Raw genomic sequence first — 115,343 nt, forward strand, 5'->3', positions numbered from 1 at the left:
GCTTCCTCGGCGGCTTCTACACCGCCGAAATGGTCGTGATGGCGGCACTGCTGGTCTGGAATCGCTGGTCGCCCGGCAGGCTCGTGCTCGTCATGGCCTTCATCTTCACCGTCATCGTGTCGGTGGCTTCGTTCATCAATCTCGGCTATTTCAACTTCGAACGCAAAGCGCCCTGGCTGTGGTTTTTGGTCTATCTTGCTTCCGTCGCGGTATCCGGGCTGTTCCTGTGGCGGGCCAGGGCCCGTCCTTCTGCAAAAGGCGTGACCTTGAATCCCGCATGGCGCGGCTACATGCCGGCGGAATCCGCGATCCTTGGGCTGTATGGCGTCGGCCTGTTGCTGTTTCCCCTGACATTCAGTGGCATCTGGCCATGGCCGATCGATGCCTTCCACGCTCAGGTCTACAGCGCCATCTTCCTCACCGGTGCGGGCGGTACATATCTCGTCTGGAGAAGCGCCCCGCGCGAGGAACTGCTGGTGCTCGGGTTGGCGCAGTTTCTGGTTGGCCTGCTTGCCATCCTCGGCGTGGTCATCACCGACGCTGCGGTGCACCGCATCGACTGGACGGCGACCGGGACATTGTGCTGGCTCGCCCTTTTCGGCTGGATCGGCATCAGCGGCGTCTTCAAACTCTACACCGCCTCCCGGTATTTTAGCTCGCAATCGGCATCATAGGTTGCAGAGACGGCTGGATTTTCAGGTGACGTCCGGTGCATCGTACCGGGCCGATTGCCTTCGCCGGGAACGCCATGACCAGCACGACCTCGCCACCCTCCGAGAAAATCCAGCCGCTGCTCCGGTCCGTCCGGCCAAGCGATGCGGAGGCGCTTTGCGCTATCTTCAACATGCCGGGCTTCCGCTGGGGCACTCTCAGGATGCCTTTCGAGATGGTGGAGCAGGTGGCGCGGCGCATCGCCAAGTCCGGCCAGGAAACCACCTGGATCGTTGCCGAGCTGGACGGCAAGGTCGTCGGCCATGGCAGCCTGGTCGTGCAGGGTTCGCCGCGCCGTTCGCACATCGGCGAGATCAATATCGGCCTTGACGATGCCTTTGTCGGCAAAGGTATCGGGTCTGCCATACTTAGCGCGCTGCTTGACGTAGCCGACAACTGGCGCGCCCTGAAGCGGGTCGAATTGACCGTCTATGCCGACAACGAACCGGCCCTCCGTCTCTACAAAAGCCACGGCTTTGAGATCGAAGGCCGGCATGTGAAGGCCGGCTTTACCGACGGGCAGTACCACGACCTCCTGAGCATGGCCCGGCTGCGGTTCTAAGATCAGCTGTTTGCCTTAGCTGTTTAGCCAATCTGACAATTCGTGCCTGGTCAGCGAACAGGTGATTGCTCATGGAGAACTGCGTAGGATACGGCCATTTCGTCTCACACCATCTTAATCGAGTTGACGATCTATGTGTGGGCCGGCCGCATCGGGCAAGTCTGGTCTCGCTTGGCGTTTGCACCGCAAGCGGCTAGACGGGACCAATGACCGCCGTCTTTGACCCAAGCCCTACGCCTCCGGCGGAAATTCTGGCTGTGCTGTCGCTGCTCTGCCCGGAGGTCGTGCGCGACATCGAGCAGAACTGGAATGCACCGATTTCCGACTACGCCCGCCATCTGTGGCGGCCGGTGGCAAGGCCTGCATCCGGCCCGGCGATCGCTGCCCGCTCGATCCTGCGCGAAGTCCTGCATCAGCGCCTCGGTAGGATCATGCAGCCTGAGGAGATCGGCAAAGCCCTCGACGAGTTCGAGCACAGACCGGTGATTCAGTCCGGCCTGCACTGCCTGCTTCTGATGGACCGGATCACCTTCGATGCCCTCCTGCTTGCCTGGCTCGGCGCGGTCGAAAACGGGCTGTCGGCCTTCGTCGGCTTCATGGGAACGACGATGACCATGGAGACAGTTGGCCGGGAGGGGCCGGGATGGCTCGATGTCGGCGACGACAAGGTCAACCTGTTTGGCATGGGGCGCCACAAACTGTGCCGTAAAAGCGCCTGCGTGGCCGGTCCCGTCTCCCTCAACAAGCGCGCGCTCGAAGCGGTGGGCGATGAAACGGATGCCAGCCGCTGGCTGGGCACACTGCTTGCCAGCCAGGACAAGGTGTTTGAAACCGCCGCCGATGCGCTGACAGCCCTCAACGAGGATCTGGTCGCCAATTGGGATCGTGCCGGCATGGCCCTGCCGGTTTTCATCGATGATCGGGCCGCCGCGGCTGCCATGGCGCGGCATCTAGAATATGACGGCAGCCTTCTTTCCAGGCTGCTCCTTGAACCCGCAAGACGCCAGCGTCTCGAACATGCCCTGCAAGAGGCCGCATCGAGCCCATTTGGCAGATTCCTGCCCAATGCTACGGACTATTTCTGGGGCATCCGCGAGGAGCGCGTGCGCAAGCTCGTTCTCGAGAACGGGCACCTGATCGAGCCCGACAGGCCGCAAGGTCTTTCCATCCCGTTCGAGCGGCCGCATCTCAAGCAGGCGCTGCTGGACGGCGTGCTGCTGCCGAACTTGTTCCTGACATTCCTCGTCCTTGCCATATTGCCGCGCGTGCGGGTTGTGGGCGGCCTGAGACAGATTGGCTATGTAGCACTTTTCCACTCGATCCTTCTGGCTGTGCTAGACGAAAACGCGCCGGAAGAGCGCGATCTGGCCGCGGAGCTGCAGGTTCGGGAAAATGCCTGGGGCATGCGGGTCATCGATGAAAAGATCTCGGTCCGCGAGCAGCTTGCCAGCCTGCCGGAAGGGGCGCTCTTCCCGGACCTGCTCCGACAATACCGTTTGCGGACATTTGCCGAGACGACCGACGACCTGAAACTGCTTCGCGAAAACGCCCGATGGCGCAAGATCGGCCGGGCAGAGATCAAGGCGACCTGAGCCTTACTTCAGGTTGATTTTCTGGTGCGCAACCGCAAGCGACGGCGATTTATCGGTGAGCCTCTGGCGTCTGATCCGGCCGCTTCCTTGACGCTGATGCCTGCCTGCGAGCTGTCTGCAGTTCAAGGCCTGACCTGACATAGCCTCACCTGTCATTGCACGACACCGGCCTTGCGGAACCCGTCCACCACGAGTTCGAAATCGGCAACGACAGCTCTATCACGCTTTCGGACGTACGACACTGTCGCGCCGAGCGGCCGCTCTGGGTCAAACTTTGCCGTTTAAGGCGGCGCCCCAGAACGGGCAACTTGCGCCATATCCGGACCTTGCCAGTGATGCCGTGAATGTTAAGTCTCGGCTCCGATGCGGACGTTCCGCCTGAGTTCGAAGACTGACCGCGACCGTTCTGCGGCCTTCGCATCGATAGCGCCAATGAGCGGCGTCCCACATCCCACTTCTTGCGTCCATTGGGAGGGTCATTGTGGACCAAGCCCTACTAGCCGGGCTTGTGACAAAGCCGATCCAGCGCGTCTCGAAGTGCAGTGGCGGCATCGCCACGCTCGTCAGGGGACATCAGCTCCGGTTCAAGTTCCAGCCTGAAGTGCGGCAGCTCGGTTCGAACGGCGCGACAAGCGCCGGCTAGATTGGCCTTCAGATCGATGACGCGGTAGGTGGCGACGGGATAGGCGATCCCCTTGACCTGGACATGCCCCATCTCCTCACAGTCGATCGTGTTCTTCACTTGCGCAAACGTCTCGTAGGAAATGAGGACGGTCCCCGGTGGCGCCTCCTGTTCCAGGCGCGAGGCGAGATTCACGGCGCCGCCGATTATCGTGTAATCCATCCGGTCCTCGCTGCCGAAGTTACCGACAGTGCAGTAGTCGGTATGGATGCCGATGCGGCAGCGCAGCGGTGTCTCAATTCCAATGTCACGCCAGATTTCGGCAAGTTCGCTCATCCGCTTTTGCATGGTGAGAGCCATCTGCACACACGCCAGCGCGTCCTCCTTGACGCCGCGCGTCTCAGGGTCGCCGAAAAACATCAGGATCGCGTCGCCGACATATTTGTCGATCGTCGCGCCGTGATCCGAAGCAATTTTCGACATTTCCGTCAGATAGTGATTGAGGAGCTGGGTGAGATCCTCGGATTCCATTTTGTCAGTGGTCTCGGTAAAGCCGGCGATATCGGAGAAGCATATTGTCAGTTTCTTCCGCTGGCTGGCGATTCTAACGTCTTGGCGGCCGGCGAATATCGAGCTGTACACTTGCGGCGCCAGGTATTTGGCCAGCTTGTTGGAAAGCGCCTCGAGAGCCGTGGATTTCTCTGCGAGGTTCTCCTCTCGTTGCTTCAGCTCAGTGATGTCCGAATAGACCGCGACCGTGCCGCCGGCGGTGATCCGCCGCTCGCTTATCATGATCCATCGCCCGTCGCCTCGCCGCTGCACCCACGGTTCGCCTGGGTTGCGGTGCCGGGAGAGCCGCTCGGCGACCCATTCCTCGAGCCGCCCCTCGGCATCCTTGATGTAGCCGCGCTCAGCGGATCGGCGAATAATGTGCTCGAATGTCGTGCCGGGCATCAGTTCGATCGCAAGGTCGCTGTAGAGCAGTTCGCGGTAGCGGCTATTGCTGAGGACAAGCCGGTCCTCCCCGTCGTACAGCGCGAATCCCTCGGAGATACTCTCGATCGCATCGATGAGCCGTTGGCGCGCCTCAGCGACATCGCGCAGGTTCTTTTCCTCGACCTCGACTGCGGTGTCCCGGAAGAGCCTAAGCGCTTCGGCCATCCGGCCGATCTCGTCGCGGCCCGCGGCAGGCAGCGGCGCACGAAGATCGCCGCCGGCGATGGCGAACATGCTTTGGCTCACCTCTCCCAGACGGGCGAGAAGGCTACGGTCGACATAGAGCCAGACAACCAGAACGGAACTCAAGAGGGTGAGAAAGGCGGAGCCAAGGACAACTCCGGTACCGTAGCGCTGGACCGTCGCGGCTTCGAGACCGGACGCGGTGATCTCGCGGTCTGCCGCGGCGACCAGGCGATCGACGGCAGCGGTGAGACTGCGCGACAGCCGATTGTTTTCGGCCAGAAGCTTTTCGCCCTCTGCGAGCACTGCTAGCTCGTCCTTGCGCGCCTTCGGGATGCTGTTCCCGCCGTCGATCAATGCCTTGAACTCGCCGACCCGCTGTTGGAAACGGGTTCGCAGCCTCTCGTCGATCTCGGTGGAAACCGTGTCGAGAACGGCGAGCGACCGGCGCAGCGGAAACAGGATCAACGTCAGATCGTCTGGCGTTGGCGCGTCCGTCGTCTTGACCAGCACGTCATTGACCGCCGATATCTCCTGCTGCGCTTTCTGCTGCGGAATGTAGGCCGCAATTGCCTGGACCAGGTCGGCCGCCGCCGCCGCACCGCGATCCGGCGCGAGCGACGTGTCGGCTGTAACCGCCTGCCATTGCTGGAGCTTGGAATTCATCACGAGGATACCGGGCGCCACAAGACGCTGGCTTGCATTTGTCGTAGCCGACAAGCGGCGTAACAGTTCTTCTTTGCGCGCCACCACTGTGAGGCGGGCGACAACAAGGTCGTCGAGGGCGTTGAGGTTGCGCCGCAGACCAAGAACTGCAGCCTCGATCTCAGCCACCACCGCCGTGCTAAGCGTGGCACCTTTGAGTGCGGCAAGCAGTTCCTCGAGGCGCGTCATCTCGACCCCGACCGCAGCGGAAACCTCGCCGTGCTGAGCTTTGCTGGTCGAAGTAAGTACGGCGGGCGCAGAGGCGGCTACCCGCTCTGCCTGGCGCGACAGCTGGAGGGACGCGAGCGCCAACGGTACCCGATCCTTGGTGATGCGGTCGACGACCTCTCCTACCTGGAGGAAGGCATAGAGAGCGGCCGCTGTCGCGAGTACGGCGAAGGTGCTGATGCCGAAAAAAGCGAGCAACAGACGGCCACGTATGCCGAAGCGTTCAAGCATAACGGCGACACATAGCTCTGAACGGTCCAGCTAACTCGATCTCCATCAGCTGTCTCAAGCGGCGACGGCATCGGCGGTCCTTATTCGACCGGCACGTACTCTCCACCTCGCCAGACGTACCATACCCAGTTTTGGCTCGTGAGATCGCCCTTGTTGTCAAAGTCGATACGGCCCAACACAGTATCAAATTGATTGCCGCGCAGCGCCGCTATCACGGCTTGGAGCTCTAGTGAGCCGGCCTTGTCCACTGCCTGCGACCAGGCCTGGACGGCGGCGTAACTGAGCAGCGTGTAGCCTGCGGGCTCGAAGTTTTCAGCCCGGAACCGCTCGACGACCGAGGCGGCTTCGGGATTCCGGCGAGCGTCCGCGGGGAACGTGAAGAGGGTACCCTCAGCCGCGGGGCCGGCGATCAAAGCAAATTCCTCGGTCGCCATGCCATCGCCTGAGACTAGCTGAACCGTGTAGCCGCGGTCGCGCGCAGCGCGAACCATGAGTGCGACCTCGGCATGATATCCGCCGACATATGCCACGGCGATGTTCGCAGCCTCTAGCGCAGCGATCTCGGCCGAATAGTCGTTCTTCGCGGGTGTGTATTCCTCGTAGATCGCTTCGACTACGCCGCGCTTGTTCAGCTGTTTTCGAGTCTCGTCAGCAAGACCCTTTCCATAAGTGGTGCCGTCATGAAGGATCGCAATCTTGCTGTTGCTCCAATGCTCGGCCAGGTAGTTGCCGGCCACGATCCCCTGCGTGTCGTCGCGACCAATGACTCGAAAAACGTTGGCGCGGCCTTGTTCAGTCAACAGCGGATTGGTTGATCCTGGTGAAATCTGCAAAACGCCCGCCGCCTCGTACACCTTCGATGCTGGGATCGAGGCTCCAGAGCAGTAGTGCCCGACGACGAGCACCACACCATCACCCACCAGTTTCTGGGCTGCGGCGACCGCTTGCTCGGGATCACAGAAGTCGTCGGCCGTGATGAGCCTCATCTGCTGGCCGAGTACGCCACCCGTCGCATTGATGTCGGCCACGGCCATCTCGGCGCCACGCTGCGCCTGCTCGCCGAACCAGGCGAGCCGTCCCGTCATCGCAGATGAAACCCCAATCAGCACCTCCGCCCGCGCGGAGCTGAACGCGGCCGCGAGAACTAAGATCGCCATGGCAATGATGCGGTGCATGTGTGCACCCCCTTAACTGTAGCTTACGCCAATCCCGTCAGAGCCGACAGCCCCATCGGCAAGCGCGGCTGTCTCGGCGGCGTTCGCGGATCCGACAACTATTGCGCCTTCAACAATGCCTGCCCGCAGCGCTCTGCCGCAGGACCCGCACGAATCGCTCGATGCCCGTTTGCGCTGCCGCTTGCCCGTCGACGGCTATCGGTGCATCCTTGTGAATAGCCTGGCCGTGAAGTGCGGGCGAGATCACGCCGTCACGGCCACTAGTGAGGTCTTGTTCGATGGACTGCTCGGGCTGCGGTTTCGAGATTGAGGGTGGTTACGCCTTCTGTCCGAGGTGTGGCAGGCGCCAGCCCGTGCCATGCGCCAGTTGCGGCTATCCCTGCGCACCTGATTTCGAGTTCTGTCCGAAATGTGGGGCAAGCGTCGGTGCGTCCGCAAAAGCCGTCGAACGGCCTGCTCCGACACCAAGCCGGACCATTGTGCCGCCTTCTCGAACTCCGTCGCTGCTTCCGAACATCGAAAGCGAAGAAGGGCTGCATCCCGTCTCTGACGCCGATCGCCGGACGGTAACGGTGCTGTTCGCCGACCTTTGCGGCTTCACGACACTCAGCGAGCAGCTCGACCCCGAGGTCATGCAAGCGCTGCAGAACAAACTGTTCAAGGAATTGACGTCGGCCGTGCGAAACTTTGGTGGTTTCGTCGACAAATTCATCGGCGATGCGCTGCTGGCTTTGTTCGGTGCGCCGGTCGCGCATGAGGACGATCCGGAACGTGCGCTTCACGCCGCTCTCGACATGATCGCCCGGACGGCGCGGCTCGGCGAAAGCACCTCCCACTCCGGCTCGCCTCTGTTACTCCACATCGGCATAAACACTGGTCCGGTCGTTACTGGCGGATTGGGCATCGGCACCGCCAAATCCTATTCGGTGACCGGCGACACAGTGAATACGGCGCAACGCCTGCAATCGCTGGCCGCACCGGGTGAGGTGCTGGTAGGCGAGCTCACTCACAGGCTGACCCGGCATGCCTTCTCTTACGAGTCGATGGGTGATGTCGTGCTTCGCGGCAAGGCTGGCAGTGTGCTCGTCCATCGACTGGACGCACCGCTAGCGGTGCCGCGTGCAGCGCGTGGGCTCGAGGCGCTCGGCCTCAGTGCGCCGCTAATAGGTCGTGGTGCGGAGCTCAATAGAATGCTGGCGAGCCTTGACCAGGCGTGCGGCGGCTCGGCCCAACTTGTCCGCCTCGTCGGAGAAGCCGGCATCGGGAAATCGCGGCTGGTGAAGGAGTTCGTCGCCCGCGTCGGCGACGAGGATCGTTTTCGCAACGTCGCCGTGCGGCAGGCCACGTGCTCACCGCTGGGCGAACAATCTTTTGGCGCCTTGGGCGCAGTGGTGCGCAGCGCTGCCGGGATGATGCAAAACGACAATGGGGACGAAATGCGGGGGAAGCTCGCAGGCTTGCTTACCGATCTCGGCCTGCAGGGCGAGGAGGCGAAGCGGCTGATGCCTTTGCTCTACCATGTGCTTGGCCTTGGCGACCCCGATGCCACCTTGCAGCATGTCGAACCCGAGCAGCTGCGGCGGCAAATTCTCTACGCAGTCCGCACAATCATCGAACGACGGCTTGCGTTGTCGCCGCTGTTGATTGTCGTCGAAGACCTGCACTGGGCCGACGCCGTCTCGCTTGAGGCACTACGTTTCGTGATGGACCGGTTGGAACGCACGCGGTTGATGTTGCTGGTCACGCATCGTCCGGCGCCGGCCAACGACCAGCTCGACTCAAGTCGGGTCAGTCACACAGCGCTCAGGCTTCCGCCGCTCAACAGTGATGACGGACGCAGCCTGCTGGCGGCGCTTTTCGGCGAGAGCTGGGTAAACTCCGCAGGAGGGCTTCTCGACCAGATCCTCGAGCGCGCGGGCGGCAACCCCCTTTTTGTAGAGGAGATCGTTCGCGGCCTTATCGATCGCGGTGTATTGATGCGAGAGGGCCAGCGATGGCGGACTGTGGCAGGCGAAGTCGCAACCGGCATTCCCGCCACTATCCAGGCAATGTTGCTTGCTCGCGTCGACCGGCTGCCCCAAGAGGTGCGCCGGTTGGCACAGGAAGCTGCGGTAATCGGCCCGCGCTTCGACGCCACATTTCTGAAAACCGTGACAGCCGACCCCGCCCGGCTTGAAGCCGGCTGCGAACTGCTTTGCGATGCGGAAATCATCGAGGAAGTTGCCGGATCAGGCTCGGTCTCGTCGCAAAGCTACCGCTTTACGCAAACATTGCTGCAGGACGTGATCTACCAGAATCTGCTCCTGCAACGCCGGACCGACATCCACGGGCGGGTCGGTGCTGCCTTGGAGCAACTGTACGGCGACAAGCCGGAACGGCTCGAGGATTTGACCGTACTCGGTCATCATTTCGCACTGAGCGCCGAGCGGGAGAAGGGCGCGCACTACCTGCAGGCGGCAGGCGATCGCGCTCGCATGATATACGCCAACGACGACGCCCTTCGTTTCTACGAGCGAGCACTGACTGCATTGGACGCGATCGGGCAAACACCGCTCAAACTGGCAATTGCAGAGCGCATTGCCGATTTGAGCGGCCCGGCGGGCCGCCGCGAGATCGCGCACCACCACTACGAGACGGTGTTGCAGGCATACCGCGAGTCAGCCAATCGCGTCGCGTCGGCGCGAGTTTTGCGTAAGATCGGTCGGCTGCTCTGGGACGTCGGCAAGCGGGACAAGGCAGAACCCCGCTATGCTGAGGCGGCAGCGCTCCTCGATGGAGCGGATGCCCCGATCGAGCAGGCGCATCTGTGGCAAGAGCGTGGCCGACAGGCGTTCCGTAGCGGAGATCACGCTCTCGCGGCAAAATGGGCAGACGCGGCGCTGGATTGCGTACGCACTCTGACAACGGAGCATGTCTCCGAGGTAGGGCGTGATGCCACTCTTGTGACCGCCGAGGCACTCAATACCAAGGCTGTCGCGCTGGCTCGCCTTGGGCGAAACCGTGAGGCCGTGCGTCAGGTTGAGCGTAGCATTGAATTGGCCGAAGCCGCTGGTCTACTGGGCGCGGCCTGCCGCGGCTACACCAATCTCGGCGTGCTTTACACGACCATCGATCCGGCACAGGCGATGGAGGTCTGTCGGCGCGGTCTTGAAGTGGCGCGCCGTATTGGTGATTTGGGTTTCCAGGCGCGCCTCCTCGCCAATCTGGCGGTCGCTTGTTGTACTTTCACGGATCGCTGTCCAACGGAGGGCGTGCCTGCTGCCGAGAAGGCCATCGAGATCGACCGGGCGCTCGACCAGCGCGAGCACCTGCCGGTGCCGTTGATCGTGCTTGGGCAGATCCACCAGTGCAACGGCCGTCCGGACCTGGCGGTTGGGTTGTTCCACGAAGCACTGGACGTAGCCCGCGAAACGGGCGAACCCCAACTGCTGTTTCCGTGCTATGATGGTCTTGCAACGCTTAATCTCGACCTCGACAATCTGGCCGAAGCCGAACGCTACTTTTCCCTGGCGCAGGGTATATGCGCCCAGCACGGGCTCGACCCGGAAGCGCTTGTGGTGCTGCCTTTTCTCGACTAGCCGGGGTTGGAGGTTGGAAATGTCCGCGCGTAGTGACTTGGTGCCGCTTCAACCGGGCGACCGTGCGCCAAACATCGTACTCGACGCCATTACCCAGGAAGGCAAGATCGCGCTTGACGACTTTCGCGGCCAAAAACCGGTGCTGGTCGGCCTGTTTCGAGGTCTGCATTGTGCGTTTTGCCGGCGCCATATCGCCGCCCAGGCGCGGCTTGATCCGGAGCTGCGCGAAAAGGGCGTGGGGAGCCTGACGGTGGTCAACACGCCGATCGAGCGGGCGCGTCTCTATTTCCGCTACCATCCGATGCCGAATCTGCTTGCGGCCTCCGACCCTGAACGCGCTTCACATCGTGCTTTTGGACTGCCCAATCTCGAATTCACCCAAAACGAGACGAATTGGCCGTACAAGGTCTCGATGGCAGCGGCAATGGATATGCGGGTCGACATACCAGGCGAGTTGCCCGGTCCTATGGATCCTATTGCGGCCAGCGAAATCCTCAACAAGAGGGACCATTACGAACTGACCGAAGCCGACGAGCAGATGATGGCAACGGGACACGGACAACTGGTCGGTCAGTTCCTACTGGACCGGCAGGGGATCGTCCGCTGGAGCTTCACGGAGGTTCCAGAGGGCGGGCGATACATGTTTGGGGCGCCAAGCCCACAGGAGCTGATGTCAGCCATATCTCAAGTCGCCCAATAGACTTGCGAAACGAGATAAACGGGCGGGACACCGAATAAAAAGCGGAACCAATTTGTTACAAATCTAGACACTGACAAGTTCACCGTTCATGCGAGCACTGCCTCGACAATGGCAACAAAGTCATCGAGCGAGCGATCTCCGCGAATCTCGATGCGCGGAAGGTCGATGGGATCGCAATCGAGGTCCGCCGGCCCGTGTCTGCCGCCGAAGCCGATTCGATAGCCGCACTCCTTGGCCAGCCTGCCAAGCCGTCGGTCGGTGACAGAGAAGGGTGCCGCGAACGCCGTGGTTGGCCGACCGGTCCACCGTTCGATGAACATACGAGAGCGCAGGAGCTCGGCGGCCAAGTCAGAGCTCGACAGACCATCGATCGCGCGATGCGTCGCCAGATGGCTTCCGAAGAACGCACCTTCGCCCGCGAGGCGTCGCACCGTCCCGGCGTCCATAAGCTGCGTCGGCGGGCCGCTGTAGGCGTCCCACTGTGCACTTTCACCCACCAAGTCCGTCACCAGGAACACTTCCGCGGTCAGGTCGTTCGCGCGCAAGGTCGGCCAGGCATGGTCGGCAAAGTTCTGGAAGCCGTCATCGAACGTGATGAGCACTGGGCGGCCAACGAAAGGCTGACGGTTGGCGATGAACCATTCCAGCTGCTCAGACCTAATCGCGTGAAAGCCATTGGCGCGCAGCCATGCCATTTGGCTGGCGAATGCGGCGGGCGTGAGCCGAAAACGGGCGAGCGCGGCCGGACCTTCATCGGAGACGCTGTGATACATGAGGACAGGGATACGCTGTCGCCGCTCGCTACGTGCGACGTCGCGGCGCAAGGCCCGCGCCCCGCCCCAGACGATATTTCGCGCGACCCCGATTTCGACGGGTGCGCGGATTGGCACATGATCTATCATCGGTTCCGTCGCCACGTCGCCTGGTGACAGGCGGCGGAAGCGGTCAATGCGGTAGAGCTCGGTCTGGATCGATTGCTCGAGGACGAGGCCGTCGGTCGCTGCCAGCGTCTCTGAGATCGCTCGTGCACCGAATGTGTTCCAGTCGAAGCCCGTCCTTTCAACATTGTCACGTAGCACGAATGCGTGTGCGCTGATGAAACTGCCGCCAGGCGCCAACGCCTCAACGAGTTTTTTGGCGATGCGCCGCAACTCGGCGAGATCATCCAGGTAGTAGAGCACTTCCGAACAGACGATCAGATCCATCTCGCCCGGCAGAGTGTCCGCAGAAAAATCCAGTACGCCGAACTCAACATTCGGCTGATCGCTGCATCGCGCGCGCGCCCGCCCGACGGCTACGGCGGAGATGTCAGTTGCGGTCAAATGGCCCACGCGCGGCGCCAGCTGCCGCGTGAAGTGGCCCTCCGCGCAGGCCAGCTCAAGCGCCCGTCCGATGGGACCGGCAGGCAGAATTTCGAGCTGCCGCTCATATTTTTCCTGCTCATAGGGCGAACCGTAGTTCCAGGGATCCTCGGTCGCGAAATGGCGATTCCAGAAAGACGTGCGATCATTGTCGTGCCCATCCGCGGCCCGTGCACGGCGCGGCGCTGCAAAAGGCTCTTTAGTTTCGGCGCTCGACCGAACCAGCGCCTCCGCTTCCGCGGCCAATCCCGCGAGTTTGCCGAAGTGGCTGTCCCGATCGGACCGGCGTCCCGCTATGGACAACAATGCCTCGGCTGCAAACATGTTTGACTTGTCGGCACCGGCGCCCTTTTGCGGTGCATGTACAGGCGATCGCCTCGCAAGCCGCGCGGCACTGTGCATAAGCCGCTCAGGGGGCACGAAATTCAGGATCAATTCAATCCAATGACGCCTTGTCACTTTCCCGAGTACGCCGAACTGCACGAGAGCCTCGATCTGGCCATCCATCATCAGATAGGCATAGATTTGATCGATTCCTTCCGGCACTTCGATCGAGGTCGGATTTCGCGCGTCGACACGAATTCCAAGTGTCCGCGCGAGCCTGCGCGGCGCGGCAAGATCGTCGACGTCGAGAAGCATTTGCTCAAGGTGATACTGGACGCGGCGAGCCGCGACGGGATTGTCCCAGACCTTGCCGAGTTCGATGATCAACTCGGTGAGGGAGCCGCCGAACCTGTCCCACCTGGCAGCCAATTGCGCTGGCACCGACAGGCTTCCTGCCATAAGGCCATCGATGGCCACCTTGGCGATCTCACGCGCCCACTTCCGTCCTGGCGGGAGCGCGCGCAGGGACTGCGGGTTGATCGAGCGCGAGCCGCAGCCGCAATCCGATGCGGCGTTCCACAACGCGAACCACGCGAGTGCTTCGGAAGCGGTGCCGCCGTTCGCCTCGATCGCTCCATTGGCGTGAGCCGATGCCGGGTGTTTGACCCTGGGATCAGGAGAAAAGCCGCGGGCGATCACGATTTCCGCATCTACCAGCATCTGCATCGAATTGCGGGAGAGCGCGTTGGGGCTGGTCCGATAGAAGGCGAGCGGCTCGTCGACCATCACCCAATTTTTGCCCAGACGTGCGAGGCGCTGCCACAGATCCCAGTCCTCGCAGGTGCGCAGCGACACATCGAAACCGCCCAACTCGACAATTGTCTCCCGGTCGACCAGCATCGCGTGAGTGCGAATGGCACACCGGCGGGCGAATGTTTCGAAGGGCTGGATCGCGACCTCCGTTGCGATGCTCGACGGGGTGAGTTCGCCATCGGGCATCACGCGCCGGGAACCGCAATAGGCGGCCACTGCATCGGGAGCGGTTTTCAATGCGGCCAGCATTTTCGCAAGAAAGCTGGCGTCCACCCAATCGTCCGCATCCAGAAACATTAGCCAGCGGCCGCGCGCTGTCGAAATCCCGCGATTGCGCGCGCCGGCGGGGCTATGCGCGCAAGACCCCAACGTCCGAAATCGGGCATCGTGCTCTACATAACCGGCGATGATCGCGGGGGTGCGGTCCGTGGAGGCGTCGTCGACGATGATCGCCTCCCAATCCACTATTTCCTGATCGAGAAGGCAATCAAGTGCGCGCGCCAGCGTTACCTCCGCGTTGTGCGCAGGAACCACGATTGAAACCAAGGGATCATGCGCCACGCCGTCTCACCCGCGCCCGGTTCGAAGGTAGAACAAGATGCGTTGATCTTTCTCGGCATAGGCCGTCACAATCGACGCCGATCAGCCCGTCGACCCATCGTCCATCAAGACTATATCTAGTATCTGGTAGGTCTGCCGGCGGATGCCGGCAAGCGTTGCGCCGACGGTTTGCTCGGCATTGAACATCGGTACCACACCGCCTTGCGGTAGCATCCTGGATCATCGAGCTTTCGTTTTCTTCGGCAAGAGTCGGCGAAATGTCAAAACCGGATGACGGCATCGGCTGGCAGCACTGCCCTGTCAAGATCGGGGCGAATTAGAGGCAGGCAAAAAAGACTTGAAGACAGGCCGAATGGCAAGCGCGCATGCCCGACAGCTTAGAGCTGAGGTCGATACGCCGGGACATTTCCTTTCGCGCATTTCATCTGCAAAAAGATGATCGCGGGCGAAGACGGGAGCGCAAGCTGATCAGGATCGAGCCGCATGTCGAAATCTACCCGAATGGGGACGCACGAACCGACTTAAGCCGAGAAGATTCCGGCTTGCGGGTCGGCTATTTTGCTGACATGTTTATCAGTTGCTAAATTAGCGCTGTGACAATGTTCAAAAGAAGGGGCATGGGATGGCCAAGGAATCTTCGAGTACCGCTTCTTCGGCAAATAAAGCGGACGCAAATCTGATAAGTAATGCAGACGGAAGCGGGCTGACCTTCATGGCGGGCCAGGCTCGCGAGAGCGGGGCCTCCGGCGACGCTGTAGGTGTCGACAAGATACGTGATCTGCTGTTCGGCAACCAGATGCAGGACTATGACCGCCGCTTTTCCAAGCTTGAAGAACGGGTCTTGCAGCGCTTCAAGGATGTCGAATCCGAGGCCAAGCGCAATCTTGAAATGTACGAGTCAAATGCAAAGAAGCAGGTCGACTCGCTTGCGGCGCAATTGCGGAACGAAAAAGACGCGCGAGCCGACGCCGACAAGGAGATTGATCGGAATCTTCGGGAGCAAAATCAGGCGCTCGAAAAGCAGGTGCGCGCGTTGTCGGATCAGTTGAGCGAGCTTGAGCGGGAAGTTGCGGACCGGATAAATCGAAACGATCATTTGCTGCGTGAGGAAATCAAGCAAAAGAATGAAAGCATTCAGATGCTGATGGAGAAAATGTTTTCCGATCTTGGCAATGTCAAGACCGACCGAAATCTTTTGGCTGGCCTGTTTGTCGAGGTTGCAAAATGTCTAAATCAGGATCCCGCAGGCAGCAAGAACAACTCGGAGCGTACGTGGAAAGTGAGTTGATCGGAACTTGACGTCGACTGTCGACCCAATCAGCCTTCCTCAACGAGCAGCTTCGAACGATACAGAGATTGATCGCGAGGCTCTGGCTCGCCTTTTGATCGAAATTGCCCGGAACGTTGATCCGGACTATCGTGCGCGTCTCGACGGAATCCCAACCGCCGATCCTCGCATGGAAAAGCTTCGCCAGTTGCTGGTCGGCCGCGAAATTTCGGAGCTTTCACGAGTTACGCATCTGCTCGACGAACCCGAGCAGCTTGCGGCTGCAGTTGGGGGTGTTCTCCCCAGTGCAGCCGCACGTGCGCCTCATGCGCAACTCGGAGAGGCCCTTGCGCCAGCTGTCGAGAGGGCCGTGCAACGGTCCATCCAGAAGAGCCCGCGTACGCTTACGGATATATTGTACCCGGTGTTTCTGCCGGCTATTCGCAAGTCGATCGGCGAAAAGATCGACCAAACCTTTCAATCGCTGAATGAAACTTTAAGACATATATTTACCTGGCATGGGCTCAAGTGGAGGCTTGAAGCTTGGAGAACTGGTGCAAGCTTCTCAGAAGTTGTTCTTAAGCATTCTCTTGTCTATCGTGTAGAACATGTTTTTCTCATCAATCGCAATTCCGGGCTTTTGATAGCGCATGTAACCGCTGATAATGCAACTAGCGAAGATCCTCAACTCATTTCTTCTATGCTTAGTGCAATTCAAGATTTTGTAAAAGACTCATTTAACGAGAAAGAACAGAGCGGCCTGGACACGATCCGTTTCGGGGAGCTTCGTCTCTGGTCGGAAGTTGGACCGTTTGCGACCTTGGTTGCGGTGATCCGGGGAAATCCGCCCGAGGAATTACATGAAATAATTCGCGATGTATTGCTTCGCATCCATGATGAATACTCACAGGCTCTAGAGCAGTTTGACGGCGACAGTTCGCAGTTGGCCGGCGTAGAGTCGCAGTTGCAGACCTGCGTTGAACTGAAGCAGGAGGAATCAAACCAAGGATTTCCCTGGCTGGTCTTGGCTGCAGTCCTGCTGGTTTTGATTCCCGCAGGCGGTTGGTTCTTTCTTTCCTGGCAATCCGGGCAGCGCTGGCAGGCGTATGTGTCGCGACTGGGGACCCAGCCGGGCATCATCGTTGCCGAACAAAAGTTGCGTGATGGCCAATTCTATATTGCCGGCCTGAGAGACCCGCTTGCCGCCGACCCGCAGTCGCTGTTGGCCGGAACGCAGGTCGATCCCGCCCGCGTTCATTCACGCTGGCAATTCTATCAGAGTCTTGAGCCGGAGTTCGTGTTGAAGCGGCTAACGGCGTCGCTGGCTCCGCCGGATTCAGTACGACTTTCGATCGTCGATGATCGCATCGTTGCCGAGGGGGAGGCTCCCGACACCTGGATAGATCGGGCGCGCGCAGCGGCCCAACAACTTTCGGCAGGCGGACCGGAATTCGATATCTCCAGGGTTCGTGATGTGAGTCCCGAAGCACGCGCGGCGGAGCGCTGGCAGGCCTATGTGTCGCGACTGGGGAGCCAGCAGGGCATCATCGTTGCCGAACAAAACGTGCGCGATGGCCAATTCTATATTGCCGGCCTGAGAGACCCGCTTGCCGCCGACCCGCAGTCGCTGTTGGCCGGAATGCAGGTCGATCCCGCCCGCGTTCATTCGCAGTGGCAATTCTATCAGAGTCTTGATCCGGAGTTCGTGTTGAAACGGCTAACGGCGTCGCTGGTTCCGCCGGATTCAGTACGACTTTCGATCGTCAATCATCGCATCGTTGCCGAGGGTGAGGCTCCCGACACCTGGATAGATCGCGCACGCGCAGCGGCCCGACAGCTTTCGGCAGGCGGACCGGAATTCGATATCTCCAGGGTTCGTGATGTGAGCCCCGAAGCACGCGCGGCGGAGCACTGGCAGGCTTATGTGTCGCGACTGGAGGCCCAACCGGGAATCATCGTCGCCCAACAAACGGCGAGGAGCGGACATTTCTATATTTCCGGCCTGAGAGACCCGCTTGCCGCCGACCCGCAGTCGCTGTTGGCCGGAACGCAGGTCGATCCCGCCCGCGTTCATTCGCAGTGGCAATTCTATCAGAGCCTTGATCCGAAGTTCGTGTTGAAGCGGCTGATGGTGTCGCTGGTTCCCCCGGATTCAGTACGACTTTCGATCGTCGAGGATCGCATCGTTGCCGAGGGTGAGGCTCCCGACACCTGGATAGATCGCGCACGCGCAGCGGCCCGACAGCTTTCGGCAGGCGGACCGGAATTCGACATCTCCAGAGTTCGTGATGTGAGCCCCGAAGCACGCGCGGCGGAGCACTGGCAGACTTATGTGTCGCGACTGGAGGCCCAAGCGGGAATCATCGTCGCCCAACAAACGGCGAGGGGCGGACATTTCTATATTTCCGGCCTGAGAGACCCGCAGGCCGCCGACCCGCAGGCTCTGCTGTCCGGAACAGGGGTCGATCCTGCTCGCGTTCACTCGCAGTGGCAATTCTATCAGAGCCTTGATCCGAAGTTCGTGCTGAAGCGGCTGGTGGCGTCGCTGGCTCCGCCGAAATCGGTTCGGCTTATGATCATCAAGGATCGCATCGTTGCCCAGGGTGAGGCTCCTGCCGCCTGGATAGATCGGGCGCGGCTCGCCGCCCAACAGCTGTCCGCGGACGGACTCTCTCTAGAAATCTCCGAGCTGCGTGAGTTGACCCCTCCGGAACTCACTCATTTGAGGGAGGCTATTCAAGCGGTCGACATTTTCTTCGATTCTGGCAAGGCTGTACCGGGACCAGAGCAACTGCCGGTTCTCGACAAATTGGCGAATCAGTTGAAGCAATTGGCCAAGGACGCCCGCAAGGCAGGCGTAACAGCACAGTTCATGTTGACCGGCCATTCGGACGAGACGGGCCGTGAAACGGCCAAATTGTCGATCAGCGCCGCGCGCGCGGAAACAGTTCGTGCGCTTCTCAAGAAGCGCGGCGTCGATCCGGAATTGCTCTTGGTTCGCGGCGCCGGCACCTTTGAGCCAGCGGAGACTGAAAATAGCCGAACCGGGAGCTCGGCCAATCGCAGAGTTTCGGTTACGGTAAACTTCCACTAGGGCGGAGCCCAGGATATTGCAAAAGAAGATCTGCATGTTGGGCGGGTTCGCTGTCGGAAAGACGAGTCTGGTTCGCAGGTTTGTGCAAAGCATCTTTTCAGAAACCTACTTGACCACGGTGGGAGTGAAAATCGACAAGAAGAGTGTCGCATTCCCGGACAAGACCGTGGATCTGATTTTGTGGGATTTGGCCGGCGAAGACGATATCGGCTCATTCCGCGTCAGCTATGTGCGAGGTGCCAGCGGGCTCGTGCTTGTCGTCGATGGAACGCGCGCCGCCACTCTTGCCGTGGCGCTCACGTTGCGCGAGCGGGCCGAGGCTGAATTCGGCGCTATGCCGTTTGTATTGCTGCTCAATAAATCCGATCTGGCCGATCGGTGGGCAATATCGGATAGTGAAATTAACGAACTGAGGCAACTTGGATGGCAAATCTATCTAACGAGTGCGCTTTCGGGTGAACATGTTGATGATGCGTTTCGTCAGCTTGCTTCGATGGTCGCAAAATAGACCATGCATGAATTGCCAAGAGAAGTCAGAAGCTGGATTTACGATTTCTTCTACAACGAGCGCTCCGTCGCATATCTGAAAATCGACGCCCAGCTTCGCATAGCTGCGAAGGGCGGCAGCGTCAAACATTACGGACTCTCATCAGTTCGCATTGGTAAGCCTGTTGCCGAGCAGCTTGAATTCATGGAAGGTTTGCTGCCCTGCCCGGAGCTTCCATATCATATGGCCATGGTCGAACTGCCCAGCGGGCGTGTCGCGGACCTCCATCTTTTTGCTGACAATGCCTGCGTGTGGCTGCTCTTTCTTGACGCCACTGCCGAACGCGACAATAGGCAGCGACTTCAACAGAAGGCTTATGAAATGACGCTCCTGCAAGAGAGGGAGCGTCAACTCAACGAGAAATTACAATCGATGAACGAGGCGTTGAGGGCGAGCCAAGAGGGATTGTCGCGTGAATACCAGCGCGCCGAAGCCCTGCTCCTCAACATTCTTCCGGCGTCTATCGCGGAGCGGCTAAAAGCGCACGAAGAAATTGCAGACAACTACGCAGAGGTGAGTGTGCTTTTTGCCGACATCGTCGGTTTTACGGAAAGAGCGCGGAGCGTCGGAGCCGTGACGACGCTCGCTATTTTAAATTACTTCTTCAAGGCGGCGGATCTGCTCTCGGAGCGATACGGCTGCGAAAAGATCAAGACAATCGGCGATTGTGTGATGGTGGTCGCTGGCCTGCCCGCCGCGCGATCCGATCATGCGGAAGCCCTTGCGCACTATGCACTTGAACTGCGGAAGGCGGTTAAGCTCGAACGCTTCGCAGGAGAACCGATAAGACTCAGAATTGGAATTCACTCAGGACCAATTGTGGCGGGCGTTATAGGCAAAAGGCGGTTTGCCTATGACCTATGGGGTGACACCGTTAATCTCGCCGCACGTATCCAAACGTCCGCGGAGCCCGATGAAATCCGTATTTCGGATGCAACTCATCAACTGCTTGGACCAAATTTTGCTTGCGATCCACTCGCGGAAACGGAATTGCGTGGTACAGGTCGTGTGCGAATGTGGCGGCTCCCGGCCTGATTTGCCGCATGGCAGTGCCGACCCTGGAGCGCGTTGCATCTCAAGCAACATCATGGTTTCGAATGTCCGCAGCGGTGCGCGAAGCAATCGACCACCGAGCGACCGATGCCCAGTTCATAGAACGGCCGGAGGCCTGGGCCGAGGTCGGAATGCCCTGCCCCCGGCGGCTGAATAAACACCGCCAAGTACCCGGCGCAAGGTCTAGCTCGGAACGATGACGTCTTGCACCACCACATCGGTTTCTCCAAGGTAGGAGCAACGGCGGACATAGATGTCGTTGCTTGCCGATTTGACCTGAAGGTTACAGCACGATGCCACTTATGATTCGACGATTGGAAGCCAGGAATCTGGCGCGCCCGGCACGACGTCTCCGACATCTGATTGCGATGTTTGTCCTGATTGCCAGGCCGCTCGTCTTTGGTATCGCCCTCTTGTTGGCCGGTCCGGCACAGGCGCAGGCGCCGGCGACGGTCCCGCCTGAAAGGGTCAAACAGCTATTCGAGCTTCTCGACGATCCGTCAGTGAAGGCCTGGGTGGCCGAACAGCGAAATCAGGACGCCGGGTCAACGGGAGCGCCTGCCGAGGCAGGAGCTTCGCCGGCCGACGCATCGTCCGACGCCGTCGCCGCACCCGGCCAGATGAATACGATGGCATCCTCGACGCTCGATCGGATCAGGCATCATATCGAAAGAATCGTGCGAACTTTGCCCTTGCTGCCAAGCCAGTTCGCGCGCGTTCGGGCAGAGACGATGGAGGATATGTCCAGCAAGGGGTCTGCCGGCGTATTTGTGCTGATTGCGATGTTCATCGCTGCCGGCCTGGCACTCACTTGGGCAACGTACAAGTTCACCCGTCCATTTCGTCTTTGGATTATCGCGCAACCGAAGGATACGCCCGTTGGGCGAGCCAAGAAGATTGGGGGGCGCGCGCTTTATTCCAGCATGCTGATCGTCTCTTTCGCACTGGGCAGCGCCGGCGCGTTCATGTTGTTCGATTGGCCAATGCTTATCCGCGAGATTGTACTGACATTTCTGATGGCGGCGGTCGTTACATGGGGTGTGCGCATGTACGCCATGGCCATGCTCGTCCCTTCCTTCATGAACGTCGAGAACGCCGTCGAGGTTCGTGCTTTGCCGATCACCAACGAAGCGGCTGACCATTGGTCCTATTGGCTACCTCGGATCGTCGGCGCCTTCGCCTTCTTCGGCGCCGCGTTTATCCTCTTGCCAGGTCTCGGCATCGATCAGGACGGAATGATGGTCCTGTCACTGGGCGCCGATTTCGTGCTGCTGTTGCTCCTGCTGCTCGCCATTTGGCTTCGGCCAAGAACGCAGCGAGACGGTGCACGCCACATCGGTCACACGGAAGCGACATGGCTATTGACTGCTTATTTCGTCGTCCTGTTCCTGCAGCGCATCGCCGGCCTTTATACATACTTCTGGTTTACCTTCGCCGCATTCTTCCTGCCTTTGGCGATCGTGATGACGCAGCGCGGGGTTAATTTCGTTCTGCGGCCAGGTTCGGAAGATGTGGGCCGGCCTACGATCCCGGCGGTGACGATCGCTGTCATCGATCGCGGAATCCGAATGATTTACATCCTGGTGGCGGCTTACTTTCTCGCACGTGTCTGGGGTCTGGACATGCAATCCATGCGGGACAGCGATACGACGACGACGTTCATATTGCGCGGCTTGATCAATGTCGTGGTCATTGCCCTCGCAGCCGATTTCGGCTGGTCGATCATCAAAGCTTTGATCGAACGAAAGCTGGGCATCGAAACACCGCACCCTGTGATCAGCGACGAGGACGTCCCGATCCTCGATCCGCAGCAGGCGCGGCTGCACACGCTCTTGCCGATCCTCCAGAATATTCTGCTCGCATCGATCATCGTGATGGCGGTGCTTATGATGCTCGCCTCGCTGGGTATCCAGATCGGCCCATTGATCGCCGGCGCCGGCGTCGTCGGCGTCGCCGTGGGCTTTGGGGCACAAACCATCGTCAAGGACGTCATTTCAGGCGTGTTTTTTCTGCTCGATGATGCGTTTCGTGTTGGCGAATACATTTCATCGGGCAATTACAAGGGTACTGTGGAAAGCTTTTCGCTGCGCTCGGTGAAGCTGCGCCACCATCGTGGTCCGCTCTTCACGGTACCTTTCGGTGAACTCGGGGCAGTCCAGAACCAGAGCCGTGACTGGGTCATCGACAAATTCAACATCACCGTTGGCTATGACACCGATATCGACTTCGCTCGCAAGCTGATCAAGCGGATCGGGCTCGAACTGGCGGAAGATCCCGAGTTCAAACACTGGGTGCTCGACCCGATCAAGATGCAGGGCGTACAGGAGTTCGGCGAATACGGCATCGTATTGAGAGTCAAGGCCACAACCAGACCGGGAGGCGCCTTCGGTATGAAACGCAAATTCTATGTACGCCTCCGCCAAGTCTTCAAGGAGCAGGGCATCGAACTTCCATTTCCGACCGTCCAGGTCCAGGGGCTACAGAACCCACATGGGGCAGAGAATGCGCCGTTGGAGATCACACCCGAGTTGAAAATGGCCGTCGCGCAGTCGCACACTATTCGGCGCAGAAAAAAAGCTAGCACAACGGAGTAGGAAAACCGTGACACCTGCCGGTCACAACGCGGTTTTCCGCGCATCGCCCGTGGCAGGGATACTCTTCTATCTTCAACCGTTAAGACGAAAAAAATACCTTCACGAGCCTCACCGACCCTGACGGTACCTTGATAAATTCGGCCGGCAGTATGCCGGAGGTCCGTTGGACGTGGCGTTGGCGTCAAACTCTACATGCCGATAGATGCCGAACGCCACGTCAGCGATGGTGAAGTCCGTCGCCGTCAGTAGTGTGGCCCTCGCGCCGGTTGCGATACGGCGCAACATTCGCGGATTGAACGACGCCGCTTCAAGCGATCGCAGCTCGACTTCCGACCGGATTACGGCAAGCGCCATCGGCTACCTGCCGCGCGTCAGTCACGCGGTAAGGACAGCCCCGCGAGAAGCGGAGCGTACGCGGCGAGCCTGCGGGATACGAACTCCGTGAAGAGCCGCACGCGCTTCGTCTTGCGTGTCTCCCCCTGTGTGAGAAGCCAGAGCGTTCCGTACATGTGCAGGTCGGTGCCCGGCACCCTCACCAGTAGGGGGTCGGCATCTCCGACGAAGCACGGCAGTGTCGTCATCCCGAGCCCTTGCCGTACTGCAACGATCTGCGCCTCGCCGTCCGTGGTCCTGAACGGAACCCCCGTGGTACGAACCTCACCCTCGCTGGCCCAATCCGGAATTCCATGAATGCTAATGACGATCCACCGGATGGGATCAGGCGCACCCGCACGCCACGCGGCTAGTCGATCGCGAGACATGTAGACGCCGCCGAACAGCTCCGGTCCCTTCAGGCCGTGAAGATTGAGCGGCAGGGTTTTGCGGTCGTAGACGACGCGGATCGCCACGTCGGCCTCTCGGTTGGTCAGATTTGCCAGCTCGCCGGACGACAAGATTTCCATCTCGATGTCCGGATGCAGACGCGCGAAATCGGCGAAGTCCGGCATGAGCAGGTGTGTCGCGAGGGGCGGTGCCAGCGTCACCCGCAGAAGCCCGCGCACGCTCTGGTCGCGCCCGAAGACGCGCGTCTCCAGCTGGTGCGACGACGCTTCCATCTGGTTCGCGAGCTCGAGGACCTCCTCGCCCGCAGCCGTCAGGCGGTAGCCCGAAGGCAGCTTTTCGAACATCTGCGCCCCGAGGCGTTCCTCGAGCTGTGCGATGCGTCGCAGCGCGGTCGAGTGATACACTCCGAGGCCCTCGGCGGCAGCCCGCACTGAGCCTCCGCGCGCCACCGCAAGAAAGTAGCGAATGTCATCCCAGTCGATCATGGTGCAATCCGGCACCGCGCGGTGCGCCTTCCAAAGCCCGTATCTAACGCATCGTACAGCAGTAAGGGCGGTCATCATAGCTTATGTCGACGAGCGCGGCCCAATTCCGAACGGCGGACACCGATCGTCGCGGCTGGCGTCAGTCGTCCAGCCGGATCGATTTTGCACCACCGATGTGCGCGCTTCCGCACTCAACAACGGACGCCGGCGGACCCATTTCGAGGTTCTCGGAGGCAGATGCTGTCCCGACACCACGAAAGGAGAAGTTATGGGAAAGCTTGAAGGTAAGGTTGCGGTCATCACAGGTGGATCGAGCGGCATGGCGCTGGCGAGCGCCAAGCGGTTCGTTGAAGAAGGCGCCTATGTTTTCATCACGGGCCGGAGACAGGAGGCGCTGGACGAGGCCGTCAAGCTGATCGGCCGGAACGTGACCGGCGTGCGCAGCGATGCGTCCAATCTCGACGACCTCGACCGCCTGTTCGATGCAGTCAAGCGCGAAAAGGGCAAGATCGACGTCCTGTACGCGAGCGCCGGCACGGGCGAAGCCGTCCCACTGGGCGAGATTACCGAGCAGCATTTATGCGACCTTCGGCCTGAATACGCGCGGCACGCTGTTTACGGTTCAGAAGGCGTTGCCGCTGTTCAACGATGGCGGATCGATCTTCATGACCGGGTCAGTTGCTTCGATCAAAGGTTTTCCTGGCTACAGCGTGTATGCGGCGAGCAAGGCGGCGCTCCACGCATTCGCACGCGGGTGGCTCAACGAACTCAAGGGCAGGAATATCCGGGTGAACGTGCTGCACCCGGGGCCGATCGCCACACCGATGCAGGACCAAGTTCTCACCGAGGAGGCGAAGCAGATGTTCGAATCCCTGATCCCGCGGGGAAAGATGGGTCGTCCTGAGGAAATTGCGGCGGCCGCGCTGTTTCTTGCTTCAGACGATTCGAGCTTCGTGAATGGGCTGGAGTTGTCTGTCGACGGAGGCTTCTCGGCCATCTGAAATCGCGCCGGATCGCGGGAAGCGGCTGATCGGCGGGAACTAGCGTGTCCATGGTGGAACGACTTCCCCGCTGAATGGTCGGCCCGGCCGCGCTGAAGTCGTTCACGACGGGACGTCTACGCAAAGGACGCCACACAGCAGAACGGATAACCCAGCGCCGTTGAAGGCCGGGGAATCAAGACCAATACGGATCGGAGAAGTTTTATGAGCTACGCTATTGTAGGATTCGGTAAGATAGGCCAGGCCCTCGCCCACGCCTTCGCCCGTAAAAACATCGACGTGACCGTCGCGAGCCGCCGGCCGCCCGAGGCGTTGGCGCCGCAGGCTCGGGCGATTGGACCCACGGTCATCGCCAAGTCGCTGCGGGATGCACTCGAGGCCGACACAATCATCTTGGCGGTCCCGTTCGGGCAGCATCGCGAGGTTGCGAAGGTCCTGCCGAGCTGGAAAGGCAAGACGGTCATCGACGCGATGAACGCGTTTCCAGTCCCTGAAGAGCTGGATGGTCTCCCGTCCTCCGCCTTCGTCGCGAAGGCGTTCACCGGCGCCAAATTCGTGAAAGGTTTCAATCACCTGGTTGCGGCCACCCTGGCTGCCGATCCGATCGTCGAGGGCGGGCACCGGGTCGTTTTTCTGTCGAGCGACGACGAGGACGCGATCGCTCCCGTGGCGGCCTTGGCCAAACAACTCGGGTTCGCACCCGTCAAGCTGGGAAAGCTCAACGAGGGTGGCGCGCTGGTGCACGCACGCGGCCGCACTTGGGGCCAGCTCATCTTCCAGGATTTGTTCAAGAAGGAGCAGTAATCGATCTACGACCGCGTGATTTGGCCCGAGAAGTACGATCCCAAAACGTCGGCCATCTATGCGCTCAATGACATCGACGTGAAGGCACCCGCTTAAGTAGTATGGAGGCTGCTGATCGACGCCGAGAACTGGTCGCGCGCGCGAACTTCTTCGAGCAGCGCGCGACCGAATATTTGAAGGCCACAAAGTCGCGAAGGTTGGGATGGGCCTGACGGCGTATGGGCGCCGTTCGAAGAGCGGGGAGACGCCCGGCAGAGCAGCAGATCTGCGGGTCGCTTAGAATCTATCGACTGCTATCGATGGCCTAGGATTCGCCCTAGTGTCCTCTGCTATCCGATACTACTCCACCGTACTCCCCTTCACTCCCACTCAATAGTGCCTGGCGGTTTGCTCGTCACGTCGTAGACGACGCGGTTGATGCCGCGCACCTCGTTGATGATGCGGGTGGCGGCTGCTCCCAGGAATGCCATGTCGTAGTGGTAGAAATCCGCGGTCATGCCATCTACCGAGGTGACGGCACGCAACGCGCAGACGAATTCGTAGGTGCGGCCGTCGCCCATGACGCCGACGGTCTGCACCGGCAGCAGCACGGCGAAGGCCTGCCAGATGGCGTCGTAGAGGCCGGCCTTGCGGATTTCGTCGAGATAGATGGCGTCGGCCTCGCGCAGGATCTCCAGCTTTTCGCGGGTAATGCCGCCCGGGCAGCGGATGGCGAGACCGGGACCGGGGAACGGATGCCGGCCAATGAAGCTGTCGGGCAGGCCGAGCTCCTTGCCGAGCGCCCTCACCTCGTCCTTGAACAATTCGCGCAGCGGCTCGACCAGCTGCATGTTCATGCGTTCGGGCAAGCCGCCGACATTGTGGTGCGACTTGATGGTCACCGACGGTCCGCCGGTGAAAGAGACGCTTTCGATGACGTCGGGATAGAGGGTGCCTTGCGCCAGGAAATCGGCGCCGCCGAGCTTCTCGGCCTCCTCCTCGAACACTTCGATGAACAGCCGGCCGATGGTCTTGCGCTTCCTCTCGGGGTCGGCCTCGCCCTCCAATGCCGAGATGAACCGGTCCGAAGCATCGACCAGGATCAGCGGCAGATTATAGTGCTGGCGAAACATCTCAACCACCCCGGCCGCCTCGTCCTTGCGCATCAGCCCGTGGTCGACGAGGATGCAGGTGAGCTGGTCGCCGACCGCCTCGTGGATCAGCAGGGCCGCGACCGAGGAATCGACGCCGCCCGACAGCGCGCAGATCACCTTGCCCTTGCCGACCTGTTTGCGGATCGTCTCGACCGCGTGCTCGCGATAGGCGCGCATCGTCCAGTCGCCTTCGATGCCGGCGATGTTGTGGACGAAGTTTTGGAGCAGCCTGGCGCCGTCCGGCGTATGCACCACTTCGGGGTGGAACATGAGGCCGTACATCTTGCGCTCGACATTGCCGAAGATGGCGAAGGGCGAGCCCTCCGATTTTCCCAGCACCTCGAACCCCTTCGGCAGGGTGATGACGCGGTCGCCATGGCTCATCCATACCTGGTGGCGCTGGCCGGGCGCCCAAAGGCCCTCGAACAGCGGGCTGTCCTTGGCGATCTCGACGAAGGCGCGGCCGAATTCGCGATGGTCGGAGCTTTCGGCGACGCCGCCCATCTGCACGCACATCGCCATCTGGCCGTAGCAGATGCCGAGCACCGGCACGCCGGCATCGAAGACGATCTGCGGCGCGCGCGGGCTGCCGATGTCGCTGGTCGAGGCCGGGCCGCCGGACAGGATCACCGCCTTCGGGTTGATGCGCTTGAACGCCGCCTCGGCCGACTGGAAGGGCACGATCTCGGAAAAGACGCCGGCCTCGCGGATGCGGCGGGCGATCAGCTGGGTGAACTGGCTGCCGAAATCGACAATCAGGACGGTGTCGGGATGATTGGCTGTTTTCATGGCGAGCGTTTAGAGAAAGAAACGAGTCGGCGCAATGGGTTGTGAGGCCTCTCTCTCTCACTCCGATTCCGCATCTTCACGCGACAGATCAAACTCGATCACACCGGAGGCGATCGCCTGTTCCAGCAGTTGCACCGCCCCGGCCAGCTTCTCGTCGATGACGTGCAGATATTCGGTCCAGTCGCCAACGTGTCTCAGATCGGCCGCGCCGTCGGAAATGCCGCGCAGGCCGATAAGCGGCACGTCGAACAGCTGGCAGGCGCGCAGGCAGGCGAAGGTTTCCATGTCGACCATGTCAGCGGCGATCGCGTCGTAGGCGGCGCCGGTGACTATTGCCGCCCCGGTCGACAGCGTCGCCGGCCTGATGCCTGGTATGCTGAACGGCAGCGGCACGCTCACCGGCAGATCGAGAAACGGCGTGGCGCCCTTCTCGAACCCCAAGGGGGAGGCATCCATGTCGCGGTAGGCGATTGAAACGACCTGGTAGATTTCCGTCTGCTCCAGCGTCCGGCTGCCCGCCGACCCGAGCGACACGACGAGATCCGGCAGCGCGTTTTCGGCCGACCGCCGGGACAGTTCCGCGCCGAGCACGACACCGGCCTCAACCGGCCCGACGCCGGTCAGCAGCGGCGTGAACAGCCGCTGCAGGTGTGGACCGTATTCGGCCTCGGCCGCCATGACGAAAAGAACGGATCTGCCGGAGATCAGGGTGAGCTCACCAGGTGTTTTGCCGGCCATGATCGTCCATCCTCCCCTGCCCGTTCCTCAGCCCTCGATACCGTCGCGGCCGAGCACGGTCATCATCGTTCCTGTCATTGTGGCGATCAGCTTGGCCTCGCCGTCGATGGCGAACGCATAGGCCTGGCCGTCGGCGACGATGATGGTGCGGCCGGGCTTGGTCACCGAGCCGCGGAACAGAAAACGCTCGCCCCGGCCCGGCGCCAGCAGATTGACCTTGAACTCGATGGTCAGCACGCCGGAATTTTCCGGCATCAGCGAGAATGCCGCATAGCCGCAGGCCGAGTCGAGAGCCGTCGAAATCACGCCGGCATGAAGAAAGCCGTGCTGCTGGGTCAGTGCCGCAGAATAGGGCATTTCGATCTCGATAATGCCGGGCGTCACCAGCGTCAGCTCGGCGCCAATGGTCATCATCGCGTTCTGGCGCGCAAAGGACGTCCTGACGCGGTCCTCATAATCGGGAGCAGGAACGATCTTTGCTGCCATGGCCGTCGACCTTCGTTTCTCGACAAATCTTATTGCAAAGGCATTTATCGCAGAGGGGTGGGCGGCAGGCAATCGCAAATGCTGCACTGCAGCAATTGGCTAAACCTGCTGATAAGAAGCGAGATCGGCGACATCCGGCAACCGTTCAGCCGGCCCGCCGCAGCGCGCAGAAGTAAAAGCCGTCGGTGCCGCTCAGCAACGGCGACAGCGAAATGCCGCCCGCAGCGCCAATACGCACTGCCGCTGCATGGCCCGCAAAGCGGCTGTCCCAAAGCTGGCGGTGATCGACCGAGACAAAACCGGGATGGCGGTCGCGGAAGGCCGAAACCTGGTCGCCATTTTCCTCGTCGAACACCGAACAGGTGATGTAGACCAGCAGGCCGCCGGGTTTGACGAAGTCCCTGGCGGCATCGAGGATCGTCTCCTGCTCGCCCTTGCGGGCGTCGAGCTGCCTTTGCGTCAGCCGCCATTTGGCATCCGGCCGGCGCCGCCAGGTGCCGCTGCCGGTGCAGGGCGCATCGATTAGGACGATGTCCATATGCTTGCCGAGCGGCGCGAGCTCCGCCGGCTTGGTGACGATCTGCACATTGCGGTTTTCCGAGCGGCGGATGCGGTCGAAGATCGGCGCCAGCCTTGCCTTCTCGGCATCGTGGGCGAAGATCTGGCCGCGATTGTCCATCGCCGCAGACAGCGCCAGCGTCTTGCCGCCGGCGCCGGCGCAAAAGTCGAGCACCTGCATTCCAGCCTCGGCGCCGGCCAGTTCGGCCGCAATCTGCGAACCCTCGTCCTGAACCTCGAACCAGCCTTTCTGGAAGGCCGGCTCGGCCTGCACGTTCGGGTGCCTGCCATCGCCTTCGATCGGCGGGATGCGGATACCGTGCGGCGCGATCCGGGCAGGCTTGGCGCCGGTCCCCGCCAATTCCGCCAGCACCTTGCCGCGATCGGCCTTCAGCGTGTTGACCCTGAGATCGAGCGGCGGGCGAGTGCCAAGAGCGGCACCCTCTTCCACCCAGGCCGTGCCGAACGCCCGTTCGAACAGCGGCATGCACCAGTCGGGGACGTCTGCCCTGACAGCCGGCGGCGCATCGGCAAGCCGGCGAGCCGCAAGCGTTGTCAGTTCGTCAGCGTTCAGCAGCGGCGGCGCGAACTTGTCGCCCTCGAGCGCCTCGTTCAGCGACTGCGCCGTCTGGCCCCATTCGAGCAGCAGCGCGCCGAAGCCGATGGCGCGCGGCGTGTCTTCGCCGAGCAGCCAGCCGGCCGAGCGTTTGCGGCGCAGCGCGTCGTAGACGATGTTGCCGATCGCGGCGCGGTCGCCGCCACCGGCGAAGCGGTGCGACAGGCCCCAGTCCTTCAGCGCATCGGCCACCGGCCGGTGGCGCCGGCCAATGTCGTCAAGCACTTCGATGGCTGCCGCCAGCCGCCCGCCCAGTCTCATTGTCGTCTTCCATTACTCAGCAAACTAATTCCGGCCCTGCTCTTAGAGCTTTTCGTGTCCTGATTGAAACAGTTCTGTTTCCCCGACGGCGAGACAATCCATGCAAGGGGGGTGACGAATGTGGGTTGGTGCATCGCGAGCCGCCGCCACCAAGCGGGCGTCGGCATGCGGAACCAAATAATTCGATCAATATATTACAAGTTTCTAATGTGCTTGTCTGGCGCGCGCAAGCACGCCGACTGGTGCAACTGCTCTGCTTTGCAACTTTTGCGGTTGCGAATACTCTTTGCGCGGTGATTCGCGTCGCAGAAAAAGGCGGAGCCGCGGGTCGATACGAGGAGAGGGCAATGAAAACTTATCTGGCGGAAGTTCTAGGCACGTTTCTATTGGTGTTCATCGGCACGGCTTCGGTGGTAACGGGCGGCTTCGGCGGCGCGCTGCCGCTTGGCCAGGAAGGTATCGGTCTGGCGTTCGGCATCGGCCTGATCGCGGCGGCCTATGCGATCGGCCCGATTTCCGGCGCGCATCTCAATCCGGCGGTGACGCTCGGTGTGTTCCTCGCCGGGCGGATGCCGGCCAGGGACGTCATTCCCTACTGGATCGCGCAGATCATCGGCGCCATCATCGCGTCGCTGGCACTGTGGATCATCGTCTCCGGACAGGTCGGCGGCCATACCGGAGGCTTCGGCGCCAATGGCTGGGACGTGACGAAATGGGGCGTCAGCTCGGCCTTCCTGTGGGAGCTGATCGGAACCTTCACCTTCGTCACTGTGATCCTCGGCGTCACCAACGCCAAGCACACCACGGCCTTCGCCGGCCTCGTCATCGGCCTGACGCTGGCCGGCCTGCACTTCGCCATCATTCCGGTGACGGGCACATCGCTCAACCCGGCCCGTTCGATCGGACCGGCGCTGTTTTCGGGAACTGCGGCGATCGGTCAGCTGTGGCTGTTCATCGTCGCGCCGCTGATCGGGGGCGCCATTGCCGGCGTGGTTGCCAAGGCCGGTATCTTCGAGAAGGACTGACTTTTCGGAAGCCCAACGAAAAAGGCGCGGGTCGAGGCCCGCGCCTTTTTCGTTGCGTCGAGAACTTCGTGTGCCGGATCAGGCTGCGAGGTCAAAACGGTCGGCGTTCATCACCTTGGTCCAGGCAGCGGCGAAATCCCTGACGAACTTCTGCCCGGCGTCGGCCGATCCGTAGACCTCGGCAAGCGCACGCAACTGCGCGTGCGAGCCGAAGATCAGATCCGCGCGGGTGCCGGTCCACTTGACAGCCCTGGTCTTGCGGTCGCGCGCTTCGTAGACTTCATCGAAGCCGGCGGCCGGATCCCAGACCGTGTTCATGGAGAGCAGGTTGACGAAGAAATCGTTGGTCAAGGTGCCCGGCCTGTCGGTGAACACCCCGTGCTTCGAGTTGCCGGTGTCGGCGCCGAGCACCCGCAACCCGCCGACGAGCACCGTCATCTCCGGCGCCGTCAAGGTCAGCAGCTGTGCCCGGTCGACCAGCATGGCCTCGACCGACATCGGCGGCTTGCCCCTGACATAATTGCGGAAGCCATCGACTTTCGGCTCGAGCGCGGCGAAGGACTGGACATCCGTCTGTTCCTGCGAGGCGTCCATGCGGCCCGGCGTGAACGGCACCTTGACGTCATGGCCACCGTCTTTGGCCGCCTTCTCGACCGCGGCGACGCCGCCGAGAACGATCAGGTCGGCAAGCGAGACCTTCTTGCCGCCAGACTGCGAAGCATTGAAGCCCTTCTGGATCGCTTCGAGCGTCTCGAGCACCTTGGCCAGCTGTGCCGGCTGGTTGACCTCCCAATCCTTCTGCGGCGCCAGGCGGATGCGGGCGCCGTTGGCGCCGCCGCGCTTGTCGGAGCCGCGGAAAGTCGAGGCCGAGGCCCAGGCGGTCGAGACCAGTTCGGACACGGACAGGCCGGAGGCCAGGATCTTCGCCTTCAGCGAGGCGATATCCTGCTCGTTGACCAGCTCGTGGTCGACGGCCGGGATCGGGTCCTGCCAGATCAGCTCTTCCTTCGGCACGAGCGGGCCGAGATAGCGGACGGCCGGACCCATGTCGCGGTGGGTCAGCTTGAACCAGGCGCGGGCAAACGCGTCCGCGAGCTGATCCGGATTCTGATGGAACCGCCGCGAGATCTTCTCGTAGGCCGGGTCGACGCGCAGCGCGAGGTCTGTGGTCAGCATCGCCGGCGCGCGGCGCTTCGAGGCATCGTGCGCGTCCGGCACGGTGCCTGCACCGGCACCGCCCTTCGGCGTCCACTGATGGGCGCCGGCCGGGCTCTTGGTCAGCTCCCATTCGTAGTTGAACAGATTGTCGAAGAAGTTGTTGCTCCATCTGGTCGGCGTCGTGGTCCAGGTCACCTCGAGGCCCGAGGTGATGGCGTCGCCGGCAATGCCGGTGGCATGTTTGCTCGACCAGCCGAGGCCCTGCGCCTCGATGCCGGCGCCTTCCGGCTCCGCCCCGACCAGCGATGCATCACCGGCGCCGTGCGTCTTGCCGAAAGTGTGACCGCCGGCGATGAGCGCCACGGTTTCCTCATCGTTCATGGCCATGCGGGCGAAGGTTTCGCGGATGTCGCGCGCCGCGGCCAAGGGATCGGGCTTGCCGTTCGGCCCTTCCGGGTTGACGTAGATCAGCCCCATCTGCACGGCGCCGAGATGGCCGTGAAGTTCGCGGTCGCCGGAATAGCGCTCGTCGGCGAGCCACTTGGTTTCCGACCCCCAGTCGACGTCCTGCTCGGGCTCCCAGACATCGGCGCGGCCGCCGGCGAAGCCGAACGTCTTGAAGCCCATCGATTCCAGCGCGACGTTGCCGGCGAGGATCAACAGGTCGGCCCAGGAGATTTTCCTGCCGTATTTCTGCTTGATCGGCCACAGCAGCCGGCGCGCCTTGTCGAGATTGGCGTTGTCCGGCCAGCTGTTGAGCGGCGCGAAACGCTGCTGGCCGGCGCCGGCGCCGCCACGGCCATCGCCAATGCGATAGGTGCCAGCGCTGTGCCAGGCCATGCGGATGAAGAGCGGGCCGTAATGGCCGAAATCGGCCGGCCACCAATCCTGCGAATCGGTCATCACCTGGTGCAGATCCCTGATCACCGCATCGAGATCGAGGCTCTTGAATTCCTTGGCGTAGTCGAAGTCCTCGTCCATCGGGTCCGAGAGGTTCGACTGCTGGTGGAGGACACCGAGGTCAAGCTGGTTCGGCCACCAGTCACGGTTGCTCCTCCTGGCCGATCCATGTGGGACCGGGCATTTGCCGGCGCTGTTGTCGTCGGTTTTCGCGTCCATCTTTGCCTCCGATTTTGTTGATTTTCTGCGATTTGTTGATTTTCCGGGCTGGGCCAGCGGCCGCGCCATTCTGGAATGGTTCCAGACTAGCCTGCCCGGCCGATAAAGACAAATTGCCTTTGCTGTTTATTCTGATAGGTTTTCCTTATGATCGGCTTGACCGTCCGGCAGATGCATTATTTCGAAGCGCTGGCGCAGACGCTGCATTTCGGCCGCGCGGCAAAACTCGCCGGCGTCAGCCAGCCGGCGCTGTCATCGCAGATCGCCGAGATGGAGCTGCGGCTCAATTGCCGGTTGTTCGAGCGCGGCGGCAAGGCGGTGCGGATGACCGACGAGGCGCAGGTCCTGCTGCCGCGCATCGAGCGCATTCTTGCCGACGTGCGCGACGTCGAGGCCACCGCCCGGCGCGGCCGCCCGGCGCTGGAGGGCCGCTTCCGGCTCGGCATCATCCCGACGGTGGCGCCCTATCTGCTGCCGCATGTGCTGCCGGAGCTGAAACGGCATTTCCCGGCCTTGCAGCTCGAATTGCGCGAGGCGGTGACCGCGTCGCTGGTCGAGGACACCAGTTCGGGAAAGCTCGACGCCTTCGTCGCTGCACTGCCGCTCGATTACCCAGGCCTGGTCACCGAGGAACTTTTCTCCGACCGGTTCTTCCTGGCCGTGCCGGCCGGCGACCCCGCCTTCGCCTCACCGCCGGTGCCGCCGGAAAGCCCGGCGCTGGAGCGGCTGATGCTGCTGGAGGAAGGCCATTGCCTGCGCGAACAGGCGCTCGCCGTCTGCGGCAGCGTGCGTCCGGTGGCGATGGCAAGCTACGGCGCGACCAGCCTGACGACGCTCTTACAGATGGTGGCGCATGGGCTCGGCGTCACGCTTATCCCGGAAATGGCGGCCGGGCCGGCCAGCACTATCCCCGATTTGAAGATCGTGCCGTTCCAGGAACCAATGCCGCAACGCACGATCTGCCTCGCCTGGCGGCGCAACAAGGTGCGCCACGACGAATGCGTGGAACTGGCGAAGATCATTCGCAGGTTGGATGCGGCGGTGCTGGCGGCTTGAGCGGCGGATGTTGGGTCGGTTAGCCCCGAAGCGGACCCGCAAGCCAAGCCCCTTCGAATGGAACGGCTTCAATCCTTGCTCCAGGCTGCGAGCAAGCCGCCATGCGGCTCCACACCAAGGTCCGGCACGATGAATGTATCGAGCCGGCGAACATCATCCGCGGGTTGGAGGCGGCGGTACTGGCTGGGTGAGGTACGCCGTACCATCCAGCGGAAGTTTGGTGTTGACCCGAAGTCGACCTTCGCAGACCTGAATGGCTGCTTTGCGCCGCATCACAGCCGTTGGGTAGGGAAGATGGTCATCCCGAAAGCCGAAAGTTCCGTTTGTTCGAATGATGACAACCAAGGAAATAGGAAACAGCCTTTGCGCGCTATTCCCGTGCTTTGGCGTTGCCGAGGGTGCTTCACCAGCATTGATCTTTTTGATGCGGCATCCAGGGCGCCGCGGCGTGCAGTAAGTGGAGAATACAATAGCGGTGAGGGCCGCGATCGGTGAGGTTCAGTGATGAATCATGCGCAGAGTACCAAGTCAAAATGTCTCCGCTGTGACTTCACCTTTATTAAACGACGGCCCTTGATTTTACTTCACGAGATACGCGGCATGAGGTGCAACGCCATGCCATCCCTCATTCCGTTATGCTTCGTTCTGCTGTTGGCATCTCCGGCAAATGGTCAGTTGGCGCCCGAAGCGTCAGCGGTTGCCACAGCTAACGACAGCTCGTCGGTCGTGGTTTCCAAACACACCGAGGTCGGCAAAGAACCGGGCAAGCCACAACCGAACGCGCTCGGATCCCATAAATCTAGAGAGCTGGTGCTCAGCGAAACACAGGCACTCAAGAAGGGCGCGCAAACGCCGCTCGGCGAGCATGAGGAGGCTTTACGCCGCGAATTGGCCGCAGCACGAGCGGAGCTAGACGTTATGCAGCGCGGCGCACGTGAGCTAAGCGCCCAGGCACACGTACTGGCAGACACGGTGGCTCAGCAAGCACAAGCCCTAAATGAGCAGCAGCGGACAGACGAAGCGCTCGCGCTCGATCTGGAGACGGCGCAGCGCGTTATCGAAAGCTACAGGGCCGAAGCCAGTCTCTGGAACAGCGAGAAGGCTGCCGCGCTTGGAGCGCACCCCTCTATGGAAGCCTCTCAGCTTGCTGCGAAGCGAACGCTTGATGACGAGCGGCACAAGGTTGAGCTCTTGGAACAAGAACTTACCACGGCTCGCCAAACTATCGATGCTCTTAAGAAAGGCGTAAATCTGGCAGCCGTCGAGCAGGCGAACGCCATAAGGGACCGACAGGTGGCCGAGGCCGCTCTAAAGCAGGCTCGAGAAACACTCGAACGGGGACGCGAACGAGCAGATTCAGCTGTACGTGACCTCGATATTGTTCGCCAGGAACGCGATGCTTTAAAGCAGAACTCGGTAGAATTGAGTGCCGCGCTGGACCAAGAGCGTGAAAGGGATATCGGTCTAGCCCGCAGCCTCAGTGCAGCGCGTGAGGCAATTGATATTGTCAAGGGTAAGCGTCGCACTGCGGCTGTGGAGCGCGCGCCGAAAGCACGTACCCCCGCACTTGCAAGTAGGTTATCGCGTTCGGGCGCCCAACCAGCCCGTAAACCGGGCTTGCCGGAAAAACAGAAAGTGAAGGTCCAAAAGCCGCCGCAAACTGCTCTGCTGGCAACCATACCTCTTCCTGCAGCATTGCTTCCAACACGGCCATCAAAAAGCTCGAGCCGCGCCAGTGAAGACTAGGGAGCGAAATGGATGCCGCAGGGAGACGACAATGAAGAAGTATGTCGCAGCCGCGTTGACAATCGGGATCACAATTGGACCTGCGTCAGCTCTTGAAGCAGGTGTGGGCGGTGGGGCGGGCGGTGTCGGGGTCGGTGCTGGAGTGAGCGCCGGTTCGCAAGGCGTATCTGTGGGGGCGGGCACGAGCGTCGACGGCGTAGGCGGGGCAAATGTTGGAGCTTCGGTCGGTGCGGATGACGGATCAGTCGACGCAGGCGTTAGTGCCAGCGGCAACGTTGGTGATACAAGCACAAGTGCCACTGTGGGCGACGATCCGTCCGCCGAAAACGAAGCGGCTACCGCACCCGACAGTTCGACTGCAGTGACAGCCCCTTCCTCTGCCAAGACCGCTGGGCAATCCATCGTCCTGCCACCCGTCCTCAGGCCTTCCAAAGCCGGTGACGGTGACTCCACCAAGGGATATCCCTTTGTATCTCCGGGACCACTGACAGCGAAACCCGGTACGCCGATTGTGATCGTGCGAGCCTGCCGCGCGGCGATCATGGCCGCTGCGATGCCGCTTGGGGCCGTCCGTGTCCACGCGGCAAGCGCAGGCGCGTTGGATCAACGTCGGGGTGCACTCACGGCGCCGATCGAGGTGCGAATAGACTATGCAAGAAAAGGCGGCATCGAAGTCCGGCAGGCGCAAGTCAGTTGTCGTCTCGATGCATCGGGCAGGGTCACTGCAATAATATAGCGCCAAGCCTGATTTGCCAGCCTGCGCACACCGACAGCGGCACGATCCGCTTTTCCATCTACAAGGCGGCCTCCTTCGGCGGTGGCGCCGGAGGTGTTGGTCAAAGGTTCGGTTTGAGCCCCGAAGCCAACCCGCAGCCCCTTCGAAAGGGACGACTTCAGTCCCTTTCCCAGGCGGCGAGCAATGGGCCTTTGCTCCCATAGACAGGGTCCTTGCGCGGGCGGCCTATCCTGGGGATCGTCACCACCGCCCTGGCATGATCGGCGGCGGTCGTGCACAGGTCATAGGTGCCGGAAGGAGGATAGGCGCCGACGACCAGAAAATCGTCGGACGCGGAAAGACGCTGGTGCCCGGTGCCGGCCGGAATCACCGCGACGTCGCCGGCCTTCAGCGACAGCGTTCGCCCCTTGCTGCCGCCAAAGCGGACCTTGGCCGTGCCGCGCGCAACGCCCAGCACCTCGTGTATCCGCGAATGGTAGTGGACGTAGTCGTAGATGCCATTGCGCCAACTATCGCCCCAGCCATTTGCGTCGAAAAGCGCCTCCATGACCGCCGCCGGATCGAATTCCTCGGGCAGCTTGACGGCGCCGCGATAGACGACAAGCGGCCAGGACGGATGATTGGGCACGAGGCCATCATCCCCAAAACGAAATTCGTTCGGTTTGCGCGGTCTGACCAGATCGGCGACCTCTCGCCTGCCCGGCCTGGCGACACCGGTGACCTGCTCGACGGCTTTCTTGGTGGTTTGCAGGATGCTCATGGGGTGACCTTGGGTATGGTGGCGAGCTTCATGCGGATTAACCGGTTGCGTGGCGGTCAGTTCCGTTGACGGCAGAGATCTGCGATCTGCGCCACGGCGGCTCCGCAACAAGATCCGGCAAATCCTGAATGGCTGCTTTGCGCCGCATGGCAGTCATTCCTGCGGTCCCGTCCATTCAACAAAAGCGGACATCGCCAATGGACAGGCCACAGGCAGCTATGCGCCCGACATTTTGCCTCGAACGACGGGAGTAGATCCTAAGCAGACCATCCGACCAATGGCTCGGAGCTATCTTCCTTTGGCCTAACCGCTCTATGTTGAGACAGCGTGCCTGGTCGGCAGTAGTGTCAGACTGGAGGGAGGAGCATCACATGAGTGAGACCCGCAAAATTGCAGCGATCCTGGTCTCGGATGTGGTCGGCTACAGCCGGCTAGCCGGCGCGGATGAGGATCGCATCTTGGCACGGCTGCGGGCGCTGCGCAGCGATCTCATCGACCCCACCATCGCCGTTCATCGTGGCCGCGTCGTCAAGCGCACAGGCGACGGGAGCCTTGTCGAGTTCAGCAGCGTTGTGGAAGCAGTGCGCTGCGCGCTGGAAGTGCAGAACGCCATGCTTGAGCGCAATGCCGGGGTGCCGGATGATCGCCGCATCGAGTTCCGGATCGGCATTCACTTGGGCGACGTCGTGCAAGAACGCGATGGCGACCTGATGGGCGATGGCGTCAATATCGCCGCGCGCCTAGAAGGAATCTGCGAACCTGGCAATATCTGTCTTTCCGAGCAAGCCTATTGGCAGGTTAAATCAAGGCTCGATATCGCGATCAACGATCGCGGTGCGGTTCAGCTCAAGAACATCGCCGAGCCGGTCCGGGTTTATTCGCTACAGGTCGGCATTCCCGCGAAGGCCAGACCCGCGGCATCGGCGGAGGCCCTCGTGCCGGACAAGCCTTCGCCGCAGCTCGCGCTGCCCGACATGCCTTCGATTGCCGTGCTGCCCTTTGTCAACATGAGTGGCGACGCCGAACAGGAGTTCTTCACTGACGGGCTGACGGAGGACATCATTACCGATCTGTCGAATGTGCCCGGCTTCTTCGTCATCGCCCGCAACTCCACCTTTGCCTACAAAGGCAAGCCCACCGACGTCCGTCAGATCGCTCGCGATCTGGGCGTCAAATATCTCCTCGAGGGCAGCGCGAGGCGGTCCGTCAAGCGTTTGCGCGTCAATGTGCAGCTGATCAACGCGGCCGAAGGCGGCAATCATGTGTGGGCCGAGCGCTTCGACCGCGAAATTGTCGACATCTTTGAAGTTCAGGACGAGGTCACGCGCCGCGTTGTTGAAGCGATCTCCGGCAAGATTGGTGCGAAGAATATTTCTGCCCGTTCTAGGCCATCAAATCTAGAAGCCTATGACCTTTGTGTTAGGTCACGGGAGAAATGGACCATGTCCAGATCAGACAACAGCGACGCGCGTTCAGCTTTGGAACGCGCCGTTTCGCTTGAACCAAACTATTGTGAAGCGCACAGCAATCTTGCCCTTGTGCTGTTATTTGGCTGGGTTGATTGGGGAGAACCACAGATACCCGATCGCGCAAATGCTCTGATGCACGCGCAACGAGCCATGGAAATCGATCCCGGCGATTCCAACGTTCGCAGGATCCTGGGCTGCGTTCAGCTTTTTGAGCGCAATTGGGATGAAGCAAAATTCCAATTCGATGCTGCCATACGGATAAATCCCAACAATGCAGATGCGGTAGCATGGATTGGGGAGCTTCAAATCTACTTGGGCAAGCCGCAAGCGGCGCTGACAGCTTGTGAAGAGGCGTTCCGACTAAATCCTCGTCCACCTGGTTGGTACTTCTGGATCGTGGGAATGGCGCAGATTTCCACCGGTCACTACGAAGAAGCTGTTGCGACCTTGAGCCTGGAGGAAACATATGGGACCGGTTCAAGGGTGAACCTGATTGCCGCGCTTGCTCTTGCCGGCCGCTTGCCTGAGGCACAAGAGGAAGCCCGCCTATTTCTTACGGGCAATCCAGGTTGGACGATCGGTGAACTGACAGCGAACTTGCCCTTTAGGAGCATGAGTGCTGCGCAGCCCTTTGTCGATGGCTGGCGTCGGGCGGGCTTGCCAGACTAGGCGGCACGGCAAGGGGGCCGTTTCCAAAGGCAATGGCGTAAGCTAACTACGGCTCCAGCAGTGTCGACAAGCCAATGGCCCTTTCTAGATAGCGCAAACATGCTGGCGCGCTGTTTCGACATCGCATAACTTGTTGCCAGTTTCCTTGGCTGGTCGCATGGGATCGCGCTGCACGATGGGTAAGAACACTTGGACCGCAGAGCAGGATCGGCTGCCTTGATGCCGATGCGGAATTCAATGGGCCTGTCGGACGGCACTTCTGCGTTACGCTCGTGCATCTTGTGCTGGATTTCGACGGCGCAGGCCCCCGCATTAGCACGCTCGGGAACTCGACCAGTAAGCCGTCGCCGGTCAGCTTGACTATCCTGCCCTGATGCTCAGCGATCTTGGCGTACACCAGTTCGTGGCGATGCGCCTTGAAAGTCGACAGGGTCCGCTCTCGTCGAGATCCATGAGCCTGGAGTAGCCGACCACATCGGCCGCGAGATGGCGGCAAGGCTAGGCTGACAGCGTTCTTGGCCATTGGCAATGTGCTGACGAGCAAGGAAATCGTGCGGATTGTTTGGGCCCTCAGGCGTGGTGTCTATCGCGCCCCTTGGCTGTTATTGGGTTAGCTTAAGACCTTGGTCGCGCCACGCCGAACGTCCGCTCTCTTTTTTCGGACGCCATAAACCGACCTTCCGAATTCGGCCCCCATGCTGCCGGGCGGCAATGCGCCCGAATGCGGACCTTTGTATCCTTCGCAAGAGCGGTCATTCAATGGCGCGATGCGTAACTGCTACTCGCCCATTGCTTGGGAAAATACCCCCACCTGTCCTTAAGAAAGAACCGCACTAGTTTAGGCGATGGGACGCGCGCTGCAATTTTTGCTGGGCCGTCGTTGAGAAGTATTGTCGGACGTGGGCTTGAAAAGCCAACACCTTCGGGAGGAACCGATGACCAAAGCAAGTATCCAGACCAATATGAGGTCGCGCCGCAAGTTCCTTGGCGAGGCGGCCGTGGCAGCTGCGGCGATCGTTGCTGCGCCAAGCGTCGTCAAGGCGCAAGGGCCGGTCAGCATGCGCTGGCAGAGCACATGGCCTTCCAAGGATATCTTTCACGAATTCGCGCTTGATTTCGCCAAGAAAGTCAACGACATGACGGGCGGCGACCTCAAGATCGAGGTGCTGCCGGCGGGCGCCGTGGTGCCTGCGTTCGGCCTGCTTGACGCGGTGTCGCAAGGAACGCTTGATGGCGGCCACGGCGTGCTCGTCTACCACTACGGAAAGCAGACGGCGCTAGCGCTCTGGGGATCCGGCCCGGGCTTTGCCATGGACGCCAACATGCTGCTGGCCTGGCACAAATACGGTGGCGGGAAGGAGCTCCTTGCAAAGCTCTATGATTCCATAGGCGCCAATGTGGTTTCCTTCCCCTATGGACCGATGCCGACACAGCCGCTCGGCTGGTTCAAGAAACCGGTTTCCAAGGTCGAAGACATCCAAGGCCTCAAGTTCCGTACCGTTGGCATCTCGATTGACGTCTTCACCGGCCTGGGTGCGGCCGTCAACGCGCTACCTGGCGGTGAAATCGTTGCGGCATTGGATCGCGGCCTGCTCGACGCGGCCGAGTTCAACAACGCCTCGTCCGATCGGGTGCTTGGTTTTCCGGACGTGTCCAAGGTCTGCATGCTGCAGAGCTATCACCAGAATGCGGAGCAGTTCGAGGTCCTGTTCAACAAGGCGAAATACGACGCCCTGCCCGATCAGATGAAGGCAATCATCACCAATGCGGTCGAGGCAGCCTCGCAGGACATGGCCTGGAAGGCGATCGACCGTTATTCGAAAGACTATTTGGAGATGCAGACGCAGGACAAGGTCAAATTCTACAAGACACCGGAAGCAATCCTCAAGCGACAGCTGGAGGTCTATGACGAGGTCGTGAAGAAGAAGGCGGCTGAAAACCCGCTGTTCAGGGAGGTCCTTGAGTCGCAGATCGCCTTTGCCCGGCGGACAACACAATGGGAACAGGACGTAGTCGTCAGCCGCCGCCTGGCCTTCGATCATTACTTCGGACGTGGCGGGGCAGCAAAGAATATCTGAAGCACAGTTTGAGCCGGCAAGGCACCATCGGGGCCATGACCGAACGGTGCCTTGCCTTCTTACCGACACTCACTCTGGCCAACACTCTGGCCATCCGGCTGCCTCGCATGAACGTCCAGCAGTTCCTGAATACAGTCGATGCAATCAGCGCGTGGGTCGGCAAGGCCGCGGCGTGGCTGATCATCGGGCTGATGACGCTGGTCTGCGCCGAGGTCTTCAAGCGCTACATCCTGAACATGCCCACGGCGTGGATATTCGACGCCAGCAACATGTTGTACGGCTCGCTGTTCATGCTCGCCGGAGCCTATGCGCTGGCGCAGAATGCCCATGTGCGCGGCGACTTTCTCTACAGCTCGATGCGACCCCGGATCCAAGCCGCGCTCGATCTTTTGCTGTACGTGGTTTTCTTCCTGCCGGGGATCGCGGCCCTCGTCTATGCAGGCTACGACTATGCCGCGATTTCATGGCGGATCGGGGAGCATTCGACCGTGACAGCGGAGGGTCCGCCGATCTACCAATTCAAATCGGTCATTCCGCTGGCCGGCGCCCTGGTGATGCTCCAGGGCGTGGCCGAAATCGTGCGCTGCATCGTCTGTCTCAGGACTGGGCAATGGCCCAGCCGGCGCAAGGACGTTGCAGAGATCGACGTCGTGGAGGGACAGCTCGCGCTCAGCGAATATGTGGATGAAGGGACGCGCAAGACCGCCATCGAGCGCGCACAAAAGATAGACGAGGAAGCACGCCAGCGCGGAATGGGTGGAGACCTGCAGAGTTGAGCGATCCAGCCCTCGGACTCACGATGCTCATGCTCATCGTGGTCGTCATCGTCATGGGTTTCCCGACAGCCTTCACGCTGATGGGCCTTGGCATGTTTTTCGGGTTCTATGCGTTCTACAACCCGGCGGAGCACTGGATCGACAACCGCGTCTTCGATCTGATGGTCGAGCGCACTTATGGGGCAATGACCAATGACGTCCTGATCTCCATCCCGCTTTTCGTGCTCATGGGATATGTGATGGAACGCGGGGCGCTGGTCGACAAGATGTTCTACAGCATCCAGCTTTCGTTCCGACGGGTACCGGCGTCGCTGGCCATTGCTACGCTTATCGTCTGCACCTTCTGGGGCATCGCCAGTGGCCTCGTCGGCGCCGTTGTGGTCCTGATGGGGGTGATTGCCTTCAATCCGATGCTGCGCGCCGGATACGATGTGAAGCTCGCTTCCGGCGTGATCACCGCGGGCGGCACGCTGGGCATCCTGATCCCGCCCTCGGTCATGATCATCGTCTATGCGGCGGTTGCAGGCCAGTCCATCGTGAAGCTCTATGCCGCGGCGATGTTCCCCGGTTTTTTCCTCGCTTTCCTTTATCTCGTCTACATTCTTGGCTGGGCGATAATCAATCCGAAGATCGCCCCGCCTTTGCCGGAGGATCAAACAAGGGTCCCGGTGCCGGCGTGGATGCGAAGCTTTCAGACAGTTTACTCGCGCAACATGCTTGTTGGACTTCTTTCCGCATTGTTCTCGCCGTCCAAGGCGACGGCGCTCGAGACGGAGAGCGGACGCCTCACATATTGGAAGCTGTTCAAGAATTTCTGCGCTGCGCTGGTGCCCTTCGCCTTGATAGTACTCACCCTCTTGCTGGTGTGGTGGTATGTCGTCATCTATCCGCAAGCATCGGCCGACGTCGAAGCTCCAGCCGGATTGGAGCAGCTCGGTGCTCCGGCGGTGGAGGAACTCGGCGCACCCGCGGTGGATGCAGGGCCGGCAACCAGCTTCTACGTCACCTTCGGCATCATCGCGGCACTCGCCGCGGTGGTGCTCGTCCGCTACTACCGGAACATGACCGCCGAACGGCTCGAGATCCTGAAGCTCCTGGTCTCGTCGGTCATGCCGCTGGGCATACTTACCGTCGTCGTGCTCGGCGTCATCCTATTCGGAATCACGACGGCGACCGAGTCCGCGGCAGTCGGCGCCGCTGGTGCCTTTCTGCTGGCGTTCCAGGCCCGAACGCTCGACTGGAAGCGCATCAAGGAAGCAGTGTTCCTGACGGCGAAGACCACAGCCATGGTTTGCTGGCTCTTTGTCGGCTCGGCGCTGTTCTCCGCCGTTTTTGCGATCCTCGGCGGCCAGGCACTTCTCGAGCAATGGGTGCTGTCGCTCGACTTGTCGCCCGTGCAGTTCATGATCCTGTCTCAAGCGATCATATTCATTCTCGGTTGGCCGCTCGAATGGACCGAAATCATCATCATCTTCGTGCCGATCTTCCTGCCGATGTTGAAGCACTTCAACATCGACCCGATCCTCTGGGGGGTTCTCGTCTTCGTGAATTTGCAAGCGGCGTTCTTGTCACCCCCGGTAGCGATGTCGGCGTTCTATCTCAAGGGCGTTTCCCCACCGCACGTCACCCTCAACCAGATATTCGCAGGCATGATGCCTTACATGCTGATCGTCATCCTCTGCATGATCCTCATGTATATCTGGCCCGGCATGGCGCTCTGGCTTCCGAACTATCTTTACGGCGGCTGAGAAAGACTCGGTTCTCGGACGCCTTCCGCGACAGCGCGTTTTCGGCCGCTTTGACCCACGGGATGTCCTTTTGAACGCCAAAGCAGGATCTCGGAGATACAGGTGATCGGAAGGTCTACTTTCGGGCTACAATCGGCGCGAGCGAATGACGGGTCACAGTTCACGTCGACGCACGCAGGGCATGAAGGTCCGCTTCTGGCCTTCCGAGCCTCGAAGCCGCAAGTCCGCTTTCGGCCCTATTGAGACGTTCAAGCAGTTTTCCTACCTATTCGCACCCAGCACTCTCACGGCACAAAAATCAAAAACACATACGTGCAAAACACCACCAGATGCACCAGCCCGGTCAGGAACGTCGTTCTCTCCGTACTAAAGCTCACATTGCAGATAAAAAGCGCCAGAACCAACAGCACCGTGTCGGTCGCCGGCAGCCCCAAGGTCAGCCCTCTTCCGGTCAGCAGGCTGGCGGCGGCGATGCCCGGTATTGTCAGGCCGATCGTGGCGCAGGCCGAACCCATCGCGACGTTCAGGCCGCGCTGCAGCTCGTTGCTGAGGGCGGCGCGAACCGCCGAAATCGCTTCCGGCATCAAGACCAGCCCGGCGATCATTGCGCCGACAATGGCGTCGGCCTGGGGCACCTGGTAGGCGACGAGCGCGTCTTCGACGCTGGCGGCGACCTGCTCGGCCAGCATGACGATGCCGATCAGCCCGATCAGCAGGAGAACAACGCCGGCGGCGATGCTTTCGTGGGCGTCGGTTCGCGCTGCTGCGCCATGCGCTTGTGCGTCGATAAAATCGTCGCGGTGGCGGACAGTCTGCGCGAACAGAAAGCCGGCATAGAGCAGCACGGAAAGGACGCTGACGAAGCCGAGTTGCGCCGCCGAGAACGTGCCGGGATCGGTGGTTCGCGTGTAGGTCGGCAGAATGAGCGTCATGACGCTCAGCGCGACCAGCACCGCCAGATAGGCGCTGGTTCCTTGGCGGACGATCGCCTGCTTGCGATGACGCCAGCCGCCAAGCGTGAGACACATGCCGACAACGCCGGTTGAGGTGATCATCACCGTCGAGAAGACGGATTCGCGGGCAAGCGTCGGGTTGTTGGCGCCGTGCAGCATGATGGAAACGATGATCGACACTTCGATTGCCGTCACGGCGATGGTCAGCACCAGCGTGCCGTACGGCTCGCCTACCCGCCTGGCCACCGCCTCGGCGTGGTCGAGCACGACGAAAATGGTGATGAACATGATCGCGCTCGACAGCGCGCCGATGAATATCCTGGTGCCCAGCGACCCTTCGTCCACCGACACCCCGCTGGCCCTGACCGCGACAGCCATCGCCAGGGCGGCCAACGGCATGCCGTAGGAAACCGCCGATCTTGCGAAACCACTCATTGTCACCTTTTTGCGTTCCACCCGCAGGGAAGCTCGCGCGCTAGCCGGGCGTGTTGGCCTTGACGACCTTCTTGCATTCGGGCGTCAGCTCGCTCATGTGACCGGCCAGGCATTTGACGACGCGGCCACCGCCCGGCAACACGCCCTTGCACAACTTTTGGTAATCTGCCTGGCAGGCCTCACGCTCGGCCGCCGTCTGCGCCAGCGCCGCGGTGGCTGCCAGCTGAGTTGCCAGGAAAAGCACGCTTAACCCAATCCGCATGGAACACCCCCTCAATATGTTGCCCAAACAACGCCTCCGTCACGCGTAGACGCAAGTCTTTCACGCCGTCTTCTGCGTCACCAGTCCCAGTTCATCGATCATCGCCTGGCGCATCAGGAATTTCTGCGGCTTGCCGGTCACCGTCATCGGCAATTCGGTGCGGAAGCGGATGTAGCGCGGGATTTTGAAATGGGCGATCTGGCCGGCGCAGAAGGCCTTGATCTCCTGCTCCGTGGTGATCTGGCCGGGCTTCAGCACGATCCAGGCGCACAGCTCCTCGCCATATTTCGGGTCAGGAATGCCGAACACCTGCACCTCCTTGACCTTGGGGTGGCGATAGAGGAACTCCTCGACCTCGCGCGGATAGACGTTCTCGCCGCCGCGGATGACCATGTCCTTGACCCGACCGACGATGTTGCAATAGCCCTCGGCATCGATGGTGGCGAGGTCGCCGGTGTGCATCCAGCCGTCGGCGTCGATGGCCTCGCGGGTCTTCTGCTCGTCGTCCCAATAGCCCTTCATCACGGAGTAGCCGCGCGTGCAGAGCTCGCCCGGCGCACCGACCGCGACGGTGGCGCCTTCGGCGTCGATGGCCTTGACCTCGACATGCGGATGGACGCGGCCGACGGTCGAAACGCGCTTTTCCAGGGGATCGTCGACGCTGCTCTGGAACGACACCGGGCTGGTTTCGGTCATGCCATAGGCGATGGTCACCTCGGCCATATGCATCAGCGACACCACCTTTTTCATCACCTCGATCGGGCATGGCGAGCCGGCCATAATGCCGGTGCGCAGGCTGGTGAGATCGAAGGAGGCGAACTCCGGATGATCGAGCAGGCCGACGAACATGGTCGGTACGCCGTAGAGCGCGGTGCAGCGTTCCGTTGCCACCGCTTTCAGCGTGGCGCCGGCATCGAAACCCTCGCTCGGGAAAACCATGGTCGCGCCCTTGGTGACGCAGCCCATCGTACCCATCGACATGCCGAAGCAATGGTAGAGCGGCACCGGGATGCACAGCAGGTCGTCGACGGTGAGCCTGATTGCCGAAGTGACGAAATTGCCGTTGTTGACGATGTTGTTGTGGGTCAGCGTCGCGCCCTTCGGCGCGCCGGTCGTGCCGCTGGTGAACTGGATGTTGATGGCGTCGTCCGGTTTCAGCCCGTCGGTGATGCGGTCGAGCCTGTCATGTTCGTCGCGCCCGGCCATCGCCAGCACGTCGGCGAAGTTGAACATGCCCGGCGAACTCTCCTCGTCCATGCGGATGACGATCTTCAGCGCCGGCAGTCTGTTGGCTTCGAGCTTGCCCGGGGTGGCCTTGGCAATCTCCGGCGCCAGCGTCTCGATCATGCCGAGATAGTCGGAACTCCTGAATTTGGCGGCGGTGACCAGCGCCTTGCAGCCGACCCTGTTCAAGGCATATTCCAGTTCGACCAGCCGGTAGGCCGGGTTGATGTTGACCAGGATCAGGCCGATGCGGGCGGTGGCGAATTGCGTCACCAGCCATTCCCAGCGGTTCGGCGACCAGATGCCGACGCGATCGCCTTTCTCGAGGCCGAGCACCAGGAAGCCGGCGGCCAGCGCATCGACCGTGTCCGACAGTTCCTCCCAGGTAAAGCGCTTGTCCTGCTCGACGAAGACGGCGGCATCGAGCGTGCCGTATTTGCCGACGGTGTCGGCAAACAGCGCCGGGATCGTCAGGTTGAGGAGCGGCACGCTGCGGTCACCGGAGACATGCGCGGTGCCGTCGACCGGCGCAATGAACGAGCCACCCTCGCCCTTGCCGCGCAGGCTGGCGGCATTCTTCAACTCGTCGAGATTGATCGGCATCGCCGTGTCCTCCGCAGACAGGCCGAGCCTATCAGCCCGGCGGGGTGGTGGAAATCCCGTCGATGGTAGGGCTGGGGTTGGAACTCGCCTGTCAGGGCCGAAAACAAAAAACCCGCCTCGGCGGGCGGGTCTTCGGGGCCAATTGGCACCATAGCGGGATTAGTAGCATAGCTGCCGGCACAAAGCAAGAACAAAATTGCTGTGTTATAGGGAAATCGCTCAGGCACCAGCGGCCAAGCTGCTCATCTCCCTCCTTGAGGGGGAGATGCCAAGTGGTGCCAAAAGAGGGCAGGCCAGAGGGGGTCGTCTCGCGTGGAGCACCAGCCTGTTCTGTCGTTAAGGGAGTCGCGTCAAGGCGAACCGACCCCCTCTGTCGCCTACGGCGACATCTCCCCCTCAAGGGGGGAGATTGGCCGCGACGCCATCCTGGCCGCAACATCCCGCAACACCGCCTCGTCGGCCGCGGCGCGCATCTTCCGCGACGCCACGAGGCAGGCCTGCGAGCGCAGGATCACCCCATCGGCCAGCACTTTCAGATGGTTGGCGCGCAGGGTCGAGCCTGACGTGGTGATGTCGACGACGATGTCGGCCAATCCCGCAGCCGGCGCGCCTTCGGTGGCGCCGAGGCTTTCGACGATGCGGTAGACCTGGATGCCATGCTTTTGCGAAAAGAACTGCTGGGTCAGGCGCCAGTATTTGGTGGCGATCCTGAGTCGCCGGCCATGGCGCTGGCGAAAATCGGCGGCGACGTCGTCGAGGTCGGCCATCGTGTCGACGTCGAGCCAGATGTCGGGCACGGCGACGACGACATCGGCATTGCCGAAACCGAGGCGGGCGATGATTTCGGCGCGCGCCTCGCAATCGGCGAGGTTTTCGCGCAGCAAATCCTCGCCGGTGATGCCGAGATCGACCGAGCCCTGGCCGATATCGCCGGCAATCTCGGAGGCCGACAGGAACGCCACCTCGACGCCGTCCAGGCCATCGATGCGGGCGCGGTATTTGCGCTCGTCGCCAGGCAGGCTGACGGCAAGCCCCGCCTTGGCCAGCACCTCCAGCGCCTGCTCCTTGAGCCGGCCTTTCGACGGGATCGCCAGCGTGATCATGGCGCCGTCTCCCGCAGCGCCTCGATGCGGTCGAGCCAGACGGAAAAGCCGACGCCGGGGATCGGCGTTTTTGCGCCGAGCAGCGTCAGCAGCCGGTCGTAGCGGCCACCGCCGGCCAGCGGCCGGTCGCCGTCCTGCGCCGCGATCTCGAAGACGAGGCCGGTGTAGTAATCGAGCGGACGGCCGAAGGCGGCGTCGTAGCGGATTTCAGACATCGGCAGGCCGAGGCTTTCGATCGCCGCGGCGCGGGCAGAAAAATTCTCCAGCGCAGCCCCCAGCGAAAGCCCGGCATCGGCCGCGAAAGTTTCTAGCGCCGGGGCGGCGCTATCGAGCGGCACGTCGATCGCCAGAAACCCCTTCAGCGCCGCAAATGCCTCGTTCGACAGCCGCACGCTGCGCAGCTCGGCCTTCTCGATCAGGCGCCGCGCAATCTCGGACGGCGAACGCCCGGCTGTTGCCGACAGGCCGGCCTGTTCCATGCCGCCGGCGATATGCGCCGAAAGAGCTTCCAGATCGCCGTCGAGGACAAGGGCGGCGACCGGGCCGGCGAGCTGGCTGTTGCGCGGCGGATTGGCGAGGTCGGCAAGGGCAGCCTCGAGCATCGGCGCCGAGCCGAAGGCGCGGGCCAGCCGCATGCGCCAGCCGCGCGGCAGGCCAAGCGCTGCCAGCACCGCCTCGAAAATGGTCTGGTCGCCGAGCGTCACCGCCAGCTCCCGGCCGGGCAGCACCAGCGAAAGCAGCGCATGCGCATCGGCCAGCGAGCGCGCGTCGGCGGCGGCCGTGTCGCGGTCGCCGAGGTCCTCGATGCCGGCCTGGAAGAACTCGTTGCCGCCCTCGCGGCGCTGGCGAAACACCTCGCCGAGATAGGAGTAGCGGCGCGGCGTGCCGGCCTGGCTGGCAATGTGGTCGAGGCAGACCGGAATGGTGAATTCCGGCCGCAGGCAAAGCGTCTGCCCGGTCTCGCTTTCGGTGAGAAAAATTCGGCGCCGCAAATCCTCGCCGGCCATGTCGAGGAACGGATCGGCCGGCTGCAGCACAGCGACTTCGACCGCATGAGTGTTGCGCGCGGCGAAGAGCGTCGCGATGTCGGATGCGATGGCGGGATAGCGGGAGGTCATGGGGATGTGGGGCGCGAGGCACCCCCCTCTGGCCTGCCCTCTTTGCCACTACTTGGCATCTCCCCCTCAAGGGGGGAGATTGGCAGCTTCGCGGTCGGCGCATCGCTTGCTGTTTTGAAAACTTGGCGACGGCGGCGGCGAGATTGATCTCCCCCCTTGAGGGGGAGATGGCCGGCAGGCCAGAGGGGGGTGCTCACGCGCCACCTTTCGCCCGGTCGGCCGCCTGCGCCGCCAGTATCTTCTTCACCTCGGCGACCAGCTCGCCTTCCGCCACCGTCACCTGCGCCGGTCGTGCGGCGCGCCATTCGGCGTTGTCGGCGATCTCGGCCGACATCTTCGCGCCCTCGATCAGGTCCTTGATCTGCAGCTCGCCCTTGGCGCGCTCGTCGCCGCCCTGGATGATGGCGACCGGGCTGCCGCGGCGGTCGGCATATTTCAGCTGCGCCTTCATGCCGGCGCCGCCGAGATACATTTCCGAGCGGATGCCGGCGGCGCGCAGCTCGGCCACCATCTTCTGGTAGCGGCCGAGGCTTTCCGTGTCCTTGTCCATGGTCAGCACGACGACCGGCGCGATGACATCGGAAGTATCGAGCTTGCCGAGGTTCTTCAGCGCCGTCATCAGGCGGGAGACGCCGATGGAAAAACCGGTCGCCGGCACCGGCTCGCCACGGAAGCGCGAGACCAGACCGTCATAGCGACCGCCGCCGCCAACCGAGCCGAAGCGCACGATCTGCCCGTCCTCGTTGGGGATCTCGGCCAGCAGCTCGGCCTCATAGACCGGGCCGGTGTAATATTCGAGGCCACGCACGACAGAGGGGTCGATGCGGATGCGATCCTCACCGTAGCCGCTTTGTGCGACCATGGTTCTTATCTGCTCCAACTCTGCAAGGCCCTCGACAAACGAGGCGTTCGTGATGCCCAGATGTTCGAGTTTCCTTTCCTCGATAAGATTGCTGAGACCGGGGTTGATGGATCCCAGTGTCTGGACAATTTTTTCGGGATCGTGCTGCGCCATGACTGTGAAATAGCTGATGACAACGTCGATTTGCGTATTGTCCAGCCCGGCGCCCTTGGTGAAATCACCACTCTCGTCCTTGCGCCCGGCGCCCAGAAGCAGGCGCACGCCCGCGACGCCAAGCTTGTCCAGCTTGTCGATCGCCCGCAGCACGGTCAGCCGGCGGCCGATATTCTCGTCGCCGCCGAGGCCGATCGCCTCCAGCACGCCATCGAGCACTTTTCGGTTGTTGACGCGGACGACGTAGTCGCCGCGCTTGATGCCGAGCGCCTCCATCACATCGGCCATCATCATCGCCATCTCGGCGTCGGCGGCGACGCCCGGCGTGCCGACCGTGTCGGCGTCGAACTGCATGAACTGGCGGAAGCGGCCAGGACCGGGCTTTTCGTTGCGGAACACCCAGCCGGAGCGATAGCTGCGATAGGGTTTCGGCAGACGCTCGAAATTCTCGGCGACAAAGCGCGCCATCGGCGCGGTCAGGTCGTAGCGCAGCGACAGCCACTGGTCGTCGTCGTCCTGGAACGAGAACACGCCCTCGTTCGGCCGGTCCTGGTCGGGCAGAAACTTACCCAGCGCATCGGTGTATTCGATCAGCGGCTGGTCGACCGGCTCGAAACCGTAGAGCTCGAAGACCGAGCGGATCGTCGCCATCATCTTCTCGACAGCGCGCAGATCGTCGGCGCCGCGGTCGACAAAGCCGCGCGGCAGCCGCGCTTTCATCTTTTCGGATTTGTCGGCCATGGGATGGGTACTTTGCTAAGCAATTGGTGACTTATTTCGGGTCGGCGTGTCCTACCGATGCAGCCCGGAGAAGGCAAGGGTTTGCGCTTCTCCCTGCTCCCCTTGCGTGAGGAGGCAAGAAAAAGAAGCTGAAACAATTGCGCCATGCGCGCGGCATCGTGCCGACACAATCCGGGCCGATAAGCGCGCCGAAACACGGGGTTCGGGGCTATGGCCACGCTACAGAAGTTCGACATCATCGATAGCGGCGCACGCGACGTCTCGGTCCGGCTGCGGCCGGCCGATGGTTATGCGCCGAAGACGAAGCAAATCGCCGGACCGTTCGAGATCGCGGCGCAACAGCGCAGCGGGCCGACCATGCGCGACGTGCTGATGACCGGCCTGCTGGTGATTTATCCGGTGTTCGCCGCGCTGGCGGCCATCCTCGCCGGATTTTTCCTGGCCGGCGCCGGCGGCGCCTGAGCCGCTACTTCGGCCGCTTGAACGCTTTCCGCTCCGCCTCGACCGGCTCGCGGCAGACGCAGCCCTCGAGATGGTCGTTGACCAGCCCCATCGCCTGCATGAAGGCGTAGACGGTGGTCGGGCCGACAAAGCTCCAGCCGCGCTTCTTCAGCTCCTTCGAAATGCGGACCGAAACCGCCGTCGTCGGATTGGCGCGCAGATGGGCGAGGTCGACGATCTCGGGCCGCTCGTCCGGTCCGGGCTCGAACTTCCAGAACCAGGCGGCCAGCGAGCCGGCCTCGTCGATGAGTTCGCGGGCGCGCTTGGCGTTGTTGATGGTCGAGACGATCTTGCCGCGGTGGCGGATGATGCCGGCATTGCCGACCAGGCGCTCGACGTCTTCATCGGTGAAGGCGGCGATCTTGTCGACATCGAAGCCGGCAAACGCCTCGCGGAAATTGTCGCGCTTGCGCAATATGGTCAGCCAGGACAGGCCCGACTGAAAGCCTTCGAGGCAGATCTTTTCGAACAGCCGGCGGTCGTCGGCGACCGGCCGGCCCCATTCGTGATCGTGGTAGTGCAGATAATCCGGCAGGTTGCCGTGCCAGAAGCAGCGGGCGATGCCGTCGGCACCGGCAAGCAGACCTGTCTTTTCGTCCATGGCGGAATTCCGTTCGTGTCTTGACGTTAACGCGTTTTGACGCGGCCTTTACCGCGGCTTTACCAGATTCCTGAACCCGGCGGTAACCACACCAAAAGCTTTACTGACAGATCGGCATTTTACGCATTCCGATTCATGTTTCGGTTGCCGCTTCGCGCCCAATGTCGGCGAAATCGGGGAGGCTTTGCACCCCGGCATGTTCGACGATCAAGGTGCGTTGCGATGAAGATATTCTTGTTCCCACTGTTCGGCGCCGCCGCCGTGCTTGCGGCCGGCGCCGCCAATGCCAACGACCGCTATGCCGAGAGGCCGCCGGTGGTGGTCAGCCCCGACGTTTCGGCGCCCTGGGTGCTGCAGCTCGGCCATGCGCCGGGCATCGTGCGGCAGAGCCGGCAAGAAGTGCAGCCGCAACGGCGCTACCGGCGGCTGGCGGAACCGGATCAGCTGCGCACCGCAGCGCTGCAGGCACCGGCCAAGCGCATGGTGATGCGGCCGCAGATCGACCCTATCTATCTACCGCAGGAGGTCGCGTATGACGGCCCGCAGAAGCCGGGCACGATCGTCATCGATACGCGAGAGAATTTCCTCTATCTGGTCGAGAAGAACGGCAAGGCGCGGCGCTATGGCGTCGGCACCGGCAAGCCGGGCTTCGAATGGTCCGGCACCCACAAGATCACCAACAAGCGGGTCTGGCCGGACTGGCGGCCGCCGACGGTGATGATCGCCCGCGAAGCCGCCAAGGGCCGTTATCTGCCGACCTATCTCGCCGGCGGCATGGAAAACCCGCTCGGCGCGCGCGCGCTCTATCTCGGCTCGACCGAGTACCGCATCCACGGCACCAACCAGCCCTGGACGATCGGCGGCGCGGTGTCGTCGGGCTGCATCCGCATGCGCAACGAGGACGTGGTCGATCTTTACGAACGCGTGAATATCGGAACAACGGTGGTGGTGATATAGTTGCCGCAGCGAATCATCTGGTCTAGAAAGACATTCGCTTTGGCTTTCTGAGGCCAGATGAATGAATAACGGGGGACGGGCCGTGTGGGGATACGGCCAGTCACGAAAGGGCAGCGCGGCAAGCCGTGCTGCCCTTTTTGTTTCCGCCAACGCCAGCAAGAATTGCCGGGAAGATTTCGCCGGCACGTCGCGCGACCGGCATAGCGGTTCGTTTTTCGCGCTGCCTTTTCGCGGTTGCTTTGCTATGTGGCGGCTAAAGTTCCAGACAAAGGCCCTATCCCGATGACCCTCTCCGACGACAGCCGCTATCTCAGGGGCGGCCCGGTTGCCCAACGCATCATCGCCGGCGTGCGCGAGGACGCGGCAATCGCCACGGCCGAAGGCTTTCCGCCCAAGCTGGTGTCGATCACCGTCGGCGACACCGCGGCGGTCGACGTCTATGTCCGCAACCAGCGCGCCAAGGCGGGGCTTGCCGGCATCGGCTTCGAGGAAAGGCGTTTTCGCGCCGACATCACCGCCGGCGAACTCGAAGCGGCGATCCACGGCCTGAACGCCGACCCGCGCGTCACCGGCATCATCATCCAGCGTCCGGTACCGGTGCACATCCCGATCAAGACGCTGCAGGCGGCGGTGCATCCGCTCAAGGATGTCGAGGGCATGCATCCGGCCTCGATCGGCAACATCGTCTATAACCAGCTCGACCTGGCGCCCTGCACCGCGGCCGCTTCGGTCGAACTGCTCAGGGAAACCGGCCTCGACCTCAAGGGGCTCGAAGTGGTGGTCGTTGGCCATTCAGAGATCGTCGGCAAGCCGATCGCTTTCCTTTTGATGAGCGAAGGCGCGACGGTGACCGTCTGTCACCACATGACGCGTTCGGTGGCGGCACACGCACGCCGCGCCGACGCGCTGTTCGTCGCCGTCGGCAAGCCGCGGCTGATCAAGGCCGACATGGTCAAGCCAGGCGCCGCCGTAATCGATATCGGCATCAATTCGGAGATCGGGCCGGACGGCGAAAGCCGCATCGTCGGCGACGTCGATACCGAGAGCGTCAAGCATGTCGCGTCTTGGATCACGCCGGTGCCGGGCGGCGTCGGCCCGATCACCGTGGCGATCCTGCTGCGCAACACGATGGTGGCGCTCAGCCGGCAGCGGGCACGCTACCAGGCGACCTACGGCACGGCGGACAGACTGGCGGCAGAGTAGGCGACTGGCGGATCACTTGGCCGTGACGACTGCCCTCTCTTCGCGAACGCCTTCGGGCTTCGGCCCACCATAAGCCCAGTCGAGCAGTTTTATCGTGTGCACCACCGGCATCTTCGCAGCCGAGGCGATCTGGGTGATGCAGCCGATATTGCCGGTGGCGACGATTTCAGCACCGGTCGCTTCGATATTCCTGACCTTGCGGTCGCGCAGCGTCGCCGAAATCCCGGGCTGCAGGATGTTGTAGGTGCCGGCGGACCCGCAGCACAAATGCCCTTCGCGCGGCTCGCGCACGACGAAGCCAGCTCTAGCCAGAAGCTCCTTCGGCTGGCGGGTGATCTTCTGGCCGTGCTGCATCGAGCAGGCGGAATGATAGGCGACGACCGTGCCCGGCTTGCGCACCGGCTCCGGCAGGTCGAGGCCTGCCAGATATTCGGTGATGTCCCTGGCCAGCGCCGAGACGCGCGCCGCCTTGTCGACATAGGCCGGATCGAGGCGCAGCAGGAAGCCGTAATCCTTGATGGTGGTGCCGCACCCGGAGGCAGTAATGATTATCGCGTCGAGCCCGCCTTGCTCGATCGCGCGCGTCCAGGCGTCGACGTTCCGCCGGGCGGAGGCCAAGGCAGCGTCCTCGCGTCCCATGTGATGCACCAGCGCGCCGCAGCAGCCCTCGCCCTGGGGCACCACGACCTCGACGCCAAGCCGGGTCAGCAGCGAAATCGCAGTTTCGTTGATGCCAGGATCGAGCACGGATTGCGCGCAGCCGGTGAGGATGGCGACGCGGCCATTTTTCTTCGCTCCCTGCCCGGCATGGACGCCCGGCGAGGCCATCGGCGAGCCTGCCGGGACCGACGCCGGTGCGAGCCTCAGCATGGCGCCCAGAGGCCTCAAGGCCTGGATTTTCTCAAACAGGCCGGCGAATGGCTGGCCGAGCTTCGCCAGCTTGAGCGCCGCGCGAAAACGCGAGGGATAAGGCAGCACGAAGGCCAGCATGGCGCGCGTCAGACGATCGGCCAGCGGACGCTTGTAGGTCTCCTCGATATGGGCGCGGGCGTGGTCGACCAGATGCATGTAATTGACGCCCGACGGGCAGGTGGTCATGCAGGCAAGGCAGGACAGGCAGCGGTCGATATGGGTGACGATCTCCTTGTCTGCCGGACGGCCGTTTTCCAGCATGTCCTTGATCAGGTAGATCCGGCCGCGCGGTGAATCCAGTTCGTTGCCGAGCGTCACATAGGTCGGGCAGGTGGCGGTACAGAAGCCGCAATGCACGCATTTGCGCAGGATCTTCTCCGATTCCGCGACATGCGGATCGGCGAGCTGGGCAAGCGAAAAGGAGGTCTGCACGTAAACGAATCCTTACCGTTTGAGCATGATCTTTTCCAAAAACCGGTACCCACTTTTTGGGATCATGCTCATAGCCCGAGGAACCAGCTTTCCGGGTTCTTGACCGGCTCGCCGCGCTGCAGCGCCTGCAGGCCGAGAATGCAGCGGGCGATGAACCAGACGGCAACGGCAACCATCAGCACGACACCAATGACCACGATCATCAGCAGCGCCGAGATCAGCGCATAGAGCAGGCCGATCCAGAAGGTGCGGATCAGGAATGTGTAATGGCTCTCGACGAAGCCGCCGGCCTTGCCGCGATTGATATAGGCCAGGACGATGCCGACAATGCCGCTGACGCCGATGGCTAGGCCGGCGAGATAGAGGATGTAGATGACCAGCGCATTGGTCGGACCGGGCTCCAGCCAGCGGTCGGTCTGGCGTGACGTACCGTTTTGACCTGGATCGCTCATTGTGCTTCTCCCTCGGTTGCCGGGGCGAGAGTAGCAGAGCCTGCGCCCGGCGCCATACGCCCGGGATTGAGGATGTTCTTCGGGTCGAATTCGGCCTTCAGCCGCGCCGACAGTGCTGCCAGTTGCGGCGCTTGCGGTTCGAACACCGGTATCGCAGCGCGGTGCGCAGGGGCGGCACGCACCAGCGTCGCATGGCCGCCGCCATGTTTTTTGATCAAGCCGCGCAACAGGCCGGCCTCGGGATCGTCCTGCTGCATGCGCAGCCAGATCAGCCCGCCCTGCCAATCGTAGAGGGCATCGACCGCGGCCTGCATGCGCAGCGCCAGCACCATACGGTGGCCCTGCGACGGCGCCATCGAGACGCGCCACACCGGCCTTTCGCTGCCGTCGGCGAACGGCGCGCAGTCGCGGATATCGCGCCAGACCGAATACGAGACCGAACCGGAAATCTCCTGCAGCGGCCCGGCGTTTTTCAGCAGGTCTTTCAGCGCGGCGATGCGGTAGGCGACCGATGGGCCGAAACCCTCGATGCGCAGCAGCGTCGCCGCATCTGTGCCGAGACTGCCACCGGCGACGCGCGCGGCGACCCGTTCGGGAAGATGGGCCGCACTCGACACTTCCGCGCTCGTGCCCAGCGCCAGCGCCATGGCGGCGGCGGCATGATCGTCGAGCAGGCCGCGGATTGCGAGCGTGGCCTCTGTCTCGGCTGAAGGCAGCACCTTGAAGGTGACGTCGGTGAGCACCGCCAGCGTGCCCCAGCTGTTGGCCATCAGCTTGGAGAGATCATAGCCGGTGACATTCTTGACCACGCGGCCGCCCGACTTGAAGGCCTCGCCGCGCCCGGAAACGGCCGCTATGCCGAGGATATGGTCGCGCGCAGCCCCGGCCTTCAGCCGCCGCGGGCCGGAAAGGTTCGCGGCGAGTGCGCCGCCGATCGTGCCTCGCGCTGCCTCACCGCCGAGCAGCGGGCCGTAGTCCATCGGCTCGAAGGCCAGTTGCTGGCCGTTTTCGGCAAGCAGGCTTTCGATCTCTGCCAGCGGCGTGCCGGCTTTCGCCGACAGCACCAGCTCGGCCGGCTCATAGAGCGTGACGCCGGAGAGTTTGGAAAGGTCGAGCGTATGCTCGCCCTGCTGCGGCCGGCCGATGCCGCGCTTGGAACCATGGCCGATGATTTCGAGCGGCGAGTCTTCCGCGGCTGCCCAAGCGATGGTGGAGAGGGTTTCCGCGGCGGTTGAGGGGGTGAAGGTGGTCATGGCGATACGCCGCGTTCCTTCGCGCCCCCCTCTGTCCTGCCGGACATCTCCCCCTCTAGGGGGGAGATTGGCAGCCTTGCGGACGGAGCTCTTTTTTGAAGATTGGCGAAAGCCGAAGTGACATCCGATCTCCCCCCTTGAGGGGGAGATGTCCGGCAGGACAGAGGGGGGTGTTCAAGCGCCAACATCCCGATCAAAACCTCGGAATGTCCGGGAACGCCAGTTGCCCGCGATGCACGTGCATCCGCCCGAGTTCGGCGCATCGCCTCAGCTGCGGAAATACCTTGCCCGGGTTGAGCAGGTGGTTGGGGTCGAAGGCGCATTTGACGCGCATCTGCTGGTCGAGGTCGATCTGGTTGAACATTTCCGGCATCAGGTCGCGCTTCTCGACGCCGACCCCGTGCTCGCCGGTCAGCACGCCGCCGACCTTGACGCAGAGCCGCAATATGTCGGCGCCGAAGCTTTCCGCCTTGTCGAGTTCGCCCGGCACATTGGCGTCATAGAGGATCAGCGGGTGCAGATTGCCGTCGCCGGCGTGGAAGACATTGGCGACGCCGAGCCCGTATTTCTGCGACAGTTCGCGCATGCCGGCGAGGACGCGCGGCAGTTCCTTGCGCGGTATGGTGCCGTCCATGCAGTAATAGTCGGGCGAGATGCGGCCGACCGCCGGGAAGGCTGCCTTGCGGCCGGCCCAGAAACTCAGCCGCTCCTGCTCCGACTGCGACGTGCGGCATGTGGTCGAGCCGTTCCTGTAGGCAATGGCTTCGACCAGGCCGATTAGATGGTCGACCTCGACACCCGGCCCATCCAGTTCGACGATCAGCAGCGCCTCGACATCCAGGGGATAGCCGGCCTGGACGAAATCCTCGGCGGCGTGGATGGCCGGGCGGTCCATCATCTCCATGCCGCCCGGGATGATGCCGGCGCCGATGATGTCGGCGACGCATTGGCCGGCCTGCTCGCTGGTCGGAAAGCCGATCAGCAGCGCCCGCGCCGTCTCCGGCTTCTTCAGGATGCGCACGGTGACCTCGGTGACGACACCGAGCAGTCCTTCGGAGCCGGTCATGACGCCGAGCAGGTCGTAGCCTTCCGCGTCGAGATGGCTGCCGCCGAGGCGGACCACCTCGCCATTCATCAGCACCATCTCGATGCCGAGCACATTGTTGGCGGTGAGACCGTATTTCAGGCAGTGCACGCCGCCGGAATTTTCCGCGACATTGCCGCCGATCGAGCAGGCGATCTGGGAGGATGGATCGGGGGCGTAATAGAAGCCCTCCTGCTCGACGGCGGTGGTGATGCCGAGATTGGTAACGCCGGGCTGGGCGACGACGATGCGGTTCTGAAAATCGATCTCGAGGATGCGATTGAAGCGGCTCATCACCAGCAGCACCGCGTCCTCCAGCGGCAGCGCGCCGCCGGAGAGCGAGGTGCCGGAGCCGCGCGGCACGACGCGGACATTGCGGTCGCTGCAATATTTCAGCACGCGCGAGACCTGCGCCACGGTTTGCGGCAGTACAACGACCAGCGGCAATTGCCGGTAGGCGGTGAGCCCGTCGCTCTCGAAGGCCCGCATTGCATTGGCGGCATCGACGACGCCCTCGCCCGGCACGATGATGCGCATATCGGCGACGATCTCGTCGCGCCGGCGCATCGTGGCGTCGTCTGGTTTCGGCATGGCAAGGCCGGACATCGACAGCCTCCTTCGATCGACTGGTAAAAATCTTTTACCAGCGACGGCCGCCGGTTGCAAATGCCGCTTTGGCCGGGATGAGAGGCTATGGCCGGCACAGCCTTCCGCAGCGGCAATCTGCCGCTGCGCCCGACACTACTCGCCCGGCTGCTTGCCGGGTTCGGAGTGCATGCGGCGGACACGGCGCACGCCCCACCAGACGAGCACGACGGCGAGCGGCACCGAGGCGGCGGTGACCATTTCCGGCGCGAAGGCATGGCCGAAGATCGAGGCGCCCTTGGCGACGTAGCCGATGAGGCCGACGACATAATAGGAAACGGCGGCGACCGAGAGCCCCTCCACCGTCTGCTGCAGACGCAATTGCAGGCGGGCGCGATTGTTCATCGATGCCAAAAGATCGCGGTTCTGCTTCTCGACCTCGACGTCGACCCAGGTGCGCAGCAGCGTGGTGGCACGGGTGAGCTTCGTCGACAGGTTGGCCTGACGCTCCTCGACCGAACGGCAGGTACGCATCGCCGGCGCGACGCGGCGCTGCAGAAAACCACCCCAGGTGTCGTAGCCGGGCACCGCCTCTTCCTCGAGCGCCTCCAGCCGTTCGCGGACGATGCCGTCATAGGCGCGGCTGGCGCCGAAGCGGTAGAGGCTGGAGGCGGCATCGGCCTCCAGCTCGGCGGCCAGTTCGGTCAAGTCGGCAAGTAGCGTCTGGCTGTCCCGGGTCTCGGCGACCTTCATTTCCAGCGTGGTCTGGGCCAGCCTGTCCTCGATGCGGCGAGCACGCCCCGAAAGCGTCAGCGCCAGTGGCAGGCCGAGCATGGCCAGCGTGCGGTAAGTTTCGATGTCGATCAGCCGCTGCGACAGTGCCCCGGTGCGCGCCGGCGTCAGGCCGCGGTCGAGCACCAGCATGCGGGTCAAGCCGTCGCCATCCTGACGGAAATCGGTGACGATGGCTGCGTTGCCGCGCTCGACCAGCGAGTAGCACAGGCTGGTCGGGTCGAAGCCGGCGATCAGTTTTTCGTTCGCCGGCGTCCATTTGCGGATTTCCAGCCTGATGCCGGAAATCACCGTGCCCGGCGGCGAAAACCCGTTGCCGAAGGGTGTGTCTTCTTGCCCCCTGCCGTTTTCGGCGAGCGGGCCTTCCCAGAGATAGGTCGAGAACTCCGTGTGCCGTTCCCAGCGCAGCGAGCCTTTGCCCCATTTCATCGCGTGGTGGCGGGCGTGAGGGTCGGGCGCGGCGATGCCGAGGCGTCGCGACAATTCGGAAAGCACGGCCTGATCGACGCCGGATCCAGCTTCGGTCATGAAGGAAAGTTGCACCAGCACGCGCGGCTTGTCGACCAGCGGGTGCGGCCGGGCGTGGACCTCGCCAAGCGCGCCGGGGCGACCTTCATGCGCCGGAAAGCCCATGACGCTGCCGCCCACGGCTTTGGCGCGCAGCTGGAATTCGAGGTTGGACGGGTCGGCGTCTGGCACGGCTGGTCCCCCAGGCTTCTCTGAGCCCTTTGGCAATGATGTCCCTCTAGAGCGGTTCATCGTTTCACGGAAACGCCGAACCGCTCTATCTCTTTGATTCTGCGCAATTCCGGACGGAAAACCGTTTCACACTATTCCTGGAATTGCTCTAGAGGCAATCTCCAGAGGACGCAAACAGCCAGTTTAGCTGAAGGTGATATGAAGCCGCAGCTGTGAAACCGACCCGGCCCCGGGGCGAATTGGATAAATAATTTGACCAGTTGGCGACGCTGGCTTTATCTTGCGCGACATCGGTTCAACCCCCAGGCATTCCGTTTGAGCGACATTTTCTCCCGGATCGAGCATTCGTGCACCGCCGACGAGGTGGTGCAGCAGATCGAGAGCCTGATCCTCGAAGGCGTCCTGCGCACCGGCGACCGGCTGCCGGGCGAGCGCGAGCTGGCGCGCCAGTTCGAGGTGTCGCGGCCGATCCTGCGCGATGCCTTGAAGGCCTTGGAAGGGCGCGGGCTGTTGACGACACGGCCAGGCGGCGGCACCCATGTCGCCGACGTCATCGGCCAGCTGTTCACCAAGCCAGTGACCGACCTGATCTCGATGCATCGCAAGGCGATGACCGACTATCTGGAGTACCGCCGCGAGATCGAGGCGGTCGCGGCGGAGTATGCGGCGCGGCGCGCCACATCGGACGATCTGGCGCTGCTCGACCGCATCATGGCGCGCATGGACGAGGCGCACCGGACCGGCAATTTCGACGACGAGGCGGAAATCGACGTCGAGTTCCATCACGCGATCTGCGAATGCGCGCACAACATCATCCTGCTGCACACGCTGCGCTCCTGTTATCGGCTGCTGTCGGAAGGCGTGTTTCAGAACCGGCGGCTGGTGTTCAGCATGCCGGGCGCGCGCGAGGCGCTGCTTTCGCAGCACCGGGCAATCTACACGGCGGTTAAGGCCGGCGATCCGGCCGCGGCGCGGCAGGCGGCGATGGACCACATCTCCTATGTCGAACGGTCGATGGCGGAGGCCGAGCGCAGCGGCGACTGGCAACGCGTGTCGCGGCTGAGGCTCAGGCAGCGCTCCGAGTCCGGTGACGGCGAGGCGGCAAGAAAACAGCCGTAGGCACCGGCCAGAAAATTCAACGACGACCAGCGAAGAACCAGCGGAAAAAGATCCATGAGCAGCATTCTCACCATCGCCGACCTCAAGGACCTGGCGCGCCGCCGCGTGCCGAAGATGTTCTTCGACTACGCCGATTCCGGCGCCTGGACCGAAAGCACCTACCGCGCCAACGAAGAGGATTTCCAGAAGATCAAGTTTCGCCAGCGCGTGCTTGTCGACATGGACAACCGCTCGCTGGAATCAACCATGATCGGCGAGAAGGTGACGATGCCGGTGGCGCTGGCGCCGACCGGCATGACCGGCATGCAGCATCCGGACGGCGAGATGCTGGCGGCGCAGGCGGCGGAAGAATTCGGTGTGCCGTTCACGCTGTCGACAATGAGCATCTGCTCGATCGAGGATGTCGCGTCGGTGACCAGGAAGCCGTTCTGGTTCCAGCTCTATGTGCTGCGCGACAAGGACTTCGTCTTCGATTTGATCGACCGCGCAAAAGCGGCGAAATGTTCGGCGCTGGTGCTGACGCTCGACCTGCAGATCCTCGGTCAGCGCCACAAGGATATCCGCAACGGGCTTTCGGCGCCGCCGCGAATGACGCCGAAGCACATCTGGCAGATGGCAACAAGGCCGCGCTGGTGTGTCGGCATGGCCGGGACAAAGCGACGGAGCTTCCGCAACATCGTCGGCCATGCCAAGGGCGTCGGCGACCTCGCCTCGCTGTCGTCGTGGACGAAGGAGCAGTTCGATCCGCATCTGTCGTGGAAGGATGTCGCCTGGATCAAGGAGCGCTGGGGCGGCAAGCTGATCCTGAAAGGCATTCTCGACAAGGAAGATGCGCTGATGGCGGCCAGAACGGGTGCCGACGCGATCATCGTATCCAACCATGGCGGCCGCCAGCTCGACGGCGCCTCGTCGTCGATCATGGCACTCGAAGAGATCGCCGACGCCGTCGGCGACACGATCGAGGTGCATATGGACGGCGGCATCCGCTCCGGCCAGGACGTGCTGAAGGCGCTGTGCCTCGGCGCCAAGGGCACCTATATCGGCCGGCCTTTCCTGTACGGCCTCGGCGCACTCGGCAAGGAAGGGGTTACCAAGACGTTGGAAATCATCCGCAAGGAGATGGACATAACGCTGGCACTGTGCGGAAAGCGCCTGGTCACCGACATGGGCAAGGATCAGCTTCGGCGCTAAAGTCCCGTGACGGCATGATCACGGAGGCGACGCAGGCATTGACGGAGCCCGGCATCAGTTTCTACGAGGCGCGCGGACCGCAAGGCATGCGCCTTTACGCGATCGGGGATGTGCACGGCCGGCTCGACCTGCTGACCGCCATGCACCGGCGGATCGAGGCGGAGCTCAGTCAAAGGCCGTCGGTCGATTGGCGCGTGATCCATCTCGGCGACTATGTCGACCGGGGCCCGGACTCCAGGGGCGTCATCGATTTCCTGATCGACGCGCAAAGACGCGATCCGCGTCACCTGATGCTGGCCGGAAATCATGATCTCGGCTTCCTCGATTTTCTCGATGTCCCCGACCCGGACGGGCTGTTCATGCGCTATGGCGGCATCCAGACGGCGCTATCCTATGGCGTGTCACTCGGTGGGGGCAGCGCCTGGTTTGGCCGCGCCGATGCGGCACTGCGGCAAGGGCACGCCGCACTGGTCGAGGCGGTGCCGCAGAACCATGTCGAATTCCTGCGCTCGCTGACCTTTTCAGTGACATTCGGCGACTTCTTCTTCTGCCATGCCGGCATCCGGCCCGGCGTTGCGCTGGCAAGCCAGAGCCGGCAAGACCTGATCTGGATCCGCGAGGTCTTCCACGATCACACCGGTCTTCATCCGAAGATCGTGGTGCACGGCCATACGCCGGTGCCCAAGGCCGAGATCACCGGCAACCGCGTCAATGTCGACACACTCGCCTGGCAGTCGGGCAACCTCACCGCGCTCGTGGTGGACGGCGCGGACAAGCATATCCTGACAGTCACGGGTGAGCCGGCTTAGGGAGGTTGTTGATATTCAGCCGAGGCTGCGGCGTGGAGCCTAGCGAAGCGCGGCGGTGACGCCGTAGCCGTCGACGGCATTGTGGTCGTTGGCCGCGTCGGCGGAATAAATGCCGAGGCCGCACAAGACGATAGCCGACAACATGACAAAGGACAAAAAGGCTGCTTTCACGGACGTCATCTCTTGTTGAGCTTCCTGCATCTATGCACGAGCGGGTTACCAATGCGTTGAAACGCAAAACACGTCGCAAATGTCTGACGGTTTCGCGCTTCTAGGCATGTTCTGTATCGGCGGTGTGTCGCGCGGGTCACAAGGTTCATCGCGGTTGCACGCAAGATGCAGAGCGGGCGCCTTTTAGGCTGGCGGACAGACACAGGCCAAGGATGAAACGCGTTTTCCCCGGCGGATTTGCCGCCGCGTGCCAAATATGCAACGTCGGCGCTGACAGCCGTCAGATCGCCGGGTATTGTCTCAGGTCTGAGATGATGGCGCCGTTGCGTCGAAGCCCGGCCCACGTGCCCCTACAAAAAGCGCGCCTTTCGAATGAGTGAGCTTAAGATCGTCGCGAGAGGTACGTGGTACTACGACGGCCTGATCCCTTATCGCGTCGAGATCTACGCCTTTCCTGCTCGCGACTCGTCTTCTCGTTTTGCTGAAGACGGGGAACTCACAGGCGAGTACGACGAGAGCATTCCAATCCCAGAGACAAAGGACGGCTTTCTGTACGCATGCACTCCCTTCTTTTCTGGGGAGCATCTTTCGATCGATGACGTGAAGAACTGGGCTGCCGCCCAACCTTGGGCTCCTGTCACATGGGAGTGGACGGGCGACGCAGTTTCAAACTGAGAAGCTACCGATCATCGCCACCCAGGCGCGGGCGATGGCCAGGCCGGCGGCATCGGCTTGCGGTCCGTTGCGGGCCATTTCATCGTCGAGCCGGCCCGCCCATTCAGGATGCCGCTCGGCGATCAGCGGCGCGAAGGACGTGCTCCAGTCGCGAACCATCGGCCGATCGGCCTCGAAATGGAACTGGAAGCCGTAGACGGCGCGGCCGATGCGGAACGCCTGGTTCGCGGCGACGGCGTTGCCGGCCAGCCGCACGGCAGTCTCGGGCAAGACAAAGGTGTCGTCGTGCCATTGGAAGATCGGGAATTTTTCAGGCAAGGCGGCGAGCACCGGATCGGCCTGCGCCGCCGCGGTAAGCGCGACCTCGTGCCAGCCGAATTCCGAGGCACCGCCTATCTGGTTCTCGCCGCCAAAGGCGCGCGCTACCAACTGGCTGCCAAGGCAGATGCCGAGCACCGAGCGATCCCTCTCGCCAAAGTCGCGCGTCAGATCGAGCAGACCCGGGAAATAAGGGCAGAGCTCGTCGTCCAGCGCATTCTGGGCGCCGCCGAGCACCACCATGGCGTGATGCTCGCCGCTATCTTGCGGCAGCGCGTCGCCGCGATAGGGCCGGCGCAGGTCGATATCGGCGCCCGCCTCGACAAGCGCCGCGCCGATCTGACCAAGGCCCTCATTGTCGAAGTTCTGGACAACCAAGACCCGCATCGAAACCTGCTGACATGAAATTGATGCAGCGAGCGATATCATGGCGCCAGCATTGCAGCCAACAGGGAATGCCTATGCCACTACAAAACCGGGTCGATCCGTTCGGCGCCATCCATGCCGTGCCGGAGCGCGGCCTGTTCATGGGCAATCGCGGCATCATTCACGACCCCGAGACCAGAACGCTGTTGAAGAAGCGCTGGGCGCTGCAAGCCTGGATCATCTGCGTCTGCGAATACGGCGACGTGCGGCGCGAGCCGATGGGGCGCAACCGGGCTGGCGGCAAGGCCGGCTGGACCGAGCTGTTTTTCCTCGACGAGGTGACGGCACTTGCCGCCGGGCACCGGCCCTGCTTCTTCTGCCGGCGCGAGCGGGCCAGGGATTTTGTCCAGCGCTTCGGCGACGCCTTCGGCATTGCCGAGCCACGCGCGCCGCAACTCGACAAGCGCCTGCACAAGGAGCGCCTGGCATCGGGCGGACCGGCGCCGAGACTGAAACCGGAGGCGCTTGCGGACTTGCCGGACGGCACGATGATCTCGTCGGGAAACAGGGCGTACGCCCTGTTTGACGGCGCCGCGCTGCCCTGGAGTTTCGGCGGCTATGGCGAACCGGTGGGATTCGGCGGTTTTACCGACAGTCCAATCCGCCTGCTCACGCCGGCGACAACTGTTTCGGTGCTAAGGCAGGGCTACAAACCTGTCTGGCACGCCACAGCGGAGACTTGACGCCGGGGACAGCCTCGACCATTCCTCGACGATGCGCGCCAATTACAAGATGCAGCGGCTGTTCGTGCCAGACGGGCTTGGACCGGATACCGAGTTCGACATCGGCCCGCAGCAGAGCCATTATCTCTCGCATGTGCTGCGGCTCGGCGAAGGCGCCGAGCTTCTGGTCTTCAACGGTCGCGACGGCGAATGGTCGGCGGCGATCGCCACGAAGTCGAAGAAAGCTGTACGCCTGAAGGTGCTGGAGCTGCAGCGGCCGCAGCCGCGGCTGCCCGATCTCATCTATTGCTTCGCGCCGCTGAAGCAAGGACGGCTCGACTACCTCGTGCAAAAGGCGGTGGAGATGGGCGCCGGCATCCTGCAGCCGGTCATCACCCAGCATACGCAAGTGGCAAAACCCGGCATCGAGCGCCTGCGCGCCAATGTCGTCGAGGCGGCCGAACAATGCGGCATATTGGCGGTGCCGGAGCTGCGCGAGGCGGAAAAATTCGAGCGCCTGCTCAGCAACTGGGACCGAGAGCGGCGGCTGATCTTCTGCGATGAGGACGCATCGACCAATAATCCCCTGCCCGCATTGCAGGCGGTGCGGGAGAACAAGCTCGGTCTGCTGGTCGGGCCGGAGGGCGGCTTTTCCGACGAGGAACGCAGGATGTTGAGAGCCCAGCCCTTCGTTACCGCCATTCCGCTCGGGCCGCGCATCCTGAGGGCGGATACGGCGGCGGTGGCGGCACTGGCGCTGATCCAGGCGACAATCGGCGATTGGTGATCAATTCCAGTTACCCTCTGGCTCAGGATTTTTCGCTTGATCGGCTACTGACATTTCGTCCATCTAGCGCCGGCGGTGGGCGCGCGTCCTTTCGGGCGCGCAAAGGACGCTGTAGCATATTGATTGGGCACCTGATCCTTTCCGAAAATCGAAGCCGGTTTTCGGGGTCATGTGCGGAGGGCTATTATGGCGCGCGATACTACCGATTTCCGGCCGATAGAAGGCGTCGACGAACTTGTCGAACACCTGGCCGAAGGCAACAAGCCGCGCGACAAATGGCGGATCGGCACCGAGCACGAGAAATTCCCATTCTATGTCGACGGCAATGCGCCGGTGCCCTATGGCGGCGAGCGCGGCATCCGCGCCATCCTCGAAGGCATGCAGAACAAACTCGGCTGGGACCCGATCATGGATGCCGGCCGCATCATCGGCCTGGTCGAGCCGACCGGCCAGGGCGCGATCTCGCTGGAGCCAGGCGGCCAGTTCGAGCTGTCCGGCGCGCCGCTGGAGACGATCCACCAGACCTGCCGCGAAGGCAATGCGCATCTGGCGCAGGTGCGCGAGATCGCCGAACCGATGGGCATTCGTTTTCTCGGCCTTGGTGGCAGCCCGAAATGGTCGCTGGCCGAGACGCCGAAGATGCCGAAATCGCGCTACGAGATCATGACCCGCTACATGCCCAAGGTCGGCACCAAAGGCCTCGACATGATGTACCGGACCTGCACGATCCAGGTGAACCTCGACTTCGAGAGCGAGGCCGACATGCGCCGCAAGATGCAGGTGTCGCTGAAGCTGCAGCCACTGTCGACGGCGCTGTTTGCCAACTCGCCCTTCACCGAAAGCCGGCCGAACGGCTTGCAGAGCTGGCGCGGCGAGATCTGGCGCGACACCGACAATCAGCGCTCCGGCCTGCTCGACTTCTGCTTCTCGCCCGATTTCGGCTTTGCCGATTATGTCGAATGGGCGCTCGACGTGCCGATGTATTTCGTCATCCGCGACGGCCAGTACCACGACATGACGCACGTCACCTTCCGCCAGTTCATGGCAGGTGCTGCCCGCAACGAATTGCCGGACGGGCTGCCGACGATGGGCGACTGGGCGAACCATCTGTCGACGCTGTTTCCGGACGTGCGGCTGAAGCGCTTTCTCGAAATGCGCGGCGCCGATGGCGGGCCGTGGCGGCGTATCTGCGCGCTGCCGGCCTTCTGGGTCGGGCTGCTCTATGACGCGGCGGCGCTCGACGCGGCCGAGGCGCTGACTTCGAGCTGGAGCTATGACGAAGTGCTGGCAATGCGCAACGCAGTGCCGGAACAGGGCATTTCGGCGCCCTTCCGCAACACGACGTTGCGCGAGATCGCCCGCGACGTGCTCATCATCTCGCGCATGGGACTGAAGAACCGCGGCCGCAAGAACCGCGACGGCTACGACGAGACCTCGTTCCTCAACACGCTCGACGAGGTCGTCGCGCGCGGCACCACCAGCGCCGAAGAGATGCTCTCGGCCTACCACACACGCTGGGGCGGCTCGATCGAGCCGGTGTTCATGGAATACGCGTATTAACGCTTCGCTATCCGCTTGGCCGATGGTCCGGCAAATTTGCTTCAATCAGTGATGGAAACGAACTAGGCTTCTCCAACGAGGATTTTCCCGGAGGAGAAAACAATGCCTTCCTTGTTCGATATTCTGGCGCAGGCCCAGAACGGCAACGGCATGCAGGCGCTGGCCCAGCAGTTCGGGCTTTCGCAGCAGCAGACGCAGGCGGCGGTCGCGGCGCTTCTGCCGGCCTTTTCGCAGGGGCTGAAGCGCAACACGGCGGACCCTTATGGACTCGGCTCCTTCATGACGGCGATGGCCAGCGGGCAGCATGCCAAATATTTCGAGGATGCAAGCCGGGCCTTCTCGCCGCAGGGCCTCGATGAAGGCAACGGCATTCTGGGGCATTTGTTCGGCTCGAAGGACCTGTCGCGCGCAGTCGCCAGCCAGGCCGCGCAGGCGAGCGGCGTCAGCCAGCAGGTCCTGCAGCAGATGCTGCCGGCAATCGCCTCGATGATGATGGGCGGATTGTTCAAGCAGACCACCAACCAGCTAGGCGGGCAGATGCATGCGGCAGGCGGTGGCGGCAATCCGCTCGGCGAGCTCATCGAGCAGATGATGCGGCAGGCGGGCGGCGGCAGCCAGGCGCCGCAACAGACGCAGAGCCCTTACGGCGACAACCCGCTCGGCAAGGTGTTGCAGGACATGTTCGGCGGTGCGCAACAGCCGCAGAACCAGCCTCGGCAGACACAGAACCCTTATGGTGACAATCCGCTCGGCAAGGTGCTGCAGGACATGTTCGGCGGTGGCGCACAACAACCGCAGCCGCAGCCGCGTCAGGCGCCCCAGCAGCCCCAGGCGCCGCAGCCGCAGGCCAATCCGAGCGGCAGGCCGAGAAATCCGTTCGACGACCTGTTCGGCAAGATGTTCGAGACGGGCGCCCAGCAGCGCGACGACTACCAGAAAGGCATGGAGTCGATCTTCGACCAGTTCAAGCAGGGCATGGGCCGGCGGTAGAACCTGTTCCATCCCGATAAAAATCGCGATGGGGCTCTGTCAGTGCCGCCCAAAAAGAAAGCCCGGTCCTGGGAGGACCGGGCAGCGCGCAGGCTGGCCGGGGGGATCCGGCAGGGAGTGGGGAGCCTGCGTAACTTGGTGGCGTCGTGCCTCAAAAGGGTTCAATGCGCCCGAACGGCGAAACCACGCGATCAGGCCACCTTGCGGGCAAGATCCTCGATCGTTTCGGCGCGCTCGACCGCGATAACGCGAAGCCTCTCGGTCGGATCGCGGCCAAAGGGTACACCGACAGCGACGTGCAGGTCGGCGCGGGTCAGGCCGATGTCGGCGAGCTCGGCATCCGACATCTCGCCGAGGCGATAAAAGGCGCGGCGGTTTTTCCAGGCGCGGTAAACATTGGCAGCGGCATTGGCCACGCGCGTCGCAACGGCCGGACGCGAGGTGATGCGCGAGGTCTCGGTAGCGAAATCAAACGTAGCCATGTCGGTCTCCTTCACATTCGAACGGGCGAAACCGGTCGATCGGGCGCTGGCGACAGCGGCCGTTCCGGCTTCGATTCACATGCCTTCATGTGGACAATGCGAATTTGCCACGGCGCGATTGATTAATCCAACGAATGTTTCTAATCTTTAGCATCAGCATCAATGATGGATTAGGCCGATGAAAGCGCCGCTCGATCTCGATCAGTTGCAGACCTTCATCTCGATTGTCGACACCGGCAGCTTTACCCGCGCGGCGGAAGCGGTGCATCGGACCCAGTCTGCGGTGTCGATGCAGATGCGGCGGCTGGAGGAACGGATCGGCAAGCCGCTGTTCGAAAAAGACGGCCGCACCAACAGGCTGACCGAGGAAGGCGACAGACTGCTCTCCTACGCAAGGCGGCTGCTCTATCTCAACAAGGAAACACTGGCCGCCTTCGACGACCGCCGGCTCGAAGGCACCATCCGCATCGGCACGCCGGACGATTATGCCGATCGCTTCCTGCCAGAGATCATGGCGCGGTTTGCCCGTTCCAACCCGCATGTCGAACTGACCGTTATCTGCGAACCGACGCCGGGACTGGTCGAACACATCAAGCGCGGCAATCTCGACCTGGCGCTGGTGACGCACAACGACGCGCGCGGCCAGTCGGAAGTGGTGCGGCGCGAACCGCTGCTGTGGGTCACCTCGGCCAACCATGCGACGCATGAACAACCGATCCTGCCGATGGCCTTCGGCCGGCCGAACTGCATCTGGCGGCGGGCCGCCGCCGACGTGCTCGACCAGCAGAACCGCGACTACCGCATCCTGTTCACCAGCTTCTCGGCTACCGTCATCGCCGCGGCGGTGCTTTCCGGCCTGGCGATCTCGGTGCTGCCGGAATGCGCGCTGCGGCCCGGCATGCGGGTGCTGGGCGAGGCCGACGGTTTCGGCGCCCTGCCCGATTGCCGTATCGGCATCATGCGCGGCCAGACCTCGCGGCCGGAGATCGTCGATGCGCTCGCGCGCCACATTTCGGAGAGCCTCGACAATATTTCCGTGCCGCTCGGCGAGGAGACCGGCACGTTCGATTTCGCCGCCCTCGCCTTCGCCAAGATGAAGCGGACCAAGCCGAACCAGATCCTGCCGGGCTGGTGAGGGATCGCGCAATTGGGGCGTACATCGAACACGGCCGCCTTGACGGCGGGCAACAACCGTCCCCCAATCGGCCGATGAGCGACGCAGCATCCGAATCACGCACCAACGCCACCGAATATACGGTGAGCGAGATTTCCGGCGCGCTGAAGCGTACGGTCGAGGACGTCTTCGGCAATGTACGGGTGCGCGGCGAGATTTCCGGCTATCGCGGACCGCACTCCTCCGGCCATGCCTATTTCTGCCTGAAGGACGATCGCGCGCGGCTCGACGCCGTGGTGTGGAAGACCACGATGAGCCGGCTGAAATTCCGTCCAGAGGAAGGCATGGAGGTGATCGCCACCGGCAGGCTCACCACCTATCCCGGAAAATCCAATTACCAGATCGTTATCGACAATCTCGAGCCGGCCGGTGCCGGTGCGCTGATGGCGCTGCTGGAAGAGCGCAAGCGCCGGCTGCAGGCTGAAGGCCTGTTCGATGCGGCGCGCAAGCGCCGGCTGCCGTTCATGCCGTGCGTCATCGGCGTGGTCACCTCGCCGACAGGCGCCGTCATCCGCGACATCATCCACCGCATCAAGGACCGGTTTCCGCTGCACGTGCTCGTCTGGCCGGTGCGGGTGCAGGGCGAGACGGCGGGTGCGGAAGTGACTGCTGCCGTCAACGGCTTCAACGCACTGCCATGGGACGGCGCCATCGCGCGGCCCGATCTGTTGATCGTGGCGCGCGGCGGCGGGAGCCTGGAGGACCTGTGGGGCTTCAACGACGAAGCGCTCGCCCGGGCCGTCGCCGCATCGGGCATTCCGGTGATTTCCGCCGTCGGCCACGAGACCGACTGGACGCTGATCGATCTGGCGGCGGATGTGCGGGCGCCGACGCCGACAGGCGCCGCCGAGATCGCCGTGCCGGTCAAGGTCGACCTCGAAGCGACGCTTGCCGGCCTTGGCGCGCGGTTGAAGACCGCACTGTCGCGCAATTTCGAACGCAAGCGGCAAGCGGCGCGCGCGGCCGCCCGTGCGCTGCCCTCGCCCGACCAGTTGCTGGCGCTGCCGCGGCGGCGCTTCGACGAGGCGACGAGCCGGCTCGGCCGGGCGCTGTCGGTCAGCGTCGAGCGCAAGCGGGGCAGGCTTCTGGGGCAGCGGCTGACGCCGGCCACCTTGTCGCGGCGCATGAACGAGGCGCGCACACTGACCCGTCGCGACCTCGCCCGTGCGCAAGCGGCATTCTTCGCCATCGTGCGCGAGCGTCGGGCGCGGTTTTCGCGCACGGCCGCGAGACTCTCACCGGCGCCGATCGCCAGACGGCAGAAACTGCAAGGCGATGCCCTGCTGGCACTGACACGGCGGCAGGACCAGGCGATTTCAAGACGGCTGGACCGCCTGCGTGGAAAACTGACGCAGGCCGACCGGCTGCTGGCGACGCTCTCGCACAAGGCCGTGCTGGCGCGAGGCTTCGCGCTGGTCAAGGATGTGGACGGCGCCGTGGTCAAGCACGCGGCAGAAGTTGTGTCGGGGATGGCGCTTTCGCTGGAGTTCGCCGACGGCACCGCCGATGCAGTCGCCATCAGTGGCACGGCGCGGCCGAAGACGGTTGCCAAGCCCGCGGCCAAGCTCAAGGCGCCGGGCGGCCAAGGTTCGCTTTTCTGAGGAAAAAATGACCGACCCGCATCTTGCGACGCCCTCGGGCAAACTGCGCGCCCGCGCCTTCGCGATCCCATTCGATGGCACGCCAAGCCGCTTCAATGCCATCACCGATGTGCCCGGCGTGACGGTCGGCTATACCACGCTGATCTCAGGGGACGGGCCGCTCGTCGTCGGCAAGGGTCCGGTACGCACCGGCGTGACCGCGATCCTGCCACGGCCCAGAGACGAGTTGGCCGTCCCTGCGTTTGCCGGCGTGTTCAGCGCCAATGGCAATGGCGAACTGACCGGCTCGCATCTGATAGAGGAGCTCGGAGCGTTCAACCTTCCCATCACCATCACCAACACGCATTCCTGCGGCGTCAGCCGCGACGCAACGTTGCGCTGGATGCAGATGGTGCTGCCGCAATCGCTCGACAGCGCCTGGGCGCTGCCGGTGGCGGGCGAGACTTACGACGGCTTCCTCAACGATATCAACGGCCATCATGTGAGCTTCGAGCACGTGTTTTCCGCGCTCGAAACGGCTGAAACCGGGCCGATCGAAGAGGGTAGCGTCGGCGGCGGCACCGGCATGATCACCTTCGGCTTCAAGGCAGGGTCCGGCACATCCTCGCGCAGCGTCGACTGGAACGGAGCGCGCTTCACGATCGGCTGCTTCGTCCAGTCGAATTTCGGTGCACGGCGAAACCTCGTGATCCGTGGCATCAGGGCCGGAGCAGAACTCGCCGAACCGGCGATCCGGGACAACACGCCGCGAGCGGAAAAGAGCTCGATCATCGCGATCGTGGCCACCGATGCGCCGTTCATGCCGCATCAGATGAAACGGCTGGCGAAACGCGTGCCGCTCGGCGTCGCGCTGACCGGCGGCTATGGATACAATTCATCCGGCGATATTTTTCTGGCCTTCAGCACGGCCAATGCCGATGCCGCGCGCGGCGCGGCCGGCAAGCTGGTCAGCGCCGGCTATATACCGGATGCCGACATCAACCCGTTCTTCGACGCCGTCGTTCAGAGCGTGGAGGAAGCAATCCTCAATGCTCTGGTCGCCAATGAAGACATGACCGGGCGCGACGGCAATTTCGTGCCAGCATTGCCGAAAGGGTGGCTTAAGGAGAGATTTGGCAAAGCTGCGCGGCGATGAGACCGCGCAACTGCATCAGACAGGCAATGTTGGCCCGGCAGGTTTTGCCGGGGCGATCCGTCAGCCGGCAGGCTTGTTCGAGTTCCGCTCGTCCTGTTCGGCCTCGGCCGCCTCTTCGAGCCTCGAAGCAATGAGTTCCTGAATGTCGCCGACCTCTTCCTGAATATCCTCCAGGGGTATGCCGGCTTCGGCGGCCTTGGCCGCACATTCCCTGGCGAGGGTCTCGGCCTGCTTCTCGATCCTGGCTGGCGAGGGCTGGCAGTGGACTTTTTCGCCAATCCACCCGCGCAGGAACTCGATCGCGTGTTCACTCATACTGCTGTTTCCCTAGCGGCTATGCCGGTTGGTAATCATAAACGTCGGCATCTTCGAAAAGATGCGTGCTGCCATTCGAGCCGAGTCGGCTTCGCCCGGCAAGCCGAACTTGTCCGAGGTCCACAGAGCTGAAGGGAATGGAGGGTTCAAGGAGCACGTTCTAGTTCTTGAGGACTGATTCTCTCGACGAAACTCGTTCGACCCGCGCTATTGTTTCTATTTGCTTTTTTTCGATTTTCAAGCCGTTTTAGATCACAATAAATGTCACAATAGCTAGCACTTTTACCGCGCTCTCGCTGGCAAGACGTAAAAGGCGAGCCGTCAAAGCCGCCGCTATATAGTGACAACCATTTGCAATGTCGACTCTGCTCGCGATCCTGCTTCTTTCCGCCGCGCTTGCTGGGAAATATGTGGTGTGACGGTATCGCCGATGCAACGCTGAGCGCCTCGGGCGAGGCGTGCAGTATTTTCCGCAGGCAATCTGATGGCATTCGAGGAAATGGGCGGCGATAACTGGATCGAAATGCCGTCAGCCACCATCGTTGGTTCTCAAAATCCCTGTCTCGACCCGGCTCTCTACCGCTGGCGATAGAAGATCATGCCGCCATGATAGAGAACGCCTTCGACGAACTCACCATCCGCGGTGAAGCCCGTATCGTCCCAGTATTCTACGTGGTTGCCCTGGACTTCATAGCGTCCCCGGTAGGCGCTCTCGCGGTCACCGCGCGCCTCGTCATAACGGCCGTTCGGCAGGAGTTCGTGCCTGATATGGCGATCCTCGGTGACCCACAGTCCGACGTAAGGATGATCTTGGTGCGTCATTGGTTCCTCTGCAAGGATTGGAGTTGAAGGAAGGGTCAGGCCGGTTGGAGCTACAGAAACGGCAATACCCGTAAGCACTGCGGCCAAAGTGGATCGCATCAATGCGCCGCCTTCGTCGGACGCACGACGATCTCGTTGACGTCGACATCGTCGGGCTGTTCGATTGCGTAGCGCACGGCCCTGGCGATCGCATCGGGTTGCAGGGCAATAGCACGCCACGCTTTCATGGCAGCGGCAGCGGCTTCGTCGGAGATCGTGTTCGCCAGCTCGCTTTCCACCACGCCAGGATGAATGCAGGTTACGCGGATATCGTCACTCTCCTGGCGGAGCCCATCGCAAATCGCGCGGACAGCGTATTTCGTTGCGCAATAAACGGCAGCCGTGGGCGAGACGGCCAGTGCGCCGATGGAACCGATATTGATGATATGCCCGGAGCCACGTGCCGTCATCTCAGGCAGGACCGCCGCGATGCCGTACAGAACACCCTTGATGTTGACGTCCACCATCAGCTCCCACTCGTCGACCTTCATAGCTGCCATGGCCGACAGCGGCATGACGCCCGCATTGTTGACGATGACATCGACCTGGCCCATTCGGCCCGGGCGGCATCGGCGAATGCTGCGACATCCTCCCTCCTGGTGACGTCGAGCGCTCGCACGCGAACCGTTCCACCAGCTGCCTCGATTTCGGCCGCAAGCGCTTCAAGGCGGTCGGTGCGGCGTGCGCCGAGGATCAGCTTCGCACCTGCCGCGCCAAGTTCGCGGGCGATGCCAGCACCGATGCCGCTGGAGGCACCGGTGATCAGAACAACTTTGTTCATCGTCATCGAGATGATCCTTTTGGTTCTGTGATTATTTTCACGATGTGAAGGGATGGCGTGCGGGTGAGCTCCCGCGGTGCGTCAGCCTTATTTGGGGTCACTGGGCGGTGTAGCCACCATCGACCAGAAGCAAGGCCCCGGTGATGAAGCTGGATGCCGGCGAAGCAAGAAAGGCGATGGCCTCGGCAACTTCTTGCGGCTGGCCGATCCGGCCGATTGGATGCGCGTTGCCAAAGCTGCGCAGCATCTCCCGGCCATTCTCCACCACACCTTCCATGATGTCGGTTTCGATCACGCCAGGGGCAACGGCGTTGCAGCGAATGCCCATGCGCCCATATTCGATCGCGATCACCTTGGTCAGCTGTGCGACGGCCGCCTTGGAGGAGGCATAGGCCGCCTGCGTCTCGAAGGCCGCGACGGCCGAGATCGACGAGACATTGACGATCGCGCCGCCACCGCTGGCGGCCATCAATTCCACCGCGGCACGGGCGGTGACAAAGCTGCCGCGCGCATTGATCTGCAGAATGCGGTCATAGTCGTCGACCGAGGTCTCGGTCAGACGTTTGTTGAGCGTGCGACCGGCATTGTTCACGACGATGTCCAGTCGTCCGAAGCGCTTCGCGGCGAGTTCGACCGAGCGTCTGGCCAGATCCTCGTCGGCGACATCGCCGACCAAGGTCGCCACATCCTCGGCTTCCAATTCGCGTACGCTGTCGCTGAGATCGCTTGCCACGATCCGGGCGCCCCGCGCCCGCAGCAGTTCCGCCGCGCAGCGGCCGATGCCGCGTGCCGCGCCCGTCACGAGGGCGACTTTTCCATCCAGGTCCCAGGAGGAAGGGGGTGATGTCATGGAATATCTCCTTTGTCGGCCGGCTTCGGCTTGGATCGGGAGGATCAAGCCTTCTTGCCGTTGCGACAGAGATAGAGCCATGGCATTGTCGCGATAACCCGCCCGCTGTTAACCTCCATGGTAAGTATGGCTAACCAATGGACATCGATCTCAATGCAATTGCCGTCTTCGTCGCCGTGGCCGAGGAACGCAATTTTCGCGCTGCGGCAGACCGTCTGGGCGTGACGCGCTCGGCGGTAAGCCAGAGCATCCTCAGGCTTGAACAGCGCCTTGGCATCGCATTGCTGCAGCGCACGACACGCAGCGTTAACCTGACCGAAGCGGGCGAGAGCCTGCTGGCGAGCGTCGCACCGGCGATAGCCGATGTGAACGCGGCAGTCGAAGCCACCACGGAATTTCTGGACAGCCCGCGCGGCCGCCTGCGGATCGCGGTTTCGTCGATCGCAGAGGCCTTTCTGTCGGGACCGTTGCTGGCGTCCTTTGCAGAAAGGTTTCCCGAGGTGCATCTGGATATTGTCGTCACCGACGAGGAATTCGACATCGTTGCCGAAGGCTATGATGCGGGAGTGAGGCTCGGCGAAGTGATCGAGCAGGATATGATTGCAGTGCCGGTATCGGGCGATCAGCGACAGATGGCCGTCTGCGCCCCGCGCTATCTCGAAAAGTTCGGAGCACCCGCCCATCCGCGCGAGCTTGTGGCTCATCGCTGTATCGGCTGGCGGCCGGCGCCGGGAGTTTCGCCCTATCGGTGGGAGTTTGGCGAGGACGGGCGCGAGTTCGACGTGGCGGTTGCGCCCGAGATCACCACCAACGACATGTGGCTGATGATCCGGCTGGCCGTTGCTGGCGCCGGGATCACGTTCGGCATGGCGGACACATTCCGCCCCTGGATCGACCGCGGCGAGCTCGTGCAAATCCTCGACGGCTATTTTCCGCCGTTTGCGGGCTTCTATCTTTATTTTCCCAGCCGACGGAATATCGCGCCGAAGCTGAGAGCCCTCGTGGATCACCTGCGCGGTGCGCGTCAGGCGGGATCGCAGGTGACCGCGCCAGGGTCGTAGAGATCGCTTGGCGCTATTGGTCAGAAACCTGGCTGAAAGCTGAATGGTACCGTTGGCTGGGATCGAACCAGCGACCTCCGGATCCACAATCCGGCGCTCTAACCATCTGAGCTACAACGGCACGCTTGCCCGAGCGAGATCCAGACGGAACGTTCCCGCTCTGTCGTTCGGCGATGCGTCCATACGGGCTATCGGAGTTTAATTCAAGGCTTTTGGCAAAGCAAAAGATCGCTCCGGCATCGCGTCATTTTTCGCCGGACAAAGAAAAGGCCGGCGGGAGGAGGTGCCGGCCTTTTCCTGTTACGAGCCAGCGGGAGGAGGTGCTGGCTGGTTATCCCGGTGAGCAGAGGGAGGAGGTTCCACCCGCCGGGTATTCACTTAGACCACTATATCGCACATCTATTTGTCTGACGAAATGCGACCTTTTGATGCATCATCAAACTGTGTGCAAATATTAGGCGATCTTAATTTCTTTCACGGCCTTCTCGAAGGCGGTCTTGATCGGCTTGGATACGTCCTCGGCCGCCTTGGCAGCAACCGCCTGGAAGTCCTTGGCCTGCTCGACGGTCATTTCGACGCGCTTGCGCAGGAAAGCGGTCTGCAACTCGACGACTTCCGACAGCGACTTGGCGCCGATCAAGGCCTCGAAATGCGAGAAGCCGGCTTCGGCATTGGCGCGCAGGGCGGCGATGGTCTTGAGCGACAGCTCGCTGGAAACGGTTTTGGCGGTCTCGTAGGTCGACTCCAGAGCTTTCTGGGTCTCCTCGGCGCCGGTCTTCAGCTTGGCATAGGCCTCTTTCGACTGCTCGACGCCCTTTTCGGCGAAGGCGCGAATCTGGTCGGTGGCCTTGGAAGCGTCGAAGCTCGGGAATTCAACGTTTTCGATCGTGTCAGTCTTGGTCCTGGACATTTTCCATCCTTTTCAGCGCAGCGGCTTTGACAGAAAGCCGTCTCGTTCATCTATCATGGCAATATAAAGGCAAATTTTGTGCATTGCAACATGTTTGTTGCATCGCACCATAATTATTTGTTCGTGGCGTTAACCACGCGCCTAGAGATTCCGTTGGTTGCACGCTATGACTTGTGGACCTTCGCGCCGTCGGCTTTTATTAACAAAGCGTTAACCGCAAATTGCCCGCTCTGTGAGGGTCGCCAAGCGCATGCCGGCTGAAAACTACTCCTTCCTCGATGTCGCCGTGCTCGACGCCGTCCGCCTGCGCTTCGCCGCAGGCGACGCGATCGCCATTCTGTCGGCAGATCTCGAGCAGGTGATCTGGGCCAACGGTCCCGGCGCAGCGGTATTCGGCTATCCCGACATCGGCGCGATCATCGGCGCCTCGGCAGGATTGCCGCTGATCGCCAGGCGCCAGATCATGGCGACCAGCGGTTTTCCGCAGATCGGCCGCGACCGTGCCATCACCGTCCGGCTGGCGACCGGCCTGACCAGCCGCGCGGTTGGCTTCCTGGCCAGCGCGGTGACCATGCCCGATGGCGAGGAAGCAATCATGCTGGCGCTGCCGGCGGCGCAGACCGGCTCGCGCAGTGCGGCCGAGATCGCCGATCGCGCCATCAGTGGCTTTACCGAAGATGGCCACTACATCGCCTTTGTCGACGCCAAGGGCAATATCGACGCCGCATCGGACGGCTTTTCGGCGCTCGGCATCCGGCCTGAGACGCTGGCCGCACTTGTCGCCGACGTGGCGAACGAGAGCGACCGCATCGTCAAGCGCCTGGTTCCGGGTGGATCCAGCTCCTATCCGGCGGGCCTTGCCCGGCTGACGGACGAGCGGCACCTGCTGGTGGTGATCGACGAGGACCGGCTTGAGGGCGAGGCTCCTGTCGCCGAGCGCGTTGGCGCGGAAAGCAGCAGCGAGGCAGCAGCGGCGCCGAGCGATGGCGATCTTCCCCAGCCAACGGATCAGGACAACGAGCAGCCAATCGCCAGCACCGGCGCGGCGGAGATCAACCTTGCAGCGATGGAAGGCACCTCCGCATCGGCGGAGCACGAACCTGCCGACGCGGCTGACGATCAGCACACGGCTGGCGAAGCGCCAACGCAGCATGACCATTGGTACTTCAATGCCGGCGACGACGCGCAGGTCCCGCCCGGGGCAGCTGCGTCCGGCAAAGTCGAGACCAGCCCGGACGCTTCGCAGGCCGGCGCGGATGCTTCGCCGGAAAGCGCCGCAAAAGCCACCAAAGCCGCCTCCCCGGCCGAACGCCGCGCTTCGGTGATCGATCGCACCGCCGCGCCCATGCGTTTCGTCTGGCGTACCGACGCGGAGGGCCGGTTCAGCGCCCTGTCGCCGGAATTTGCCGAGCTCGTCGGCAAGCCTGCCGCTGACGTGATCGGACGCCGGTTCGAGGATGTTTCGGCCGCCTATGGCCTCGATGCTTCTGGCGAGATTGCCGGCCTGCTCGAACGGCGCGACACTTGGTCCGGCCGCTCCGTGCTGTGGCCGGTCGCCGGCACCGATCTGAAGATACCCGTCGATCTGGCGGCGCTCCCGGTTTACAGCCGCAGCCGCGTTTTCGAAGGTTTTCGCGGTTTCGGCGTGGCAAGGAGCGGCGATGCGGTGGTCGATCCCAATGCCGTCGGCAAGGCCCTTGTCGCCGAGGAGAAGCCTGCCGAGACCATCGAGCCGAAAGCCGTTGAACCTCTCCCCGAGACACCGAAACCCGCCGATCCGTTCAGGGGCGAAGTGCCGGCATTGACCATCGTGCCAAAGCCCGAGCGGCGCTTTGCCGACAAGGTGATCCGGCTGGCCGAGCACCGGCAGCCGGCCAACGACAAGGGCCTGTCGACGCTGGAACGCAGCGCGTTTCGCGAGATTGGCGAGCGTCTCAAGAAGGACAACACCCCGGCCGAAGAACAGCCCAGCGCCGGAAGGCCGAAGCCGGTTGCGACCAAAGTGGAGGCAGCCGGCAAGGCCGACGAGCCAAAGCTGAAAGAAGCCGGCCCGACGGACAAGGGTGAGATGCCGGCACAAGGTCTGGAAAGCGGGGCGGCTGCCGCCGAACCGCCCGAGGCCGATGCCGAGGACCAGAAGGATCTTGCCCGGCTCGACGGCGAGCAGCCCGATGATGCGGTAGCAGAGGCGCAAGCCGGCGAACCCGTCACACTTCCTGTTTCCGGATCGCTGCTCGACTATGCCGACCGCGAACCCAGCGATGAAGCGCAGGAAGGCGTTGAGCCCAACACGAACCGTCGAACGATCGTCGCCGAAACGCCGCAGGATGGCGACGACGACAGCATGACGGCCGAAGATTTCCGTGACGCCGAGGACAGCGAGGATTGGTCCGAGGACAGCGCAGCCGCAGCCGACGTTGCCGGCCAGGTGCCGCCCATCGAGCGGCCGCAGGCACCGCCGCTCAAACTCGACGGCTTCGTGCCGTCGGCGTTTGCCGGAGAGGACAACAAGGGGCCCGATACCTCGATCCTCGGCAAGCTGCCAGTGCCAGTGCTTATCCATTCCGGCGACCAACTGCATTACGCGAACGACGAATTCCTCGGCTTGACCGGCTATGCAACGCTCAATGCCCTGGACGAGGCCGGCGGGCTCGGCGCCCTGTTTGCCGACCCTTATGCGGACGACGGCAGTTCCGACGGCGGCGACCGCGCTCTGCGGCTGAAGACGCGCGACGGTCAGGAGTTTCCGATCGACGCGATTTTACGCTCCGTCCCCTGGGGAAACGGCAAGGCGCTGATGCTGGTCGTACGCCGTTCCGGCGACGACGAAGTAGCAGCCATTCCACATGGCGCCGCCGACGACCAAACGCAGCCGGATGTTTCCGAGCTCAAGGCACGCATTGCCGAAATGCGCACCATCATCGACACCGCCACCGACGGCGTCGTGCTGATCGGCCGTAACGGAACGATCCGTTCAATTAGCGGTCCGGCGGAAGCGCTGTTCGGCTTCGACAGCGACGAGGTGACCGGCAAACCGTTCGTCTCGCTGTTTGCGATCGAAAGCCAGCGCGCGGCGCGTGACTATCTCGAGGGGTTGTCGGAGCCCGGCGTTGCAAGCGTGATGAACGATGGCCGCGAGGTGATCGGACGCGAGGCGCAGGGGCGCTTCATTCCGCTGTTCATGACCATCGGCAGGCTGCCCAACGACAGCGGCTTCTGCGCGGTGGTGCGCGACATCACCCAGTGGAAGCGGGCCGAAGAGGACCTGACCCAGGCGCGCGCGGTCGCCGAACGCGCCTCGTCGCAGAAGACCGATTTTCTGGCCCGCATCAGCCACGAGATCCGCACACCGCTCAACGCCATCATCGGCTTTTCCGAGCTGATGGTCGACGAGAAATTCGGGCCGGTGGCCAATGACCGCTATCGCGACTATCTGCGCGACATCAACCGTTCGGGCAACCACGTGCTCGATCTGGTCAACGACCTGCTCGACATTTCGAAAATCGAGGCCGGCCAGCAGGAGATGGCCTATGAGGCGGTGTCGCTCAACGACACACTGGCCGAAACCGTGGCGATGATGCAGCCGCAAGCCAACCGGGAACGCGTCATCATCCGCTCCAGCTTCGCCTCGCGGCTGCCGGAAGTGGTGGCCGATCTGCGCAGCGTGCGGCAGATCGCGCTCAACATCCTGTCGAACGCCGTCCGCTACACGCAGGCCGGCGGCCAAGTGATCGTGTCGACGGCCTACGAGATCTCCGGCGATGTCGTCATGCGCGTGCGCGATACCGGCATCGGCATGAGCCAGTCCGAGATCGAGCAGGCGCTGAAGCCGTTCAAGCAGATCAATGCACTGAAGCGCGGTCGCGGCGACGGCACCGGTCTCGGGCTGCCGCTGACCAAGGCGATGGTCGAAGCGAACCGTGCCCGGTTCACCATCAACTCGACGCCCGGCGAGGGAACCTTGGTCGAAGTCGCCTTTCCCTCGACCCGCGTGCTCGCCGGTTAGCTATGGTTGCGCAAAGAAAAAAGGCGTCCAACAGGACGCCTTGAGAAATTGGAATTGCTGTCACAACGGGGCTTGAGCGAATCAGATCCTCTCGGGGCTAAGAGGAACGGGATTTCTCCCTCAAGTTACACACGACTATCGATGCCGGGCCTTAACAAATCCTTACCGCCACGCCGGAAAATTTACCAATGTGTACCACTCATGAAATCTAGGTAAATTCCGAAGAGACAATTCGTTAACGATACCGGAGACCTCAAGACGGGCTCCACCTTGGACCCCGGGGTCAGTCGGCAAGCTGCGGCAGGTTGCGGAACAGCTCGAGCGCTTCAGGATTGGCGAGCGCTTCCTTGTTCTTGATGGCGCGGCCATGCACCATGTCGCGTACCGCGAGCTCGGTGATCTTGCCCGATTTGGTTCGCGGAATATCGCTGACGGCGACGATCTTGGCCGGCACGTGGCGCGGGCTCGCCCCGGTGCGGATTTTCGCGCGGATGCGTTTTTCCAGCTCGGCATCGAGCTCGACGCCGGCCGCCAGCCGCACGAACAGCACGACACGAACGTCATTGTCGAAATCCTGGCCGATGCATAGTGCTTCGAGGATTTCCGGCATTTGCTCGACCTGATTGTAGATCTCCGCTGTGCCGATCCTGACACCGCCCGGATTGAGTGTGGCGTCGGAACGGCCATGGATGATCAGGCCACCATGGACAGTCCATTCGGCGAAATCACCGTGGCACCAGACATTGTCGAAACGTTCGAAATAGGCGGCTTTGTATTTCCTGCCGTCAGGGTCGTTCCAGAAGCCGATCGGCATCGCCGGAAACGCCTTGGTGCAGACGAGCTCGCCCTTCTCCTGGCGGAGCGGCCGGCCGTCATCGTCCCAGACATCGACGGCAAGGCCGAGGCCGGGCCCCTGTATCTCGCCGGTCCATACCGGTTCGATCGGCACGCCGAGCACGAAGCAGGAGACGATATCGGTGCCGCCGGAGATCGAGGCGAGATGCACGTCTTTCTTGATGCCCTCATAGACGAAACGGAAATCTTCCGGCGATAGCGGCGAGCCGGTCGAGGAGATGGTGCGCACGCTGGAAAGATCATGCGTGCGGATCGGCTTCAGGCCGGCCTTGCGCACGGAATCGATGAATTTGGCCGAGGTGCCGAAATACGTCATCTTTTCGGCATCGGCGAAGTCGAACAGCGCATTGCCGTCCGGGTAGAAGGGCGAGCCGTCGTAGAGCAGCAAGGTGGCGCCCGATACCAGGCCCGACACCAGCCAGTTCCACATCATCCAGCCGCAGGTGGTGAAGTAGAAGAAGCGGTCGCCGTCGAGCAGGCCGGCATGCAGCCGTTCTTCCTTGACATGCTGGATCAGCGTTCCGCCGGCCGAATGGACAATGCATTTGGGAATGCCGGTCGTGCCCGACGAAAACAGGATGTACAGCGGATGCGAACACGGCAGCCTCTCGTAGCTGACAGGCCTGGCGCCAAAGGGTGACAGCGCCTCTTCCAGCGAAGCCGCCTTGCCGATGGTCGCCGCGACGTCGAGCGAGGTGCCGAGATAGTCGACAATGAGGACTTTGCGGACGGTGGCGAGCTTGCCCGCCACGGCCGCGATCTTGTCGGCGACTTCGATCGCCTTGCCATTGTACCAGTAGCCGTCCGGCGCGATGAATATGACAGGCTCGATCTGGCCGAACCGGTCGAGAACACCCTGCTCACCGAAATCTGGGGAGCAGGACGACCAGACGGCGCCGATCGAGGCGGCAGCCAGCATCGCAGCAACCGTTTCCGGCATGTTGGGCATCATCGCGGCGATGCGGTCGCCCTTCTTCACCTTGAGCGACAGGAAAAGCTGCTGCAGGCGCGAGGTCAGCGCATGCAGCTCGTTCCAGGACAGCCGCCGCTCGACCTTGTCCTCGCCGCGAAAGACGATTGCGTCGCCAAGCCCGGTTTTCTTCAGGAGATTCTCGGCGAAGTTCAGCTTTGCCTCAGGAAAGAAGGTCGCGCCGGGCATCTTGTCGCCATCGACCAGCACGCGTTCGCCCTTGTCGCCGACGATGCCACAAAAGTCCCAGACCAGGCTCCAGAAGGTCTCGCGATCATCAATCGACCAGCGATGCAGGTCGGTATAGGAGGAGAAAGCCTTGCCGGCCATGCTCGCCGCGGCGTTCATGAAGGCGGTCATCGGCGCCGCTTCGATCTGCTCTTGCGTCGGGATCCAGAGCGGTGCGTCGTCAGCCATCATTGTTCCTCCGCAGGCTGCATCGCTTATGCATATCGCGATGCAGCAGGGCAAGATTTTGTTGGACCGCGCCGGTCAGGGTGTGCGCAAATGCCATCGCCGGGCCATAAAGACTTGAAATGCGTCAGCCGTCGGTTACACCCGTCGGGCGATTTTGTCGGAATGGAAGCATACGGGGCGATATGCCATCACCTTTGATCCGACGCGGAATATGGGCGATCGGCGCAGCCGTCATCGTCATCGCGCTGGTTGTCGCAGCCTTGCCGTTGATCGCCTCGACTCGCATCGTACGCGACCGTATCGCGTGGGAAATGAGCGCGTGGAGTGGTTTCCGGGTCACCATCGACGGCGCGCCGCGCATCGAGGTCTGGCCGAATTTCCGGGCGATCCTGAGCGACGTGACGCTGTCGCAATGGACGGAGACGGATGCGCCGCCCGTGGTCGAGGCCGAACGGGTCGAGGTCGACCTCTCGGCCATGGCGGCGCTGCGGGGCGACGTGGTGTTTTCGACAGCGCGGCTGGTGCGACCGACGATCAGGGTCCAGCGTACCGCGAGCGGGTTTTTCCTGCCAGCGATTCCCACCGGCGGGCGCATTACGCGTTCGATCGATGCTGCCCGCGCGGTGATCAACACAAATCCCGCCAAGCCGGATCTCGGCAACCTGCCGACAGATCCGTTCGGCACAGTCGAGTTCAGGGACGGCCGCGTAGTGGCTGCCATCGGCGGCAAGGACCAGGAGATACTGAGCAGCCTGAGCGGCCAGGCGAACTGGGCCGCGATGAACAGCAATGCGACGCTGTCGGCGACCGGGATATGGCGCGGCGAAAGCGTTGCCATCGACGCCGCATCGCCGAACCCGCTTGTGCTGTTTGGTGGCGGCACAGCACCGGTCACGTTTTCCTTCAAGGCGGCACCGGCCAGTTTTTCGTTCGACGGCCGCGCCAGCATGTCGGAAAACGGCTATTTCGACGGCCAGGCAAAATTCGCCGCACCTTCGCTCCGACGCGTGCTCGAATGGTCGCAGGCCGGCATCGCGCCCGGTGCCGCAATCGGCTCGATCTCGGTTTCAAGCAAGATCACGGCGACGGCCGGGCGCATCAAATTCGAAAACACAGCCCTGACCCTCGACAACAATCCCGGAATGGGCGCGCTGGACTTCACCTACGGCGAGGCACTGCCGGTGATCTCCGGCACACTTGCTTTCGATACGCTCGACCTCAGATCGTTTCTCTCCGCCTTTACCCCGGTGCCATCCGCCGGCGGCACCGGTCCGGGCGAAATCGATACGAGCTTCGCCGACCGGATCAATCTCGATCTCAGACTGTCGGCGGCGCATGCCACGGCCGGCGCCATCCAGCTTGCCGACGTCGCCGCCACCGCCCAGGTCAAGAACGGCCTTGCCGTCTTCGACATCTCGGATGCATCCGCCTTTGGCGGCAACGTCCAGAGCAGCGTCCGTTTCGACCGCAAGCCCGCCGGCACCGAAGTCGAGATCCGGCTGCTCGCTTCCGATATCGACGGCGGCGCTTTCGGCACCGCGGCCGGGATGACGCGGCTGGTGCCGATCGGCACTGGAACCGTTTCGGTCATCCTCAAGGGGCCTGGCAGAACCTGGGACTCCATTTTCGAAAACGCCAATGGCTCGCTGTCCGCGACGTTCGGCGCGGGTGCGCTGAGCCGGCTTAACCTGCCGGCGTTCCTCAAGCACACCGAACAGGGCGGATTCTTCGCGCTGGACGACGTCTCGGACGGAACGCTGCCGATCGACGGGGCCGAGCTCAAGGCGAGCATTTCGAACGGCGTGGCGCGCATCGACAAGGCCGAGGTGAATTCCGCGCAATACAAGATCTGGCTTTCCGGCATCGCATCCTATGCCGGACGCGGGCTGGCACTGTCCGGCGGCATCGTCCAGCCGAGCCAGGCTGCCACGCAGACGAACGGCCAGGCGCCCAAGCAGTCGTCGTTCTTCGTCGGCGGCACGTGGAGCACGCCGTTCATCTCGCCGATAAGCCGCGGCGTCTCGGGAGAGTAGCGAGCCCTTCAACCTCGCTGCGCGGCCCGCTCGTCGCGCTGGCGCTGCACCTCGCGCCGTTTGTTTGCGAGCGAAGCGATGATCACGCCAACTGCGACGACCGCGATCAAGATGGTGCAGGCCGCGTTGATTTCCGGCGTCACGCCAAGGCGAACCTGGCTGTAGATCTTCATCGGCAGCGTCGTGGCGCCAGGCCCCGAGGTGAAGCTGGCAATAACCAGATCGTCGAGCGACAGCGTGAAGGCCAGCATCCAGCCGGAGACGATAGCCGGCATGATAACCGGCAGCGTGATCTGGAAGAAGGTCTTCACCGGTGGCGCACCGAGGTCCATCGCGGCCTCTTCCAGCGAACGATCGAAAGTGATCAGGCGCGACTGAACCACTACCGCAACGAAGCACATGGTTAGCGTTGTGTGGGCAAGCGTCACCGTCAGAAAGCCGCGCTCGAGGCCGACGGCGACGAAGAGCAGCAGCAGCGACAGGCCGGTGATGACTTCAGGCATGACCAGCGGCGCAAACACCATGCCGGAAAACAGCAGCCGGCCGCGAAAGCGCGTGTAGCGTGTCAAGGTGAGCGCCGCCAGCGTGCCGAGCACGGTCGCCACGGTTGCCGAGATGACGCCGACCCGGGCCGTCACCCAGGTGGCGTCCATCAGACCCCGGTTGTGGAACAGCGAGACGTACCATTTCGTCGAGAAGCCGCCCCAGACGGTGACCAGCTTCGACTCGTTGAAAGAGAACACGACGAGCAGGACGATCGGCAGGTAAAGAAAGGCAAAGCCGAGCACGATCGAAATGATGTTGAAGCGGCTCCAGGTCGCATTCATTGGTCCTGCTCCTGGGCGCGCGCCTGGGCTCGCTGGAAGAGCATGATCGGCACGATCAGCAGCAGCAGCAAGATCACGGCGACGGCGGACGACACCGGCCAGTCACGGTTGGCGAAGAACTCGTTCCACAGTGTCCTGCCGATCATCAGTGTCTGCGAGCCGCCGAGCAGGTCGGGAATGACGAACTCGCCGACGGCGGGAATGAACACCAGCAGGCAGCCGGCGATGACGCCGGGCAGCGACAGCGGAAAGGTGATCTTCCAGAAGGCGCTGGTCGGCGGGCAGCCGAGATCCTTGGCCGCCTCGATCAGCGTATGGTCCATTTTCTCCAAGGACGAATAGAGCGGCAGCACCATGAACGGCAGATAGGAGTAAACGATGCCGATGAAGATCGCCGTATAGGTGTTGAGGATGATCAGCGGCTGGCTGATGATGCCGGTTGCGAGCAGCAGCTGGTTGAGCAGGCCCTCGGGCTTGAGGATGCCGATCCAGGCATAGACACGGATCAGGAACGAGGTCCAGAACGGCAGGATCACCAGCATCAGCAAGGTCGGGCGGATCGTCGCCGGAGCGCGCGCCATGCCATAGGCTATGGGATAGCCGATCAGCAATGTCAGGACCGTCGAGACGGCGGCGACGATGACGCTCGTCACATAGGCGTTGAAGTAAAGCGCATCCTGCGTCAGCCAGGTATAGTTATCGAAATTGAGCGCGCCGAATTCCGAGATAAACCCGGAAATGCCGCTGCGGAAATCGAGGACTGGCGTGTAGGGCGGCATGGCGATCGCCGTCTGCGACAGCGAAATCTTGAAGACGATGATGAAGGGGACGAGAAAGAAGAACAGCAGCCAGAGATAGGGCACGATGATGACGAGACGGCTAACGAAGGCCGCTCCCAGCCTGACCAAGGCGGATTTGCCGGCAGCGCTTGCCGGAGAGCTTGTTGCGGCAGTGACAGCGGACATGATCAGTTCCTACCGTGTCAGGACGACGCCGGCGTCGGGGCGGAAAGAAACCCAGGCGCGGTCGTTCCAGGTCAACGGGTCCTCGGTGAGGCGTGCCGCATTCATGGTGCTCGCCCGCACCACCTGACCGTCATCCAGCCTGACGTGATAGACGGTCATGTCGCCGAGATAGGCTATGTCGTAGACCTCGCCCTCAATGGCGTTGACGGCGCCGGCCGGTTTCGTGGAGGACACCTTGATCTTCTCCGGCCTGATGGCGAAGGTGACGGATGTTCCGGCGGCGACACTGCCGGCATTTTCGGTCCGGATGGTGATGCCCTTGCCGGCATCGATGCTCGCACTGCCAGCCTCGCCAGCCGCGATCTTGCCGTCGAACATATTCACATTGCCGACGAAGCCGGCGACGAAGCGGGAACCCGGCGCTTCGTAGACCTCGGCCGGCGTCGCCACCTGCATCACCTCGCCCTTGTCGATGATGGCGATGCGGTCAGCCATCGTCATCGCCTCTTCCTGATCGTGGGTGACGACGACGAAGGTGAGGCCGAGGTTCTGCTGCAAATCCATCAGCTCGAACTGGGTTTCCTCGCGCAGCTTCTTGTCCAGCGCGCCAAGCGGCTCGTCGAGCAGCAGGACTTTCGGCCGCTTTGCCACCGAGCGGGCGAGCGCGACGCGCTGTCGCTGGCCGCCCGATAATTGGTGCGGCTTGCGCTTGGCGAACTGCTCGAGCTTGACCAGCTTCAGCATTTCGGCGACGCGTTTTTCGATGTCGGCCTTGGCCATGCCTTCCTGCTTGAGGCCGAATGCGATGTTGTTCTCGACCGTCATGTGCGGAAACAAGGCGTAGGACTGGAACATCATGTTGACCGGCCGCCGGTAGGGCGGAATGCCGCGCAGATCCTGGCCGTCGAGCAGGATACGGCCGGCGGTCGGCTCCTCGAAGCCGGCAAGCATCCTGAGCAGCGTCGACTTCCCGCAGCCTGAGGCCCCGAGCAGAGCAAAGAATTCGCGTTCGAAGATGGTCAGCGACAGATTGTTGACCGCAGTGAAGTCACCGAACTTCTTGGTGACTTTGTCGAACTGGATGTATGGCTTGGCATTCGGATCGTTCCATGGCGCGAAATCCCTGCGGATGCTGCCAAGCGATTTCATGTCCCACTCCGTCCTGCTGCTTGCCCCGTTGAGCAGACACCCCGGCAGCCGGCTGCCGAGGTATCTGATCAGACTATCTATTGACCGGTGACGATCTTGGTCCAGGTGCGGGTGATGATGCGCTGGGTCTTGGGATCGTACGGCGAGACGGTGTAGAGCTTCTGCAAGGTGGCAGCGTCCGGATAGATCGCCGGATCTTCCAGGATCGCCTTGTCGATGAACTGCTGCGAAGCCTTGTTGCCGTTGGCGTACAGAACGGCATTTGATGATTTGGCGATCACTTCCGGCTTCATCATGTAGTTGAGGAATTCGTGTGCCTCGGCGACGTGCGGTGCATCGGCCGGTATCGCCATCTGATCAAACCATATCTGCGCCCCTTCCTTCGGCACGGAGTAGCCGATTTCGACACCCTGCTTGGCTTCATCGGCGCGGTCGCGCGCCTGGAAGATGTCGCCCGAGAAGCCGACCGCCAGGCAGATGTCGCCGTTGGCCAGGGCGTTGATGTATTCGGAAGAGTGGAACTTGCGGATATAGGGCCGGACCTTGAGCAGAGCCTCCTCGGCCTTGGCAATATCGTCGGCAGACGTGCTGTTCGGGTCAAGACCGAGATATTTCAATGCAGCCGGTATCATGTCCGCCGGCGAGTCCAGCACATAGACGCCGCAGTCCTTCAATTTGGCCAGGCTTTCTGGATTGAAGAACACGTCCCAGCTGTCGATCTTGTCGGAGCCAAGTGCCGCCTGCACTTTCTTGATGTTGTAGCCAATTCCGACCGTTCCCCACATATAGTTGACCGAATATTCGTTACCGGGGTCGTATTCATTGGTCCGCTCCGAAATAACATCCCACAAGTTGGAAATATTCGGCAGTTTCGATTTGTCGAGCTTCTGGAACACACCCGCCTGGATCTGGCGCGCAAGGAAATTGCCGCTGGGCACGACGACATCGTAGCCGCTGCCGCCGGCGAGCAGTTTCGTTTCCAGTATCTCGTTGGAATCGAAAGTGTCGTAGACGACCTTGATGCCGGTTTCCTTGGTGAAGTCGTCGATGATCGAACTGTCGATATAGTCCGACCAGTTGAAGACGTTGACGACACGATCCTCGGCATGCGCGCCCAAGCTAAAAGCTGCCAGAAACGCCGAAGTCGCCGAAAGCCAGAGCGCTTTGCGGATCATGCTATTCTCCTTTGATGAGTGTTCCGTCGCCAGCACGTCGCGGCGTCCGCGCGGCTGGGCATTTGCTTCAGGGTATTGGGCTTGCAGGCAGGCGACAAGCGGGAATTGCCGGCGCCATTATGACCCGGCGGCGAGCCGACAGCAAAGACTTGGCGTGGCGTTGGTGGTGTTCCTGCGCCGTCAGAAGCTTTCGCTACGGCGCGGGCAGGGAGACGACGATGTTGTCCGGCCTCGATGCGGCCGGCATGGAGACTTGGCAAGATACGCCTGTCTTGTTGTTGCCGTGATCGCAGCCTGCCCGCGCGGCTGCGACGTTGTCAATGGTTCATCTCGCTTTGACCCGCGCACTGCATCAATTAGGCGAAGGCACACCGGTGACGCCCGCTCGCGCGGGCCGCGTCTGACGCTTGAACTCGAGCCCGATGTGGACGAGCAGCGCGGTGACGACGACCGCACCGCCGACGATGGTGCGCGCCGACGGCACCTCGGAATGGATGAGCCAGACCCAGATCGGGCCAAGGATCGGTTCGAACGTGCCGAGCAGCGCCGCGACAGCGGCCGGAACAAGTCGAGCTCCGGTGGCGAAGAAGGCGAGACCGAGCCCCAGATTGATCACGCCGAAGGCAAAGAGGAAGCCCATATCGTGGCTGGAAACGCCGAGCGCCGACGCCTGGGAGGCCGCAAAGGCGGCCGCCAGCATCGTGCCGAGGCAGGTCGCCGGGGTCATGCGCACATGGGCAAAGCGGCGCGTGATGACGGTGGCGATCGAGAACATGACGGCGATGAGCAGCGCCAGCCCGTCGCCGATCGGCGACACCGCGCCATCGAGCGATTCCGACACCATGATAGCGACGCCGGCAATGACGGCAGCAATTGCCAGCCAGGTCGCCATGGCCACCCGTTCGCGAAACAGCGCCCAGGCAAACAGCGCCGCCAGAAGCGGCACGCCGGCCTGCATCAGGAGGATGTTGGCGACGGTGGTATAAGCAAGCGCCACGACGAAAGAGGTCGAGGCCGTGGCGAAGCAGAACGCCACCGCAAGGCCGGCCAGGCCCATGCCACGAAACAGCTTTAGCGTGCCACGCCAGCCGTCGCGCCAGACCATGAAGCAGAGCAGGAAGGCGGCAGCCCAGACCGAGCGCCAGAACACCACCGTCCAGCTGTCTCCGGCATCGATGAAACGGGCAATGGTACCGCCGAGGCTCCACATCAGCGCCGACAGGAACACCAGCAGGAAACCGATACGCTCCTCATTTCGCGGAGGCGAAACGGCGATCTGCGGTGATGATATGTCGGTCATGACTACGACTGTCGGCGATTTCGGGGCAGCACGATGCACACGACAGAAACGTGCCTTAATCGCGTAACGCAAAGACGGAGATCGGGCGTGATCCAGCGCGGTGTTCCGTTTGGGGCACCCAGCTATCAGCAGGCCTGAGAGTTGAGCCGATGAAATCGATCTAGGAGGTTGTTCTGTTGCCGCGGATGAAGCGCCAGAGACCTGCCAAGGGAATCAGCAGGAAAATGCCGAATTTTTTCAGCGCGATGAGCGCTACCACCAGAAATCCTGCCTTTGCCGCCAGTTTGCCGGCAATGAGGCCACCGATGCCAATCGCCGCAACCGTATCGACGCCTGGTCTGAAGTCCAAATATGTTTTGCCGGGCTTGAAGACAGCAAGATCAAGCACTTCATCGAGACTCTGCTTGATTTCCGGCAACTGGTCCACAGTTGCGATGTAGCTCATCACGAAAACGCCCTCCCTGCCGAGAAAGCGAACGTCGTAGTTAAGCGTGTGGACTGCATCGTTTCCGAACTGCAGTTCCTTGGCCCAGTGCAGACGCTTGTTGACTGCGTCGTACACGGGCGGTGATGCCCAGCCGATCAGAGTGATGGGCGAATAGCCGTCCTTTACCCTTTGATCGTTGCCCGACAAGGTATCCGCCCGCATGTTGCGCAGCAGTTCATTGTAGTCGATGGATCCCGCCTCGCTGTCGTCGACGTAACCTATCTTCTCCCATCTCAGCTCTATTCCCCAATTGTTCTCGGCAATGGGGTCATTGCTGACTGGAAAGATCATGCCGAGCGATTCGGAAGCGGCGTCGGGTGGATTGCCCCAGGCTTCCGTCAGGACGGAGGCAGTATCTTTCTTGTTCAGAAAATAGAATTTGTCCTTGAGGTCCAGGTGCACGCCTTCGGCTAGGTCTATCGCGCCAGTCTTCGGATCGATCTTGTCCAGGAATGCTTTGCCGGCGTCATTATACTGTTGATAGGATTTGAAGAAGTCCGCGGACTTTTCCGCAAATGCGGGGCAGATCGAAAAGGCAAGCACCAAGCCAAGCCAAAAAAACGTCCTGCCCATCCCTGATCCCCCGATCGTCGCCCAATTCGTCTTTTGATATCTCACGGCCGATGCTGAATCAATACTTCGACGATCAATGTCCCAAGGGACAGCTTGTTATTTTCCTGCCGTGAAACCGCGTATGATCTTCTCTGGCCAGCAAGCTGCCACGGCCTCACTGGAAATCGAAAGCCGACAGTCCCGTCACCATCTCGTCGAGGCCGAGCGGACGTGTCACGGGTGGCTCGGCGCGGGCGAGGCAGCCGATGCGTTCGCACAGCCGGCAGGCAGGGCCGACCGGCGTCGCCGACGCAGCGGCGCTCTGTCCGGTCTTGCCGATGGCGGCCGGCCCCGGCAATGCCGCTCCATAGACGACCTCGTCGCGAAAGCCGATGTCGCAGCTGAGCAGCAGCGCCGTGCGCCGCGGTCGCTCGGCAAACGAGCCCTGCGGCCCCTCGAGCGTGCGGGCCATGCAGAGAAACGCTGCGCCGTCGGGCATTTCCACTGCCTCGACCAGGATCTGGCCGGGCTGGGCGAAGGCGGCATGGACCGGCAGCTTCGGACAGCCGCCGCCGAAGCGGCTTTGCGGAAAGCCGTGGCTGCCCGCCTTGCGGAACCGATTGCCGGCACTGTCGACCTCGAGCATGAAGAACGGCACGCCCGACGCACCCGGCCGCTGCAGCGTGGTCAGCCGGTTCGCCGCCTGCTCGAAGGAGACGCCGAAGCGCGACCGCAACATGTCGATGTCATAACGGGCACGGACCGCGGCGGCGTGAAAAGGCTGATAGGGCATCATCAGAGCGTGCGCGGCATAGCGGCCGAGCTCGAAACGTGCCAGCCGGCGGGCTTCGTCCGTGGCCAGCTTCAGCGCCTGGATCTCGGCAGCGACAACGACGCTCATGCGGATCAGGCAGGCCTCCATAGCCACCTCGCGCAGCTGATCGAATGGCGACAGGCGCTCGGACAGGAACAGGCGCTGCGAGTGACGGTCATAGCGACGGCGCCAGTTGGGCATGATGGCGACCGGCAGTACCTTGACGACGATGCCGAATTCACGCCGCAGCCAGGCCTTCAACGCACTGAACAGATCATCGCCGGGATCGAGCACCGACGTAAATGACTCGGCTTCCTCTTCGAGCGCGGCAAAATGGTTCGGCCGGCGTTCGAAAATCTCATGCACCTCGTCGATCGGCAGCCGGGCGCCGGAGAGTGCGGTGGCTTTGCCCTCGCGCGCGAGCAGCTCGTTGAGATCCGATAATCGCTCGGCCTGCTCGCGATAGGCGCGAAACAGCTTTATCACAGCGGCGGAAGCGTTGGGCGCCGCCTCGGCAAGTTCGATGAGTTCCTGGTCGCCCGGCAGTTCGCCGGCCAGCAACGGATCTGAAAACACTTCCTTCAAATCGGCGACCGAACCCCTCGCCTCGCCCTGCAATTCATGTGGGTCGACCTTGTAGACGGACGCCAGTCTCAAGATCAGTTGCACCGTCAGCGGCCGCTGGTTGCGCTCGATGAGATTGAGATAGGACGGCGAGATGCCGAGCCCTTCGGCCATCGCCGTCTGGGTCAGGCCCTTGGCGTTGCGGATGCGACGAATGCGCGGCCCGGCAAAGATTTTGTGGTCGGCCAATCGACTGTCCTTGACAAGAATTTACATCCGCTGATCGCATAGCGGCGTTTACAATCATGACAAATTTACAGCTCTCATCAGTCAAACACAACACAGGTTTTCTCTTATTTCATCGGCAATTTCGGAGTTTGTCTCGCTTGCCTAGTGCCGACATGTAAATGATGTCACACATACGGCAGGCACATATTTCTCCTGTACGGCGTTTCCGAAACCGGCATTAAAGCCAGCCTGGAGTGACCAATGACCGATTTTTACAACCTTGTCCCGTCGGCGCCGCAAGGTCGCTTCGATGGCATCGAACGGCCGTATTCGCCAGAGGACGTGAAACGGCTGCGCGGCTCGGTGCAGATTCGGCAGAGCCTCGCCGAAATGGGCGCAAACCGGCTGTGGCAGCTCATCCATGAAGAGGATTTCGTCAACGCGCTGGGTGCCATGTCGGGCAACCAGGCAATGCAGCAGGTGCGGGCCGGGCTGAAGGCGATCTATCTGTCAGGATGGCAGGTCGCCGCCGATGCCAACACCGCTTCCGCCATGTACCCGGACCAATCGCTCTATCCCGCCAATGCGGCGCCCGAACTGGTCAAGCGCATCAACCGCACCCTGCAGCGGGCCGACCAGATCGAGACTTCGGAAGGCAAGGGGCTGTCGGTCGACACCTGGTTCGCGCCGATCGTCGCCGATGCCGAAGCCGGCTTCGGCGGGCCGCTCAACGCTTTCGAGATCATGAAGGCGTTCATCGAGGCGGGTGCGGCCGGCGTCCATTACGAGGACCAGCTGGCCTCGGAGAAGAAATGCGGCCATCTCGGCGGCAAAGTGCTGATCCCGACCGCCGCACACATCCGCAACCTCAACGCGGCGCGCCTTGCCGCCGACGTCATGGGCACGCCGACGCTGGTCGTGGCGCGCACCGACGCGGAAGCGGCAAAGCTCCTGACCTCCGACATCGACGAACGCGACCGGCCCTTCGTCGATTATGGCGCCGGCCGCACGGCAGAGGGCTTCTACCATGTCAGCAACGGCATCGAGCCCTGCATCGCCCGCGCCGTCGCCTATGCGCCCTATGCGGACCTGATCTGGTGCGAGACCTCCAAGCCCGATCTGGGGCAGGCCAGGACGTTTGCCGAGGGCGTGCGCAAGCATCATCCAGGCAAGCTGCTTGCCTATAATTGCTCGCCGTCTTTCAACTGGAAGAAGAATCTCGATGACGCAACGATTGCGAAGTTCCAGAAGGAACTCGGCGCCATGGGTTACAAGTTCCAGTTCATTACGCTGGCCGGTTTCCACCAGCTCAATTTCGGCATGTTCGAGCTCGCCCGCGGCTACAAGGAGCGGCAGATGGCAGCCTATTCGGAACTGCAGGAGGCGGAATTCGCCGCGGAAGCCAATGGCTACACCGCCACCAAGCACCAGCGCGAGGTCGGCACCGGCTATTTCGACGCCGTCTCGATGGCGATCACCGGTGGCCAGTCTTCGACCACGGCCATGCATGGATCGACCGAGCACGCCCAGTTCAGGCCGGCGGCGGAATAACGGGGTAGCAGACAAACAGAGGGAACGCCCAAACGGGCATGGCAACACAAGGAGAAGACCAATGGCATCGATAAGCCGCGTCAAGGAACGGGCCGAAGAGCAGGCCACCAGCATGAATGTCGACCAGCAGGCGACCATCCGAATGCTGGCGAACGATCTGCACAGGCTTAATCAGTCGGTGATGAAGGCGGTCGAGGCCGGCGTCTCGGTCGAGCTGGTGCGCTCGGCACGGCACCATGGCGGTGATGGCAACTGGGGCGATCTGCTGATCCCGGTCATCGTCACACAGCGGAGCCACGACTGATGAATTCTACGGCACCGCGCCTTTTTTAAACGCATGCTATCGCACCTCGCAGGCTGCGGCTCTGTCTAGTCCGGCAGAGCTGCTAGTGCAATGATTTCAATGACAAGATCAGACTGCGCAAGCGCTGCAACTCCAATAACTTCCGAGGGCGGCGGGTTGTTGTAGCTGCAGTGCTTCGGGCAGTGCACGGCAAAGAAGTCGTCCAAGACGTCCAGGCGAAAATTGGGCGAGCTCAGCACGCCGCCATCGGGAAATGGCCCCTTAACAAAGAAGGTCAGCCGGATGAGATGCTCGAGCGCACTGCCAAGCTCCTCCAGATCTGATTTGATGTTGGTGAGAATTGCGCGCCACTGTGCCGCTGCATCGCCAATGGCGCCGCCGCCGCTTTTGCCGATCGGATCGTAGTCCTCGGCCGTCGCGGTGTTTCCGGAAAGGTAGACAAACCCCTTTGCGCCGGTAACGACCGTACCCTTTCCCCATGGCATCAACCGGCCGTTTTTAAATTTCTTGTGAGTCACGAGTTCCATTGTCATCTCCCGTCGCTCAAAGAGACGTGCTTAGCCAACGAGGAAGGATAGTCCAGCGAGGCGATACGACAAGCTCGCGACAGACTTGCCTCGCCTTCATCCAACCTGCGTCAATCTGGCTACGGCTGCGAGTTGATGCGTTCGCACTGCACAGCCAAACTTCGCTGAAGCCTGCCCAGTTGTAATGGCGACTTCTCCTTTCGAGCGGCGGCAAAGAAAAGCACTTAATTTTAATTTTAATGTTTCTCGCGATATTCTCCTGATATGCCATTTGAGCTTGACATGAGCAATGATCTCACGCCAATTACCTCTCGAGTTACAACCCTGCATTGAAACATTGAACAACGGCCTGCCCCGCCATGTGCCCAGCGAATCGCGATATCGAGACTGCAAAACAGCTGGCTTTCGTTAGCCGGGACGTGGAGACGCGGATGCTCCCGGATTTCTCGCGGGTGCTGGTGGTCGGAAAATCACCGATCAACCGGGTCGTGGTTTCAAAGATCGTGGAGCGGTCCGGCCTCAAACCGATCTCGGAAACTCCCGAAACCGCGGCAAAGGCCTTGCACGCGCTGATTCCCGGGACTGTCGTTCTCGACGGCGGAGCGGAGAACGGGGACTGCGACGCCTTGTTGTCGGGCATTGATGCACTGCGAAGGGCGTCAGGCAAATCGCTTCCGTCGGTGATCCTGCTTTCAATCAAGACCGGCACTCCAGAGAGCCTGGGCCTGTCCAGCGTCATCGATGCAGTGGTCGTCAAGCCGATCACCACCGAGCGGCTGCAGCCGGTGATCGACCGGCTGATCGGAATTGGGCGCAACTGACCCCTACCGCGATGCGTCGACTCCAGACTTGATCAATCAATCTCGCCGATACGCTCGATCAAGCCGGGCAGTTCACCGAGATTGGCTATCTGGCGAAAGCGTGGTGCCGAGACCGGCGGCTCGACATGTTCCAGCACCCAGGTCAGCTCATGCGGAACGTGGATGCCCCAACTGCCGGCTTCGATGGCCGGCACGACGTCCGATTTGAGCGAGTTGCCGACCATCATGCCCTTTTCCGGGCCGTCGCCGTGCCGGCTGAAGATGCGGGTATAGGTGGCCGCGCTCTTGTCGCTGACGATTTCGACCGCATCAAACAGCTCGCCCAGGCCGGATTGCGCGAGCTTGCGTTCCTGGTCGAACAGGTCGCCCTTGGTGATCAGCACCAGGCGGTAGGCGCCGGCCAGCTTTTCCACGGTTTCGCGCGCATGCGGAAGCGGCTCGATCGGATGGCTGAGCATCTCGCGGCCCGCCGCGAGAATTTCGGCGATAGTCGAGGCCGGCACCTGACCGTTGGTGACCTCGATCGCCGTCTCGATCATCGACAGCGTGAACCCCTTGATGCCGAAGCCGTAGACCGCGAGGTTGCGCTTCTCGGCCTCCAGCAATCTTGCTGAAATCCGGTCCTCCTCGGCGTGATCGGCGAGCAGTGCGGCAAAGCGCCTCTCGGTCACGCGGAAGAACTGTTCGTTCTGCCACAGCGTGTCATCGGCGTCGAAGCCGATCGTCGTCAGTTTGCGGCTGTGTTGCATGCGGCCCATTAATTGCAGCGTTGCGGGAGGCCGACCCTAGACCAGGAGGCTTTTATCCGGAAGTCGTTGTGTTCCCCCGGTTATCGAGGCGCACGCCAGCCGGCTCCCCTTCCCTTTCGTCGTCGGCAACGGCTATACTCCACAATCTGCAACAAATCTGGTGATTGATGCCGCCTGCCAAAAAGGAAGTCCGTCCGTCGAGCCGCGGAGGACGCGCCCGCACGCCTGCCTTCGTGAAAAACCAACGTGGCGTCAAGAACTGGAAGGAAGTCAGCGCCTGGCTGGAATGGCGCGGCATCGAAGATATCGAATGCATCACACCCGACCAGGCCGGGGTTGCGCGCGGCAAGATGATGCCATCGAAGAAGTTCACCTCCAACACCTCGCTGGCGCTGCCTTCGGCGGTGTTCATGACAACGATTTCCGGCGGCTATCCGGAGGACGGCAACGGCTTCCACTATCCGGAGGACGACGGCGACCTCAAGCTGATGCCTGACCTCTCGACGCTGACGGTGGTGCCGTGGGAGGAGGACCCTACCGCGGCGGTTATCTGCGACCTCGTCCACCAGGACGGCCGCTCGGTCGAGTTCACGCCGCGCAACGTGCTGAAGCGCGTGCTTGCCGCCTATGACAAGCGTGGGCTGAGACCGGTCGTGGCGCCCGAGATCGAGTTCTACCTGGTGCGCAAGAACCCCGATCCGGACTACCCGCTCACCCCGCCTGTCGGGCGCTCCGGGCGGCCGATCGGCGGCGGTGCCGGCTATTCGATCGCCGGGGTCAACGAATTCGACGAACTGATCGACGACATCTACCATTTCTCCGAAAGCCAGGGCCTGGAGATCGACACGCTGATCCACGAGGAGGGCGCCGGCCAGCTCGAAATCAATCTGCGTCACGGCGATCCGATCGAACTCGCCGACCAGGTGTTCATGTTCAAGCGCACCATCCGCGAAGCGGCGCTCAAGCACGAAATCTACGCCACGTTCATGGCCAAGCCGATCCAGGGGCAGCCCGGTTCGGCCATGCATATCCATCAGTCGATCATCGACAAGAAGACCGGCAAGAACGTCTTTTCGGCGGAGGACGGCTCGGAGACCGAGGCCTTCTTCCACTTCATCGGCGGCATGCAGAAACATGTGCCGAACGCGCTGGTGATGTTTGCGCCGTATGTCAATTCCTACCGGCGGCTGACGCAGTCGGCCTCGGCGCCGGTCAACAACAAATGGGGCTACGACAACCGCACCACGGCCTTCCGCGTGCCCCGCTCCGACCCGGCGGCGCGGCGCGTCGAAAACCGCATCCCGTCCTCGGACGCCAATCCCTATCTGGCGATGGCGGCATCGCTCGCCTGCGGGCTGATCGGCATGACCAACAAGATCCAGGCCGAGCCGCCGGTTCTGACGACCGCCAACGAGGACCAGATCGACCTGCCGCGCAGCCTGCTCGAAGCCGTCGACCTGTTCGAGGCAGACGAGGAACTCTGCGCGCTGCTCGGCAAGTCATTTGCCGCCACCTATGCGGCGATCAAGCGAGCGGAATTCGAGACCTTCATGGAAGTGATCAGCCCGTGGGAGAGGGAGTATTTGCTGCTGAACGTGTAGTAGGGGAGTAGGGGAGTAGGGGAGTAGGGGAGTAGGGGAGTAGGGACGAATGGCTGAGAAAACGGGTTCCTACAAGGATTTGATAGTCTGGCAGCAGGCAATGGACCTTGCTGTGGCCGTTTACGGCGCGACGAAATCATGGCCCAAGGAAGAACTTTATGGACTGACCAGCCAAGTGCGGCGCGCTGCAAGCTCAGTGCCGTCGAACATTGCGGAGGGATATGGCAGAGAGATCCGAGGTTCCTATCAACAATTTCTCCGTATCGCTCAAGGATCATTGAAGGAAACTGGAAACTCAGCTTCTGATCGCCGAGCGTACCGGCATCGCGCCGAAGGCGACCGCGGCTTCATTGTTGGCGAGTACCGAAAGCGTTGGGAAGCTTCTTCGACTTCTAATCCGCAAACTTTCACCCGACTAGCTTACCTACTCCCCTACTCCCCTACTCCCCTACTCCCCTACTCCCCTAGCCGAGCATCATGACTTACCAATCCCCAATCTCCCCCGGCCGCTCCTGGTACGAAGACACGGCCGGACCAAGGCCCGAATATCCGGCGCTCGACGGCGACCGGACATGCGATGTGGTGATTGTCGGCGGCGGCTTTACCGGCCTGTCGGCGGCGGCTCATCTCGCCAAGACAGGCGCGAATGTCGTGCTGATCGAAACCCATCGTTTCGGTGACGGCGCATCGGGCCGCAATGGTGGCCAGCTCGGCACCGGACAACGGGCCTGGGCAGAGGAGCTGGAAGCGGAGTACGGCTTTTCCCGCGCCAAGGCGCTGTTCGACCTCGCCGAAGAGGCCAAAGCGCATCTGCTCGATTTCGCCGCAATGCACCAGATCGAGATCGACTATATGCCCGGCCAGATGTCGGTGGCGCACAAGAAGCGCTATGTCGACGACTACAAGGCGCATGCCGAGATCATGGCGAGCCGCTTCGGCTATCCGCACATCTCATTCATGGATGCCGCGGAGACAGCCGAGCGGCTGGGCTCGACGCATTATTTCGGCGGCACCCGCGACACCGGCACCGGCCATATCCATCCGCTGAAACTGGTGATCGGCACCGCAAAAGTCGCGGCACAGGCCGGCGCAAAGCTATTCGAGCAGACGCCGTCGACCGGCATTACCTCCGGCGGCGGCAAGGTCAGGGTTGCGACGCCGAAGGGCACGATCACCGCCGCTAAATGCCTGATCGGGGTCAATGCCTACGGCGGCGCGCTCGAACCGGTGAGTGCCTCGCATATCATGCCGATCGGCTCGTTCATCGGCGCGACGGTACCGCTGGGAGCCGATTCCAAAGTGTTGCCGGATGGCGAGGCGGTCGACGATTCGCGCTTCGTCGTGCGCTATTTCCGGAAATCGAAGGATGGGCGGCTGCTGTTTGGCGGGCGCGAGATCTACGCTGTCAACGATCCCAAGGACATCCACATCCACATCCGCCGGCAGATCGCCGAGATCTATCCCTCATTGAAGGACGTCGAGATCACCCATGGCTGGGGCGGCTACGTCGGCATCACCGTGCCGAGAAAGCCGTTCGTGCGCGAAGTGATGCCCAATGTGATCTCGGTCGGCGGTTATTCCGGCCACGGCGTCATGCTGTCGAACTTTTTCGGCAAGCTTTATGCCGAGACGGTCGCCGGCAACCGCGATCGGCTGAAGCTGATCGAGGATTTGAAGATTCCATCCTTCCCCGGCGGCCGGCGTTTGCGCGCGCCACTGCTCTTTCTCGCGCTCAACTGGTACGCGTTGCGGGACAGGATTTAACCAGACGTTGCAGAATCCTTAACTGGGACGCAGAATTCCGGCCAAGGGCGCAGTGATGCCACAATCGCGGGCGAAAGATGATGCTCGTGGGCAGCTGAACGGGGAATTTTTGCGGGCCTGCCCGCTTTTGGTTTGGGACCGATGCCGATCGAAATGCCGGCTCTCCGGCATGGATCGTAAGAACATCGGCCCGCAAATGGAGGTGGCAAGAGTGAGAGAGCCCTTCAGTTTCGGCGCGCCGGAACGACGGCGCCTTGCGATGCAATTCGGTTATGATATGCGGCCGACATTCTGGCACGGGGTCCGGTCGAACGCGCATCTGGTAATAGCCGCGCTTGGCACGACAGCACTGCTCGGCGTCGCCGCAGTGGCACTGTGGCTGGCCTTGCCGGCCAATGAGCGGCAGGCGGCGGCGAGCCCTGAGCAGATCGTTCCGACCATTCCGGTCAAGACGACGAAGATCATGCCTGCCAAGGTCGCCGCGGCGCCGCGGACGACGGGCAAGGCCGATGCGGTTTCCCCGGCAGTGGCCGCGGCGGCAGCCGAGATACCGGCGCTCGCTCCCAACGATCCCCGCTGGACGGGGCCAAAGACGGCATCGGCCGCCGCCACCGAAGCATCCGACCAGCTGGCAAGCCAGACCGAGCAGGCGGCCGATAAATCGTCTGCTTCGGTGGCATTCGCCGACCCGGCAGCGAAACCCGACGCTGCGGCTTTGTTTGCCAAGGTGGCGGCTCCCGGAAGCTCGACGAAAAACACCGGGCCCGACGGCGCGCAGACCGCCGCCATCCCCACGCCCAACCCGCAATTGCCGGCAGCGCAGTCCGCGAGTGAGGACGACAATGGCAGCACCAAGGCAAAATCCGGAAAAGCCAATACCGCGGGTACCGGACGCATCCTGAGGTCCGTCACAATGCGCACCGGCCCAAAAAAGAATGCGGCCGCCATTCTCACCGTGCCGGCCAAGACCTCGGTGCAAGTGATGAGCTGCAAGCAATGGTGCCAGATCGTCTACAACGGCAAGCGCGGCTGGGTCTACAAGAGCTACGTCAAAACCGGGGCGTAGGGCCGGCAGAGCGATTGCGGGTCGCTCGCCATCAGCCAGTCCTCCGCCGGATGACCGGACCGTTCAAATACAACGCCCGCCGTCGACTTCCAGCGCCACGCCGGTGATAAAAGCCGCCTCGTCCGAAGCGAGCCAAAGCGCGGCATTGGCTATGTCGAGCGGCGTCGAAAGCCGGCCGAGCGGGATCGACGCGCGGAACTTCTCGCGGATCTCGGGTGTGTCGGCGCCCATGAATTTCGCGAGCATGCCGGTCTCGCCGGCAACCGGGCAGAGGCAGTTGACACGGATATTCTTCGGCGCGAGTTCCACCGCCATCGATTTGGTCGCGGTGATCGCCCAGCCCTTCGATGCATTGTACCAGGTGAGGCCAGGCCGCGGCCTGATACCGGCCGTGGAGGCCGTCGTCAGGATGACGCCGCCGCCTTGCCGCTCCATCACCGGCACCACGGCAAGTGCTGCGTGGTAGATCGCCTTCATGTTGACTGAAATGATCAGATCGAAGGTCGCCTCGTCGACATCCAGCATGTCACCGTTGCGATGGGTAAAACCGGCGTTGTTGACCATGATGTCGATGCGGCCGAAGGCGCCCATTGCAGCATTGACCATGTCGTCGAATTCGGACCGCAGCGAGACGTCGGTCTGGGTCCAGATCGCCTTTTCGCCGATCTCGCCGGCAACGCGCTCTGCGCCCTTGGCGTTCAGATCGGCGACAACTACCCGCGCGCCCTCCTCGGCAAAGCGCCTGGCCATGCCCTCGCCAAAGCCTGAGGCAGCGCCGGTGATGATGGCGACCTTGTTTTTGAGGCGCAAGCTTTTCTCACTCATCGTTGAAGACGATCGAAAACGCGTTTGGCCATGGCCATCGAAAGATGTGTGTCCATTGCCGATTTCTCCTTTGGCTTTCGCCTTGATCCCGCTCTATGCTGCACCTGCGAACGCTCCCGGAAGCATCGCTTGCCGACAAGCCTCCGGCTAGCGCCGGTGTCAAGAGCACACGCGGATGTGACGCAATGGCACTGGCAAGTTTAAATCGATTAGATTATATCAGCCGCGTTATCGCGACCGGCGTCAGAGCGGACAGACCATGACCAGCCAGATCATCCCCGTCGATCCTTTCGACTTCATCATTTTCGGCGGCACCGGCGATCTGTCGGAACGCAAGCTTCTGCCGTCGCTGTACCACCGGCAGCGCGACCACCAGTTTTCTGAGCCGACGCGCATCATCGGCACATCACGTTCGAAGATGACCGACGAGGAATTCCAGTCTTTCGCCAGGCAGGCGATTGCCGATCATGTGAAACCGGAAGATATCGACGCCACGGAACTGAAGACGTTCCTCGCGCGGCTCTCCTATATCCCGGCAGATGCAACAACTGGTGCCGGCTTCGACAGGCTGAGGGAGGCGATTGGCAACAGCGAACACATCCGCGCTTTCTATCTGGCAGTGGCACCGGCGCTGTTCGGCGACATCTCGCACAAGCTGAAGGAGCACGGGCTGATCACGCCGAATTCGCGCATCGTGCTGGAAAAGCCGATCGGCCGCGATCTCGTTTCGGCGCGCGCGCTCAACGATCTGGTCGGCGACGACTTCCATGAAAGCCAGATTTTCCGCATCGACCACTATCTCGGCAAGGAGACGGTTCAGAATTTGATGGCGCTGCGCTTTGCCAACGCGCTCTACGAGCCGCTTTGGAATTCCGCCAATGTCGATCATGTGCAGATCACCGTGGCCGAGACAGTCGGCCTGGAAGACCGCGTCACCTATTACGACAAGGCCGGCGCATTGCGCGACATGGTGCAGAACCACATGCTGCAACTGCTCTGCCTCGTCGCCATGGAGGCGCCGTCGTCGATGGACGCCGATGCCGTCCGTGACGAAAAGCTGAAGGTGCTGCGGGCGCTGAAACGCATCAACGGCAACGAAGCGCCGAAGCACACGGTGCGCGGGCAATACCGTGCCGGCGCCTCGGCCGGCGGGCCGGTGAAAGGCTATGTCGAGGAGCTCGGCAAGAACAGCAACACCGAGACCTTCGTTGCGCTGAAGGCCGAAATCGGCAACTGGCGCTGGGCGGGCGTGCCGTTCTATCTCCGGACCGGCAAGCGGCTGGCGACGCGCGTTTCGGAGATCGTCATCGAATTCAAGCCAATCCCGCATTCGATCTTCGGCGAGAGCGCCGGGCCGATTTCCGCCAACCAACTGGTCATCAGGCTGCAGCCCGACGAAGGCGTCAAGCAGTTCATCATGATCAAGGATCCGGGGCCGGGCGGCATGCGGCTGCGCCAGATTCCGCTCGACATGAGTTTTGCGCAATCCTTCGACGGCCGCGCCCCCGATGCCTATGAGCGGCTGATCATGGACGTCATCCGTGGCAACCAGACGCTGTTCATGCGCCGCGACGAGGTCGAGGCGGCGTGGAAATGGATCGACCCGATCCAGGACGCCTGGGAAAGCGGAAGGCAAGAGGCGCAAGGCTACACCGCCGGCACATGGGGCCCCTCGGCCTCGATTGCGCTGATCGAACGCGACGGGCGGACATGGCACGAGAGCAATTAGGCGGCGCCTACAACTGGCACGAATTTGCCGGACGCCAGGAGTTGGCGACAGCGCTTGCCGGCCACGTCGCCGGTTGCCTGTCAAAGGCGATCGCCGAGCGCGGCACGGCACTGCTTGCGGTCTCGGGCGGCACGACGCCGGCGAAATTCTTCGCGGCGCTTTCGACCGTTCCGATCGCCTGGGAAAAGGTGACGATAACATTGGTCGACGAGCGCTTCGTGCCGCCCTCATCGCCGCGCTCCAATGCCGGCCTGGTTGCCGCCAACCTGCTGCAGAACGCGGCCGCCGCCGCGAATTTCGTGCCGCTCTACCACGCCGCGGCAACTATCGAGGGCGCAGCGGTCTCCGACAGTGAGGCGCTGCAAGCGGTGCCCTGGCCACTCGACGTCATTGTGCTCGGCATGGGAACTGATGGCCACACCGCCTCGTTCTTTCCGGATGCCGACAACCTGGCAAGATTGCTCGATCCGTCGTCGCAAAGGATCGTGCTGCCGGTTCACGCGGCAAGCGCCGGCGAGCCACGGCTGACGCTGTCACTGGCGCGGATCATCAATGCCGCCTTCATCGCGCTGCATATCGAGGGCGCGGAAAAACGCACCGCATTCGAGGCCGCGCTTGGAGCTGGAGCACGAAAGCCCATTCGCGCCGTGCTCGATGCCACTCAAAAGCCCGTAGAGGTTTTCTGGGCACCCTGATCTCAACTTGGCTGCAGGTCCCGGCAACAGCCGGAAGTTGCGGGACCTCGCCTGAAAGGACCGACCGCCATGACCGCAAGACGCGACATCGAAGCCATCACCCAGCGCATCCGTGAGCGCTCCAAACCCGGTCGCGAGGCCTATCTCGGCCGCATCGCCGAAGCCTCGAACCGCACCGCCAACCGGGCCGTGCTGTCCTGCGGCAACCTGGCTCATGGCTTTGCCGTGTGCAGTCCATCCGAAAAGGTGGCGCTTGGCGGCGACCGGGTGCCGAATCTCGGCATTATCACCTCCTATAACGACATGCTGTCGGCGCATCAGCCTTTCGAGACGTTTCCGGCGCTGATCAAGGACGCGGCGCGCGAGGCCGGCGGCATCGCCCAGGTGGCCGGCGGCGTGCCGGCGATGTGCGACGGCGTCACCCAGGGCCAACCCGGAATGGAGCTGTCGCTGTTTTCGCGCGACGTGATCGCCATGGCCGCGGCGATCGGCCTGTCCCACAACATGTTCGACGCCGCCGTCTATCTCGGCGTCTGCGACAAGATCGTGCCGGGGCTAGTGATCGCGGCGCTGACCTTCGGCCACCTGCCGGCCGTGTTCATTCCGGCCGGGCCGATGACGACCGGCATTCCGAACGACGAAAAGGCCAAGATCCGCCAGCTCTATGCCGAGGGCAAGGCAGGGCGCGCCGAACTGCTCGAAGCCGAATCAAAATCCTATCACGGGCCGGGAACCTGCACTTTTTACGGCACGGCCAATTCCAACCAGATGCTGATGGAGATCATGGGCCTGCACACGCCTGGTGCCTCGTTCGTCAATCCGGGCACACCACTGCGCGACGCGCTGACCAGGGAAGCGACCAAGCGGGCACTGGCGATCACCGCGCTCGGCAACGCCTACACGCCGGTCGGGCGGATGATCGACGAGCGCTCGATCGTCAACGGCATCGTCGGCCTGCACGCCACCGGCGGTTCGACCAATCACACCATCCATTTGATCGCCATGGCGGCGGCGGCCGGCATCGCCATTACCTGGCAGGATATTTCCGACATCTCGGAAGCGGTGCCGCTGCTGGCGCGGGTCTATCCGAACGGCCTTGCCGATGTGAACCACTTCCACGCCGCTGGCGGGCTCGGCTTCCTGATCCGCGAACTGCTCGACGCAGGCATCCTGCACGAGGATGTGCAGACAGTGTGGGGCGAAGGGCTGCGCCCCTACGCGGTCGAGGCCAAGCTCGGCGCCGACGGCGGCGTTCTGCGCGAGGCATCGCCGCGCGAGAGCGGCGACGAGAAGGTGCTGGCGCCGTTCAAGAAGGCCTTCCAGCCGAGCGGCGGGCTGAAAGTGCTTTCAGGCAATCTCGGCCACGCCGTCATCAAGACATCCGCGGTCAAGCCGGAGCGGCGCATCATCGAGGCGCCGGCCAAGGTGTTCGACAGCCAGCAAGGGCTGAACGAGGCGTTCAAGGCGGGGTCGCTGACCGGCGACTTCATCGCCGTCATTCGTTTCCAGGGTCCGAAGGCCAACGGCATGCCGGAATTGCACAGGCTGACCACCGTGCTCGGCATCCTGCAGGACCGCGGCCAGCATGTGGCGCTGGTCACCGACGGCCGCATGTCAGGCGCTTCAGGCAAGGTGCCGGCGGCGATCCACGTGACGCCGGAAGCGGCGGAGGACGGGCCGATCGCCAGGATCCATGACGGCGATATCATCAGGCTCGATGCGGAGGCCGGAACGCTCGAAGTACTGGTGCCGGCCGGAGACTTTGCCCTGCGCCGGCCCGCGGACAGCGACCTCATAGGCAATGAATTCGGCTTCGGCCGCGAGCTTTTCGCCGGGTTCCGGCAGTTGGTAGGCCGCGCCGACCATGGCGCCAGCGCCTTCGGTACGGCGTGACTTTTTCGGAGAGCGGCCGATCGCTGCTCTCCCTTAGATCTATTGAACCGTGAGCTCGGCTCGCGCGCCGGCCCTGACAGTTACCGTGCCTTCTTTCGAGCTGTTGTCCGATTTCTCCGAAACCACCGCGTAGTCGCCGGCCGACAGGGTGGCTTCATACTTCTGGTCATAGGCGTAGCCGACCGACTTGCGGGTTCCGTCGATGTTCTTCCTGGCCTCGAATATCTCGATCTTCGAGGCCCCTGGCGCGGTAATCGTCAGCATGCCGGCGTTCATCGCGATCTTCAGATCCTGATGGTCGCCAACCTTGACGCTGAACGGCTGCTCGGCCACCGCAAGGTCGACCGTCGCGACCATTACATAATCGTCGGGCGGCAGATCGAACTTGCTGTCCGGACCGTAGGCATAAGTCACCTCCTGCCTGATTCCGTCGACGTTCTTTTTCGCCTGGAGCACCTTGAAGCCGACGCCCGAACCCTCGGCCTTGTCGCCGCCGGCAGCATAATAGGCGTTGGCGACGATACGCCCGACGCCGACGATGATGTCCTTGTCGATGACCCTGCCGGCGGCAAGCGGGATCGTCTCGGTAACCATGCCCTGGCCGATCGTGACCGTCACCTTCTCGTCACCGGCCGGCAGCACGACTTTCGTGTCGCCGTAATAGGTCGGCGGGGTGTCGACGCCCGGATAGCCGACTACGACAGCCGCGCCGCCGTCAACGTCCGCTCCTTCACTTGGCCTGGGGTGGATGACCAGCGTGCCGGCATTCAGGTTGAAGTGCGGCTTGGCGACCTGGCCAGGCTCGATCTTGATCTTCTGTTCGGCCCTGGCCTCGCCGGCGCGTGCGACGACGATATAGTCGCCCGGCTCCAGATGGCCCTTGTAGGCGCCATATTCGGTGGCGACGGGATCGCCGCGCGCGCCGTCGGAATTCGCCTTGTAGATCTCCCAGGCATTGCCGTCGGTGACGGGATCGCCACCCTCGGCAAGCACGACGGTGGGCACGAAATTGGACTCCGCCGGCTGGTCGGGCGCCGGCTGGAGAACAGGCTGCGGGGCGGGAGCCGGTTCAGGGGCGGGTGGCGGAGGCGCGACGGTCTCGACGAGGGCGTCCTGCAATGCCTTTTCATCCGACGCTTCGAGATATTTGCCGCCGGTGTTGTCGGCGAGGCAAGCGACCTGCTTGCCTTCGGCAGCCGTCAAGCCGAAGCCGACGACATTGACGGTGAAGTCGATGCCGGCAGCCTCCAGTTCCTTGCCGAGCGCACAGGGGTCGCCGTTGCATGTCTCGATGCCATCGGTGATGAGCACGACCGTCGCCTTGTCCTCGGTGTATTTCAACACCTCCGCCGCTTGCTTGACCGCGGCGGTCAGCGGCGTCTTGCCCTGAAATTTCAGACTGTCGGCCGCGGCTGAGATCGCACTTGCCGAGCCTGCCTGCGGCGGCACGATGAGTTCGATGTCGTCGCAACTGGCCTTCTCGCGATGGCCATAGGCCATGAGGCCGATTTCCTCGTCGGCCGGGACCGATTGCAGCACGTTCCGCAGCGATTGACGGGCGATTTCGAGCTTGGGCTTGCCGTCGATCTGCGCCCACATCGAGCCGGAGGCATCGAGAATGACGATGACGCGATCGGCGGCGAAGCCGAACCCCGTCATCCACAGCAGCAGGGCCGCCACAGCGGCGCTCCGCACAAATCCGGCCATCAATATCTCCCCCTCGGTCGCCGCCGCTCGGCGCCGCTCGGCGCCGGAAAGCTATTTGACGCTGCGTCGCGACACAAGCCCGGGCGGAGCATGAAGCTGCGCCGCCTCTGTGCAAAACCCTCAATAGGTCGTGCGGCGTTCCTCGGAAGGCGGCCGGCCGAATTGCAGCCGGTAGCTCTGGGCAAAATAGGAATGCGAGGTGAAGCCGGTGGCGATTGCCACGTCGAGGATCGGCATGTTGGTCTGGCGCAGCAATTCGCGCGCCCGCTCGAGCCTAAGCCGCATATAATAGCGCCCGGGCGTCACGCTGAGATGGCGCAGGAACAGGCGCTCGACCTGGCGCACTGACAGGCCCGCCGACTTGGCGAGCTGCACCGCCGACAGCGGCTCGTCGAGATGGTCGGCCATCAGCTCGACGATGCGCCGCAGCTTTTCTGACTTGCCGGTCAGATCGCGCTCCGGGCCGACGCGCTGGCGGTCACCGGCCGAGCGGATGCGCTCATGCTGGAACTGGTTGGCGACGCCATTGGCGAGGCTCGAGCCGAAATCGCCGCGCACGATCTCCAGCATCAGGTCGATCGAGGTGGTGCCGCCGGCGCAGGTGTAGCGCTTACGGTCGATCTCGAAGACGTTGCCGGTGCAGTTGATCTCCGGAAAGCGTTCGAGGAAACCGGCGCGGTTTTCCCAATGGATGGTGCAGCGATAGCCATCGAGCTGCCCTGCCTCGGCAAGCAGATAGGAGCCGACCGAAAGCGCGCCGAGCGCATTGCCGCGCCGGCCCCAGCTGCGCAGCGCCGCCAGCACCTTGCTCTTGCCGGGAAATTCCGTCGTCAGCCCGACCGAGACGAACAGGATATCGACCGGCGGCAGATCGGCGACGGCATAGTCGATCTTGAGCGGCAGGCCGTTGGAGGCCATGACGGCATCGCCGTCGGCCGACACCGTCGTCCAGCCATAGAAATCGCGGCCGAGCAGCCGGTTCGCCGACCGGAACGTGTCGATTGCCGCGGCCAGCGAGAACATGGAGAACTTGTCGACCAGCAGAAACCCGAACTGTCGGCCGCCCTGAACGGGATCATTGGTGACCGGCCGCTCTAAGGGAACAGTGAGGTTCGGCAAGGACGCTGCTCTCTGGTCAGAAGGAAGGCCGTTTCAACCCGGCTGCGAGGTAGGCGGAAGCTAACGTGTTGGCCATCAGCATGGCAATGGTCATCGGCCCCACGCCGCCAGGCACCGGCGTGATGGCGCCGGCCGCCTTCGCTGCTTCGGCAAAGGCGACGTCGCCGACGAGGCGCGTCTTGCCTTCGCCCTTTTCAGGTGCGGCGATGCGGTTGATGCCGACATCGATGACGGTGGCGCCAGGCTTGACCCAGTCGCCGCTGACCATTTCAGGCCGGCCGACGGCTGCAACCAGAATATCGGCGGTGCGGGCAAGCGCCGGCAGGTCCCTGGTGCGGCTGTGTGCGATGGTCACAGTGCAGTTGGCGGCAAGCAGAAGATTGGCCATCGGTTTGCCGACGATGTTCGAACGCCCGACGACGACCGCATTGAGACCGGACAGGTCCTTGCCACGCACCCGTTCGATCAGCAGCATCGAGCCGGCCGGCGTGCAAGGCACGAAGGCGGTCTCGAGTTCGCCGGTGCCGAGCTTGCCGACATTGATGAAGTGGAAGCCGTCGACATCCTTCTCCGGCGCGATGGTCTGGATGATCTTGCCGGAATCGATATGGCCGGGAAGCGGAAGCTGCACCAGGATGCCGTTGATGGCCGGATCGGTGTTGAGCTGGCCGATGATCTTCAACAGGTCCGGCTCGGAGGTTTCGGCCGGCAGCGTGTGCTGAACCGAATGGAAGCCGCATTCCTTGGCGGTGCGGGATTTGGAGGCGACATAGACCTGGCTCGCCGGATCCTCGCCGACGATGACCACCGCGAGACCGGGCTGCCGCCCGCCCTTTTCCGCCAGTTCGGCGGTCAGGGTCTTGACCCGCCGCACCACGTCTTCGGCGACGCTTTTTCCGTCAATCAACTCAGCCATGAACCACCCTCGACGCCTATCGCCTAAGCCTGCCGCGCTAAAGCATCCATGCGGCGTGCTCCAGATATCTTTATGCATGTCGTTGCCCAGAACCGTGCGCTGGCGGGCGGACATGCAGCGCGGCATTTTCACGAAAATCGAGCCTGGCAATCCCGTCAATGCGCCGTCCCATGCCGTTAACTCGAAACCGGCATGTTTTATTCGACGCTCAGAAATAGCGGCGGCGCGTGCGGTTTTCGGTGAGCTCGCGAACCGCCTCGCGAAATTCACGCAGGCTGGCGCGGATTTCCTCGATCTGGCATTGCTGATCGGCGGCTTCCGAAGCCTGATTTGCTGCCTTCGACCAGGCCTGAGCATGAGCCGAATGCGGCGGCGTGGGTTGCTGCGGGTAAGGTGCCTGTCCGGCATAGAGCGGCTGCGGGTAGAAGGCAGGCGGCATCGCTGCGCTGGAATTTGTGGCGGCGGAAGTCTCGCCGGACGCCATCTCCTCCGGCGCTCTGCCGGGAATGAGCCTGCTCAGCGCCGACAACACTACGCCGATCGGACCCGCACGCGCGGCCCGGTACGCTTTGTCCTCGGCGGAACCGGCATCGGGGCCGCCAACAGAGCCAGCGGGGTCGAAAACTACATCGGCAGCTGCAGCGTCTTCCATCAGCATGGTGCCGGCCTTTGGCTCATCAGGATGGGGCTGGCTTATGCCGGCGGCTGCCAACAGGATCGGGCTGGCACGCGCTTCCCGGCGCGAGCGGGCGAGACGATGGCGTGTGGCGGCATCCTCGCGCCATGACGGGCCTGCACGGTCCTCTAGCGAAACCAGCGACGCTTCGTCCCCGTCGCGCGCTGCCTCGACGAACGACAGCAGGGACTGCTCGTTCCTCCAGTGTTCACGATTATTTCTATAAGCCATGGTTTCTGGAGCTTTCCCCTCGGGCTGGGACGTAGCGACCGCCACTGGTTAAGCGATGCTAAACAGGCATAGGAAACAAAAGGTTAATTTGGTCGCCGCGCGGCTGTGCGACTACATGTTCATCCCAACAACCGCAAGGTCCGGGTTTCCGCCTGATCACGGTCCCAACAGGGCTTCCCCGCCCTGCCGCGAACGTCTATGGGGAAGCCATCTCTATGGGAGGCTTTCGATGACGATCAGGCTTGTTCTCGCCGGTTGCGGCAATATGGGCTACGCCATGCTCTCGGGCTGGCTGAAAGCCGGCAAGCTCGCTCCGGCTGCGGTATTCGTGGTCGAGCCGAATGCCGAGTTGCGTAGGCGTGCCGAAGCGCTGGGCTGCTCTGCTGCCGCGGATGCCGGTGCCATCCCGGCGGACGCCGTGCCCGCCCTCGTCGTCCTTGCGGTCAAGCCACAGGTCATCCGCGACGTGACCGCCGGCTACATCCGCTTCAACGATGGCCGAACCACTTTCCTCAGCATCGCCGCCGGGACGCCGGTCGCCACGTTCGAAGGCATTCTCGGCGACCGCGCACCGATCGTGCGCTGCATGCCCAACACGCCGGCGGCGATCGGCAAGGGCATGATGGTGGTGTTTTCCAACAGGCTGGTTTCCGAGGACACCAAACGCCTTGTCGCCGACCTGCTTTCGGCGAGCGGGCAAGTGGCCGACATTGACGACGAGGGCCTGATGGACGCGGTGACGGCAGTCTCCGGATCGGGGCCGGCCTATATCTTCCACTTCATCGAAGCGCTGACGGTGGCCGCCGAGAAGACTGGCCTGCCGACCAGGACTGCCAAGCTCTTGGCAATGCAGACGGTCTACGGCGCCGCCTCGCTGGCCGCCGAAAGCGGCGAGGAGCCGGGCGTGCTCAGACAACAGGTGACCAGCCCCAACGGCACGACGGCTGCCGCGCTTGCCGTGCTGATGGGCGAGAACCGGCTGACGCAACTGCTCACCGAGGCGGTGGAAGCGGCGCGGCTGCGGTCGATAGAGCTGGGGAAATAGGGCTTTTGGGGGAGCCGGTCGGCGGCGATGGTCTGCCGTGCGTTTCAGCGGCAATAGCAAACGCTCTGTAGCGATCCTTCGCGCCCCC

90 protein-coding genes, 1 tRNA gene and 4 pseudogenes (1 of these 95 running past the window's edge) are annotated in these 115,343 nt (G+C 62.4%); 47 read left to right on the top strand and 48 right to left on the bottom strand.

Annotated features, from left to right (window positions below; all coding sequences use genetic code 11):
• From NKI95_RS07230 to NKI95_RS07240, 3 genes are all read left to right on the top strand, one after another.
• On the top strand, positions 1-674 hold the 3' portion of the coding sequence (locus NKI95_RS07230) for a hypothetical protein (protein ID WP_352715350.1). 151 nt of this gene lie to the left of the window's left edge; 674 of the gene's 825 nt are visible here — the last part of the coding sequence; its start codon lies beyond the left edge, outside the window; it ends in the stop codon at positions 672-674.
• Between the two features lie 74 nt (positions 675-748).
• On the top strand, positions 749-1,273 hold the full coding sequence (locus NKI95_RS07235) for a GNAT family N-acetyltransferase (RefSeq protein WP_352715353.1): 525 nt from the start codon (positions 749-751) through the stop codon (positions 1,271-1,273).
• Between the two features lie 206 nt (positions 1,274-1,479).
• Positions 1,480-2,865 carry a hypothetical protein gene (locus NKI95_RS07240; protein WP_352715355.1) on the top strand — a complete coding sequence of 462 codons (1,386 nt, stop codon included), beginning with the start codon at positions 1,480-1,482 and terminating at the stop codon, positions 2,863-2,865.
• 496 nt (positions 2,866-3,361) lie between these two features.
• Here the strand turns inward: NKI95_RS07240 and NKI95_RS07245 are convergent, their stop codons facing one another.
• Both NKI95_RS07245 and NKI95_RS07250 read right to left on the bottom strand, forming a co-directional pair.
• Positions 3,362-5,830: an adenylate/guanylate cyclase domain-containing protein gene (locus tag NKI95_RS07245; protein ID WP_352715357.1), complete on the bottom strand. Its 2,469-nt coding sequence runs from the start codon at positions 5,828-5,830 to the stop codon at positions 3,362-3,364.
• Between the two features lie 80 nt (positions 5,831-5,910).
• The gene (locus NKI95_RS07250; RefSeq protein WP_352482327.1) at positions 5,911-7,005 is read right to left on the bottom strand and encodes a branched-chain amino acid ABC transporter substrate-binding protein; all 1,095 of its coding nucleotides are present in this window, start codon (positions 7,003-7,005) and stop codon (positions 5,911-5,913) included.
• A 278-nt stretch (positions 7,006-7,283) separates the two neighbouring features.
• Here NKI95_RS07250 and NKI95_RS07255 point away from each other — a divergent pair, with 278 nt between their 5' ends.
• Together NKI95_RS07255 and NKI95_RS07260 are read left to right on the top strand one after the other, a co-directional pair.
• Positions 7,284-10,583, top strand: a complete 3,300-nt coding sequence (locus tag NKI95_RS07255) for an ATP-binding protein (RefSeq protein WP_352715360.1) — start codon at positions 7,284-7,286, stop codon at positions 10,581-10,583.
• 19 nt (positions 10,584-10,602) lie between these two features.
• Entirely contained in the window at positions 10,603-11,283 is a 681-nt protein-coding gene (locus NKI95_RS07260; RefSeq protein ID WP_352715363.1) for a redoxin domain-containing protein, read from the top strand.
• 86 nt (positions 11,284-11,369) lie between these two features.
• On the opposite strand, the gene NKI95_RS07265 is transcribed toward NKI95_RS07260, so the two are convergent.
• Together NKI95_RS07265 and NKI95_RS07270 are read right to left on the bottom strand one after the other, a co-directional pair.
• A complete protein-coding gene (locus tag NKI95_RS07265) occupies positions 11,370-14,342 on the bottom strand; it encodes a trifunctional glycosyltransferase/class I SAM-dependent methyltransferase/polysaccharide deacetylase (protein WP_352715366.1) in 2,973 nt (990 codons plus the stop codon).
• A gap of 81 nt (positions 14,343-14,423) precedes the next feature.
• A complete protein-coding gene (locus tag NKI95_RS07270) occupies positions 14,424-14,555 on the bottom strand; it encodes a glycosyltransferase family A protein (protein WP_352715368.1) in 132 nt (43 codons plus the stop codon).
• Positions 14,556-14,964: 409 nt separating this feature from the next.
• On the opposite strand from NKI95_RS07270, the gene NKI95_RS07275 reads away from it, so the two are divergent.
• The 5 genes from NKI95_RS07275 (at position 14,965) to NKI95_RS07295 (ending at position 22,897) form a co-directional block, all read left to right on the top strand.
• The gene (locus tag NKI95_RS07275) at positions 14,965-15,630 is read left to right on the top strand and encodes a DUF3450 domain-containing protein (RefSeq protein WP_352715370.1); all 666 of its coding nucleotides are present in this window, start codon (positions 14,965-14,967) and stop codon (positions 15,628-15,630) included.
• Between the two features lie 94 nt (positions 15,631-15,724).
• Positions 15,725-18,703, top strand: coding sequence for an OmpA family protein (locus tag NKI95_RS07280; RefSeq protein ID WP_352715372.1), 2,979 nt, complete (start codon positions 15,725-15,727; stop codon positions 18,701-18,703).
• A 16-nt stretch (positions 18,704-18,719) separates the two neighbouring features.
• The gene (locus NKI95_RS07285; RefSeq protein ID WP_023716509.1) at positions 18,720-19,211 is read left to right on the top strand and encodes a Rab family GTPase; all 492 of its coding nucleotides are present in this window, start codon (positions 18,720-18,722) and stop codon (positions 19,209-19,211) included.
• 3 nt (positions 19,212-19,214) lie between these two features.
• The gene (locus NKI95_RS07290; protein WP_352715374.1) at positions 19,215-20,285 is read left to right on the top strand and encodes an adenylate/guanylate cyclase domain-containing protein; all 1,071 of its coding nucleotides are present in this window, start codon (positions 19,215-19,217) and stop codon (positions 20,283-20,285) included.
• A gap of 320 nt (positions 20,286-20,605) precedes the next feature.
• The gene (locus NKI95_RS07295) at positions 20,606-22,897 is read left to right on the top strand and encodes a mechanosensitive ion channel family protein (RefSeq protein ID WP_352715377.1); all 2,292 of its coding nucleotides are present in this window, start codon (positions 20,606-20,608) and stop codon (positions 22,895-22,897) included.
• Between the two features lie 371 nt (positions 22,898-23,268).
• Here the strand turns inward: NKI95_RS07295 and NKI95_RS07300 are convergent, their stop codons facing one another.
• Positions 23,269-24,165, bottom strand: a complete 897-nt coding sequence (locus NKI95_RS07300) for a LysR family transcriptional regulator (RefSeq protein WP_352715379.1) — start codon at positions 24,163-24,165, stop codon at positions 23,269-23,271.
• Between the two features lie 268 nt (positions 24,166-24,433).
• On the opposite strand from NKI95_RS07300, the pseudogene NKI95_RS07305 reads away from it, so the two are divergent.
• Positions 24,434-25,166: pseudogene (locus NKI95_RS07305) on the top strand (SDR family NAD(P)-dependent oxidoreductase).
• 204 nt (positions 25,167-25,370) lie between these two features.
• Positions 25,371-25,970 (top strand): NADPH-dependent F420 reductase, encoded by a 600-nt coding sequence (locus NKI95_RS07310; RefSeq protein ID WP_352715382.1) that lies wholly within the window; start codon positions 25,371-25,373, stop codon positions 25,968-25,970.
• A 359-nt stretch (positions 25,971-26,329) separates the two neighbouring features.
• On the opposite strand, the gene guaA is transcribed toward NKI95_RS07310, so the two are convergent.
• From guaA to NKI95_RS07330, 4 genes are all read right to left on the bottom strand, one after another.
• Complete coding sequence (guaA, locus tag NKI95_RS07315; protein ID WP_352715385.1) at positions 26,330-27,892, bottom strand: glutamine-hydrolyzing GMP synthase; 1,563 nt, start codon at positions 27,890-27,892, stop codon at positions 26,330-26,332.
• A 57-nt stretch (positions 27,893-27,949) separates the two neighbouring features.
• Positions 27,950-28,630 carry a 5'-methylthioadenosine/S-adenosylhomocysteine nucleosidase gene (locus NKI95_RS07320; RefSeq protein WP_352715388.1) on the bottom strand — a complete coding sequence of 227 codons (681 nt, stop codon included), beginning with the start codon at positions 28,628-28,630 and terminating at the stop codon, positions 27,950-27,952.
• A gap of 27 nt (positions 28,631-28,657) precedes the next feature.
• The gene (locus NKI95_RS07325) at positions 28,658-29,116 is read right to left on the bottom strand and encodes a PaaI family thioesterase (protein WP_352465058.1); all 459 of its coding nucleotides are present in this window, start codon (positions 29,114-29,116) and stop codon (positions 28,658-28,660) included.
• Positions 29,117-29,261: 145 nt separating this feature from the next.
• Positions 29,262-30,551, bottom strand: coding sequence for an RsmB/NOP family class I SAM-dependent RNA methyltransferase (locus tag NKI95_RS07330; protein WP_352715391.1), 1,290 nt, complete (start codon positions 30,549-30,551; stop codon positions 29,262-29,264).
• Positions 30,552-30,898: 347 nt separating this feature from the next.
• Here NKI95_RS07330 and NKI95_RS07335 point away from each other — a divergent pair, with 347 nt between their 5' ends.
• On the top strand, positions 30,899-31,576 hold the full coding sequence (locus NKI95_RS07335) for an MIP family channel protein (protein ID WP_352641539.1): 678 nt from the start codon (positions 30,899-30,901) through the stop codon (positions 31,574-31,576).
• Positions 31,577-31,654: 78 nt separating this feature from the next.
• Here NKI95_RS07335 and katG read toward each other — a convergent pair whose 3' ends face one another.
• Positions 31,655-33,853, bottom strand: coding sequence for a catalase/peroxidase HPI (katG, locus tag NKI95_RS07340; RefSeq protein WP_352715394.1), 2,199 nt, complete (start codon positions 33,851-33,853; stop codon positions 31,655-31,657).
• A 147-nt stretch (positions 33,854-34,000) separates the two neighbouring features.
• On the opposite strand from katG, the gene NKI95_RS07345 reads away from it, so the two are divergent.
• Together NKI95_RS07345 and NKI95_RS07350 are read left to right on the top strand one after the other, a co-directional pair.
• Positions 34,001-34,909: a hydrogen peroxide-inducible genes activator gene (locus tag NKI95_RS07345; RefSeq protein ID WP_352715397.1), complete on the top strand. Its 909-nt coding sequence runs from the start codon at positions 34,001-34,003 to the stop codon at positions 34,907-34,909.
• A 504-nt stretch (positions 34,910-35,413) separates the two neighbouring features.
• Positions 35,414-36,655, top strand: coding sequence for a coiled-coil domain-containing protein (locus tag NKI95_RS07350; RefSeq protein ID WP_352715400.1), 1,242 nt, complete (start codon positions 35,414-35,416; stop codon positions 36,653-36,655).
• Between the two features lie 893 nt (positions 36,656-37,548).
• Here the strand turns inward: NKI95_RS07350 and NKI95_RS07355 are convergent.
• Complete coding sequence (locus NKI95_RS07355) at positions 37,549-38,151, bottom strand: cupin domain-containing protein (protein WP_352715401.1); 603 nt, start codon at positions 38,149-38,151, stop codon at positions 37,549-37,551.
• Between the two features lie 371 nt (positions 38,152-38,522).
• Here NKI95_RS07355 and NKI95_RS07360 point away from each other — a divergent pair, with 371 nt between their 5' ends.
• Entirely contained in the window at positions 38,523-40,289 is a 1,767-nt protein-coding gene (locus NKI95_RS07360) for an adenylate/guanylate cyclase domain-containing protein (protein WP_352715404.1), read from the top strand.
• Positions 40,290-40,495: 206 nt separating this feature from the next.
• On the opposite strand, the pseudogene NKI95_RS07365 reads toward NKI95_RS07360, so the two are convergent.
• A pseudogene (locus tag NKI95_RS07365) lies at positions 40,496-40,742 on the bottom strand (adenylate/guanylate cyclase domain-containing protein); the annotation flags it as partial.
• A 482-nt stretch (positions 40,743-41,224) separates the two neighbouring features.
• Here NKI95_RS07365 and NKI95_RS07370 point away from each other — a divergent pair.
• From NKI95_RS07370 to NKI95_RS07380, 3 genes are all read left to right on the top strand, one after another.
• Positions 41,225-42,367, top strand: coding sequence for a TRAP transporter substrate-binding protein (locus tag NKI95_RS07370; RefSeq protein ID WP_292663629.1), 1,143 nt, complete (start codon positions 41,225-41,227; stop codon positions 42,365-42,367).
• A 107-nt stretch (positions 42,368-42,474) separates the two neighbouring features.
• Entirely contained in the window at positions 42,475-43,143 is a 669-nt protein-coding gene (locus NKI95_RS07375) for a TRAP transporter small permease subunit (RefSeq protein ID WP_292663631.1), read from the top strand.
• Positions 43,140-44,891, top strand: coding sequence for a TRAP transporter large permease (locus tag NKI95_RS07380; protein WP_292663634.1), 1,752 nt, complete (start codon positions 43,140-43,142; stop codon positions 44,889-44,891). The genes NKI95_RS07375 and NKI95_RS07380 overlap by 4 nt, the downstream gene beginning before the upstream one ends.
• A 284-nt stretch (positions 44,892-45,175) precedes the next feature.
• Here NKI95_RS07380 and NKI95_RS07385 read toward each other — a convergent pair whose 3' ends face one another.
• The 6 genes from NKI95_RS07385 to hisS form a co-directional block, all read right to left on the bottom strand.
• Positions 45,176-46,279: a calcium:cation antiporter gene (locus tag NKI95_RS07385; RefSeq protein WP_352715406.1), complete on the bottom strand. Its 1,104-nt coding sequence runs from the start codon at positions 46,277-46,279 to the stop codon at positions 45,176-45,178.
• Positions 46,280-46,319: 40 nt separating this feature from the next.
• Positions 46,320-46,541, bottom strand: a complete 222-nt coding sequence (locus tag NKI95_RS07390; protein WP_352715409.1) for a cysteine rich repeat-containing protein — start codon at positions 46,539-46,541, stop codon at positions 46,320-46,322.
• 60 nt (positions 46,542-46,601) lie between these two features.
• The gene (locus tag NKI95_RS07395) at positions 46,602-48,368 is read right to left on the bottom strand and encodes an AMP-binding protein (protein ID WP_352715411.1); all 1,767 of its coding nucleotides are present in this window, start codon (positions 48,366-48,368) and stop codon (positions 46,602-46,604) included.
• A 377-nt stretch (positions 48,369-48,745) separates the two neighbouring features.
• Positions 48,746-49,471 carry an ATP phosphoribosyltransferase gene (hisG, locus tag NKI95_RS07400; protein WP_352715413.1) on the bottom strand — a complete coding sequence of 242 codons (726 nt, stop codon included), beginning with the start codon at positions 49,469-49,471 and terminating at the stop codon, positions 48,746-48,748.
• Positions 49,468-50,589 carry an ATP phosphoribosyltransferase regulatory subunit gene (locus tag NKI95_RS07405; RefSeq protein WP_352715416.1) on the bottom strand — a complete coding sequence of 374 codons (1,122 nt, stop codon included), beginning with the start codon at positions 50,587-50,589 and terminating at the stop codon, positions 49,468-49,470. Before NKI95_RS07405 ends, hisG begins: the two co-directional genes overlap by 4 nt.
• Before the next feature lie 193 nt (positions 50,590-50,782).
• Positions 50,783-52,345 carry a histidine--tRNA ligase gene (gene hisS, locus NKI95_RS07410; RefSeq protein WP_352715419.1) on the bottom strand — a complete coding sequence of 521 codons (1,563 nt, stop codon included), beginning with the start codon at positions 52,343-52,345 and terminating at the stop codon, positions 50,783-50,785.
• Between the two features lie 210 nt (positions 52,346-52,555).
• Between hisS and NKI95_RS07415 the strand changes: the two genes are divergently transcribed.
• Entirely contained in the window at positions 52,556-52,807 is a 252-nt protein-coding gene (locus NKI95_RS07415) for a hypothetical protein (RefSeq protein ID WP_352715422.1), read from the top strand.
• Positions 52,808-52,811: 4 nt separating this feature from the next.
• Here the strand turns inward: NKI95_RS07415 and NKI95_RS07420 are convergent, their stop codons facing one another.
• Complete coding sequence (locus NKI95_RS07420; protein ID WP_352715425.1) at positions 52,812-53,447, bottom strand: DNA-3-methyladenine glycosylase I; 636 nt, start codon at positions 53,445-53,447, stop codon at positions 52,812-52,814.
• Between the two features lie 222 nt (positions 53,448-53,669).
• On the opposite strand from NKI95_RS07420, the gene NKI95_RS07425 reads away from it, so the two are divergent.
• Together NKI95_RS07425 and NKI95_RS07430 are read left to right on the top strand one after the other, a co-directional pair.
• Positions 53,670-54,404, top strand: coding sequence for a L,D-transpeptidase (locus NKI95_RS07425; RefSeq protein WP_352715428.1), 735 nt, complete (start codon positions 53,670-53,672; stop codon positions 54,402-54,404).
• A 282-nt stretch (positions 54,405-54,686) separates the two neighbouring features.
• The gene (locus tag NKI95_RS07430) at positions 54,687-55,607 is read left to right on the top strand and encodes a bifunctional 5,10-methylenetetrahydrofolate dehydrogenase/5,10-methenyltetrahydrofolate cyclohydrolase (protein WP_352715431.1); all 921 of its coding nucleotides are present in this window, start codon (positions 54,687-54,689) and stop codon (positions 55,605-55,607) included.
• 12 nt (positions 55,608-55,619) lie between these two features.
• Here NKI95_RS07430 and glcF read toward each other — a convergent pair whose 3' ends face one another.
• The 5 genes from glcF to NKI95_RS07455 form a co-directional block, all read right to left on the bottom strand.
• The gene (gene glcF / locus NKI95_RS07435; RefSeq protein ID WP_352715434.1) at positions 55,620-56,951 is read right to left on the bottom strand and encodes a glycolate oxidase subunit GlcF; all 1,332 of its coding nucleotides are present in this window, start codon (positions 56,949-56,951) and stop codon (positions 55,620-55,622) included.
• A gap of 68 nt (positions 56,952-57,019) precedes the next feature.
• Positions 57,020-57,403, bottom strand: coding sequence for a DUF4870 family protein (locus NKI95_RS07440; RefSeq protein ID WP_352715436.1), 384 nt, complete (start codon positions 57,401-57,403; stop codon positions 57,020-57,022).
• A complete protein-coding gene (locus NKI95_RS07445) occupies positions 57,400-58,656 on the bottom strand; it encodes an FAD-binding protein (protein WP_352715439.1) in 1,257 nt (418 codons plus the stop codon). Before NKI95_RS07445 ends, NKI95_RS07440 begins: the two co-directional genes overlap by 4 nt.
• Before the next feature lie 193 nt (positions 58,657-58,849).
• Positions 58,850-60,346 carry an FAD-linked oxidase C-terminal domain-containing protein gene (locus NKI95_RS07450; protein ID WP_352715442.1) on the bottom strand — a complete coding sequence of 499 codons (1,497 nt, stop codon included), beginning with the start codon at positions 60,344-60,346 and terminating at the stop codon, positions 58,850-58,852.
• A 135-nt stretch (positions 60,347-60,481) separates the two neighbouring features.
• Positions 60,482-61,816 (bottom strand): DUF3422 family protein, encoded by a 1,335-nt coding sequence (locus NKI95_RS07455; protein WP_352715445.1) that lies wholly within the window; start codon positions 61,814-61,816, stop codon positions 60,482-60,484.
• A 315-nt stretch (positions 61,817-62,131) separates the two neighbouring features.
• Between NKI95_RS07455 and NKI95_RS07460 the strand changes: the two genes are divergently transcribed.
• The 3 genes from NKI95_RS07460 to NKI95_RS07470 are packed head-to-tail and all read left to right on the top strand — an operon-like array spanning position 62,132 to position 64,935.
• Positions 62,132-62,935, top strand: a complete 804-nt coding sequence (locus NKI95_RS07460; RefSeq protein WP_352715447.1) for a FadR/GntR family transcriptional regulator — start codon at positions 62,132-62,134, stop codon at positions 62,933-62,935.
• A gap of 54 nt (positions 62,936-62,989) precedes the next feature.
• Positions 62,990-64,126, top strand: a complete 1,137-nt coding sequence (locus NKI95_RS07465; RefSeq protein ID WP_352517917.1) for an alpha-hydroxy acid oxidase — start codon at positions 62,990-62,992, stop codon at positions 64,124-64,126.
• A gap of 38 nt (positions 64,127-64,164) precedes the next feature.
• Entirely contained in the window at positions 64,165-64,935 is a 771-nt protein-coding gene (locus NKI95_RS07470) for a metallophosphoesterase (protein ID WP_352715837.1), read from the top strand.
• A 39-nt stretch (positions 64,936-64,974) separates the two neighbouring features.
• Here NKI95_RS07470 and NKI95_RS07475 read toward each other — a convergent pair whose 3' ends face one another.
• The gene (locus tag NKI95_RS07475; RefSeq protein WP_352715860.1) at positions 64,975-65,106 is read right to left on the bottom strand and encodes a hypothetical protein; all 132 of its coding nucleotides are present in this window, start codon (positions 65,104-65,106) and stop codon (positions 64,975-64,977) included.
• Between the two features lie 372 nt (positions 65,107-65,478).
• Between NKI95_RS07475 and NKI95_RS07480 the strand changes: the two genes are divergently transcribed.
• Positions 65,479-65,781, top strand: coding sequence for a hypothetical protein (locus NKI95_RS07480; protein ID WP_352715450.1), 303 nt, complete (start codon positions 65,479-65,481; stop codon positions 65,779-65,781).
• Here NKI95_RS07480 and NKI95_RS07485 read toward each other — a convergent pair.
• Positions 65,773-66,486: a type 1 glutamine amidotransferase gene (locus NKI95_RS07485; protein ID WP_352715451.1), complete on the bottom strand. Its 714-nt coding sequence runs from the start codon at positions 66,484-66,486 to the stop codon at positions 65,773-65,775. The two genes, NKI95_RS07480 and NKI95_RS07485, sit on opposite strands and share 9 nt — an antisense overlap.
• 74 nt (positions 66,487-66,560) lie before the next feature.
• Between NKI95_RS07485 and NKI95_RS07490 the strand changes: the two genes are divergently transcribed.
• From NKI95_RS07490 to NKI95_RS07505, 4 genes are all read left to right on the top strand, one after another.
• The gene (locus NKI95_RS07490; RefSeq protein ID WP_352715453.1) at positions 66,561-67,208 is read left to right on the top strand and encodes a hypothetical protein; all 648 of its coding nucleotides are present in this window, start codon (positions 66,561-66,563) and stop codon (positions 67,206-67,208) included.
• 31 nt (positions 67,209-67,239) lie between these two features.
• Positions 67,240-67,974 (top strand): 16S rRNA (uracil(1498)-N(3))-methyltransferase, encoded by a 735-nt coding sequence (locus NKI95_RS07495; protein ID WP_352715455.1) that lies wholly within the window; start codon positions 67,240-67,242, stop codon positions 67,972-67,974.
• 186 nt (positions 67,975-68,160) lie between these two features.
• Positions 68,161-69,534 carry a glutamate--cysteine ligase gene (locus NKI95_RS07500; protein ID WP_352715458.1) on the top strand — a complete coding sequence of 458 codons (1,374 nt, stop codon included), beginning with the start codon at positions 68,161-68,163 and terminating at the stop codon, positions 69,532-69,534.
• A 102-nt stretch (positions 69,535-69,636) separates the two neighbouring features.
• Positions 69,637-70,524 carry a DUF937 domain-containing protein gene (locus NKI95_RS07505; RefSeq protein ID WP_352715460.1) on the top strand — a complete coding sequence of 296 codons (888 nt, stop codon included), beginning with the start codon at positions 69,637-69,639 and terminating at the stop codon, positions 70,522-70,524.
• Between the two features lie 191 nt (positions 70,525-70,715).
• On the opposite strand, the gene NKI95_RS07510 is transcribed toward NKI95_RS07505, so the two are convergent.
• On the bottom strand, positions 70,716-71,006 hold the full coding sequence (locus NKI95_RS07510; protein WP_352715463.1) for a DUF1127 domain-containing protein: 291 nt from the start codon (positions 71,004-71,006) through the stop codon (positions 70,716-70,718).
• A gap of 178 nt (positions 71,007-71,184) precedes the next feature.
• Between NKI95_RS07510 and NKI95_RS07515 the strand changes: the two genes are divergently transcribed.
• The 3 genes from NKI95_RS07515 (at position 71,185) to NKI95_RS07525 (ending at position 74,916) form a co-directional block, all read left to right on the top strand.
• A complete protein-coding gene (locus NKI95_RS07515; protein ID WP_023716458.1) occupies positions 71,185-72,141 on the top strand; it encodes a LysR substrate-binding domain-containing protein in 957 nt (318 codons plus the stop codon).
• Between the two features lie 74 nt (positions 72,142-72,215).
• Complete coding sequence (xseA, locus tag NKI95_RS07520) at positions 72,216-73,781, top strand: exodeoxyribonuclease VII large subunit (protein WP_352715465.1); 1,566 nt, start codon at positions 72,216-72,218, stop codon at positions 73,779-73,781.
• A gap of 7 nt (positions 73,782-73,788) precedes the next feature.
• Positions 73,789-74,916 carry a DmpA family aminopeptidase gene (locus NKI95_RS07525; protein ID WP_352715468.1) on the top strand — a complete coding sequence of 376 codons (1,128 nt, stop codon included), beginning with the start codon at positions 73,789-73,791 and terminating at the stop codon, positions 74,914-74,916.
• Between the two features lie 60 nt (positions 74,917-74,976).
• On the opposite strand, the gene NKI95_RS07530 is transcribed toward NKI95_RS07525, so the two are convergent.
• The 4 genes and pseudogenes from NKI95_RS07530 to NKI95_RS07545 form a co-directional block, all read right to left on the bottom strand.
• The gene (locus tag NKI95_RS07530) at positions 74,977-75,231 is read right to left on the bottom strand and encodes a hypothetical protein (protein ID WP_352715470.1); all 255 of its coding nucleotides are present in this window, start codon (positions 75,229-75,231) and stop codon (positions 74,977-74,979) included.
• 576 nt (positions 75,232-75,807) lie between these two features.
• Complete coding sequence (locus NKI95_RS07535; protein WP_352715472.1) at positions 75,808-76,152, bottom strand: Atu4866 domain-containing protein; 345 nt, start codon at positions 76,150-76,152, stop codon at positions 75,808-75,810.
• Positions 76,152-76,879: pseudogene (locus NKI95_RS07540) on the bottom strand (SDR family oxidoreductase). Before NKI95_RS07540 ends, NKI95_RS07535 begins: the two are co-directional and overlap by 1 nt.
• 91 nt (positions 76,880-76,970) lie before the next feature.
• Positions 76,971-77,723 carry an SDR family NAD(P)-dependent oxidoreductase gene (locus NKI95_RS07545; protein ID WP_352715475.1) on the bottom strand — a complete coding sequence of 251 codons (753 nt, stop codon included), beginning with the start codon at positions 77,721-77,723 and terminating at the stop codon, positions 76,971-76,973.
• 137 nt (positions 77,724-77,860) lie between these two features.
• On the opposite strand from NKI95_RS07545, the gene NKI95_RS07550 reads away from it, so the two are divergent.
• Entirely contained in the window at positions 77,861-78,784 is a 924-nt protein-coding gene (locus NKI95_RS07550) for a LysR family transcriptional regulator (RefSeq protein WP_352715478.1), read from the top strand.
• A 44-nt stretch (positions 78,785-78,828) separates the two neighbouring features.
• On the opposite strand, the gene NKI95_RS07555 is transcribed toward NKI95_RS07550, so the two are convergent.
• Together NKI95_RS07555 and NKI95_RS07560 are read right to left on the bottom strand one after the other, a co-directional pair.
• Positions 78,829-78,905: transfer RNA gene (locus NKI95_RS07555), tRNA-His, on the bottom strand.
• Positions 78,906-79,238: 333 nt separating this feature from the next.
• Positions 79,239-79,694, bottom strand: coding sequence for a phasin (locus tag NKI95_RS07560; RefSeq protein WP_352715481.1), 456 nt, complete (start codon positions 79,692-79,694; stop codon positions 79,239-79,241).
• Between the two features lie 250 nt (positions 79,695-79,944).
• On the opposite strand from NKI95_RS07560, the gene NKI95_RS07565 reads away from it, so the two are divergent.
• A complete protein-coding gene (locus NKI95_RS07565) occupies positions 79,945-83,700 on the top strand; it encodes a PAS domain S-box protein (protein WP_352715483.1) in 3,756 nt (1,251 codons plus the stop codon).
• A gap of 283 nt (positions 83,701-83,983) precedes the next feature.
• Here the strand turns inward: NKI95_RS07565 and NKI95_RS07570 are convergent, their stop codons facing one another.
• Positions 83,984-85,942, bottom strand: a complete 1,959-nt coding sequence (locus tag NKI95_RS07570; RefSeq protein WP_352715486.1) for an acetoacetate--CoA ligase — start codon at positions 85,940-85,942, stop codon at positions 83,984-83,986.
• A 182-nt stretch (positions 85,943-86,124) separates the two neighbouring features.
• On the opposite strand from NKI95_RS07570, the gene NKI95_RS07575 reads away from it, so the two are divergent.
• Positions 86,125-87,975: an AsmA family protein gene (locus NKI95_RS07575; protein WP_352715487.1), complete on the top strand. Its 1,851-nt coding sequence runs from the start codon at positions 86,125-86,127 to the stop codon at positions 87,973-87,975.
• Positions 87,976-87,983: 8 nt separating this feature from the next.
• Here the strand turns inward: NKI95_RS07575 and NKI95_RS07580 are convergent, their stop codons facing one another.
• The 7 genes from NKI95_RS07580 to NKI95_RS07610 form a co-directional block, all read right to left on the bottom strand.
• Positions 87,984-88,802: an ABC transporter permease gene (locus tag NKI95_RS07580; RefSeq protein ID WP_352715489.1), complete on the bottom strand. Its 819-nt coding sequence runs from the start codon at positions 88,800-88,802 to the stop codon at positions 87,984-87,986.
• A complete protein-coding gene (locus NKI95_RS07585) occupies positions 88,799-89,767 on the bottom strand; it encodes an ABC transporter permease subunit (RefSeq protein WP_352715491.1) in 969 nt (322 codons plus the stop codon). Before NKI95_RS07585 ends, NKI95_RS07580 begins: the two co-directional genes overlap by 4 nt.
• A gap of 9 nt (positions 89,768-89,776) precedes the next feature.
• Positions 89,777-90,916 (bottom strand): ABC transporter ATP-binding protein, encoded by a 1,140-nt coding sequence (locus NKI95_RS07590; RefSeq protein WP_352715493.1) that lies wholly within the window; start codon positions 90,914-90,916, stop codon positions 89,777-89,779.
• Positions 90,917-90,993: 77 nt separating this feature from the next.
• Positions 90,994-92,091 (bottom strand): polyamine ABC transporter substrate-binding protein, encoded by a 1,098-nt coding sequence (locus NKI95_RS07595; protein WP_352715494.1) that lies wholly within the window; start codon positions 92,089-92,091, stop codon positions 90,994-90,996.
• 352 nt (positions 92,092-92,443) lie between these two features.
• Complete coding sequence (locus NKI95_RS07600; protein ID WP_352715496.1) at positions 92,444-93,391, bottom strand: DMT family transporter; 948 nt, start codon at positions 93,389-93,391, stop codon at positions 92,444-92,446.
• A gap of 160 nt (positions 93,392-93,551) precedes the next feature.
• A complete protein-coding gene (locus tag NKI95_RS07605; RefSeq protein WP_352715499.1) occupies positions 93,552-94,451 on the bottom strand; it encodes a DUF2167 domain-containing protein in 900 nt (299 codons plus the stop codon).
• Between the two features lie 154 nt (positions 94,452-94,605).
• A complete protein-coding gene (locus NKI95_RS07610; RefSeq protein ID WP_352715501.1) occupies positions 94,606-96,057 on the bottom strand; it encodes a helix-turn-helix domain-containing protein in 1,452 nt (483 codons plus the stop codon).
• Between the two features lie 240 nt (positions 96,058-96,297).
• On the opposite strand from NKI95_RS07610, the gene aceA reads away from it, so the two are divergent.
• Together aceA and NKI95_RS07620 are read left to right on the top strand one after the other, a co-directional pair.
• Positions 96,298-97,587, top strand: coding sequence for an isocitrate lyase (aceA, locus tag NKI95_RS07615; protein ID WP_352715502.1), 1,290 nt, complete (start codon positions 96,298-96,300; stop codon positions 97,585-97,587).
• A gap of 61 nt (positions 97,588-97,648) precedes the next feature.
• Complete coding sequence (locus NKI95_RS07620) at positions 97,649-97,891, top strand: SMc00767 family acetate metabolism repressor (RefSeq protein ID WP_023719402.1); 243 nt, start codon at positions 97,649-97,651, stop codon at positions 97,889-97,891.
• Between the two features lie 65 nt (positions 97,892-97,956).
• On the opposite strand, the gene NKI95_RS07625 is transcribed toward NKI95_RS07620, so the two are convergent.
• Positions 97,957-98,418, bottom strand: a complete 462-nt coding sequence (locus NKI95_RS07625) for a RidA family protein (RefSeq protein WP_352715505.1) — start codon at positions 98,416-98,418, stop codon at positions 97,957-97,959.
• Positions 98,419-98,849: 431 nt separating this feature from the next.
• Between NKI95_RS07625 and NKI95_RS07630 the strand changes: the two genes are divergently transcribed.
• Positions 98,850-99,239 carry an ANTAR domain-containing protein gene (locus tag NKI95_RS07630; RefSeq protein ID WP_352715508.1) on the top strand — a complete coding sequence of 130 codons (390 nt, stop codon included), beginning with the start codon at positions 98,850-98,852 and terminating at the stop codon, positions 99,237-99,239.
• Between the two features lie 32 nt (positions 99,240-99,271).
• Here NKI95_RS07630 and NKI95_RS07635 read toward each other — a convergent pair whose 3' ends face one another.
• Positions 99,272-99,988 (bottom strand): HAD family hydrolase, encoded by a 717-nt coding sequence (locus tag NKI95_RS07635; RefSeq protein WP_352715840.1) that lies wholly within the window; start codon positions 99,986-99,988, stop codon positions 99,272-99,274.
• 167 nt (positions 99,989-100,155) lie between these two features.
• Between NKI95_RS07635 and NKI95_RS07640 the strand changes: the two genes are divergently transcribed.
• The 4 genes and pseudogenes from NKI95_RS07640 to NKI95_RS07655 all read left to right on the top strand — a co-directional run bounded on the left by NKI95_RS07640 (position 100,156) and on the right by NKI95_RS07655 (position 104,419).
• Positions 100,156-101,589, top strand: coding sequence for a glutamine synthetase family protein (locus tag NKI95_RS07640; RefSeq protein WP_352450926.1), 1,434 nt, complete (start codon positions 100,156-100,158; stop codon positions 101,587-101,589).
• A gap of 49 nt (positions 101,590-101,638) precedes the next feature.
• Positions 101,639-102,008: pseudogene (locus tag NKI95_RS07645) on the top strand (four helix bundle protein).
• Positions 102,009-102,066: 58 nt separating this feature from the next.
• Positions 102,067-103,353, top strand: coding sequence for an NAD(P)/FAD-dependent oxidoreductase (locus tag NKI95_RS07650; protein ID WP_352715510.1), 1,287 nt, complete (start codon positions 102,067-102,069; stop codon positions 103,351-103,353).
• 169 nt (positions 103,354-103,522) lie between these two features.
• On the top strand, positions 103,523-104,419 hold the full coding sequence (locus tag NKI95_RS07655; protein ID WP_352715513.1) for an SH3 domain-containing protein: 897 nt from the start codon (positions 103,523-103,525) through the stop codon (positions 104,417-104,419).
• A gap of 63 nt (positions 104,420-104,482) precedes the next feature.
• Here NKI95_RS07655 and NKI95_RS07660 read toward each other — a convergent pair whose 3' ends face one another.
• On the bottom strand, positions 104,483-105,244 hold the full coding sequence (locus NKI95_RS07660) for an SDR family oxidoreductase (protein ID WP_352715515.1): 762 nt from the start codon (positions 105,242-105,244) through the stop codon (positions 104,483-104,485).
• A 259-nt stretch (positions 105,245-105,503) separates the two neighbouring features.
• Between NKI95_RS07660 and zwf the strand changes: the two genes are divergently transcribed.
• The 3 genes from zwf to edd all read left to right on the top strand — a co-directional run bounded on the left by zwf (position 105,504) and on the right by edd (position 109,561).
• On the top strand, positions 105,504-106,973 hold the full coding sequence (zwf, locus tag NKI95_RS07665; protein ID WP_352715518.1) for a glucose-6-phosphate dehydrogenase: 1,470 nt from the start codon (positions 105,504-105,506) through the stop codon (positions 106,971-106,973).
• Entirely contained in the window at positions 106,955-107,668 is a 714-nt protein-coding gene (pgl, locus tag NKI95_RS07670) for a 6-phosphogluconolactonase (protein WP_352715521.1), read from the top strand. Before zwf ends, pgl begins: the two co-directional genes overlap by 19 nt.
• 69 nt (positions 107,669-107,737) lie before the next feature.
• Entirely contained in the window at positions 107,738-109,561 is a 1,824-nt protein-coding gene (gene edd / locus NKI95_RS07675) for a phosphogluconate dehydratase (protein WP_352715523.1), read from the top strand.
• A gap of 39 nt (positions 109,562-109,600) precedes the next feature.
• Here edd and NKI95_RS07680 read toward each other — a convergent pair whose 3' ends face one another.
• The 4 genes from NKI95_RS07680 to NKI95_RS07695 form a co-directional block, all read right to left on the bottom strand.
• Complete coding sequence (locus NKI95_RS07680) at positions 109,601-111,268, bottom strand: vWA domain-containing protein (RefSeq protein WP_352715526.1); 1,668 nt, start codon at positions 111,266-111,268, stop codon at positions 109,601-109,603.
• 120 nt (positions 111,269-111,388) lie between these two features.
• On the bottom strand, positions 111,389-112,387 hold the full coding sequence (locus NKI95_RS07685; protein WP_352464953.1) for a GlxA family transcriptional regulator: 999 nt from the start codon (positions 112,385-112,387) through the stop codon (positions 111,389-111,391).
• A 16-nt stretch (positions 112,388-112,403) separates the two neighbouring features.
• Positions 112,404-113,303: a bifunctional methylenetetrahydrofolate dehydrogenase/methenyltetrahydrofolate cyclohydrolase FolD gene (gene folD / locus NKI95_RS07690; RefSeq protein WP_352715528.1), complete on the bottom strand. Its 900-nt coding sequence runs from the start codon at positions 113,301-113,303 to the stop codon at positions 112,404-112,406.
• Between the two features lie 208 nt (positions 113,304-113,511).
• A complete protein-coding gene (locus tag NKI95_RS07695; protein ID WP_352715531.1) occupies positions 113,512-114,210 on the bottom strand; it encodes a hypothetical protein in 699 nt (232 codons plus the stop codon).
• 229 nt (positions 114,211-114,439) lie between these two features.
• Between NKI95_RS07695 and proC the strand changes: the two genes are divergently transcribed.
• A complete protein-coding gene (gene proC, locus NKI95_RS07700; protein WP_352715533.1) occupies positions 114,440-115,255 on the top strand; it encodes a pyrroline-5-carboxylate reductase in 816 nt (271 codons plus the stop codon).
• Positions 115,256-115,343: the final 88 nt, after the last annotated feature.

Origin of the sequence: Mesorhizobium sp. M0306, from assembly GCF_040321655.1 — a bacterium.
In the GTDB taxonomy this organism is placed as follows: Bacteria; Pseudomonadota; Alphaproteobacteria; order Rhizobiales; family Rhizobiaceae; genus Mesorhizobium.

Excerpts from the sequence above, each read along its gene's own strand:
- guaA (WP_352715385.1), bottom strand. The coding sequence starts at position 27,892 with ATGAAAACAGCCAATCATCCCGACACCGTCCTGATTGTCGATTTCGGC.
- NKI95_RS07640 (WP_352450926.1), top strand. The coding sequence starts at position 100,156 with ATGCCGCCTGCCAAAAAGGAAGTCCGTCCGTCGAGCCGCGGAGGACGC.
- NKI95_RS07330 (WP_352715391.1), bottom strand. The coding sequence starts at position 30,551 with ATGAGACTGGGCGGGCGGCTGGCGGCAGCCATCGAAGTGCTTGACGAC.
- NKI95_RS07565 (WP_352715483.1), top strand. The coding sequence starts at position 79,945 with ATGCCGGCTGAAAACTACTCCTTCCTCGATGTCGCCGTGCTCGACGCC.
- NKI95_RS07310 (WP_352715382.1), top strand. The coding sequence starts at position 25,371 with ATGAGCTACGCTATTGTAGGATTCGGTAAGATAGGCCAGGCCCTCGCC.
- NKI95_RS07515 (WP_023716458.1), top strand. The coding sequence starts at position 71,185 with ATGAAAGCGCCGCTCGATCTCGATCAGTTGCAGACCTTCATCTCGATT.
- NKI95_RS07345 (WP_352715397.1), top strand. The coding sequence starts at position 34,001 with ATGATCGGCTTGACCGTCCGGCAGATGCATTATTTCGAAGCGCTGGCG.
- NKI95_RS07600 (WP_352715496.1), bottom strand. The coding sequence starts at position 93,391 with ATGACCGACATATCATCACCGCAGATCGCCGTTTCGCCTCCGCGAAAT.
- NKI95_RS07275 (WP_352715370.1), top strand. The coding sequence starts at position 14,965 with ATGGCCAAGGAATCTTCGAGTACCGCTTCTTCGGCAAATAAAGCGGAC.
- NKI95_RS07415 (WP_352715422.1), top strand. The coding sequence starts at position 52,556 with ATGGCCACGCTACAGAAGTTCGACATCATCGATAGCGGCGCACGCGAC.
- NKI95_RS07570 (WP_352715486.1), bottom strand. The coding sequence starts at position 85,942 with ATGGCTGACGACGCACCGCTCTGGATCCCGACGCAAGAGCAGATCGAA.
- pgl (WP_352715521.1), top strand. The coding sequence starts at position 106,955 with ATGGCACGAGAGCAATTAGGCGGCGCCTACAACTGGCACGAATTTGCC.
- NKI95_RS07245 (WP_352715357.1), bottom strand. The coding sequence starts at position 5,830 with ATGCTTGAACGCTTCGGCATACGTGGCCGTCTGTTGCTCGCTTTTTTC.
- NKI95_RS07335 (WP_352641539.1), top strand. The coding sequence starts at position 30,899 with ATGAAAACTTATCTGGCGGAAGTTCTAGGCACGTTTCTATTGGTGTTC.
- NKI95_RS07250 (WP_352482327.1), bottom strand. The coding sequence starts at position 7,005 with ATGCACCGCATCATTGCCATGGCGATCTTAGTTCTCGCGGCCGCGTTC.
- NKI95_RS07290 (WP_352715374.1), top strand. The coding sequence starts at position 19,215 with ATGCATGAATTGCCAAGAGAAGTCAGAAGCTGGATTTACGATTTCTTC.
- NKI95_RS07660 (WP_352715515.1), bottom strand. The coding sequence starts at position 105,244 with ATGAGTGAGAAAAGCTTGCGCCTCAAAAACAAGGTCGCCATCATCACC.
- NKI95_RS07320 (WP_352715388.1), bottom strand. The coding sequence starts at position 28,630 with ATGGCCGGCAAAACACCTGGTGAGCTCACCCTGATCTCCGGCAGATCC.
- proC (WP_352715533.1), top strand. The coding sequence starts at position 114,440 with ATGACGATCAGGCTTGTTCTCGCCGGTTGCGGCAATATGGGCTACGCC.
- NKI95_RS07395 (WP_352715411.1), bottom strand. The coding sequence starts at position 48,368 with ATGCCGATCAATCTCGACGAGTTGAAGAATGCCGCCAGCCTGCGCGGC.
- NKI95_RS07465 (WP_352517917.1), top strand. The coding sequence starts at position 62,990 with ATGAGCAGCATTCTCACCATCGCCGACCTCAAGGACCTGGCGCGCCGC.
- katG (WP_352715394.1), bottom strand. The coding sequence starts at position 33,853 with ATGGACGCGAAAACCGACGACAACAGCGCCGGCAAATGCCCGGTCCCA.
- NKI95_RS07535 (WP_352715472.1), bottom strand. The coding sequence starts at position 76,152 with ATGCGATCCACTTTGGCCGCAGTGCTTACGGGTATTGCCGTTTCTGTA.
- NKI95_RS07295 (WP_352715377.1), top strand. The coding sequence starts at position 20,606 with ATGATTCGACGATTGGAAGCCAGGAATCTGGCGCGCCCGGCACGACGT.
- NKI95_RS07485 (WP_352715451.1), bottom strand. The coding sequence starts at position 66,486 with ATGCGGGTCTTGGTTGTCCAGAACTTCGACAATGAGGGCCTTGGTCAG.
- NKI95_RS07580 (WP_352715489.1), bottom strand. The coding sequence starts at position 88,802 with ATGAATGCGACCTGGAGCCGCTTCAACATCATTTCGATCGTGCTCGGC.
- folD (WP_352715528.1), bottom strand. The coding sequence starts at position 113,303 with ATGGCTGAGTTGATTGACGGAAAAAGCGTCGCCGAAGACGTGGTGCGG.
- NKI95_RS07420 (WP_352715425.1), bottom strand. The coding sequence starts at position 53,447 with ATGGACGAAAAGACAGGTCTGCTTGCCGGTGCCGACGGCATCGCCCGC.
- NKI95_RS07625 (WP_352715505.1), bottom strand. The coding sequence starts at position 98,418 with ATGGAACTCGTGACTCACAAGAAATTTAAAAACGGCCGGTTGATGCCA.
- aceA (WP_352715502.1), top strand. The coding sequence starts at position 96,298 with ATGACCGATTTTTACAACCTTGTCCCGTCGGCGCCGCAAGGTCGCTTC.
- NKI95_RS07300 (WP_352715379.1), bottom strand. The coding sequence starts at position 24,165 with ATGATCGACTGGGATGACATTCGCTACTTTCTTGCGGTGGCGCGCGGA.
- NKI95_RS07560 (WP_352715481.1), bottom strand. The coding sequence starts at position 79,694 with ATGTCCAGGACCAAGACTGACACGATCGAAAACGTTGAATTCCCGAGC.
- NKI95_RS07680 (WP_352715526.1), bottom strand. The coding sequence starts at position 111,268 with ATGGCCGGATTTGTGCGGAGCGCCGCTGTGGCGGCCCTGCTGCTGTGG.
- NKI95_RS07425 (WP_352715428.1), top strand. The coding sequence starts at position 53,670 with ATGAAGATATTCTTGTTCCCACTGTTCGGCGCCGCCGCCGTGCTTGCG.
- NKI95_RS07235 (WP_352715353.1), top strand. The coding sequence starts at position 749 with ATGACCAGCACGACCTCGCCACCCTCCGAGAAAATCCAGCCGCTGCTC.
- NKI95_RS07370 (WP_292663629.1), top strand. The coding sequence starts at position 41,225 with ATGACCAAAGCAAGTATCCAGACCAATATGAGGTCGCGCCGCAAGTTC.
- NKI95_RS07585 (WP_352715491.1), bottom strand. The coding sequence starts at position 89,767 with ATGTCCGCTGTCACTGCCGCAACAAGCTCTCCGGCAAGCGCTGCCGGC.
- NKI95_RS07355 (WP_352715401.1), bottom strand. The coding sequence starts at position 38,151 with ATGAGCATCCTGCAAACCACCAAGAAAGCCGTCGAGCAGGTCACCGGT.
- NKI95_RS07480 (WP_352715450.1), top strand. The coding sequence starts at position 65,479 with ATGAGTGAGCTTAAGATCGTCGCGAGAGGTACGTGGTACTACGACGGC.
- NKI95_RS07500 (WP_352715458.1), top strand. The coding sequence starts at position 68,161 with ATGGCGCGCGATACTACCGATTTCCGGCCGATAGAAGGCGTCGACGAA.
- NKI95_RS07385 (WP_352715406.1), bottom strand. The coding sequence starts at position 46,279 with ATGAGTGGTTTCGCAAGATCGGCGGTTTCCTACGGCATGCCGTTGGCC.
- NKI95_RS07495 (WP_352715455.1), top strand. The coding sequence starts at position 67,240 with ATGCGCGCCAATTACAAGATGCAGCGGCTGTTCGTGCCAGACGGGCTT.
- NKI95_RS07630 (WP_352715508.1), top strand. The coding sequence starts at position 98,850 with ATGCTCCCGGATTTCTCGCGGGTGCTGGTGGTCGGAAAATCACCGATC.
- NKI95_RS07240 (WP_352715355.1), top strand. The coding sequence starts at position 1,480 with ATGACCGCCGTCTTTGACCCAAGCCCTACGCCTCCGGCGGAAATTCTG.
- edd (WP_352715523.1), top strand. The coding sequence starts at position 107,738 with ATGACCGCAAGACGCGACATCGAAGCCATCACCCAGCGCATCCGTGAG.
- NKI95_RS07445 (WP_352715439.1), bottom strand. The coding sequence starts at position 58,656 with ATGACCACCTTCACCCCCTCAACCGCCGCGGAAACCCTCTCCACCATC.
- NKI95_RS07430 (WP_352715431.1), top strand. The coding sequence starts at position 54,687 with ATGACCCTCTCCGACGACAGCCGCTATCTCAGGGGCGGCCCGGTTGCC.
- NKI95_RS07530 (WP_352715470.1), bottom strand. The coding sequence starts at position 75,231 with ATGAGTGAACACGCGATCGAGTTCCTGCGCGGGTGGATTGGCGAAAAA.
- NKI95_RS07655 (WP_352715513.1), top strand. The coding sequence starts at position 103,523 with ATGGATCGTAAGAACATCGGCCCGCAAATGGAGGTGGCAAGAGTGAGA.
- NKI95_RS07450 (WP_352715442.1), bottom strand. The coding sequence starts at position 60,346 with ATGTCCGGCCTTGCCATGCCGAAACCAGACGACGCCACGATGCGCCGG.
- NKI95_RS07255 (WP_352715360.1), top strand. The coding sequence starts at position 7,284 with ATGGACTGCTCGGGCTGCGGTTTCGAGATTGAGGGTGGTTACGCCTTC.
- NKI95_RS07605 (WP_352715499.1), bottom strand. The coding sequence starts at position 94,451 with ATGGGCAGGACGTTTTTTTGGCTTGGCTTGGTGCTTGCCTTTTCGATC.
- NKI95_RS07360 (WP_352715404.1), top strand. The coding sequence starts at position 38,523 with ATGAGTGAGACCCGCAAAATTGCAGCGATCCTGGTCTCGGATGTGGTC.
- hisS (WP_352715419.1), bottom strand. The coding sequence starts at position 52,345 with ATGGCCGACAAATCCGAAAAGATGAAAGCGCGGCTGCCGCGCGGCTTT.
- NKI95_RS07545 (WP_352715475.1), bottom strand. The coding sequence starts at position 77,723 with ATGACATCACCCCCTTCCTCCTGGGACCTGGATGGAAAAGTCGCCCTC.
- NKI95_RS07575 (WP_352715487.1), top strand. The coding sequence starts at position 86,125 with ATGCCATCACCTTTGATCCGACGCGGAATATGGGCGATCGGCGCAGCC.
- NKI95_RS07390 (WP_352715409.1), bottom strand. The coding sequence starts at position 46,541 with ATGCGGATTGGGTTAAGCGTGCTTTTCCTGGCAACTCAGCTGGCAGCC.
- NKI95_RS07440 (WP_352715436.1), bottom strand. The coding sequence starts at position 57,403 with ATGAGCGATCCAGGTCAAAACGGTACGTCACGCCAGACCGACCGCTGG.
- NKI95_RS07695 (WP_352715531.1), bottom strand. The coding sequence starts at position 114,210 with ATGGCTTATAGAAATAATCGTGAACACTGGAGGAACGAGCAGTCCCTG.
- NKI95_RS07405 (WP_352715416.1), bottom strand. The coding sequence starts at position 50,589 with ATGACCTCCCGCTATCCCGCCATCGCATCCGACATCGCGACGCTCTTC.
- NKI95_RS07590 (WP_352715493.1), bottom strand. The coding sequence starts at position 90,916 with ATGAAATCGCTTGGCAGCATCCGCAGGGATTTCGCGCCATGGAACGAT.
- NKI95_RS07510 (WP_352715463.1), bottom strand. The coding sequence starts at position 71,006 with ATGGCTACGTTTGATTTCGCTACCGAGACCTCGCGCATCACCTCGCGT.
- NKI95_RS07525 (WP_352715468.1), top strand. The coding sequence starts at position 73,789 with ATGACCGACCCGCATCTTGCGACGCCCTCGGGCAAACTGCGCGCCCGC.
- zwf (WP_352715518.1), top strand. The coding sequence starts at position 105,504 with ATGACCAGCCAGATCATCCCCGTCGATCCTTTCGACTTCATCATTTTC.
- NKI95_RS07260 (WP_352715363.1), top strand. The coding sequence starts at position 10,603 with ATGTCCGCGCGTAGTGACTTGGTGCCGCTTCAACCGGGCGACCGTGCG.
- NKI95_RS07325 (WP_352465058.1), bottom strand. The coding sequence starts at position 29,116 with ATGGCAGCAAAGATCGTTCCTGCTCCCGATTATGAGGACCGCGTCAGG.
- NKI95_RS07635 (WP_352715840.1), bottom strand. The coding sequence starts at position 99,988 with ATGCAACACAGCCGCAAACTGACGACGATCGGCTTCGACGCCGATGAC.
- NKI95_RS07620 (WP_023719402.1), top strand. The coding sequence starts at position 97,649 with ATGGCATCGATAAGCCGCGTCAAGGAACGGGCCGAAGAGCAGGCCACC.
- NKI95_RS07375 (WP_292663631.1), top strand. The coding sequence starts at position 42,475 with ATGAACGTCCAGCAGTTCCTGAATACAGTCGATGCAATCAGCGCGTGG.
- NKI95_RS07650 (WP_352715510.1), top strand. The coding sequence starts at position 102,067 with ATGACTTACCAATCCCCAATCTCCCCCGGCCGCTCCTGGTACGAAGAC.
- xseA (WP_352715465.1), top strand. The coding sequence starts at position 72,216 with ATGAGCGACGCAGCATCCGAATCACGCACCAACGCCACCGAATATACG.
- hisG (WP_352715413.1), bottom strand. The coding sequence starts at position 49,471 with ATGATCACGCTGGCGATCCCGTCGAAAGGCCGGCTCAAGGAGCAGGCG.
- NKI95_RS07595 (WP_352715494.1), bottom strand. The coding sequence starts at position 92,091 with ATGATCCGCAAAGCGCTCTGGCTTTCGGCGACTTCGGCGTTTCTGGCA.
- NKI95_RS07490 (WP_352715453.1), top strand. The coding sequence starts at position 66,561 with ATGCCACTACAAAACCGGGTCGATCCGTTCGGCGCCATCCATGCCGTG.
- NKI95_RS07505 (WP_352715460.1), top strand. The coding sequence starts at position 69,637 with ATGCCTTCCTTGTTCGATATTCTGGCGCAGGCCCAGAACGGCAACGGC.
- NKI95_RS07350 (WP_352715400.1), top strand. The coding sequence starts at position 35,414 with ATGAATCATGCGCAGAGTACCAAGTCAAAATGTCTCCGCTGTGACTTC.
- NKI95_RS07270 (WP_352715368.1), bottom strand. The coding sequence starts at position 14,555 with ATGCTACCGCAAGGCGGTGTGGTACCGATGTTCAATGCCGAGCAAACC.
- NKI95_RS07550 (WP_352715478.1), top strand. The coding sequence starts at position 77,861 with ATGGACATCGATCTCAATGCAATTGCCGTCTTCGTCGCCGTGGCCGAG.